Source organism: Lichenibacterium ramalinae (genome assembly GCF_004137085.1).
GTDB lineage: Bacteria > Pseudomonadota > Alphaproteobacteria > Rhizobiales > Beijerinckiaceae > Lichenihabitans > Lichenihabitans ramalinae.
Genome location: NZ_QYBC01000011.1, coordinates 1 through 114,373, shown reverse-complemented (window position 1 = coordinate 114,373; position 114,373 = coordinate 1). Strand labels below are relative to the sequence as shown.

General features: G+C 71.8%; 103 protein-coding genes, 2 pseudogenes and 1 riboswitch (1 of these 106 cut by a window edge). Of the genes and pseudogenes, 36 read left to right on the top strand and 69 right to left on the bottom strand.

Annotated features, from left to right (window positions below):
• Positions 1-61: the end of a transporter substrate-binding domain-containing protein gene (locus D3272_RS14160; RefSeq protein ID WP_129219845.1), read on the top strand. The gene continues 776 nt to the left of window position 1, outside the view; 61 of the gene's 837 nt are visible here — the last part of the coding sequence; the start codon falls outside the window, past its left edge; the stop codon is at positions 59-61.
• 180 nt (positions 62-241) lie between these two features.
• Here the strand turns inward: D3272_RS14160 and D3272_RS14155 are convergent, their stop codons facing one another.
• Positions 242-1,666: a M20 family metallopeptidase gene (locus tag D3272_RS14155; RefSeq protein ID WP_129219844.1), complete on the bottom strand. Its 1,425-nt coding sequence runs from the start codon at positions 1,664-1,666 to the stop codon at positions 242-244.
• Positions 1,667-1,890: 224 nt separating this feature from the next.
• Here D3272_RS14155 and D3272_RS14150 point away from each other — a divergent pair, with 224 nt between their 5' ends.
• Positions 1,891-2,763: an NAD(P)-dependent oxidoreductase gene (locus D3272_RS14150; protein WP_129219843.1), complete on the top strand. Its 873-nt coding sequence runs from the start codon at positions 1,891-1,893 to the stop codon at positions 2,761-2,763.
• Between the two features lie 70 nt (positions 2,764-2,833).
• Here D3272_RS14150 and D3272_RS14145 read toward each other — a convergent pair whose 3' ends face one another.
• Together D3272_RS14145 and D3272_RS14140 are read right to left on the bottom strand one after the other, a co-directional pair.
• Positions 2,834-3,316, bottom strand: coding sequence for a hypothetical protein (locus D3272_RS14145; protein ID WP_129219842.1), 483 nt, complete (start codon positions 3,314-3,316; stop codon positions 2,834-2,836).
• Between the two features lie 180 nt (positions 3,317-3,496).
• A complete protein-coding gene (locus D3272_RS14140) occupies positions 3,497-3,850 on the bottom strand; it encodes a response regulator (protein ID WP_129219841.1) in 354 nt (117 codons plus the stop codon).
• A gap of 140 nt (positions 3,851-3,990) precedes the next feature.
• Between D3272_RS14140 and D3272_RS14135 the strand changes: the two genes are divergently transcribed.
• On the top strand, positions 3,991-4,971 hold the full coding sequence (locus tag D3272_RS14135) for a LysR family transcriptional regulator (RefSeq protein ID WP_129219840.1): 981 nt from the start codon (positions 3,991-3,993) through the stop codon (positions 4,969-4,971).
• Here the strand turns inward: D3272_RS14135 and D3272_RS14130 are convergent.
• Positions 4,934-5,626: an SOS response-associated peptidase gene (locus D3272_RS14130; RefSeq protein WP_129219839.1), complete on the bottom strand. Its 693-nt coding sequence runs from the start codon at positions 5,624-5,626 to the stop codon at positions 4,934-4,936. The two genes, D3272_RS14135 and D3272_RS14130, sit on opposite strands and share 38 nt — an antisense overlap.
• Positions 5,627-5,819: 193 nt before the next feature.
• A complete protein-coding gene (locus tag D3272_RS14125) occupies positions 5,820-6,011 on the bottom strand; it encodes a hypothetical protein (protein ID WP_129219838.1) in 192 nt (63 codons plus the stop codon).
• A gap of 70 nt (positions 6,012-6,081) precedes the next feature.
• Between D3272_RS14125 and D3272_RS14120 the strand changes: the two genes are divergently transcribed.
• Complete coding sequence (locus tag D3272_RS14120) at positions 6,082-7,350, top strand: glycerate kinase type-2 family protein (RefSeq protein WP_129219837.1); 1,269 nt, start codon at positions 6,082-6,084, stop codon at positions 7,348-7,350.
• Positions 7,351-7,616: 266 nt separating this feature from the next.
• A complete protein-coding gene (locus D3272_RS14115) occupies positions 7,617-8,339 on the top strand; it encodes a Crp/Fnr family transcriptional regulator (RefSeq protein ID WP_245496570.1) in 723 nt (240 codons plus the stop codon).
• A 71-nt stretch (positions 8,340-8,410) separates the two neighbouring features.
• Here D3272_RS14115 and addB read toward each other — a convergent pair whose 3' ends face one another.
• From addB to tsaE, 3 genes are all read right to left on the bottom strand, one after another.
• Positions 8,411-11,566, bottom strand: coding sequence for a double-strand break repair protein AddB (addB, locus tag D3272_RS14110; RefSeq protein ID WP_245496569.1), 3,156 nt, complete (start codon positions 11,564-11,566; stop codon positions 8,411-8,413).
• Between the two features lie 130 nt (positions 11,567-11,696).
• Positions 11,697-12,398 (bottom strand): nucleotidyltransferase family protein, encoded by a 702-nt coding sequence (locus tag D3272_RS14105; RefSeq protein WP_129219939.1) that lies wholly within the window; start codon positions 12,396-12,398, stop codon positions 11,697-11,699.
• A gap of 29 nt (positions 12,399-12,427) precedes the next feature.
• The gene (gene tsaE / locus D3272_RS14100; protein ID WP_129219834.1) at positions 12,428-13,990 is read right to left on the bottom strand and encodes a tRNA (adenosine(37)-N6)-threonylcarbamoyltransferase complex ATPase subunit type 1 TsaE; all 1,563 of its coding nucleotides are present in this window, start codon (positions 13,988-13,990) and stop codon (positions 12,428-12,430) included.
• A gap of 349 nt (positions 13,991-14,339) precedes the next feature.
• Between tsaE and D3272_RS14095 the strand changes: the two genes are divergently transcribed.
• The 3 genes from D3272_RS14095 to D3272_RS14085 all read left to right on the top strand — a co-directional run bounded on the left by D3272_RS14095 (position 14,340) and on the right by D3272_RS14085 (position 15,482).
• The gene (locus D3272_RS14095; RefSeq protein ID WP_129219833.1) at positions 14,340-14,552 is read left to right on the top strand and encodes a cold-shock protein; all 213 of its coding nucleotides are present in this window, start codon (positions 14,340-14,342) and stop codon (positions 14,550-14,552) included.
• A gap of 56 nt (positions 14,553-14,608) precedes the next feature.
• Complete coding sequence (gene rpsU, locus D3272_RS14090) at positions 14,609-14,872, top strand: 30S ribosomal protein S21 (RefSeq protein ID WP_129219832.1); 264 nt, start codon at positions 14,609-14,611, stop codon at positions 14,870-14,872.
• A gap of 361 nt (positions 14,873-15,233) precedes the next feature.
• Positions 15,234-15,482 carry a hypothetical protein gene (locus D3272_RS14085; protein WP_129219831.1) on the top strand — a complete coding sequence of 83 codons (249 nt, stop codon included), beginning with the start codon at positions 15,234-15,236 and terminating at the stop codon, positions 15,480-15,482.
• Positions 15,483-15,536: 54 nt separating this feature from the next.
• Here the strand turns inward: D3272_RS14085 and D3272_RS14080 are convergent, their stop codons facing one another.
• The 3 genes from D3272_RS14080 to ahcY all read right to left on the bottom strand — a co-directional run bounded on the left by D3272_RS14080 (position 15,537) and on the right by ahcY (position 20,821).
• The gene (locus D3272_RS14080) at positions 15,537-16,328 is read right to left on the bottom strand and encodes a restriction endonuclease (protein WP_245496568.1); all 792 of its coding nucleotides are present in this window, start codon (positions 16,326-16,328) and stop codon (positions 15,537-15,539) included.
• Between the two features lie 214 nt (positions 16,329-16,542).
• Complete coding sequence (locus D3272_RS14075; protein WP_129219937.1) at positions 16,543-18,903, bottom strand: sensor histidine kinase; 2,361 nt, start codon at positions 18,901-18,903, stop codon at positions 16,543-16,545.
• A 505-nt stretch (positions 18,904-19,408) separates the two neighbouring features.
• The gene (ahcY, locus tag D3272_RS14070) at positions 19,409-20,821 is read right to left on the bottom strand and encodes an adenosylhomocysteinase (RefSeq protein WP_129219830.1); all 1,413 of its coding nucleotides are present in this window, start codon (positions 20,819-20,821) and stop codon (positions 19,409-19,411) included.
• Positions 20,822-21,119: 298 nt separating this feature from the next.
• Here ahcY and D3272_RS14065 point away from each other — a divergent pair, with 298 nt between their 5' ends.
• The 10 genes from D3272_RS14065 to D3272_RS27685 all read left to right on the top strand — a co-directional run bounded on the left by D3272_RS14065 (position 21,120) and on the right by D3272_RS27685 (position 30,658).
• A complete protein-coding gene (locus tag D3272_RS14065) occupies positions 21,120-22,706 on the top strand; it encodes an ABC transporter substrate-binding protein (protein WP_165361353.1) in 1,587 nt (528 codons plus the stop codon).
• Between the two features lie 174 nt (positions 22,707-22,880).
• The gene (locus tag D3272_RS14060; RefSeq protein ID WP_129219829.1) at positions 22,881-23,894 is read left to right on the top strand and encodes an ABC transporter permease subunit; all 1,014 of its coding nucleotides are present in this window, start codon (positions 22,881-22,883) and stop codon (positions 23,892-23,894) included.
• Positions 23,884-24,792, top strand: a complete 909-nt coding sequence (locus D3272_RS14055; RefSeq protein ID WP_129219828.1) for an ABC transporter permease subunit — start codon at positions 23,884-23,886, stop codon at positions 24,790-24,792. Before D3272_RS14060 ends, D3272_RS14055 begins: the two co-directional genes overlap by 11 nt.
• Before the next feature lie 91 nt (positions 24,793-24,883).
• Entirely contained in the window at positions 24,884-25,900 is a 1,017-nt protein-coding gene (locus tag D3272_RS14050; protein ID WP_129219827.1) for an ABC transporter ATP-binding protein, read from the top strand.
• Positions 25,897-26,880, top strand: coding sequence for an ABC transporter ATP-binding protein (locus D3272_RS14045; RefSeq protein ID WP_129219826.1), 984 nt, complete (start codon positions 25,897-25,899; stop codon positions 26,878-26,880). The genes D3272_RS14050 and D3272_RS14045 overlap by 4 nt, the downstream gene beginning before the upstream one ends.
• Before the next feature lie 106 nt (positions 26,881-26,986).
• On the top strand, positions 26,987-28,825 hold the full coding sequence (locus D3272_RS14040) for a sensor histidine kinase (protein ID WP_165361352.1): 1,839 nt from the start codon (positions 26,987-26,989) through the stop codon (positions 28,823-28,825).
• Complete coding sequence (locus tag D3272_RS27335; protein WP_165361351.1) at positions 28,815-28,952, top strand: hypothetical protein; 138 nt, start codon at positions 28,815-28,817, stop codon at positions 28,950-28,952. The genes D3272_RS14040 and D3272_RS27335 overlap by 11 nt, the downstream gene beginning before the upstream one ends.
• Before the next feature lie 188 nt (positions 28,953-29,140).
• Positions 29,141-29,608, top strand: a complete 468-nt coding sequence (locus D3272_RS14035) for an MmcB family DNA repair protein (RefSeq protein WP_129219824.1) — start codon at positions 29,141-29,143, stop codon at positions 29,606-29,608.
• A 90-nt stretch (positions 29,609-29,698) separates the two neighbouring features.
• Complete coding sequence (locus tag D3272_RS14030; RefSeq protein WP_129219823.1) at positions 29,699-29,941, top strand: hypothetical protein; 243 nt, start codon at positions 29,699-29,701, stop codon at positions 29,939-29,941.
• Positions 29,942-30,658 (top strand): DUF2934 domain-containing protein, encoded by a 717-nt coding sequence (locus tag D3272_RS27685; RefSeq protein WP_207210216.1) that lies wholly within the window; start codon positions 29,942-29,944, stop codon positions 30,656-30,658. It abuts the gene before it with no gap.
• 77 nt (positions 30,659-30,735) lie between these two features.
• On the opposite strand, the gene D3272_RS14020 is transcribed toward D3272_RS27685, so the two are convergent.
• The 5 genes from D3272_RS14020 to D3272_RS27330 all read right to left on the bottom strand — a co-directional run bounded on the left by D3272_RS14020 (position 30,736) and on the right by D3272_RS27330 (position 35,868).
• Positions 30,736-31,554, bottom strand: a complete 819-nt coding sequence (locus D3272_RS14020) for a TSUP family transporter (protein ID WP_245496566.1) — start codon at positions 31,552-31,554, stop codon at positions 30,736-30,738.
• A 316-nt stretch (positions 31,555-31,870) separates the two neighbouring features.
• A complete protein-coding gene (locus tag D3272_RS14015) occupies positions 31,871-32,710 on the bottom strand; it encodes an aldo/keto reductase (RefSeq protein ID WP_129219822.1) in 840 nt (279 codons plus the stop codon).
• Between the two features lie 41 nt (positions 32,711-32,751).
• On the bottom strand, positions 32,752-34,674 hold the full coding sequence (locus D3272_RS14010) for a potassium transporter Kup (RefSeq protein WP_245496565.1): 1,923 nt from the start codon (positions 34,672-34,674) through the stop codon (positions 32,752-32,754).
• A 95-nt stretch (positions 34,675-34,769) separates the two neighbouring features.
• On the bottom strand, positions 34,770-35,552 hold the full coding sequence (locus tag D3272_RS14005; protein WP_245496564.1) for an ABC transporter ATP-binding protein: 783 nt from the start codon (positions 35,550-35,552) through the stop codon (positions 34,770-34,772).
• Between the two features lies 1 nt (position 35,553).
• Positions 35,554-35,868, bottom strand: coding sequence for an EthD family reductase (locus tag D3272_RS27330; RefSeq protein ID WP_165361350.1), 315 nt, complete (start codon positions 35,866-35,868; stop codon positions 35,554-35,556).
• Positions 35,869-36,215: 347 nt separating this feature from the next.
• Between D3272_RS27330 and rplU the strand changes: the two genes are divergently transcribed.
• The 3 genes from rplU (at position 36,216) to D3272_RS13985 (ending at position 37,795) form a co-directional block, all read left to right on the top strand.
• Positions 36,216-36,602, top strand: coding sequence for a 50S ribosomal protein L21 (rplU, locus tag D3272_RS13995; RefSeq protein WP_129219820.1), 387 nt, complete (start codon positions 36,216-36,218; stop codon positions 36,600-36,602).
• A gap of 103 nt (positions 36,603-36,705) precedes the next feature.
• The gene (rpmA, locus tag D3272_RS13990) at positions 36,706-36,984 is read left to right on the top strand and encodes a 50S ribosomal protein L27 (RefSeq protein WP_129219819.1); all 279 of its coding nucleotides are present in this window, start codon (positions 36,706-36,708) and stop codon (positions 36,982-36,984) included.
• 181 nt (positions 36,985-37,165) lie between these two features.
• Positions 37,166-37,795, top strand: coding sequence for a GNAT family N-acetyltransferase (locus D3272_RS13985; protein ID WP_129219818.1), 630 nt, complete (start codon positions 37,166-37,168; stop codon positions 37,793-37,795).
• A 55-nt stretch (positions 37,796-37,850) separates the two neighbouring features.
• Here D3272_RS13985 and D3272_RS13980 read toward each other — a convergent pair whose 3' ends face one another.
• From D3272_RS13980 to D3272_RS13940, 9 genes are all read right to left on the bottom strand, one after another.
• The gene (locus D3272_RS13980) at positions 37,851-38,651 is read right to left on the bottom strand and encodes an MOSC domain-containing protein (RefSeq protein WP_129219932.1); all 801 of its coding nucleotides are present in this window, start codon (positions 38,649-38,651) and stop codon (positions 37,851-37,853) included.
• 9 nt (positions 38,652-38,660) lie between these two features.
• Positions 38,661-39,434, bottom strand: a complete 774-nt coding sequence (locus tag D3272_RS13975; protein WP_129219817.1) for a ferredoxin--NADP reductase — start codon at positions 39,432-39,434, stop codon at positions 38,661-38,663.
• 199 nt (positions 39,435-39,633) lie between these two features.
• Positions 39,634-40,860 carry an ABC transporter substrate-binding protein gene (locus D3272_RS13970; RefSeq protein WP_129219931.1) on the bottom strand — a complete coding sequence of 409 codons (1,227 nt, stop codon included), beginning with the start codon at positions 40,858-40,860 and terminating at the stop codon, positions 39,634-39,636.
• 56 nt (positions 40,861-40,916) lie between these two features.
• On the bottom strand, positions 40,917-41,585 hold the full coding sequence (locus D3272_RS13965) for a dienelactone hydrolase family protein (RefSeq protein ID WP_129219816.1): 669 nt from the start codon (positions 41,583-41,585) through the stop codon (positions 40,917-40,919).
• A gap of 11 nt (positions 41,586-41,596) precedes the next feature.
• Positions 41,597-42,295, bottom strand: coding sequence for a glutathione binding-like protein (locus D3272_RS13960; RefSeq protein WP_129219815.1), 699 nt, complete (start codon positions 42,293-42,295; stop codon positions 41,597-41,599).
• Positions 42,296-42,347: 52 nt separating this feature from the next.
• Positions 42,348-43,472, bottom strand: a complete 1,125-nt coding sequence (locus tag D3272_RS13955; RefSeq protein WP_129219814.1) for an adenylate/guanylate cyclase domain-containing protein — start codon at positions 43,470-43,472, stop codon at positions 42,348-42,350.
• 82 nt (positions 43,473-43,554) lie between these two features.
• Entirely contained in the window at positions 43,555-44,973 is a 1,419-nt protein-coding gene (locus D3272_RS13950) for a glutamate synthase subunit beta (protein WP_129219813.1), read from the bottom strand.
• Between the two features lie 4 nt (positions 44,974-44,977).
• Positions 44,978-49,738 (bottom strand): glutamate synthase large subunit, encoded by a 4,761-nt coding sequence (gene gltB, locus D3272_RS13945; RefSeq protein WP_245496563.1) that lies wholly within the window; start codon positions 49,736-49,738, stop codon positions 44,978-44,980.
• Between the two features lie 359 nt (positions 49,739-50,097).
• Positions 50,098-50,679 (bottom strand): NADPH-dependent FMN reductase, encoded by a 582-nt coding sequence (locus D3272_RS13940; protein ID WP_129219812.1) that lies wholly within the window; start codon positions 50,677-50,679, stop codon positions 50,098-50,100.
• 302 nt (positions 50,680-50,981) lie between these two features.
• Here D3272_RS13940 and D3272_RS13935 point away from each other — a divergent pair, with 302 nt between their 5' ends.
• The gene (locus tag D3272_RS13935; protein WP_129219811.1) at positions 50,982-51,653 is read left to right on the top strand and encodes a response regulator; all 672 of its coding nucleotides are present in this window, start codon (positions 50,982-50,984) and stop codon (positions 51,651-51,653) included.
• Between the two features lie 21 nt (positions 51,654-51,674).
• Positions 51,675-53,042, top strand: a complete 1,368-nt coding sequence (locus D3272_RS13930; protein WP_129219810.1) for a sensor histidine kinase — start codon at positions 51,675-51,677, stop codon at positions 53,040-53,042.
• A 121-nt stretch (positions 53,043-53,163) separates the two neighbouring features.
• Here the strand turns inward: D3272_RS13930 and D3272_RS13925 are convergent, their stop codons facing one another.
• From D3272_RS13925 to D3272_RS13860, 14 genes and pseudogenes are all read right to left on the bottom strand, one after another.
• Complete coding sequence (locus tag D3272_RS13925) at positions 53,164-54,204, bottom strand: trans-3-hydroxy-L-proline dehydratase (RefSeq protein WP_129219809.1); 1,041 nt, start codon at positions 54,202-54,204, stop codon at positions 53,164-53,166.
• 97 nt (positions 54,205-54,301) lie between these two features.
• Positions 54,302-55,174, bottom strand: a complete 873-nt coding sequence (locus D3272_RS13920; RefSeq protein ID WP_129219808.1) for an ABC transporter permease — start codon at positions 55,172-55,174, stop codon at positions 54,302-54,304.
• Positions 55,175-55,182: 8 nt separating this feature from the next.
• Positions 55,183-56,022: an ABC transporter ATP-binding protein gene (locus D3272_RS13915; protein WP_129219807.1), complete on the bottom strand. Its 840-nt coding sequence runs from the start codon at positions 56,020-56,022 to the stop codon at positions 55,183-55,185.
• Positions 56,023-56,055: 33 nt separating this feature from the next.
• A complete protein-coding gene (locus D3272_RS13910) occupies positions 56,056-57,075 on the bottom strand; it encodes an ABC transporter substrate-binding protein (protein WP_129219806.1) in 1,020 nt (339 codons plus the stop codon).
• 40 nt (positions 57,076-57,115) lie between these two features.
• Positions 57,116-58,189, bottom strand: coding sequence for a YncE family protein (locus D3272_RS13905; RefSeq protein ID WP_129219805.1), 1,074 nt, complete (start codon positions 58,187-58,189; stop codon positions 57,116-57,118).
• Positions 58,190-58,349: 160 nt separating this feature from the next.
• The gene (locus D3272_RS13900; RefSeq protein WP_129219804.1) at positions 58,350-59,870 is read right to left on the bottom strand and encodes an amino acid permease; all 1,521 of its coding nucleotides are present in this window, start codon (positions 59,868-59,870) and stop codon (positions 58,350-58,352) included.
• Between the two features lie 83 nt (positions 59,871-59,953).
• Positions 59,954-60,739, bottom strand: coding sequence for an ABC transporter permease (locus tag D3272_RS13895; protein ID WP_129219929.1), 786 nt, complete (start codon positions 60,737-60,739; stop codon positions 59,954-59,956).
• A gap of 11 nt (positions 60,740-60,750) precedes the next feature.
• Positions 60,751-61,689, bottom strand: a complete 939-nt coding sequence (locus tag D3272_RS13890; RefSeq protein WP_129219803.1) for an ABC transporter permease — start codon at positions 61,687-61,689, stop codon at positions 60,751-60,753.
• The gene (locus D3272_RS27680) at positions 61,668-61,862 is read right to left on the bottom strand and encodes a hypothetical protein (RefSeq protein ID WP_207210214.1); all 195 of its coding nucleotides are present in this window, start codon (positions 61,860-61,862) and stop codon (positions 61,668-61,670) included. The genes D3272_RS13890 and D3272_RS27680 overlap by 22 nt, the downstream gene beginning before the upstream one ends.
• A 6-nt stretch (positions 61,863-61,868) precedes the next feature.
• Positions 61,869-62,813: an ABC transporter substrate-binding protein gene (locus D3272_RS13885; RefSeq protein WP_207210213.1), complete on the bottom strand. Its 945-nt coding sequence runs from the start codon at positions 62,811-62,813 to the stop codon at positions 61,869-61,871.
• A gap of 69 nt (positions 62,814-62,882) precedes the next feature.
• Positions 62,883-63,881, bottom strand: coding sequence for an ABC transporter ATP-binding protein (locus tag D3272_RS13880; RefSeq protein WP_245496580.1), 999 nt, complete (start codon positions 63,879-63,881; stop codon positions 62,883-62,885).
• 59 nt (positions 63,882-63,940) lie between these two features.
• Positions 63,941-65,372, bottom strand: a pseudogene (locus D3272_RS13875) (gamma-aminobutyraldehyde dehydrogenase).
• Positions 65,373-65,535: 163 nt separating this feature from the next.
• Positions 65,536-66,468, bottom strand: a complete 933-nt coding sequence (locus D3272_RS13870; protein WP_129219802.1) for a LysR family transcriptional regulator — start codon at positions 66,466-66,468, stop codon at positions 65,536-65,538.
• Between the two features lie 320 nt (positions 66,469-66,788).
• Positions 66,789-67,277, bottom strand: a complete 489-nt coding sequence (locus D3272_RS13860; protein ID WP_129219801.1) for a cupin domain-containing protein — start codon at positions 67,275-67,277, stop codon at positions 66,789-66,791.
• A gap of 205 nt (positions 67,278-67,482) precedes the next feature.
• Here D3272_RS13860 and D3272_RS13855 point away from each other — a divergent pair, with 205 nt between their 5' ends.
• The 3 genes from D3272_RS13855 to D3272_RS13845 are packed head-to-tail and all read left to right on the top strand — an operon-like array spanning position 67,483 to position 70,395.
• Positions 67,483-69,318: an ArnT family glycosyltransferase gene (locus D3272_RS13855; RefSeq protein ID WP_245496562.1), complete on the top strand. Its 1,836-nt coding sequence runs from the start codon at positions 67,483-67,485 to the stop codon at positions 69,316-69,318.
• Positions 69,319-69,320: 2 nt separating this feature from the next.
• A complete protein-coding gene (locus tag D3272_RS13850) occupies positions 69,321-70,073 on the top strand; it encodes a glycosyltransferase family 2 protein (protein WP_129219926.1) in 753 nt (250 codons plus the stop codon).
• The gene (locus tag D3272_RS13845) at positions 70,063-70,395 is read left to right on the top strand and encodes a lipid-A-disaccharide synthase N-terminal domain-containing protein (protein WP_245496561.1); all 333 of its coding nucleotides are present in this window, start codon (positions 70,063-70,065) and stop codon (positions 70,393-70,395) included. The genes D3272_RS13850 and D3272_RS13845 overlap by 11 nt, the downstream gene beginning before the upstream one ends.
• On the opposite strand, the gene D3272_RS13840 is transcribed toward D3272_RS13845, so the two are convergent.
• Positions 70,355-71,248 (bottom strand): amidohydrolase family protein, encoded by an 894-nt coding sequence (locus D3272_RS13840; protein ID WP_129219799.1) that lies wholly within the window; start codon positions 71,246-71,248, stop codon positions 70,355-70,357. The two genes, D3272_RS13845 and D3272_RS13840, sit on opposite strands and share 41 nt — an antisense overlap.
• A gap of 218 nt (positions 71,249-71,466) precedes the next feature.
• Between D3272_RS13840 and D3272_RS13835 the strand changes: the two genes are divergently transcribed.
• A complete protein-coding gene (locus D3272_RS13835; RefSeq protein ID WP_129219798.1) occupies positions 71,467-72,360 on the top strand; it encodes a sugar phosphate isomerase/epimerase family protein in 894 nt (297 codons plus the stop codon).
• Positions 72,361-72,376: 16 nt separating this feature from the next.
• Here the strand turns inward: D3272_RS13835 and D3272_RS13830 are convergent, their stop codons facing one another.
• From D3272_RS13830 to D3272_RS13770, 13 genes are all read right to left on the bottom strand, one after another.
• The gene (locus tag D3272_RS13830) at positions 72,377-73,027 is read right to left on the bottom strand and encodes a helix-turn-helix domain-containing protein (RefSeq protein ID WP_165361349.1); all 651 of its coding nucleotides are present in this window, start codon (positions 73,025-73,027) and stop codon (positions 72,377-72,379) included.
• Between the two features lie 304 nt (positions 73,028-73,331).
• Positions 73,332-74,339 (bottom strand): helix-turn-helix transcriptional regulator, encoded by a 1,008-nt coding sequence (locus D3272_RS13825; protein WP_129219796.1) that lies wholly within the window; start codon positions 74,337-74,339, stop codon positions 73,332-73,334.
• Positions 74,340-74,624: 285 nt separating this feature from the next.
• Positions 74,625-75,779 carry a helix-turn-helix domain-containing protein gene (locus D3272_RS13820; protein WP_165361348.1) on the bottom strand — a complete coding sequence of 385 codons (1,155 nt, stop codon included), beginning with the start codon at positions 75,777-75,779 and terminating at the stop codon, positions 74,625-74,627.
• A gap of 376 nt (positions 75,780-76,155) precedes the next feature.
• On the bottom strand, positions 76,156-77,109 hold the full coding sequence (locus D3272_RS13815; protein ID WP_129219794.1) for a hypothetical protein: 954 nt from the start codon (positions 77,107-77,109) through the stop codon (positions 76,156-76,158).
• Between the two features lie 109 nt (positions 77,110-77,218).
• Positions 77,219-77,863, bottom strand: a complete 645-nt coding sequence (locus tag D3272_RS13810; protein WP_129219793.1) for a prepilin peptidase — start codon at positions 77,861-77,863, stop codon at positions 77,219-77,221.
• An 8-nt stretch (positions 77,864-77,871) separates the two neighbouring features.
• Positions 77,872-78,402 carry a hypothetical protein gene (locus tag D3272_RS13805; RefSeq protein WP_129219792.1) on the bottom strand — a complete coding sequence of 177 codons (531 nt, stop codon included), beginning with the start codon at positions 78,400-78,402 and terminating at the stop codon, positions 77,872-77,874.
• The gene (gspM, locus tag D3272_RS13800) at positions 78,399-78,989 is read right to left on the bottom strand and encodes a type II secretion system protein GspM (RefSeq protein ID WP_129219791.1); all 591 of its coding nucleotides are present in this window, start codon (positions 78,987-78,989) and stop codon (positions 78,399-78,401) included. Before gspM ends, D3272_RS13805 begins: the two co-directional genes overlap by 4 nt.
• Positions 78,986-80,101 (bottom strand): PilN domain-containing protein, encoded by a 1,116-nt coding sequence (locus D3272_RS13795; protein ID WP_129219790.1) that lies wholly within the window; start codon positions 80,099-80,101, stop codon positions 78,986-78,988. The genes gspM and D3272_RS13795 overlap by 4 nt, the downstream gene beginning before the upstream one ends.
• 103 nt (positions 80,102-80,204) lie before the next feature.
• Positions 80,205-80,867, bottom strand: coding sequence for a hypothetical protein (locus tag D3272_RS13790; protein WP_129219789.1), 663 nt, complete (start codon positions 80,865-80,867; stop codon positions 80,205-80,207).
• Entirely contained in the window at positions 80,864-81,316 is a 453-nt protein-coding gene (locus tag D3272_RS13785) for a hypothetical protein (protein WP_129219788.1), read from the bottom strand. The genes D3272_RS13790 and D3272_RS13785 overlap by 4 nt, the downstream gene beginning before the upstream one ends.
• Positions 81,304-81,744 carry a GspH/FimT family pseudopilin gene (locus tag D3272_RS13780; protein WP_129219787.1) on the bottom strand — a complete coding sequence of 147 codons (441 nt, stop codon included), beginning with the start codon at positions 81,742-81,744 and terminating at the stop codon, positions 81,304-81,306. The genes D3272_RS13785 and D3272_RS13780 overlap by 13 nt, the downstream gene beginning before the upstream one ends.
• Positions 81,741-82,997 carry a type II secretion system F family protein gene (locus D3272_RS13775; RefSeq protein WP_129219786.1) on the bottom strand — a complete coding sequence of 419 codons (1,257 nt, stop codon included), beginning with the start codon at positions 82,995-82,997 and terminating at the stop codon, positions 81,741-81,743. The genes D3272_RS13780 and D3272_RS13775 overlap by 4 nt, the downstream gene beginning before the upstream one ends.
• The gene (locus tag D3272_RS13770; protein WP_129219785.1) at positions 82,997-84,835 is read right to left on the bottom strand and encodes a GspE/PulE family protein; all 1,839 of its coding nucleotides are present in this window, start codon (positions 84,833-84,835) and stop codon (positions 82,997-82,999) included. Before D3272_RS13770 ends, D3272_RS13775 begins: the two co-directional genes overlap by 1 nt.
• A gap of 132 nt (positions 84,836-84,967) precedes the next feature.
• Here D3272_RS13770 and D3272_RS13765 point away from each other — a divergent pair, with 132 nt between their 5' ends.
• On the top strand, positions 84,968-85,897 hold the full coding sequence (locus D3272_RS13765) for a type II secretion system protein GspK (protein ID WP_165361347.1): 930 nt from the start codon (positions 84,968-84,970) through the stop codon (positions 85,895-85,897).
• A gap of 155 nt (positions 85,898-86,052) precedes the next feature.
• Here the strand turns inward: D3272_RS13765 and D3272_RS13760 are convergent, their stop codons facing one another.
• From D3272_RS13760 to D3272_RS13715, 10 genes are all read right to left on the bottom strand, one after another.
• Positions 86,053-86,511, bottom strand: coding sequence for a hypothetical protein (locus D3272_RS13760; protein ID WP_129219783.1), 459 nt, complete (start codon positions 86,509-86,511; stop codon positions 86,053-86,055).
• Entirely contained in the window at positions 86,508-88,907 is a 2,400-nt protein-coding gene (gspD, locus tag D3272_RS13755) for a type II secretion system secretin GspD (protein WP_129219782.1), read from the bottom strand. Before gspD ends, D3272_RS13760 begins: the two co-directional genes overlap by 4 nt.
• A gap of 121 nt (positions 88,908-89,028) precedes the next feature.
• Positions 89,029-91,776 carry a galactose oxidase-like domain-containing protein gene (locus tag D3272_RS13750; protein ID WP_129219781.1) on the bottom strand — a complete coding sequence of 916 codons (2,748 nt, stop codon included), beginning with the start codon at positions 91,774-91,776 and terminating at the stop codon, positions 89,029-89,031.
• Positions 91,777-91,803: 27 nt separating this feature from the next.
• Positions 91,804-92,442, bottom strand: coding sequence for an SCO family protein (locus D3272_RS13745; protein WP_165361346.1), 639 nt, complete (start codon positions 92,440-92,442; stop codon positions 91,804-91,806).
• Between the two features lie 35 nt (positions 92,443-92,477).
• Positions 92,478-92,897: a type II secretion system major pseudopilin GspG gene (gene gspG, locus D3272_RS13740; protein ID WP_129219779.1), complete on the bottom strand. Its 420-nt coding sequence runs from the start codon at positions 92,895-92,897 to the stop codon at positions 92,478-92,480.
• Positions 92,898-93,280: 383 nt separating this feature from the next.
• Positions 93,281-93,805: a copper chaperone PCu(A)C gene (locus D3272_RS13735; protein ID WP_165361345.1), complete on the bottom strand. Its 525-nt coding sequence runs from the start codon at positions 93,803-93,805 to the stop codon at positions 93,281-93,283.
• 592 nt (positions 93,806-94,397) lie between these two features.
• Positions 94,398-95,039: an SCO family protein gene (locus D3272_RS13730; protein ID WP_129219778.1), complete on the bottom strand. Its 642-nt coding sequence runs from the start codon at positions 95,037-95,039 to the stop codon at positions 94,398-94,400.
• Between the two features lie 121 nt (positions 95,040-95,160).
• On the bottom strand, positions 95,161-95,928 hold the full coding sequence (locus D3272_RS13725; RefSeq protein ID WP_129219777.1) for an ABC transporter ATP-binding protein: 768 nt from the start codon (positions 95,926-95,928) through the stop codon (positions 95,161-95,163).
• The gene (locus tag D3272_RS13720; protein ID WP_129219776.1) at positions 95,925-96,968 is read right to left on the bottom strand and encodes a FecCD family ABC transporter permease; all 1,044 of its coding nucleotides are present in this window, start codon (positions 96,966-96,968) and stop codon (positions 95,925-95,927) included. Before D3272_RS13720 ends, D3272_RS13725 begins: the two co-directional genes overlap by 4 nt.
• A complete protein-coding gene (locus D3272_RS13715; RefSeq protein ID WP_129219775.1) occupies positions 96,965-98,008 on the bottom strand; it encodes an ABC transporter substrate-binding protein in 1,044 nt (347 codons plus the stop codon). The genes D3272_RS13720 and D3272_RS13715 overlap by 4 nt, the downstream gene beginning before the upstream one ends.
• A 287-nt stretch (positions 98,009-98,295) precedes the next feature.
• Positions 98,296-98,498: riboswitch (cobalamin riboswitch) on the bottom strand.
• Positions 98,499-98,775: 277 nt separating this feature from the next.
• Between D3272_RS13715 and D3272_RS28195 the strand changes: the two genes are divergently transcribed.
• From D3272_RS28195 to D3272_RS13675, 8 genes are all read left to right on the top strand, one after another.
• Positions 98,776-99,213 carry a Fur family transcriptional regulator gene (locus D3272_RS28195; RefSeq protein ID WP_129219774.1) on the top strand — a complete coding sequence of 146 codons (438 nt, stop codon included), beginning with the start codon at positions 98,776-98,778 and terminating at the stop codon, positions 99,211-99,213.
• 341 nt (positions 99,214-99,554) lie between these two features.
• Positions 99,555-100,601 carry a LacI family DNA-binding transcriptional regulator gene (locus D3272_RS13705; protein ID WP_129219773.1) on the top strand — a complete coding sequence of 349 codons (1,047 nt, stop codon included), beginning with the start codon at positions 99,555-99,557 and terminating at the stop codon, positions 100,599-100,601.
• Between the two features lie 61 nt (positions 100,602-100,662).
• Positions 100,663-101,913 carry an ABC transporter substrate-binding protein gene (locus D3272_RS13700; protein WP_129219772.1) on the top strand — a complete coding sequence of 417 codons (1,251 nt, stop codon included), beginning with the start codon at positions 100,663-100,665 and terminating at the stop codon, positions 101,911-101,913.
• A 42-nt stretch (positions 101,914-101,955) separates the two neighbouring features.
• Complete coding sequence (locus D3272_RS13695; RefSeq protein WP_129219771.1) at positions 101,956-102,888, top strand: carbohydrate ABC transporter permease; 933 nt, start codon at positions 101,956-101,958, stop codon at positions 102,886-102,888.
• A gap of 29 nt (positions 102,889-102,917) precedes the next feature.
• Positions 102,918-103,742 (top strand): carbohydrate ABC transporter permease, encoded by an 825-nt coding sequence (locus D3272_RS13690; protein ID WP_428977993.1) that lies wholly within the window; start codon positions 102,918-102,920, stop codon positions 103,740-103,742.
• 26 nt (positions 103,743-103,768) lie between these two features.
• Positions 103,769-105,724: a glycoside hydrolase family 127 protein gene (locus D3272_RS13685; RefSeq protein WP_129219769.1), complete on the top strand. Its 1,956-nt coding sequence runs from the start codon at positions 103,769-103,771 to the stop codon at positions 105,722-105,724.
• Positions 105,721-106,785 (top strand): ABC transporter ATP-binding protein, encoded by a 1,065-nt coding sequence (locus D3272_RS13680; RefSeq protein ID WP_129219768.1) that lies wholly within the window; start codon positions 105,721-105,723, stop codon positions 106,783-106,785. The genes D3272_RS13685 and D3272_RS13680 overlap by 4 nt, the downstream gene beginning before the upstream one ends.
• A 255-nt stretch (positions 106,786-107,040) precedes the next feature.
• The gene (locus D3272_RS13675) at positions 107,041-107,751 is read left to right on the top strand and encodes a transcriptional regulator NanR (RefSeq protein WP_129219767.1); all 711 of its coding nucleotides are present in this window, start codon (positions 107,041-107,043) and stop codon (positions 107,749-107,751) included.
• Positions 107,752-107,767: 16 nt separating this feature from the next.
• Here D3272_RS13675 and apnL read toward each other — a convergent pair whose 3' ends face one another.
• The 6 genes and pseudogenes from apnL to D3272_RS13645 all read right to left on the bottom strand — a co-directional run.
• On the bottom strand, positions 107,768-109,696 hold the full coding sequence (gene apnL / locus D3272_RS13670; RefSeq protein ID WP_129219766.1) for a D-apionate lactonase: 1,929 nt from the start codon (positions 109,694-109,696) through the stop codon (positions 107,768-107,770).
• A gap of 33 nt (positions 109,697-109,729) precedes the next feature.
• Complete coding sequence (locus D3272_RS13665; RefSeq protein WP_129219765.1) at positions 109,730-110,764, bottom strand: Gfo/Idh/MocA family protein; 1,035 nt, start codon at positions 110,762-110,764, stop codon at positions 109,730-109,732.
• Complete coding sequence (locus D3272_RS13660; RefSeq protein ID WP_129219764.1) at positions 110,761-111,825, bottom strand: ABC transporter permease; 1,065 nt, start codon at positions 111,823-111,825, stop codon at positions 110,761-110,763. The genes D3272_RS13665 and D3272_RS13660 overlap by 4 nt, the downstream gene beginning before the upstream one ends.
• On the bottom strand, positions 111,822-113,387 hold the full coding sequence (locus D3272_RS13655) for a sugar ABC transporter ATP-binding protein (RefSeq protein ID WP_129219763.1): 1,566 nt from the start codon (positions 113,385-113,387) through the stop codon (positions 111,822-111,824). Before D3272_RS13655 ends, D3272_RS13660 begins: the two co-directional genes overlap by 4 nt.
• Positions 113,384-114,043: a DUF2291 family protein gene (locus tag D3272_RS13650; RefSeq protein WP_129219762.1), complete on the bottom strand. Its 660-nt coding sequence runs from the start codon at positions 114,041-114,043 to the stop codon at positions 113,384-113,386. Before D3272_RS13650 ends, D3272_RS13655 begins: the two co-directional genes overlap by 4 nt.
• A 59-nt stretch (positions 114,044-114,102) precedes the next feature.
• Positions 114,103-114,373: pseudogene (locus tag D3272_RS13645) on the bottom strand (hypothetical protein); the annotation flags it as partial.

The following is a 114,373-nucleotide window of genomic DNA, read 5'->3' as shown; positions in this document are numbered from 1 at the left end:
GGACGGCACGGCGCAGAAGCTGTCCACCCAATGGTTCGGCTTCGACGTCGTGCCGCACTGAGCGTTCGTGATCGGAGGCCCGTGCCGTCGGTGCCCCGCCGTCGTCGAGGCGGAGCAGCGACGCGAGCCTGTGGTCGAGCCGGCGTTCCGGAACCGGCCTCCATCACCGACGGCGTTACACGTGCCGGAGCCCCGCCGGCTCGGCGACGCGCCGGGCGGGAGCCGGTCGGCCGGAGTGGGTTCAGTGGCCGACCGCCATGTCGAGCGGCGGCTCCACGTCCTCCGGGATCGGCGGCACGAAGGGGGCGTCGCCGACGCGGGCGCGATGGTCGGCCTTGGCGCGGGCCAGCGCTTCGGGGTCGCGCATCAGGGCCAGCGCCGTCCCGGCCATGGCCTTGGCGACATGGACCATGCCCTTGTGGGCCGCCGGCGATTTGCCCTGGGCTGTGAGCTGCCACGAATGGCCCGGCGTGCCGATGGCGTAGGTGGTGCCGGCGGCCTGAACGGTCGGCACGGCCCAGCTGACCGAGCCGACGTCGGTCGAGCCGATGTCGTCGACCGACCAATGGTCGCGCTCCACCAGCCAGTCGGCGAGCGTGGCGCCTTCGCGGGGCGTCTGTCCGGCGCGCTTGAACGAGGCCGCGATGTCCTCCGGCCGCAGCGTCTTCTGGATCTCGGCCGCGAAGGCGCGGTCGGCGTCGTCGAAAACCGGGGGGCCGAGGTGGCGGAACTCCGACGCCATCACCTCCTCGAGCGGCCCGTTGCCGACGAGGTTGGCGTCGCCGCTGAAGATGCGGTGCTCGACGCTGGTTTCGGTCATCAGGGCCGCGCCCTCCGACACCTTGACGACGCGGGCGAAGAGGTCGCGCACGCCGGGCAGGTCGCGCGAGCGCACGAGGTAGCGCACCACCGCCTTGGCCTGGACGACGTTGGGGGCGATGCCGCCGGCGTCGATCAGCGCGTAATGGATGCGGGCGCTCGCCGGCATGTGCTCGCGCATGTAATTGACGCCGACGTTCATCAGCTCGACGGCGTCGAGCGCCGAGCGGCCGAGATGGGGCGCGGCCGCGGCATGGGCGGCCCGCCCCCGGAACGTGAAGTCCGCCTCGATGCAGGCCAGCGAGGCCGCGACGCGCACGCCCGTGAAGGCGGAGGGGTGCCAGCAGATGGCGGCGTCGACGTCGGCGAAGGCACCGGCCCGCACCATGTAGGTCTTGCCCGATCCGCCCTCCTCGGCCGGGCAGCCGTAGTAGCGCACGCGCCCCGGCAGGCCGTTGGCGGCGAGGAAGTCCTTCACGGCCGTGGCGGCGAGGAGCGAGGCCGAGCCGAGAAGGTTGTGGCCGCAGCCGTGGCCCGTGCCGGTCCCCGGCAGCGGCCGGTGCTCGGCGACGCCGGCCTCCTGGCTCAGCCCCGGCAACGCGTCGTATTCCCCCATGATGGCGATGACCGGGCCGCCCTCGCCCCATTCCCCCACCATGGCGGTGGGGATGCCGGCGACGGCCTCCGTCACGGTGAACCCCTGCTGCCGCAGCATGGCGGTATGTTCGGCGGCGGAGCGGTGCTCGCTGAAGTTCAACTCGGGCGTGTCGAAGACGCGGTCGGCGAGGCCCGTGAAGGCGTCGCGCTTGGCGTCCACGAGGCGCCAGATCTCGTCGGTGTTGTGCATCGTCGGTCCCAGGGTTGGAGGAGGTGTCGTGCCGTCGCCGACATCAACCCGCTCGAAGGGCGGGCCCGTCGAGCGTCCCGATCCTGCCGCGTCGCCGCCGCGGGCGAAAGCCACGAATCGCACGCGGGGGCCCGCGGCCGCGCATCCATCCCCGGCGCGCTGCCGTTATGCCGGCACGATCCGGGCCGGCACGCGGCCGCCCCCTGCACAGCGGAGACGTCACAATGGACATCGGCTTCATCGGCCTCGGCAGCATGGGGAGCGCCATGGCGGCGAACCTCGTCAAGGCCGGCCACGACGTGAGGGTGTGGAACCGGTCGCCCGAGGCGGCGCGCGCCATCGCGGGGGCCACCCCGGTCGGCGCCCCTCGGGACGCCTTCCGGGGCGATGCGGTCCTGACCATGCTGGCCGACGACGCCGCGGTGCGCGCCGTGGTGCTCGACTCGGGCGTGCTGCCGGCGGCCCCGAAGGGTCTCGTCCACGTCATGATGGCGACGATCTCGATCGCGCTCGTCGACGACCTCGCCGCCGCCCACCGGACCGCCGGCGTCGCCTACGTGGCGGCACCGGTCTTCGGGCGCCCGCCGGCCGCCGCGGCGGCGCAGCTCAACATCGTGGCGGCCGGCGACCCCGAGGCGATCGCGCGGGTGCAGCCGCTGCTCGATGTGCTGGGCACCAGGACGTGGCGCCTCGGCGACGAGCCCCGGCGCGCCAATGCCGCCAAGCTCGCCGGCAACATGATGCTGGCGCTCGCCATCGAGGCCATGGCCGAGGCGACGTCGCTGACCGAGGGCTACGGCGTGTCGAGCGCGGACTTCCTCGACATCGTCACCAACACGGTCTTCGCCAGCCCTGCCTACAAGAGCTACGGCGCCAACATCGCCGCGGGATCCTACGAGCCGGCCGGCTTCAAGCTGCGGCTCGGCCTCAAGGACGTGAACCTCGCCATCGCGGCCGCGGCCGCCAACGGCACGGTGCTGCCCGCCGCCGACCTCGTGCGCCACCACTTCATGGCCGGCATCGACCAGGGCCTGGGCGAGAAGGACTGGTCGGCCCTGGCCGAGGTGGCGCACCGGCGGGCCGGCCTGGCCCGGTGAACCCGTTGGGGCTCCGCCTTCGGCGGAGGCCCACGCCTCCGGAGCGGCTCCGCCGTCGGAGCCCCGTCCCTTAGAGCCCCTTGCCGTCGGGACGCGTCGGCGGGAGCTTGGAATATTGGATCGTGCAGCTGCCGCCGCCGAGATCGAGATAGACGACGAGGTTGTCGTTCACCGCGTCGTCCCACCGCATGGTCCTCGCGTGCACCATGTCGGCCCTACCCTCCGGCGGGCCGTAATGGGCGGCGAGCGTCTCGACGATGAGGGGACAGCTGATCCGGTCGACGGGGCTCAGAGTCACGTAGCGCAGCATGTCCTGGCGGTTGAACAGGAACGCGGCGGTGAAGGGGATGGATTCGCCCTGGTAGGAGGCCGTGAGGGCCGCCGAAAGACCGTCGGCGTCGAGCCGCCGGTCCGGGTTGGCCTGCGCCACCTCGCCCGACGCGGCCTTCACCTGGGCGGGCGTCATGCCCCATTGCGTATATTGCCAGTCCGCCGCCGCCGGCAGGACGGAGACCGCCAGGGCTCCGATGGCCAGCCCTCCGGCCGTCGCCACGCCCCCAGCGGACCGTATCCGCGCCCATCGTCCGCGCCGCACGTGCAGCTCCGTCATTCCGCCGCCCGCAGGCCCCCCGCGGGCCGGACGAAGCCGGACCTTAGCACGACCGCAGGGCGAGAGCCATTTCGCTGCACGGCTGCACGGCTGCACGGTTTCACGGCGCGCCCGCGAGCGGGGTCACAGCGCGCCCGTGAGGGCCGCCAGCACTTCCTCGGGGATCCAGGGCTTGGACACGAACTTGATGTTGTCGGGCAGGTCGCGCGTCGGGTGGACGCGGCCCGAGGTCAGCACGATGGTGATGGCGGGCCAGTTCATGGCGATATAGGCGGCGAGGTCGAGCCCGTCGGTGTCGCCCGGCATCTGGACGTCCGAGAAGACCGCGCCGACGCTCTCCGATTGTTCCAGCACGTAGGCCAGCGCGCTGTCCCCGGTCTCCAGTTGCACGACGTCGAAACCCGCTTCCTCCAGCATGGTGGCGGCGTCCATCCTGAGCATGGGGTCGTCCTCGACCACCAGAACCCGCTTCGACACGCTAGCCTCCTGGAACGCTCCCGGCGTAAAGCCACGCCGGAGTGCCCGGGTTCCCACGTCCCGCTCACGAGAGCAAGGCGTTGCGGCGGCCCGCGGGGCGGCCCGGTGCGGGCCCGCCAGGGGCGAAACGAGGCAGATCCATGGACCAACTCGCCGCCCTGCGCCTGTTCCTGCGGGCCGCCGATGCCGGCAGCTTCTCGCGGGCCGCCGCGGCCGAGCGCTGCCAGGTGTCCACGGTGTCGCGCGCCATCCTGGCGCTGGAGGAGGACCTCGGCGCCGCCCTGTTCAACCGCTCGACCCGCCACCTGCAGTTGACCGAGGCCGGCAGCCGCTTCCGCGACGGCGCCCGTCTCGTGCTCGACGATCTCGAACAGGCGCGGGCGGCCGTCACCAGCCTCGACGCGGCGCCGCGCGGGCTGCTGAAACTCAACCTGCCCACGGCCTTCGGGCGCCGCCACGTGCTGCCGGTGGTGGCCGAGTTGCAGCGCCGCCATCCGGAGCTCGCCGTCGAGGCGATGCTGACGGATGCGACCCTGGACCTCGTGGCCACGGGGGCCGACGTGGCGATCCGGATCGGCGCCCTGCCCGATTCCACCCTGGTGGCGCGGCGGCTGGCGCCCCAGCGGCGGGTGCCCTGCGGCGCGCCGGCGCTGCTGGAGCGCCTCGCCCCGGTCGTCGGCCCGGAGGATCTCGCGGCTCGGCCCTGCCTCACCCTGGCGCTGCAGCCGACCGACAAATGGTACTTCCGCCGCGAGGCCGGCCCGGCGCGGGACGGCGTGGAGGTGCCGGTGGCGGGCCGCTTCGTCAGCAACGATTCGGAAGCGCTGCGGGATGCCGCGCTCGAAGGCCTCGGCATCGCGCTCCTGCCGACGTGGCTGGTGGGGCCCGACATCGCCGCCGGTGCGCTCCGCCCGCTGCTGCCCGAGTGGCGCGCCGACATCGCGCCCGGGCCGGAGCGCGCCATCTCGGCCCTGCATACCGGCCGGCGCCTGGTGTCGCCCAAGGTGCGGGTCTTCATCGACGCCCTCGCGGCGGCGATCGGCTCGCCGCCCTATTGGGACGCCTTCGCGGCGGACGACGGCCTCACAGCAGAAGGCCGAACGGCTCCGGTTCAGCGGTGACGGGCTCGATCAGTCCGGGGTCGTCGGCGGCGCCCGGCCGGTTGACGCGCCTCGAGACGGGCCATTCGCGCAGCGACGCCGCTTCGGCGGGCTTCAGCACCTCGCGGCCGGCCTTGCCCTTCAGCCAGGCGTCGATATCCGCCTCGGCGAGCAGCACGGGCATGCGGTCGTGATAGGGCGCCATCCAGCCGCTGGCCTCCGACACGATGACGGTGCAGGACAGCACCGTTTCGCCGCTGGCCGGCTCGGTCCAGCTGTCCCACAGCCCCGCGAAGGCCAGGATGGCGCCGTCGGCGGCGGAGAAATAGTGGGGCTGCTTGCCGCCTGCGGCGTCCGTCCATTCGAAGAAGCCGGAAGCCGGGATGACGCAGCGGCGCTTGCGGAAGGCATCGCGGAACATCGGCTTCTGCGCCACGGTGTCGGCGCGGGCGTTGAACGTCGCCGGGACGGATTTCAACGGCTTGTCCCACCACACGGGCACGAGGCCCCAGCGCATCGCCAGGATCTCGCGGCCCTGCCCGCGGTCGACCACGACGTCGACTTCGGTCGTGGGGGCGATGTTGTAGCGGGGTCGCAGGTTCCTGGGCGCACCGATGACGCTCAGGAAGCCGTGCACCTCCGCCCAGGTGTAGCGCTGCGTGAACCGTCCGCACATGGCGCTTCGCCTCCCTCGCGCCGAAGTCGAGCCCGGACGGCGCCGTGGCGGCCGGCGGAGTCTCGCCGTCGGAGACCCGTCGTCAGAATGGGAGACCGGATCGGACCCGTGCCGCGGTGCCCTCCGAAATCAGCGGGGCATTCCCCTCGGTTTCGGTGTGAAGGGCGGTCATCCGCGAGTCTCGGATCCCGTCTCAGATCTTGGCGGCCGAATCGTCCGGGCCTTCGGGGGCGGCATCGGCCGAACCGGCGCCCTCACCCTCGCCCTCGCCCTCGCCGGGCGTGGTCTTGCGCTCCGCCTTCAGCTTCGCACGCTCTTCCGCCTTGGCGGCCTTGGCCTTCTCCCTTTCGCGGCGTTCGAAGTCGTAATTGGGTTTACGGGCCATCGTGGAGGCTCCACAGTCGAAGTCAAAAGGTCGGCCCTCTGCTGACATGAGTGCTCGGGAGAGGCAAGGCATGATCGAGACCGAGGCTGCCGGGCGGGAGCTCCTCGCCGCCCTGTTCCGTGCCGCCGTCGCCGCCGCCCATCCGGCCCTGGCCGTCCCGGCCCACCTGCCGCCGCGTCCGGCGGGACGCACGATCGTGGTGGGGGCCGGCAAGGCCGCGGCCCAGATGGCCCGGGCGCTGGAACAGGCCTGGGACGGGCCGCTGTCGGGCGCCGTCGTCACGCGCTACGGCTATGGCTGCGCCTGCGAGCGGATCGCCGTGATGGAGGCGTCCCACCCGGTCCCGGACGCGGCCGGCCTCGCCGCCACCGCCCGCATGGCCGAACTCGTCGCCGGGGCGACGCCCCGGGACCTCGTGGTGGCGCTGGTGTCGGGGGGCGGCTCGGCGCTGCTGCCGGCGCCGCCGCCGGGGCTCGGCCTCGACGACGAGATGGCGCTCAACGATGCGCTGCTGCGCTCCGGCGCGCCGATCGGCGCCATGAACGTGCTGCGCAAGCACGTCTCCACCGTGAAGGGCGGGAGGCTGGCGGCCCTGTCGGCCGCGCCCGTGGCCAGCCTGATCCTGTCCGACATCCCGGGCGACGCCGCCCATCTCGTGGCGTCGGGGCCGACCGTGCCGGACGTCGCCACCCGCGCCGAAGCGCTGCGCGTCGTCGCCGACTACCGGCTCGTGCTGCCCGAGGCGGTGCTGGCCCATCTCGCCACGCCGGCGGCCGATGCGCCCCGCCCGGATGACCCGTGCTTCGCCGGGCACAGCCACCGCATCGTCGCCTCGGCCGGCCTGTCCCTCGCCGCCGCCGCCGCCGAGGCGGAGCGGCTGGGCGTGGCCGCCGTGATCCTGTCCGACGCCGTCGAGGGCGAATCGCGCGACATCGGCCTGATGCATGCCGCCATCGCCCGCGAGGTGGCGGCCCGGCACCGGCCCTTCCGGCCGCCGGTGGTGATCCTGTCGGGCGGGGAAACCACCGTGACGATGGGGCTGACGGGGCGGGGCGGCCGCAACGCCGAATTCCTCCTGTCCTTCGCGCTGGCCATCGACGGGGTCGCGGGCGTCCAGGCGCTCGCCGCCGACACGGACGGGATCGACGGATCCGAGGACAATGCCGGAGCCTTCGCGGACGGCGGCACGGCGGCGGCCCTGCGCGCCGCCGGGGCAGACCCGCGCGCCCTGCTGCTGGGCCACGACAGCTACGCGGCCTTTGGCCGGATCGACGCCTTGTTCGAGACCGGCCCGACCGGGACCAACGTCAACGACTTCCGCGCCATCCTGGTCCGCTGAGGCCCGGTGGCCGAAGGCTCATCTCCCCAAAATCGAGACGGTCTTGCGATGATGTCGGCCGGTGCTCCGGCACAAGTTCGGGACGTCCACCGAGACTGGGCCCGGCCCGGCGCGAAAATGCGCGTCCGCCGACGCGCTTGTGACGACGGCACGCTTCAACGGCGGCCCCGCAGGGCCTAAGGTCGGCAGGGTTCGAACATGGTTTCGGATGTGGCTTCGGACATGGGCGCGGCGCGGGAGTGGGGAGCATGGCGGGGGAGGGAGACATGCTGGTCCGCAAACTGGCCAGCATCGCGGTCATCACGGCGGAAGAACGCGACGCCCTGCTGGCTCTTCCCATCGCGGTGAGGGAGATCCCGGCCCGCCAGGACATCGTGCGGACGGGCGACAAGCCCGTCCATTGCTGCCTGGTGATGGCGGGCTTGGCCTTCCGCTACAAGCTGATCGGCGACGGCAAGCGGCAGATCCTCAATTTCCACGTGCCCGGCGACATCCCCGACCTGCAAAGCCTGCACCTCGCCGTGATGGACCACAACCTCGCCGCCCTGACGCCGCTGACGGCGGGGTTCATCCCGCACGATGCGGTCCACGACCTCAATGCCCGCTTCCCCTGCCTGGCCGGTGCCCTGTGGCGCGACACGCTGGCCGATGCCGCGGTGCTGCGCGAGCGCATCGTCAGCATCGGGCAGCGCGATGGGCTGAGCCGCACCGCCCATTTCATGTGCGAGATGTTTCGCCGGCTCGCCGCCGTCGGCCTCGCCGCCGACTGCGCCATGGCGCTGCCCATCACGCAGGTCGAGATCGCGGACGCGCTCGGCATGTCCTTCGTCCACGTGAACCGCATGTTGCGCGAACTGCGCGAACGCCGGCTCATCACGCTGCAGGGGCAGCGGGTGCTGGTCGAGAACTGGGCCGAGCTCGAGGCCCTGGCGGATTTCGACCCCGCCTACCTGCATCTCGAGGCCCGGGACCGGCCGAAGGGCATCTGAGGCCGCCGCCGCGGCGCAGCCCCGCTCCCGTGGTCGGACGGGCCCCGACCGACGCGAGGCGGCCTGAAGCCTCACGGCTCGGTGTCGTCGCCGGCCCCGCCCGTCGCCGACCATTCCTTGACGCGGGCGAGGTGGTCGTAGGTGCCGAAGCGCGAGGCGTATTTGGGGAAGGGGCGGGCGAGGTAGCCGGTGCTTTCCGAGCGGAAGCTGTTCAGCAGGCGCACCAGTTCGTCCCGATGCGCGGCCACCACGTCGGCGAAGGGCGGGTCGCCCTTCCAGTCGAGCGCGATGCGCTGGGCGACGTCGTCGGCGCCGAACTTGACGTAGACGGCGGCCGCCACCTCCTTCACCTCGGGCAGGGTGGTGAAGGCCCCCCTGGCCACCATCTCGGCTTCCAGCGTCAGCTGCGGGGCGAAGCCGACCTTGACCTCGCGGATCGACGGCGGCGCACCGGTCTTGAAGTCGACGATCGTGGCCCGCTTCTGCCCGTCGATCTCGATGCGGTCGGCCGTGGCGGTGAGGGTGAAGATCGAGCCGTCGTGGAGCGGGATGGGCAGCGAGCCCGATTCCTCGACGAAGACCTGGCCCGGCGTGCGCCGCTGCTCCTCGTCCCAGTCCCGGAAGGCGCGCGTCCAGTGGAGGATGCGGGGCCATTGGAAGGCGCGGAACTGCGCGTCGCGCAGGGCATCGGCGAAGGCGTCGCGGGCCAGCGCCTCCATGCCGTCCTGGTCGGGGATGAAGCCGGTGCCGGCGTAGGTCCGGGTCACGTCCCGGATCAGGGCGTGGAAGTTCGTGCCGTATTCGCGCAAGCCCATGACGGCGGCGAGCGGCTCCAGCGGCGCCAGCCGCAGCACCTTCTCGGCATAGATGGAATAGGGGTCGCGGCGCAGCGTCTCGATGCGGGTGACGCTGAGCTTCACCGGCCGCAGTGCCACCGGGGGGCGGGGGGCGGGGCGGGCGATGGCCCGCACGGCCGAGGGGCGGTCGAGCGCGCGGGCATGGCCGAGGTAGAGGTCCCCCCGGGCCCGCGGTGCGTCGAGCCCTTCGGCCGCCACCGCGCCGAGCCGCTGCAGGAAGCGCGACGGCACCGTGGGGGAGCCGCCGCGCTTCTTCGCCCGCGTCACCATCACGTTGGGCTGGCCGAGCGCCATCTCGAAGTCGTGGGCGGTGCGGCCCAGCCGCCGCTCGGGCGGGCTGAGGCCGAGCGCGGCCCGCATGGGCCGGTTGAGGAAGGGGTCGGCCCGGGCGGCCGGAGGCCACACCGTCTCGTCGAGCCCGCCCAGCACCATGAGGTCGGCCGACAGCAGGCGAGCCTCGAGCAGGCCGAGGATCTTCAGGCGCGGGTGGCTGCGGTTGGGCCCGCGCACCGGCGTCTCGGCGGCGAGCCGGTCGAAGAGCGCGCCATAGCCAGGGCAGTCCAGCACGATGGCGGGATCGGCCGAGACGTCGAGTTCCTCGAACAGCGCGCCGAGCACGCTGAAACCGGCGCCGCTCAGCGACACGTCGCCGGTCTCGTCGCGCGCCAGTTCGGCCAGCACGGCCTCGTGGGCGGCGAGCCAGGCCGGGAGCGGCGCCTCGCGCGGCAGAGCCCGCAACGGCCGGAGCGCCGCCAGCAGGTCGGCCAGGAAGGTGCCGAGCGCGTCGAACTCCGCCTCCGGGATGATGCGCAGTTCGTGGCCGGCATGCGGTGCGGTACGGCGGTCCCGCGCGGCCGCGATCAGCGCCGCCGGATCGCCGAGCGCGAGCGGCGGCAGCACGCCCCGCAGCACGGCGAGCTCGAGGTGGCGCGCCGCCCGGATGACGGCGCCGCGCGAGCGGCCGAGGCGGACGTCCGGGTGGTGGAGCAGCGCCAGCATCTCGACGGGCGCGAGCTCCTTCAGGGCACAGTCCAGCACCAGCCGGGCCAGCGCGCCCGCGGGGGTCTGGCCGAGGGGCTCGCCGCTCGATTCCTCGATGTCGATGCCCCAGCGCGTCAGCTCCTCGCGCACGCGCCGCGCCAGTTCCCGGTCGGGCGTCACGAGCGCCGCCGTTCCGGGCCCCTCCAGCGTTTCGCGCAGCGCCACCGCGATGGCACGCGCTTCCTCGTTCTCGTCCTCGGCCTCGACCAGCGTGACGCCGGTGAGCGCCGCCTCCATGTCGAGGTCGACGTGGCGCCAAAGCTCCGTCGTGGCGGCCGGGCGCAGGGCTTCGCCGATGAGCCGGCCGCGTGCCGCGAGGCCGGGCGGAACCTGCCCGAGGGGCCGGACGGCCTCGCGCTCGACGCCGATGGCGGCGACGAGGCCGCGCAGCGCCGCCTGCGGGTGGCCGGCGACCGGGTCGGTCTCGGCGTCGCCGGCCCCGAAGCCGCCGATGAGCCGCCAGGACGCGGCGTCGAGGCCCTGGTCGAGGCCCGGCAGCACGACCGCACCCTGCGGCAGGCGGGCCACCACGGCGATGAGCCGCGCGGTGGCGCTGTTGGTGCCGGTCGAGCCCGCCACCACGACGGGGCCGCGCGGCGCCCCGTCGGTCAGGCGCGCGCATTCGGCGTCGATGAGGGCGATCTGGCGCGTGGCGGCATCCACGCGGTCGAGGCTCTCCAGGATGGCGGGATAGCGCGTGATGGCGACGTCGAGGAAGTCGAGCGTGATGCGCCAGTAGCGGTCGAAGTCTTCCGTGCCGAGCGGCTCGACGCGGTGCCAGGCGACGCCCTCGATGGCGAGCTCGTCGATGAGCGTGGCGAGTTCGCCCGACAGGTGCCAGGCATCGGCGGGCGAGGTGGCGACGAGCAGCGGTTCCTCGGCCCGGGTGGCGCGCCGCCCGTCGGGCTCCACCGCCACGATGGCGTGGCGGACGGCCTGGCCCCAGGCGATGATGAGCCGCGTCAGCAGCATGCGCCGGGCGATGGGGCTCAACGCCACCGGCAGGCCTTCGGCGAAGTCCGCCCCGGCGCTCCCGTCGGCCGGGTCCGGATCCTCGAACAGCAGTTCGGTGTCGTCGAGCGCACCGAGCGGCACGATGCGGGGCAGCAGCGCCGAAGCGCCGCCGAGCCGCGATGCGAGGGTGGCGCCGAGCGCGCGAGCGGAGCGGCGCGTCGGCACGTAGACGGTGGCGGCGGCGAGGCCGAGCGGGCCGACGTCGCGCGAGAAGCCCGGCACCAGCGTCCCGTCGAGCAGGGCGTCCGACAGGGTCCGCAGGAAGGGCGCGCCGGGCGGGATTGTGAAGACCCGGGGGGTGTCGCTGGAACTCACGCTGGCCGCCACGATCCGCCCGTGCCTCCCTGGATCCGGGCGCCCGGCCCGGGAGCCGGGAGCATAGGGGACGGCGGGCCGCCCTGGCCAGCCGCGCCCTCCCGTCGCCTGCCGCGGCGCGGCCCGGCCGCTATTCGACCGATTCCCGGATCGCCGCCTCGGCTTCGGCGATGGCGTCCGGGGTGCCGACATGGAGCCAGCGGCCGTCGAGCCGGGTGGCGAAGAGGCGACCCCGCTCGGCGGCCGCGAAGAAGTAAGGGGCGAGGCGCACGGGCGTGCCGTCGGCGAGGTCCGCGAAGGCCTGGGGCTTCATGACGCCGACCCCGGCATAGACGAAGGGCGCGACGTCGCCCTCGGCCCGGCGCACGAGGCGCCCCTCGGGATCCATGTGGAAGTCGCCCGGCCAGTCGACGCCGATGCTGGTGGCGGCATCGGCCACGAGCAGCAGGACGTCCATGCGGTCGGGGTCCCAGTCGGCGAAGAGCCGGGGCAGGTTGGGGCGTGGGCCCGCGATCCACACGGCGTCGGTGTTGCACACCAGGAAGGCGTCCGCCCCGATGTGGGGCAGGGCGCGGCGGATGCCGCCCGCCTGGTCGAGCAGGCGGGCGCGCTCGTCCGACACCGTGACGGCCGGCGCGGCGCGGCCCGCGACGTGGCGTTCGATCTGGTCGGCGAGGTGGTGCACGTTGACGACGGCGCGCGACACTCCGGCGTCGGCGAGCCGATCCAGCATGTGGTCCAGCATGGCGCGGCCGGCGATCCGCACCAGGGGCTTGGGCAGCGTGTCGGTCACCGGCCTCATGCGGCTGCCGAGGCCGGCGGCGAAGACCATGGCGGCCGCTGGGACGAAGCCCGCCACGGTCAGGCCGTCTCGCGGGCCGGTGCCGGCCGGGGCGCCAGCACCCGGGGCATGTAGGTCTCGTACCAGCCGCGCAGTTCCGCCAGGGCGGGATGGGCCAGCCCCTTGATCAGATAGCCTTCGATGCGCGGCAGCATGGCGAGATATTGCGGCTTGCCGTCGCGCTTGTCGAGCCGGGCGAAGATGCCGAGGAGCTTCGTGGCCCGCTGGGCGCCGAGGATGGCGTACGCGCGCACGAAGCCCGCCATGTCGAAGGCCGGATCCATGCTGGCGCGCAGCTGCGCATAGGCGCCGAGCAGCTTCAGCTCCAGGGCGTCCGGGACCGTGACGCGCGCGTCCTGCAGCAGGGCGGCGACGTCGTAGGCCGGGTGGCCGAGCACGCAGTCCTGGAAGTCGATGACGCCGACGCGGGCCAGGCCTTCGCGCCCGTCGAGCCAGATGAGGTTCGGCGAATGATAGTCGCGCAGCGTCCAGGTCGTGTCCCGGCCCACGACCTCGCCGAAGAGCCGGCTGCAGATGCCCATGAAGGCGTTGCGGCCGCTGGCCGGGATGGCGATGCGGCCGATGTGGGGAGCGTACCAGTCGATCACGAGCTCGGCCTCGACCTGCAGCGCGTCGAGGTCGTAGGGCGGGATGGCGTAGCTGCCGTCGCCGAGTGGCACCGTCGCGGGCAGGTCGGTGGCATGCAGCCGGGCCAGCAGCGCCACGGCTTCGAGGTAGCGCTCCGGGATGGGACCTTCGGCGTCGACGAAGGGCTCCGATCCCAGGTCCTCGAGCACGGCGATCCCGGCGGCGGCGTCGGCCGCGTAGACGTCCGGGGCCGAGACGCCCTGGCGACGCAGCGCGGCATCCATGGCCAGGAAGGGCCGGATGTCGCCGGCGAGCCGGGCGATCTCGTGATAGGGCTTGCCGAAGCGGACCACGGGCGCGTCGGCGCGGGGCGGCGAGGTCATGAAGAGGGCGGTGCGGCCATCGGGGAGGCCGAGGCGCTCGTAGGCCCGGGTGGAAGCATCGCCCGTGAGATGGGTTCGGGTGGCGTCGGCGAAGCCGGCCGCCTTGAGCAGCGATTCCACGGCTTCCGTCTGGGCGATGCGGGCGGAGAAATGGCCGAAGCCCGTCACGGTGGCGGTGCGCGCCGTCTCGGGTTGGTCCGGATCGATCGACATGGTGACGTCGAGCCGGTCCTCGGGCAGGGCGTCGCCGATGCGCTCCGCCCATTCGACGATGAGCAGCGCGCCGTCCGACGCCTCGTCCCAGCCGAGTTCGGCGAGTTCGTCGGCCGAGCGGATCCGGTACAGGTCGGCGTGCACCACCGGGAAGGCCGGCGTGTCGTAGAGCTGCATCAGCGTGAAGGTGGGGCTCGGCACGTCGAGCTCCGGCTCGCCGGCGAGGTGGCGCACGAGGGCCCGGGCGAAGGTGGTCTTGCCGACGCCGAGGTCGCCCGACAGGGTGACGAGGTCGCCCGCCCGCAGGAAATCGGCGATCCGGGCGGCGAAGCGCACCGTCTCGTCCGGCGTCGGCAGGAGCACCGACCACACCGCCTGCGATGCCGCTCGATTGGCCAAACCGTCGAACTCCCCGGATGCCGGCTCGGGCACCCGCCCGCGGCCCGTCACTACACGAGGGTCCCACCATGGACAATCATGGTGAACGGAGGGTAAACCAGGCCAGCGGTCGCGCCGTCCCGGTGCTCGGGACCGCAGCTTTCGCGCGCGAAAACGGGCTCCGCTGCAGGGGGAAAAGGTTGACATTCCGCCGGCACGGTCCTTATCTGCGCGTCACTGATCGAAGGCCGACGACTTTGCCTCCGCGTGCCGATGTTCTCGGACGCCTGCTTACGAACTCCCCCCGGACGATTGGTTGCGCCGGCACACGACGCCGCGTACCACACTTTGGAATTGAAAGGGTTCGGTCATGAGCACCGGCACCGTGAAGTGGTTCAATGCCCAGAAGGGTTACGGTTTCATCCAGCCCGACGACGGCACCAAGGACGTGTTCGTGCACATCAGCGCGGTGGAGCGTGCCGGCTTCAACGATCTTCGCGAAGGCCAGAAGATCAGCTTCGAACTGACCACCGATCGCCGTTCCGGCAAGGTGTCGGCCGACAAGCTTCAGGCGGCCGAATAATCATCGAGCCTCCGGCCCACATGGGGCCGTGCCCGGGCGCAAGAAAGGAACTATCGTTGCAGATTCTGGTTCGCGACAACAACATCGAGCAGGCTCTCAAGGCGCTGAAGCGCAAGCTCCAGCGTGAGGGCGTGTTCCGTGAGATGAAGCGCCGCGCCGAATACGAGAAGCCGTCCGAGAAGCGCGCCCGCGAGCGGGCCGAGGCCATCCGCCGCGTGCGGAAGTTGGCCCGGAAGCAGGCTCAGCGTGAAGGGCTCCTGCCTGCGCCCAAGCGCAAGCCGATGATGCCCCCGCGGCCCGTGGCTCCCAGCGCGTCCTGACGACGGCGCGGCCGGCGAGGCCGCCGCTTCGGTGAAGACGTCCACGACGGGTGCAGCTCAGGCTGCACCCGTCGTCGTTTCGTGCCAGCCGCGGTTTCGGCCGCGGCTGTCGTCATCCATCGATGGGCGCGGCTTCGGCCGCGCCTTTTGTCGTGGCGCAGAGCCCCAGGCTCGACGATGCGCGTCGGTGCGCGGTGCGGCCCGGGGCTCGGTGGTTGCCCCGGCATCCGGCCATGCAAGGCGGCAACTTACCCCGCGCTCAGGCGTTGAATCCACGTAGGTGGATGGGGATCGGGCACCGGGGGTGCCGCACCGTCCGGTACAGCGATTCCGGGGCCGAGGCCCGATGAGGACTGAATTGATGGCCGATCACTCCGAAGCCGCGCGGTTGCGGGCCGAAGCGCGGTTCGAGAAGCAGCAGAAGACCAGCGAGGAGAACGCGGCCGTCTGGGCGCAATATCAGGCTTCCTGTGTCGCCGTGCGGGAGCGCACCTCGTCGCTGCGTGAACTCCGCCTCGCCAAGGAGGCGCAGGAGGCCAAGGTCGCCGCCGCCGCCGCTTTGCAGAAGGCCGCGACGAAGAAGAAGCGCAAGGTCGCCGTCAAGGCCTGAAGCCGAGGCGCGTGTCGCCCGCCGGCGGACCGTTCCGCCCGCGGGACGCCCCGGTCAGGCGCGGGCTTCGGCCTGGCGGATGAGCCGGCCGAGGTCCGCCAGTTGGTCGTGGTGGAGCAGCACGACATCGTTGGCCCGCGCCAATTCGTGAGCCGACCGGGTGAAGCTGGCATTGGAGACGACGGCGGCCCAGTCGCCCGCGTGAAAGCCCAGGGCGGCATGGGCTTCCTGGACGGCCTTGTTGCCGACGGGCTTCGAGTAGAACTTGCATTGGATCACGACCCGGCAGCCCTGGGCTTCGGCGATGAGGTCGGCGCCCTGGTCCCCCGTGACGGGCGTGGTCTCGACCCGCCATCCCTGCTCCTGCAGCAGGTTGCGGCAGAGCGTCTCGTAATGCTCCCCCGAGATGATGTCGGCGTCGTGGACCGAACCCGTCCCGGCTTCCTCCTCTTGGCTCAACGTCGCCAGCAGGGCCCGTGTCAGTGCCGGCCGCAGCTTCGACCCGGTCCGGGCCGCATCGGCGTCGAGGCCGAGCGATCGGGCCTCGCGCAAGATGACGTTGTCGATGAAGTAGTCGACGTGGTCGATCCAGGGCTGCAGCCCGTAATTGCCGTAGCCGTCGTGGATGACCAGCTGTTTCCGCTTGACGCTCAGCAGGCGCGCGTAGCGCGTCGTCACGGTCCTGGCGAGCGCGATCAGCCGCGCGCCGCGCCGCCGGACGCGCCAGCGCAACCCTGCCGCCGCCGTCAGGACCACGGCGCCGACGAGGGCCGTGCCTTCCGCCCATCCTCCGACCATGCCGTCCCGTTCCCACCCCGCCAGCGTGTGTCCTGCAAGCGCCGACACACGCCAGTCCTATCACGCGAGCCTGTTCACGGGGTTAAGTCGGACATCCACGCCAACGTGCGCCTTCGCCTGCGACGGATACGGTCCATCTCCGGACCGAGAGCCGTTCCGGAACGTCGGCGCGCCGTCCCAAGGTGCGGCCGCCCGACAGCCCGGCGCGGCCCGCGGCACCCGGCGCCTCGGACGGGTGTCGAGCGGGTGCGGCCGGGGCGCCTCACTCGGCGGCGGTGACGATGCCCTGGGCGGCCTGCGAGCCGGGGAAGATGCAGGTCACCACCGTGCCCTCGTTCGGCGCCGAGTCGACCTGCACCACGCCGTGGTGGAGTTCCACCAGCGACTTGACGATCGAGAGGCCGAGGCCGACGCCGCGGTGGCGCGACCCGCCGGTGTCCGACCGGAACCGGTCGAAGACGCGGTCGAGGACGTCGGGCGGGATGCCGCGGCCGCGGTCCGACACCTTGAAGACCACGCGGTCGTCCCGCCGCAGCGCCGCGAGCGTCACGGTCTGGCCCGGGTAGGAGAAGCCGATCGCGTTGGACAGGAGGTTGAACAGCACCTGCCGGAGCCGCTTGCCGTCGGCCGGGAAGGTCCCGATCCCGTCCATGGCGACGATCTGCAGCCGGATGTCGTTCTCGGCGAGCCTGTCCTGCACGCCCTCGGCCGCCTCCTCCATGGTCTGGACGATGTCGACGGCGCCGAGGTTCAGCTCCATCGCGTCGATGTCGATCGTGGCGAGGTCCAGGATGTCGTTGATGATGGCCAGCAGGGCGGCCGAGGACTTCGTCACGTAGCCGGCATATTCGACCTGCTTGGGGTTCAACGAGCCGACCGAGCCGTCGCCGAGCAGCTGGATGAAGCCGATGATGTTGGTCAGCGGCGAGCGCAGCTCGTAGGACACGTGGTGGACGAAGTCGTTGCGCAGCTTCTCGGCATCGAGAAGGGCCTGGTTGCGCTCCTTGAGGGCCCGCTCGACGTTCACGCCCGCCGTCACGTCGATGAAGGTCAGCAGCGTCGCGCCGTCCGGCAGGGGGGCGGCGGCGCAGTCCACCACGGAGCCGTCCCGGCGCTGCAGCCGCCGCTCGAAGCCGCTGCGGGCGTCGTGTAGCCCCGACACGCTGGAGCGCACCTCGGCCCAGACCGCGACGTCGATGCTCTGCGGCACGCAATGGGCCGCGAGGGCGTCGATGTGGGGCTGGTCGGCGAGCCTGCCGGTGTCGAGCTGCCACATGTCGGCGAAGGCCGGGTTGAACAGCTTCAGGCGACCGTCGGTGCCGAACACCGCCACGGCCTCCTTCAGCGTGTCCAGCGTCTCGCCCTGGACGCGGATCAGGGCGTTGAAGCGCGATTCGAGGTGGTAGCGCTCCGTGACATTGTCGAAGAGGTAGATGACCCCGCCCTTGAGGTTGGGGTTGGTGACGACGCGCAGCGTGCGCCCGTCCGGCAGGTACCAGATGGCCTCGCTGGTCTCCACGGCCTGGTAGTTGGACATGAGGCCGGCCTTCCAGGCCCGGTAGTCGGCCTGTTCGGGCAGGCGGCGCTCGGCCCGCAGCCGGTCGAGGATCTCGCCGTCGGTCGGCCGGCTGTCGAGGAAGCCGGGGTCGAGCCCCCACAGGGCCGCATAGGCGGTGTTGTGGAAGATCAGCCGCTTGGCGCGGTCGAAGATCGCCACCGCGGTGGAAAGCTGGTCGAGCGTGCGGGCCTGCGAGTCGAGCTGCTTGGCGAGGTCGTCGCGCAGGGCGTCGATCTCGGCGAGGTCTCCGGCGACGCCGGCGGCCCCGGCCCGCCCCGGCACCTCGACGACGTCGAGCGTGTGGCGCCCGCCCGCCACGACGGCGCCGACGCGGCCCCGGTAGGCCTCGCCCGCGCCGCGGGCCACGGCGGCCGCGTCCCGGGCCGGTGCATCCAGGAGTTCGAGCCCGCGGGCCACGGCCTCGGTCCCGTCGCGGGTCTCGACCGCGTGGGCGTAGGCGGCATTGACCCAGGTGACGCGGCCGGTGGCGTCGCGCAGCCAGGCGGGGGCGGGCAGGGCGTCGTGCAGGGCGCGCCACAGGTCGGTTTCGGCCAGGACGGCGGCGTGGTGGTCGCGCAGCCGCGACAGTTCGAGCCGGTCGCCCGAAACGTCGCGCAGCCGCAGGATGGCGCGCCCCCCGATGGCGCGGCCTTCCGCCTCGACATGGCGCCCCGACACGGTGACGAGCGCCATGCGGAAGCCTTCGCCGCGCGAGCGCAATCGCTCCACGGCATGGTCCAGCGCCTGGGCGGAGGTGGCCGGCAGCCAGGCGCCGAAGCCCAGGATGCGGCGCGGCACCATCACGTCCGAAACGAGCGACAGGTCGCCCTCGATGTCGGGCTCCCCGGTCGACGAGCCCCAGGCCACGACGATCTGGGCTTCGGCCGACAGGAACATCTGGGCCCGGTCGAGCCGGGCCCGCAGGTCCGCGACATCGGCCGTGAGGTGGCGTTCGCTGTCGATCCAGCGCCGGCGGCCGGCGAGGTGGAGCAGGGCCGTCACGGCCGAGAACAGCGTGAGCCCCACCAGCAGCGACACGCCGGCGACCTCGCCGTGGTCCGTCATGCCGTCGAGCGACAGGAACTGCAGGTCGGGTGCCGCCTGGGCCGTGGACACCGCCAGGGCGGCCCAAGCCGTGCCGGCGAGCAGCAGGGGCCTGGTCAGCCCTCGCGCGCCTGGAGCCGGCCCGTCCGTGCCGTTTCGACGTTCGCCTCGACAACGCCGATCGTACGCAGACTCAGCCCTTTTCAGGCGCTGCCGCCAATTCATGTGCCCTGTCCCCTCGCGCCTCGCACGCGTCCGACACCCCCAGGACGGGGCCGACGCGTCGTCCGGACCGCCTCCGCCAAGAGCGCCCGAATCACCGCAGCATAGTCTCAGCTGCAGGCCTTTCGGAAGGCGTTAATCATGTTCGGCGCGGTCGCCTGAAGGCTGTGTCCCCGGCACCACGGCGGCGGTGGCAGGGCGCGGTCGCGGGCCTCACGCGAAAGGGCCGGACGATGCGTCGTCCGGCCCTCGGGGCTGTCGGTCGTGGCATCGGACGGCGGCCCGAAAGGCCGCCGGCCGCGGCTCAGTAGCGGTAATGGTCGGGCTTGTAGGGGCCCGCCTGGTCGAGGCCGAGGTAGGTGGCCTGGTTGTCGGTGAGCTTGGTGAGCTTCACGCCGATCTTGTCGAGGTGCAGCGCCGCCACCTTCTCGTCGAGGCTCTTCGGCAGGACGTAGACCTTGCGCTCGTACTGGCCGGGCTTGGTCCACAGCTCGATCTGGGCGAGCGTCTGGTTGGTGAAGGAGGCCGACATGACGAAGGACGGGTGGCCGGTGGCGTTGCCGAGGTTCACGAGGCGGCCTTCCGACAGCAGGATGATGCGCTTCTGGTCGGCGAACTCGACCTCGTCGACCTGCGGCTTGACGTTGTGCCACTTCAGGTTCTTCAGGCCCGCGACCTGGATCTCGGAATCGAAGTGGCCGATGTTGCACACGATGGCGCGGTCCTTCATGGCCCGCATGTGGTCCAGCGTGATGACGTCGACGTTGCCGGTGGCGGTGACGAAGATGTCGGCGCGGGGCGCCGCGTCCTCCATCGTGGTGACCTCGTAGCCTTCCATGGCGGCCTGGAGCGCGCAGATCGGGTCGACCTCCGACACCATCACGCGGCAGCCGGCGTTGCGCAGCGAGGCGGCCGAGCCTTTGCCGACGTCGCCGAAGCCGGCGATCATGGCGACCTTGCCGGCCATCATCACGTCGGTGCCGCGGCGGATGCCGTCCACCAGCGATTCGCGGCAGCCGTAAAGGTTGTCGAACTTCGACTTCGTCACCGAATCATTGACGTTGATGGCCGGGAACAGGAGCTTGCCCTCCTTGGCCATGTTGTACAGGCGGTGCACGCCCGTGGTGGTCTCTTCCGTGACGCCCTTGATGGTCTTGCCGTTGCGGCCATACCAGCCGTGGTCGGCCGCGAGCTTCTTCTTGATGGCGGCGTAGAGGACCTCCTCCTCCTCGTTGCCCGCCGTGTCGAGGAAGGCCGTGTCGCCGCCCTCGGCGCGGATGCCGAGATGGATCAGCAGCGTGGCGTCGCCGCCGTCGTCCAGGATCATGTTGGGCGTCCCGCCGTCGGCCCAGTCGAAGATGCGGTGGGTGTAGTCCCAATAGTCGGTGAGGCTCTCGCCCTTGATGGCGAAGACCGGCGTCCCGGTGGCGGCGATGGCCGCCGCGGCATGGTCCTGCGTCGAATAGATGTTGCACGAGGCCCAGCGCACGTCGGCGCCGAGCGCCTTCAGCGTCTCGATGAGCACCGCGGTCTGGATGGTCATGTGCAGCGAGCCCGCGACCCGCGCGCCCTTCAGCGGCTGCGAGGGACCGTATTCGGCGCGGACCGCCATCAGGCCGGGCATCTCGGTCTCGGCGATGGCGATCTCCTTGCGGCCCCAGCCCGCGAGGGCGATGTCGGCGATGGCGGAGTCGGCGAGGTTGGCGTCGTGAGTCATGTTCGGGCCCGTGCTGGATGGCGTCGGACCGCTCTAGCAGGCCAGCCAGGATAACGCAATAAAGATATAAACAAGTCCTTATATGCCTTCGGCCTGCGCGCGCCTTGGGCAGGCATGCCGCCTCGTTGGGCCGCCGCACGAGGCCGTGTCTGCCGTTAGGGCAGGGGCGGCATCCGGCTCTGTGGACGGGCGGGGCGCCGCCCGGATTTCGTTTGCTTGCCTGCGGGAAAAGCCCTTGGATGCGCGCCGACAGAGGCCTCGGCGATCGAGGCGGTCTCGAACCGCGAGGGAACGACGGATGACGATGCACCGTGCTTTGGGTTGGGGGCTCGCCGCCCTGCTGCTGTGTTCCACGGCGGCCTCCGCCAAGACCCTGGTCTATTGCTCCGAAGGCTCGCCCGAGAACTTCACCCCGGCCCTGAACACCACCGGCACGAGCTTCGATGGCGCCCGCCCGGTGTTCGATCGCCTGATTGAGTTCAAGCCCGGCACGATCGAGATCCGGCCCGGCCTCGCCGAGTCCTGGGACATCAGCCCCGACGGCAAGACCGTGACGTTCCACCTGCGCAAGGGCGTGAAGTTCGGCGCCACCAAGGGCTTCAAGCCGACGCGCGACTTCAACGCCGACGACGTGATCTTCTCGTTCAAGCGTCAGTCCGACCCCGCCAACCCCTACAACAAGATCGGCGGCGGTAAGTACGACTATTACAACGATATGGACCTGCCGAAGCTGGTCACCAGCATCGACAGGAAGGACGACTACACGGTCGTCTTCAACCTGTCGGAACCCAACGTGACGCTGTTGGCCGACATGGCCATGGATTTCGCCGCCATCCAGTCGGCCGAGTTCGCCGACGCCATGATGAAGGCCGGCACGCCCCAGCAGTTCGACCAGGTCCCGGTCGGCACCGGCCCCTTCATCTTCCAGTCCTACCAGAAGGACGCGGTGATCCGCTTCAAGGCCAACCCCAACTACTGGGGCGGCAAGCCGCCGGTGGACGAGCTCGTCTACGCCATCACGCCCGACGCGACGGCGCGCTATTCCAAGCTCAAGACCAACGAATGCCAGATCGCCTCCTATCCGCGCCCGGCCGACCTCGCCGAGATGCAGAAGGACCCGGAGCTGCAGGTGCTGAGCCAGCCGGGCCTCAACATCGGCTACCTGTCGTTCAACGCCCAGAAGCCGCCCTTCGACAAGAAGGAGGTGCGCCAGGCGCTGTCCATGGCGATCGACCGCGGCGCCATCCTCAAGGACGTCTACCTCGGCGCCGGCCAGCAGGCCAAGAACCTGATCCCGCCCACCATGTGGGCCTATAACGACGCCGTCGTCGACTACCCCTACGACCCCGCCAAGGCCAAGGAGATGCTGGCGGCGGCGGGCGTGAAGAGCCTCGACATGGACCTCTGGTACATGCCGGTGCAGCGCCCCTACAATCCCGACGCGAAGCGCATCGCCGAGATGATGCAGTCCGACCTCGCCAAGGTCGGCGTCACCGCAAAGCTCGTCACCTACGAGTGGGGCGAATACCGCAAGCGCCTGCAGGCCGGCGAGGCCACGGCGGCCCTGTTCGGCTGGACCGGCGACAACGGCGACCCGGACAACTTCTTCTTCTTCCTCGGCTGCACGGACGGCAAGCCCGCCGGCCAGAATGCCGCCAAATGGTGCGACCCGAAGTTCAACCAGGACCTCGCCAAGGCCCGGCAGCTGTCGTCGCAGGCCGAGCGCAAGAAGCTCTACGACGAGATGCAGGTCATCGAGCACGACCAGGAGCCGGTGCTCAACATCGCGCATTCGGTGGTGTTCCTGCCCATGCGCAAGAACGTCACGGGCTATGCCATGAGCCCGCTCGGCACGCATGAGTTCGACCACGTCGACATCAAGTGACGTAAGGCGGGCCGGGGCGGCGACGCCCCGGCCGGTGCGACGGGAGACGAGACGTCATGGACGTGGCCGATCAGCTCGCTCACGGCCGGCTCGAGGTGAAGCGCGTCGATGTCGGCGCCTTCGCCGAAGACTGCTACACCATCCGATCCGCCCTCCATCGGGCCGCATGACTCCATGATCCGCTTCCTCGTCAAACGCATCCTGCTCACCGTCCCGACCTTCATCGCGTTGATTTTCCTCGTCTTCGTCGCCATCCGGCTGGTGCCGGGCGATCCCGTCGAAGTGCGGGTGGGCGAGCACGGGATCTCGCCCGAGCGCCTGGCGCTGCTGCGCCACGAGCTCGGCCTCGACCAGCCGGTCTGGAAGCAGTTCCTGGATTACCTTTGGCAGCTCGGCCACGGCGACTTCGGCCGGTCCCTGTCGACCAGCAACTCGGTCCTCGGGGAATTCTTCACCCTGTTCCCGGCCACGCTCGAACTCGCCGCCGCCGGCATGCTCCTCGCCGTCGTGCTCGGCATCCCCATGGGGGTGGTGGCGGCGGTGAAGCGGGGCAGCATCTTCGACCAGGGGCTCATGGGGCTCTCGGTCGCGGGCTATTCCATGCCGATCTTCTGGTGGGGCCTCCTGCTCATCATGCTGGTGGCGGAGCGATGGGGCCTCGCCCCGGTCTCGGGCCGGCTCGACTTCGTGCGCTTCGACTACGACACGCCGACGGGCTTCATGCTGATCGACAGCCTGCTGTCCGGGGAGGACGGCGCCTTCGTCGACGCCCTGCGCCACCTCATGCTGCCCGCCATCGTTCTCGGCACCATCCCGCTCGCCGTCATCGCCCGCATGACGCGCTCCTCCATGCTGGAAGTGCTGAGCGAGGATTACGTCCGCACGGCCCGGGCCAAGGGCCTGTCGCCCTTCCGGGTCGTGGGCCTCCACGCCCTGCGCAACGCCCTGATCCCGGTCGTCACCGTGATCGGCCTGATGACCGGCACGCTGCTCGCCGGCGCGGTGCTGACCGAGACGATCTTCTCCTGGCCCGGCGTCGGCAAGTGGCTGATCGACGCCATCTCGCGCCGCGACTATCCGGCCCTCGAAGGCGGCATCATCCTGATCTCGGCCCTGGTGATCCTGGTCAACCTCGTCGTCGACCTCGTCTACGGCGTCATCAACCCGCGGATCCTCCATGGCCGCTGACACGCTCGTCACCCTGGCCGAGGAGCCGCAGCTCCGCGCGCCGCCGTCCGGCGCCGCGAGCCTGTGGTTCGCCTTCCGCGAGAACCGCGGGGCCGTGCTGGGCGCGGCCGTCGCCCTGGTCATCGTGCTGGTGGCGATCTTCGCGCCGCTGCTGGCGCCCCATTCCCCCTTCGAGCAGTTCCGCGACTTCGTGAAGGCGCCCCCCGTGTGGGACGGCGGCACCTGGCGGTTCCCGTTCGGCACCGACGGGGCCGGGCGCGACATCCTTTCGCGGCTCATCTACGGCGCGCGGGTGTCGCTGTTCATCGGCTTCGCCGTCATGGCGGTGTCCTTCGGCATCGGCGTCGTGCTGGGGCTCGCCGCCGCCTTCAACGGACTCGCCGACGTGCTGATCACCCGGCTCATGGACGTCATCATGGCGGTGCCGAGCCTCGTGCTCGCCATCCTGGCGGTGGCGATCCTGGGGCCGAGCCTCACCAACACGGTCATCGCCATCACGGTCGTGTTCCTGCCCCGCTTCGTCAGGCTGGTGCGGGCCTCGGCCATGGGGGAGCGCGACAAGGACTACGTCACGGCGGCGCGCGTTTCGGGCGTCAAGGGACCGCGCCTCGCCTTCGTCACCGTGCTGCCGAACTGCCTCGCCCCCCTCATCGTGCAGGCGGCCCTCGGCATCTCGGACGCGATCCTCGAGGCCGCGGCGCTCGGCTTCCTCGGGCTCGGCGCCCAGCCGCCGACGCCCGAATGGGGCTCGATGCTGGCGGACGCCCGCCAGTTCATCCGGTCCGACCCCTGGATCGTGACGCTGCCGGGCCTCGCCATCCTGGTCACGGTCGTGTCCATCAACCTCGCCGGCGACGGGCTCCGCGACGCCCTCGACCCGAAGATGCGGCGATCCTGATGGGCGCCCGTGCCGACGAACCCGTCGGGTCCGGTGCCGGTGCCGGCCTCGACGGACGCGTGAACCGAAGCCCTCATCCGTGCGGGATCCCATGAGCCTCCTCGATATCCAGAACCTGCGCGTCCGTTTCGCCACGCGCGGCGGCGCCTTCACGGCGGTCGACGGCGTCGACCTCGCCGTGGACCCGCGCGAGATCGTGGCGGTGGTGGGCGAGTCCGGCTCGGGCAAGTCGGTGGCCATGCTGGCCGTGATGGGCCTGCTGCCCTGGACGGCGACGGTCGAGGCGGACCGGATGAGCTTCGACGGGATCGACCTCCTCGGCCTGTCCGCCAAGGCCCGCCGCAGGATCATCGGGCGCGACATCGCCATGATCTTCCAGGAGCCCATGTCGTCGCTGAACCCCTGCTTCACCGTGGGCTTCCAGATCCGCGAGATGCTGAAGGCGCATACCGGGCTGGACCGCGCCGGGCGGCAGGCCCGGGCGATCGAACTGCTCGCCAAGGTCGGCATCCCCGAGCCCGAGCGGCGTTTGAAGAGCTACCCGCACCAGATGTCGGGCGGCATGAGCCAGCGCGTGATGATCGCCATGGCGATCTCCTGCGACCCCAAGCTCCTCATCGCCGACGAGCCCACGACGGCGCTCGACGTCACCATCCAGGCCCAGATCCTCGACCTGCTGGCGCAACTGCAGCGCGACACCGGCATGGGCCTCGTGCTCATCACCCACGACATGGGCGTGGTGGCCGAAGTGGCGCACCGGGTTCTGGTGCAATATGCCGGCCGGCCGGTCGAGACCAACGGCGCCGAAGCCCTCTTCGCCGACCGCCACCACCCCTACACCGAGGCGCTGCTGGCGGCGCTGCCGGAGCGTGCCAGCGCGCGGCGGCTGCCCGCCATCCCGGGCGTGGTGCCGGGCCAGTTCGACCGGCCCAAGGCCTGCGTCTTCTCGCCCCGCTGCCGCTTCGCCTTCGACCTGTGCCGCGAAGTGGCGCCGACGCCGGCCGGCCCCGAACTCGGCCGCGCCCTGTGCCACATCCCGCTGGTCGACGGCGTGCCGACCCCGGTCCGCGCCGAAGCCTACCGGCTCCGCCAGGGCGTGCCGGCATGAGCGCCGGCGAGTCGCGCGACCCGCCCGTGCTCGAAGCCCGGGACCTGCGCCGCACCTATGCGGTCAAGCGCGGCTTCTTCGGCGGCAGCGCCACCGTGAAGGCGCTGGCGGGCGTGTCCTTCACGCTCGCGGCCGGCGAGACGCTGGCTGTCGTGGGCGAATCGGGCTCCGGCAAGTCGACCCTGAGCCGCCTCGTCACCCTCATCGAGGCGCCCACCGGCGGCACGCTGCGCATCGAGGGCGCCGACGTCGCCGACGCCGACGCGGCGCAGCGCCGGAAACTGCGCCGCGAGGTCCAGATGGTGTTCCAGAACCCCTATGGGTCGCTGAACCCGCGCCAGACCATCGCGGCGGCGCTCGAGGAGCCCCTGATCGTCAGCACCGACACGCCCAGGGCCGAGCGGCGCGAAGCGGTGCGGACCGCGATGGCGCGGGTGGGGCTGCGGCCGGAATTCGCCGCCCGCTACCCGCACATGTTCTCGGGCGGGCAGCGCCAACGCATCGCCATCGCCCGGGCCCTGATGCTGCGGCCCAAGATCCTGGTGCTGGACGAGCCCGTGGCGGCGCTCGACGTGTCGATCCGCGCCCAGGTGCTGAACCTGCTGGCCGACCTGCAGGACGAGTTCGGCCTGGCCTACCTCTTCGTGTCGCACGACCTCGGCGTCGTCGAGCACATCGCCGACCGCATCATGGTCATCTACCTCGGCCACGCCGTCGAGATCGGCACGCGCGAGGCCATCTTCGGCGCCCCGCAGCACCCCTACACGCGGGCCCTGCTGTCGGCCACGCCGAGCGCCGACCCGGCGAAGCGCAAGCAGCGCATCCCGCTGGTGGGCGAGCCGCCCTCGCCGATCGACCCGCCGCGGGGCTGCGTCTTCCACCCGCGCTGCCCGCAGGCCTTCGACAGGTGCCGCGTCGAGGAGCCCGCGCTGGAGCGAAAGCAGGGGCGGGACGTGGCCTGCTGGGCGGTGGAGGGGTGACGGCGCTGCCGCGGCCGCTTTGAGGACGGATGCGGCAGCGCTATAGAGCGGGCCGGGGCGGGACCGGACCGCCGGACGATCGATCGGCAGCGAGCGGATGACCGGCGTGACGACCCATCTGGCCAGCGGAGCGACGGGGCCGGGACGGCGGGGGCGCGGCGGCGCGGGCAGCCGGTCCGCCTGGGCGGTCGTCGGCACCGGCTGCATCGTCATCCTGCTCATGCTGGCCGCGACGGCCGCGATCGCGGTGCGGCGCCACGAGGCCGAACTCGGCGATGCCGCGCGCGAGTTGCGCACGCTGGACCTGCTGCTCGCCGCCGAGACGGCCCGTTCGTTCCAGAGCGTCGAACTCGTGCTCGACAATGTCGCCGAGCAGGTGAAGGCGGAGGGCGCCGTCACGCCCGCGGCGGTCGAGGAGCGCATGTCGACCCGGGCGGTGCACGACGTGCTCAAGGCCCGTGTCGCCGGCGTCCCGCAGCTCGATGCCGTGACGGTCGTGTCGGCTTCCGGCAGGCTGCTCAACTTCTCGCGCGGCTGGCCGATCCCCGACGTGCACCTCGACGACCGGGACTACTTCCGGGCGCTACGCGACGGGCACGACAAGCTCTTCCTCAGCGAACCGGTCAACAACCGCGGCTCGGGCACCCCCACCATCTACCTGGCGCGGCGCCTGTCGGCGCCCGACGGCACTTTCCTCGGCCTCGTGCTCGGGGCCGTGGAACTGTCCTCCTTCGAGCGCCTCTACGCTTCCCTGCAACTCGGCCCCGGCAACATCATCGCGCTGTGGCGGACGGACGGCGTGCTGCTGGCCCGCTTCCCCGTCGTCGAGGCCGGACGCCGCATGCCGCTCGCCGACATCACGCCGCCGCCCGGTGCCAGCTGGCACGGCGTTCCGGGCGTCTTCGCGCGCGACGCGACCGTCGGCGACGGCCCGTCCGAACTGCGCGTCATCGCTTCGCAGACCGCCGACGGCGTGCCCGTGCAGGTCAACATCGGGCGCAGCGAGGCCGTCGTCCTGGCCGATTGGCGGCGGGAAGTCCTCGGGCTCTGCGGCGCCGCCGGGGTCGCGTCCCTCTGCGTCGCCGGCCTGCTGTGGGCGCTGCTGCGGCGCTTCAACGCCTACGAGGCCGTCGCGGCGGCGTCGCGCGACCGCGAGGTCGCGATCGCCGCCCAGGCCCAGGCCGAAGCCGCCCGCGAGGCCGCCGAGGAGGCGAACCGCGCCAAGAGCGCCTTCATGGCCAACATGAGCCACGAGCTGCGCACGCCGCTCTCGGCCGTGATCGGCTACAGCGAACTTCTCGAGGAGGAACTCGAGGACCTCGGCGAGCGCCGGGTGCTCGACGACCTCAGCAAGGTGAAGGGCAATGCCCGCCACCTGCTCGGCCTCATCAACGACGTGCTGGACCTCAGCAAGGTCGAGGCCGGCCGCATGGACCTCTACCCGGAGGACTTCGCCGTGGCGCCCTTCGTCGAAGAGGCGGCGGCCGCGGTCGAAGCGCTGGTGCGGCGGCGCGGCAACGCCCTCGCCCTCGACCTCGCGCCGGACCTCGGCGCCATGCGGTCCGATCCCGTGAAGCTGCGGCAATGCCTGTTCAACCTGCTCAGCAACGCCGCCAAGTTCACCGAGGCCGGCCAGATCGCGCTGCGGGTGCGGCGGGAAGCCGGCCCCGCCGGCGACTGGCTGAACTTCGCCGTCGAGGACACCGGCATCGGCCTCAGCCCCGGGCAGATGAACCGGCTGTTCCAGCGCTTCTCCCAGGCCGACGAGTCCACGACCCGCAAGTTCGGCGGCACGGGGCTCGGCCTCGCGTTGAGCCGCGCCTTCGCCCGCCTGCTCGGGGGCGACATCACGGTCGAGAGCCGCGAAGGCGTGGGGTCGACCTTCACGCTGCGGGTGCCGGCCATCGTGCGGCGGGAGGAGCACGACGTGGCCGATGCCGCCTGAACGCCGGGTCTGCCTCGCCTCGCAGTGGCGGCTCCGCGACGGCCGGGTGTCGGTGCGCCCCATCCCGGCGACGTCCCGGCGGGACAGTGCGGTGGAGCGCCAGGAAAGCCCGACCCGTGCCCCGTGAGCGACGCGCGGACCGACGCTTGGGTGGCCCGTCGATGTGAGGGATCGTGCCGTGTCCCGGGGGGAAGGCGAAGCCGCGACGATGCATCCTCCTCCCCGCTGGCGCGGGCGGCGGTCGGGATGCTACGGTTTCGCCCGAAGCTCGCGTGTGCGGACGCGCGGGCCGCGACCCCCGCAGCATTGAGGCCGATGCTCACTCAACCCATGGCGCTGCCCGACGACGGGCGGCAATCCGAGACGGCGCGCGAGGTGGTGCGCGGCACGCGCCGCCTGCTTCGGGCCCGCAACATCGCCACCGTCACGGAACTCGTGCTCGCCGACGGGCGGCGGCCCGACATCGTCGGGCTGGGGCCGGACGGCGCCATCACCATCGTCGAGGTCAAGTCCTCGGTGGCGGACCTGCGGGCGGACCGGAAGTGGCACCATTACCGGGCCTTCTGCGACCACCTGTATTTCGCCATCCCGGTCACGCTGCCGGTGGCCATCATGCCGGACGAGACCGGGATCATCGTGGCGGACGGCTACGGTGCCGAGGTGGTGCGCGACGCCCTGGCGATGAAGCTCCCGCCGGCGACGCGGCGGGCCATGATGATCCGCTTCGCCCACGCCGCCGCGGACCGCCTCCACGCCCTGGCGGACGCCGGTCGCCTCTCCTAAGACGCGGGAAACGCAGGCGTCTCGGGCGCCGGAACCGCCGTGGCGGGCGAGCGTTGCCATGGCGGAACAACGGCGACAGGAGGCGACGGCATGACCCAGGACGACAAGACGCGCGACGCCATCGACGTGGAACCCTTCGAGCCGAAGAGCCCCGACCTCGAAGGGCGCGACACGTCCATGGACCCCGAAAGCATGACGCTCGACGACATCGCCGAAGCCGAAAGCAGCCGCCCCGACATCCCGGGCGAGACGGTCGATGGACTCGACGAGATGGACGAAGAGGTGAGGCGCCAGGCCGAAGACCTCCCCACCGACACCCCCGGGAGATTGTGAATGTCCGTCGACAACGACAACGAGCGCATCGCCATCAAGGCCCACGAGATCTGGGAAAGCGAGGGCCGTCCCCACGGCCGCGACCAGGCCCATTGGGACCAGGCTAAGGAGATCATCGCGCTCCACGACAGCATGGGCGACACCCTGCTGCCGCGCGACACCGGCGCCTTCGAGCCCGAGGAACCGACCCAGTCGGTCGAGAATAACGGCGACATCCCCGGCATCACCGACCAGGGCCGCGACGATCTCGTGGACATCGACCGCGAGCCCGAGGTGACGAAGCCGTCCCATGCCGTGCATGCGCTCGGCGACACGGCCGGGCATGTGGCACGGTCGCGCCGCGACGAGGGGCCCGACATCGACGACGCCGAGACCGTCACGCCGAGGGCGAAGGTCGCCGCCGTGACGCCGACGCCCTCCGACCCGATGCTGGGCGTGTCCGCGCCGCGCGAGGCCGCGAAGGGCGCGCCCGACCTCGACAAGCCGCAGGCCATCGTGCCGAAGTCCACCTCCGCCACGCCGACCCCGTCCGATGCCGGCGCCGCGCCCGGCAACAGGGTGGCGCCCGCGGGATCGGGAGCCGCGACCTCGTCGACCGCCCCGACCCCGGCAGCATCGCCGGCCGCGAAGTCGGCCCCGGTTACCGCCAAGGCCCAGCCGAAGCCGCCGGCCGGCCCCGCGCCCGTCACCAAGGGCAAGCCGGGCGGCCGGCGCTGAGCCGCCGTCGACGCTGATGCGGCAGAAACGCGAAAGGGCGGCCGCGGTCGCCCTTTCGCCTGGAGGCACCTCCCGCCTCACCGATGGGCGAAGATCGCGTCGTGGACCGGGTGGCCGGGCGTCAGGGCCAGCTTGACGGCGAGCACGAGGCTCACCGTGACGATCAGCGGCTTCACCAAGCGGGCACCGAGCCGCATCGCCAGCCGGGCCCCGATCTGCGCGCCGACGAGGGCGGCGAGGCCCATGGCGAGGCCGAGGACCCAGATCACGTGGCCGCCGAGCGCGAAGGTGGCGAGACCGGCGAGGTTGCTGGCGGCATTGCAGAGCTTGGTATGCGCCGTCGCCTTGACGACGCCGAAGCCCAGCACCGCCACCAGCCCCGCCATGTAGAACGAGCCGGCACCCGGGCCGAAGACGCCGTCGTAGAAGCCGACGAGCGGGACGAGGGTGGCGAGGACGGCGGGCCGCGACATGAGCCGGTGGCGGTCGCCGTCGCCGAAGCGCGGCGACAGGACGAAATACAGTGCGACGCCGACCAGCACGAAGGGCAGGGCGACCGAGACGGCGCGCTGCGGCACGGCGTTCAGCGTCAACGCTCCGACGACCGACCCTGCCGCGGCGGCGAGCGCGAAGGGCCAGGCGTGCTTGACCTCCAGGTGCCCCGCCCGCTGGAACGCCGCCGTGGCGGAGGCCGTGCCGAAGCTGCCCTGCAGCTTGTTGGTGGCCAGCACGCTGCGCGGGTCGAGCCCCGCCAGAATGAGGGCCGGCACCGTCAGCAGCCCGCCTCCGCCCGCGATCGCGTCCATGCAGCCCGCGACGAGCGCGACGGCGCAGAGCCCGGCGAAGGGCAGGGGGGCGAGCGGCAGGAGGTCGAAGGGCATGGCGTCGAAAGGCATGGGCGAGGTCCAGCGAGCCTCGCGGCGCCACGAGGGGCGCGGTGCGAGTCGATGCGCCGCAGGTGCGGCCGCGCCGCCGTCCTAACGCGATCGAAACCACCCTTCCAGGTCCTGTGAGAAGCTTCACGTCTTCGCAAGGGGCCTGTGTCGGCAGCAGCCCGCCGACGGCTGGAGCGCTTTCGCCTTCGGCGAAGGCTCTCCAACTCCGGGGCGGGAGCAGTCGTATCGGCTGGGAGCCGCCAGGGCGGCTCGGAGCCGGCCGATCCTGCTCCAGGGGCTGTTCGAGGCCTCCGGGAGCCGCGCTGCGCCGACGCCGCTACAGCATCGCCAGCGGCACCTTTCGGGCCGGCGGCGGGAAGGCCCGGTCGAGTTCGGTGCAGTCGTCGTCGCTGAGGACGAGGTCGGCAGCGCGCCGGTTCTCCTCGACATGCGCCACCGTGCCGGCCTTGGGGATGACCATCAGGCCCGGCCGCCGCAGCAGCCAGGCCAGGGCGACCTGGGCGCCCGTCGCTCCGTGCCGCGCCGCCACCGCGTCCAGCGCCGGGTGACCGACCAGCCGCCCCTGCTCGACGGGGCTGTAGGCCATGGCGGGCATCGACAGCTTGTCGAGGAGCGGCAGCAGGTCGAACTCGGGCCCGCGGCGCGACAGGTTGAACAGGACCTGGTCGCTGGCGCAGGCATCGCCGCCCGCCTCGATCAGGTCCTCGATGTCGTCGGCGTCGAAGTTGCTGACGCCCCAGGCGCCGATGAGACCGTCCTCGCGCAGCGCTTCCATGGCGTCCACCGTCTCGGCGAGCGGCACCGAACCGCGCCAATGCAGCAGGTAAAGGTCCAGCCGCTCGGCCCTGAGGCGCTTGAGGCTGGCCTCGCAGGCCCGCCGCAGCCGCGCCTTGCCGGCATTCTGCGGATAGGCCTTGGACACGAGCACGATCCTGTCCCGCAGGCCCTGCAGCGCTTCGCCGAGGAAGCTTTCCGTCGCGCCCTCGCCGTACATCTCCGCCGTATCGATGAGCGTCATGCCCCGCTCGATGCCGGCACGGAGCGCGGCCGTCTCGTCGTGGCGACGCTCGGGGTCCTCGCCCATGTGCCACGTGCCCTGGCCGAGGGCCGGGACGGACCGTCCGCCCGGCAACGTCACGTTTCCGATGTCGCCCATGGCATCCTCCTCGCCGTGTCCCGCCAATGCGCCCCCGCCCGTCAGAGTTCGATTTCGAGCCCCAGTTCCACGGCCTGGGCGGTCGGGACGCCGAAATACACGGCGGTCCGCTCCGAATTGCGCGCCAGCAGGGCGAAGACGTTGCGGCGCCAGCGGGCGAAGCCCCGGGTGCTGGGCGACGCCATCACGGTCTCGCGGCCGACGATGTAGGTCAGGGTCGCGAGGTCGACGTCGGACAGCAGGCCGCGCTCGAGTGCGGTTCCGATCCCGTCCGGCACGCAAGGGGCTTCGTCGAACCCGTAGGTGAGGATCACGCGGTCGATGCCCTCGCCCACCGGCAGGACCGCGACGCGCGCCTCGGACGAGACCCTCGGGAGTTCGCTCGTCGCCACCGAGATCAGCAGCACCCGCTTCTGGAGGGCGCGATTGATGCGCACGAACTGCGTCAGGGGCAGGGGCAGGCCCGAGGTGCTGGCGCCGAGATAGGCGGCCGCCGTGGGGAGGCGGAGCAGCTTGCCCCCCGCCCCGTCGAGGTGGCCTTCGCAGGCCGCCACGAGCCGTGATTCCGGCTCGCGCATCCCGGCGCGCTGCGTCTCGATGAGGTGGGTGCCGCGGCGCCACGTCAGCATGAGGAAGGCCACGACGAACGCCAGCGTCAGCGGGAACCAGCCGCCCTCGAACAGCTTGGCGGCATTGGCGGCGAAGAAGACGAGGTCGACGACGAAGAACAGCCCGTTCACCGCCAGGACGGCCGCCAGGGGGAAGCCCCATTGCACGGCGACCAGCGCCGCCAGCACCGTGGTGATGGCCATCAGGGCCGAGACCGCGATGCCGTAGGCGCCCGCCAGCGCGTCCGAGGAGCCGAAGGCCAGCACGGCCCCGAGGGTCGCGGCGGCCAGCAGCCAGTTCACCAGCGGCAGGTAGATCTGCCCGATCTCGTCCGCCGCCGTGTGGACGATGTGCATCTTGGGCAGGAAGCCGAGCTGGATCGACTGCTGGGTCAGCGAGAAGGCGCCCGAGATGATGGCCTGGCTGGCGATGACGGTGGCGGCCGTGGCGAAGACCACCAGGGGATAATGCAGCCAGTCGGGGGCGAGCTGGTAGAAGGGGTTGTCGATCGCCGCCGGCTGCGCCAGCAGCAGCCCGCCCTGGCCGAGGTAGTTGAGCGCCAGGCAGGGCAGCACCAGGGCGAACCAGGACAGGCGGATGGGCGCGGCGCCGAAGTGGCCCATATCGGCATACATGGCCTCCCCGCCCGTGACGGCCAGGAAGGCCGCGCCCAGGATGGCGAAGGCGATGCCCGGGCCGGCATGGAGCATGAACGCGATCGCCGCCCGCGGGTCCAGAGCGCCGAGGATGGCCGGCGCCTCGGCGATGCCGTGGAGGCCGAGCAGGGCCAGCATGGCGAACCACACCAGCATGATGGGGCCGAAGATCCGCCCGATGGAGGCCGTGCCCAGGCGCTGCGCCAGGAACAGCACGATCAGCACCGTGACGGTGATGGGCAGCACGAAGGGGGCGAGCCCCGGCTCGTCCACCTTGAGCCCCTCGACGGCGGACAGGACCGAGATGGCCGGCGTGATGGCGCCGTCGCCGTAGAGCAGGGCCGCGCCCACGAGCCCGCCGACCAGCAGCACCGCCCGCCACGTGCCGGGCTTGGCGTCGCGGGCCCGCAGCAGCGCCAGCATGGCGACGATGCCGCCCTCGCCCCGGTTGTCGGCCCGCATGATGAGGATGGCGTATTTGACCGATACGACCAGCACGAGCGACCACAGGATCACCGACACGGCACCCACGACGGCGGCGGCTTCCGGTACGCCGGATCCGCCGCTCGCGGCCTTCACGGCCTCCTTCAGGGCGTAGAGCGGGCTCGTGCCGATATCGCCGTAGACGATGCCGAGCGCCCCGAGGGCGGCCGCGGCCTCGACGCGATGGGCCGCATGCGGGGCGGTGTGGTCGCTCACGATGTCTCCGGACGGGGCACGCTGGGCCAGGCTTTGCACCCCTTATGCGACAGTTCCGCGTCCTGGCGAGGGAAATCCCGCCCGCCACGCCCGCCCTACAGCACGTCCTCCGCCGCCATGGCGCCGCGCAGCGCCGCCGAGGCGGCACGGCAGGCTTCGACATAGAGCGGCGTCAGGCGGATGTCCTCGCCGCGGCCGGGCGGCGCCGGCACGTCGAGGGACGCGACCGCGCGCCCCGGCCGGGCCGCCATGACGACGAGGCGGTCCGACAGGTAGACGCTTTCCGTCACCGAATGCGTGACGAAGACCACCGTGGTGCCGAGCGCCGCCACCAGTTCGGCGAGGTCGTCGTTGAGCTTCAGGCGGGTGATCTCGTCGAGGGCGGCGAAGGGCTCGTCCATGAGCAGCAGGCGCGGCCGCACTACCAGTGCGCGGGCGATCGACACCCGCATCCGCATGCCGCCCGACAGCTCCGCCGGGCGATGGCCGGCGAACCGCGCGAGGCCGACCCGCTCCAAAGCCTCGCCGATGCGCGGCGCGGCGTCGCGCCGGCCGATGCCGCGCAGCCGCAGGGGCAGGAACACGTTGTCGGCGGCCGTGGCCCAGGGCATCAGCGTCGCGTCCTGGAACACGAAGCCGATCTCGGGTCGCGCCCCGTCCCATGCGACCGTGCCGGCGCTCGGCCGGTCGAGGCCGGCCAGCAGGCGCAGCACCGTCGACTTGCCGCAGCCCGACGGGCCGATGAGCGACAGGAACTCGCCGCGGCGCACGTCGAGGTCGAGCCCGTCGAGCGCCACGGTCTCGTTCGGGAAGCGGCGGCCGATGCCGCGCAGCGCCACCAGCGGGGGCGCCACGTCCGGTGCCGCGGGGGTGGTCACGTCAGACGCGGCCCACGACCTCGCCGGTCATCAGGGTCGGCCGCAGGTCGGTGAAGTTGGGCACGTCGGCCAGGACGGGTCCGCCCTCGGCGGCGAGGGCCGCCGCGATGCCCTCGGTGCTGCCGAAGTCCAGCGTCGCCATCACGCCGTGGGGGGTCTGCTCCGGCTTGCCCTCGAAGCGCACCACGCGCCAGCCCGTCATGCCATGCGCGCCGAACCGCTGCATCACCATGGGCATGTGGTGGGCGAGGTAGTAGTCCATGTCGAACCTGGCGCCGGGCGTGTTGGGATAGAGGACGGTGACATTGGCGGCCATGCTGGGCTCCCTCGGCGCATGCGGCAGCGCCGGACCCCGGCGCGCTCGCCGCGAGACTAGAGCCTGTCGGGCCGTTGTTGAAGCGGAGCTTCGAGTCGCCCCCGTCGGCGCATGGTTCGGGGCCGGCCGTGTCGCGATCGGCACGACACGGGGCGACGACGCGGCGTTGACAGGGCGGCGGTCCGTGGCTAGACACGGCACTGGGTAGGTATGCCGCATTGCGGCCTTTCGGTGCTGTCACGGCCTTCGGGCCAGCGCCGGTCCTGCCTGCAACCAGCGGGTCACCCTGCACAAAAAGACGGCCGTCCCCCGTGGGGCAGAGCCGGATCGAACACGAGGCTAGAAAGATGTTCGCAGTCATCAAGACCGGCGGAAAGCAGTACAAGGTCGCGGCCGACGACGAGATCACCGTCATGACGCTGGTCGGCGAGGCCGGCGCCGAAATCACCTTCGACCAGGTGCTCAGCTACAGCGACGGCACGTCGATGCAGATCGGCGCCCCCCTGGTGGACGGCGCCACCGTGGCGGGCGAGATCGTCCGGCAGGCGCGCGGCCCGAAGGTCATCTCCTTCAAGAAGCGCCGCCGCCAGAACTCGAAGCGCAAGCGCGGCCATCGGCAGGATCTCACCATCGTGCGGATCACCGACATCCTGCTCGCCGGCCAGCAGCGCCGCCCCCGCAGCGCCCAGGCGGAAACGTCGGCGACCCCCGCCGTCGAGGCCGCATCGGCCTGAGGCCGGCGCAGCTTCAGCCCTCCAGTTTCAACGGCCGGTCCGCCGGGCCGGAGATCGACAGTCTCCGCGGCGCCTACGGCCCTAACCTCCAGGATTTCACCCCATGGCTCACAAGAAAGCAGGCGGCTCGTCCCGCAACGGTCGCGACTCCGACGGCCGCCGTCTCGGCGTGAAGAAGTTCGGCAGCGAAGCAGTCCGCAGCGGCAACATCATCGTGCGCCAGCGCGGCACCAAGTGGCATCCGGGCGCCAATGTCGGGATGGGCAAGGACCACACGATCTTCGCCGTCTGTGACGGCACCGTCGAGTTCCAGAAAAAAGGCAACGGCCGCACCTATATCGCGGTCGTCCAGAACACCGTAGCCGCCGAGGCCGCGGAATAAGGTGGGGTCACGAGGGACCCCACCGGTGCTCACACCCCGGTGGAACGGTCCCTCAGGAACGGCAACGTTCCACCCTGGACCGGACGATCGAAGCCGATGACGGCGGGGGGCGTGGGCATCCACGCCCCCTCGTCGTTTCCGGGGGCGGCATCGCGCTTCCCCTCAGCTTTGGAGGTCCGGCATGTTCCCCGAGATCACGCGCGAAGACGTCTTCCGCATCGAGACCCGCCGCCTGTGGCTGCGTTGGCCCGAGCGCGCCGACATCAGGGCCCTGGCGCCCGACCCCGACCGGCCGCCACCGCCCGAGGCTGCCGCGGGCGATCCCTACCGCGACCCCGCGACGCTCGCGGCGTGGCGCGAGCGCAACGAGACCGGTGCCGAACTCAACCTGCTCATGACGGGCCGCGGCACGGACCGGCACGTCCGCGGCGCCATCGGGCTCACCCCGGTGCGCGGGCACGCGGAGGCCTGCGGGCTGCGCCTGAGCCTGTGGTTGGAGGAGGAGGCGCGCGGCGACGGGCTCGCCACCGAGGCCGTCCAGGCCATGGTGGACGCGGCCTTCATGCTGACCGGCACGCCGCTGGTCTCGGCCTCGGCCCGCGTGCTCGACCCGTGCTTCCGCCGCGTGCTCGAGAAGTGCGGATTCGGCTCCTGCGGGACGGGGCTCGACCCCGCCGCGGACGGGCGCGGCCTCACGGCCTCGGACCGCTTCCGCCTGGACCGCAAGGCTTGGACGAGCTTGAAGACCTGGCGCGTGCCGGGCTTGGTGCGGGGACGGGGCGAGGCGGCGTGCCGGCCCTGCCTGGTCTGACGCGCTGAGCGGGCGGGCCGGCATCGCCCGGGCGCGGGCCGGCTCGCCCCCGATCTCAGCCCGGCCGGACCGTGTCGCCGACCGCGATGCGGCCCGTGCCGCGCGGGATGAGGTTCTGGCCGAAGATGATTCGGCCGCCGGCCTTGCGGCGGAACTGCGCGAGCGTGCGGACGGGCTCGTTCTCGGGCGAGCGCTCGCCGGTGTCCTGGTCCACGGTGGTGACGGCGCAGCGCGCGCAGTCCTTGGTGCCGGCGAAGGGCACCGGGCCGATGTGCAGCCGCTGCCAGCCGTCCTCCGCCCAGGCTTCCGCCTCGACGACGGCGATGTTGGTGCGGAACCGGTCCATGGGGATCGGCACGGGCAGGCGGGCGTTGAGGTCGGCCAGCGAGGCCGCATTGGTGACGAGGACGGGGAAGCCGTCGGCGAAGCTGACGCGGTCCTGGCTTTCGCTATAATCGGGATCGACCTGCCGCGCCGCGGCGGGATCCGCCATGTGGACCAGGCGGCAGGCGCGGCCGAGCGCCGCCGAGAGCCACACGGCGGCCGGGTCTCCCGCATCGCGGGCCGGGACGCGGTCGCGCCACACCGTCACGTCGCGGGACGGGACCTCGGGGCCGGGCTCGTCGACGGCGAGCAGGCCGAGACCGGGGCCCGACAGGTTCAGCCCGCCCGGCCGCAGCGCGGCTTCCAGCACCGCCATGCGCGGCAGTTCACGCTGGCTGAGAAACCTGCCGGTCTCGTCCACCACCATGTAGCGGCGATCCCCGGCGAGCCCCCAGGGCTCGACCACCGCATCGGCCACCGGCCGGCCGCGCAGGCCCTTGACGGGGTAAATCCTGATCTCGGCGACGCGCATCACGGGGTCTCAGCGCTCCACGAAGGCCTTCTCGATGACGAACTGGCCCGGCTCGCCGTGATTGCCCTCGATGAACCCGCGGTCGAGCAGCAGGGCCTTGGTGTCGTTGAGCATGCCGGGGCTGCCGCACATCATCACGCGGTCGTGTTCGGCGTCGAGCGCCTCGAGCGCGAGGTCGTCGGAGATCTTGCCGGACGCGAGCAGGTCGGTGATGCGACCCGTGTTGCGGAAGGGTTCACGCGTCACGGTGGGGTAGTAGATCAGCTTCTCGCGCAGCAGCTCGCCGATGAGCTCGTCCTCCGGCAGCGTCTTGGTGATCGTGTCGCCATAGGCGAGTTCCGCCACCTGGCGCACGCCGTGCACCAGCACGACCTTCTCGAAGCGCTCGTAGGTCTCGGGATCCTTGATGACGCTGAGGAAGGGCGCCAGGCCCGTGCCGGTGCCGAGCAGGTACAGGTTGCGGCCGCCGAACAGGTTGTCGATCACCAGCGTGCCGGTCGCCTTGCGGCTCACCATCACGGCATCGCCCACCTTCAGGTGCTGCAGGTGCGAGGTGAGCGGCCCGTTGTCGACCTTGATGGAGAAGAACTCGAGCTCTTCCTCGTAGTTGGCGCTCGCCACCGAATAGGCGCGCAGCAGCGGCTTGCCGTTGACCGGGATGCCGATCATGGTGAACTCGCCGTTGCGGAACCGGAACGACGGATTGCGGGTCGTCTTGAAGCTGAAGAGACTGTCGGTCCAGTGATGGACGGACAGCACGGTCTCTTCGTTGAAGTTGCTCACGTCCTGGCTCCGGTCCTGTGCGCTGCGCTCGGCCGCTACCGGCCGCGATCGCACCGCGCCAATAGCCTGTTGGTCGATGGATGAATAGGTGCGGCGCGGGGGAGCGTCAACGCGTCGGGCGCCCGAGCACGGCTGGCATGCCGGGAACGGCCGGGGCGTTCGGACACGTGGCGACGCACTCGCGCCCGGCTCGCCGGCTTCAATCGGCTGGGCGCATGGCCCTCACCTCGGCGTCGGCCGGCAGGTAGCGGGCGCCGTCGCGATAGCCGAAGTCCACCATGACGCCGTGGTTGTTCCGCTGCGCCGTCCGGCCCACGAAGGTGCCGAGCGTCGACTGGTGGTCGAGCGTGCGGAACTGCGCGCGGCCGAGGGGCGTGTCGAAGGCCAGGCCCTCGGCCGCCGCCACCAACCGGTCGGACCCCGGGCCGCCCGCCCGGCGCAGGATCTCCGCCGCGGCCTTGATCAGCGCGTAGCCCAGCACGGAGCCCATCCGCGGCGCCTCGTTGTAGCGCGCCTGGTAGGCGCGGACGAAGGCGTCGTTCTCCGGCGTGCGCAGGGCCGCCGCCGGGTAGCCGGTGACGATCCAGCCTTCGGGCGCCTCGTCCTTCAGGGCGTCGAGGTCCTCGGATTCGCCGGTGAGGAAGCTCACGACGCGGCGGTCCGCGAAGAGGTCCTGCCCGGCGCCCGCCCGCAGCAGCTTCAGGAGGTCGGGGCCGGATTCGGCGTTGAGGATGGCGTCGGGCCTGGCCTGCCCGACGGCCGCCGCCACAGCGGGGGCGTCGATCCGGCCCGGCGCCGTCACCTGGTCGGCGACCCAGGTGACGTCGGGCCGGCGCGCCGCCAGCCGGGCCTTGAAGGCGGCCACGGCCGCCTGGCCGTCGTCGGAGCGCGGCGCCACCGCCGCCCAGGTCCTGGCCGGCAGCTTGGCGGCCGCCTCGGCCAGCATGGCGGCCTGCATGGTGGTGGAAGGCCGCAGGCGGAACGTGTAGCGGTTGCCGGCCGACCAGACGATGGCGTCGCCCGGCGGCTCGCCGGCGAGGTAGACGGTCCGGTGACGCCGGGCGACGTCGGCGAGCGCCAGGCCGACGCTCGACAGGAGGCCGCCGACCAGCAAAGCGACGTGGTCGCGCGCGATCAGCGCCTCGGCGGCGGCGCCGGCATTGTCGGGCCGGCCGGCATCGTCGCGCGACAGCACGACCAGCGTCCTGCCGTCGATCCCCCCGGCGAGGTTGACCTCGTCGACCGCCATCTGCCAGCCCTTGCGATAGGGCTCGGCGAGGGTCGGCAGCGCCGAATAGGAGGCGACCTCGCCGATGCGGATCTCGGGCTGGGCGGCCGAGGCCGGGGACGCCAGCAGCGACAGTGCCGCCAGCACGCCACGCCGCCATCCCGACCTCGCCGCAGCGCCCCCCGGCCCGTCCCGCATCGGCACCCGCCTCCCGTCCTGGCCCGGCCGCGATGCGGCGGGGCCGGCCGCCGCGATCAGCCGACGTATCGGGCGAGGAAGGCCAGCGTGCGCTCGAGCGCCTGCGCGGCGCTGGGCTTGTCGTAGGAGCCGCGGGCGTCGCAGTTGAAGCCGTGGTCGGCGTCGTAGGTGTAGACCGGCACGTCCGGCAGGGCGGCCTCGATGGCGGCGACGTCGCTCATCGGGATGTGGGCGTCGCGCTCGCCGAAATGCAGCATCACCGGCACCTTGGGCTTGCGGTCGAGCGACTTGGCGATGTTGCCGCCGTAATAGCCCACGGCGGCGGCGAGGCCGTCGACCGAGCAGGCCGCCGCATAGGCGAGCGAGCCGCCCCAGCAATAGCCCACGATGCCGACCTTGCCGGCGTCCGACGCGGCTGCGACGGCGGCGGCGACGTCGAGGAGGGCCTTCCCTTGGTCGACCTGGCCCATGAGGGCGATGCCGGCCCCCATGCCCTCCTGGTTGTAGTCGAGCTCGACGCCGGGCTTGACGCGGTCGAACAGCGCGGGCGCGATCACCCGGTAGCCCTCGGCCGCGAAGCCGTCGGCGACGCGGCGGATATGCGGGTTCACGCCGAAGATCTCCTGCAGCACCACGAGGCCGCCCTTGGGCGTGCCCGTGGGGTCGGCCCGGTAGGCATCGATGGTGGCGCCGTCGGCGGCGGTCAGCTTGATGGTCTGGCTCATGGTCGGGTCACTCAGCGTCGGGTGGAGGCGGCGGTCTGGCCGAACAGGACGCGCTTGTCCTCCTCGCTCATCACCGCCGGGCGGTTCACCGTCTCGCCCTTGGCGTAGGCGGCGATGGTGGCGGGCCGGTCCCTGATGGCGTCGAACCAGCGTTTGATGTTGGGAAAGTCGTCGAGGTTCTGGCCCTGGCGCTCGTGGCTCACCGTCCAGGGATAGGCCGCCATGTCGGCGATCGAATAGTCGCCGGCCACGAAATCCCGGTCGGCCAGGCGCCGGTCCAGCACGCCGTAGAGGCGGTTCGTCTCGTCGACGTAGCGCTTGATCGCGTAGGGGATCTTCTCGGGCGCGTAGACGCTGAAATGGTGGTTCTGCCCCGCCATGGGGCCGAGCCCGCCCATCTGCCAGAACAGCCATTCCAGCGTCTCGACGCGGCGGCGCCGGTCGGGCGAGATGAAGCGCCCGGTCTTTTCGGCGAGGTAGAGCAGGATGGCGCCGGATTCGAACACCGTGATCGGCGCGCCGCCGCCCTCGGGCGCGTGGTCCACGATGGCGGGCATGCGGTTGTTGGGGGCGATCGCGAGGAAGTCGGGAGCGAACTGCTCGCCCTTGCCGATGTTCACCGGCTTGATGGCATAGGGCAGGCCCAGCTCTTCGAGCAGCAGGGTGATCTTGTGCCCGTTGGGCGTCGGCCAATAGTGGAGGTCGATCATCCGGGGTGTGCCTTTCGGGCGCGGCCCGCATGCGAGCGCGGGCGGAAGCGTCTTATACCGCCTCGCCGAGGACCGCCAGGGTGGCCCCCGAGCCGGCGCCGATGCCGTCCGGTTCCCCGACTTCGAGGCCGAAGACCGTGAGCATCTGCCCGCGACCCTTCACGGCATGGGCGCCGAGCGGCCGGGCACGGATCCCGGCCGGCAGGGCCGGGATGCGCCCGAGGAGGTCGGCCGAGATCAGCAGCGGGGCGTCGAGCGTGCGGCACAGGGCCTCGATGCGCCCCGTCGTGTTCACGACGTCGCCGAAATACGAGATCTTGTGCCGGTCGACGCCGATCTCGGCCGTCACGACCTCGCCGCCGTGCAGCGCCGCCCGGAAGCGCGGCACTTCTCCGAAATCCCGATGCCAGGCCTCGGCGTCACGCGCGACGGCATCGAGGCAGGCGAAGATGCAGGCGATGCAGCGGGCACCGCGCACGCCGGAGGCGAGCGGCCAGGTGATGAGCGCCATGTCGCCCACGTAGTCGTCGATGGCGCCGCCGTGACGCCGGACCGGCTCGGCCAGAGCCGCGAAGATGGCGCCGAGGTAGCGCTGGGCGGCGAGGTCGCCGTGCGTCTGGGCATAGGCCGTGGAGCCGATCAGGTCGATGAAGGCGAAGATCCGCTCCTCTTCCACCGGGCGGTGATAGCGCCCGAGCAGGATGTTGCGGAACGCCTCGGCCCCGATGAGGTCGCGCATGCGCGTCAGGGTGATGACGAGGCCCGACACCGCCAGCGCATAGAGCGTCGTCACCGGCCCCAGCACCATGGCTCCGGCCAGCGACTGGTGCAGCGCTCCGGTCGTCACCAGCAGCAAGCCCGCCACGGCCCCGCCGATCCAGGTCATGGCGAGGTAGGCGGCTTCGGCGGCCGCGACGCTCGCCAGCCAGGGGAGGCGCCGCAGCCGGTCGCGCAGCGCCGGCCACACCAGGCCCTGCTCGAACAGCATGACGGCACCGCCGCAGCAGAACCCGTAGACGGCACCGATCTGCGGACGGCCACCGGCCGAGACCGAGCCGTAGAGGAGGCCCGCGGCCGTGCTGGCGGTCAGGATGCCGGCCCAGAACCGCAGCGCCGCCCATGGGAGGCGGAGCACGGCGACGACGGGGAAGCGGCGGAGCGCGGCGCGGGTCGTCATGGCGGGCTCGGACGGCGGGAGGGAGCGTCGGGGCCACGAGTGTGGCGGCCCCGGCCCGCGCTGTCGAGCCGGCGCCCCGGCCTCAGCGCGGCAGGACGGTGGAGCCCATGAGCTGCTTGTCGACGGAATGGGCCGCCTGACGCCCTTCCCGGATGGCCCAGACCACGAGGCTCTGGCCGCGGCGCATGTCGCCACAGGCATAGACCTTCTCGGCCGAAGCCTTGTAGGCCTTCACGTCGGCCTGCACGTTGCCGCGACCGTCGAGCGTGACGCCGAGGTCGGCCAGCATGCCGTCGTGGAGCGGCGACACGAAGCCCATGGCGAGCAGCACGAGGTCGGCCCGGATGGAGAACTCCGACGCCGGCACGGGCTGCATCCTGGCGTCCACGCGAACGCATTCCACGCTCTCGACCGTGCCGTTCTGCCCCTTGAAGGCGCGCGTCATGACGCCGAAATCGCGGTTGGCGCCTTCCTCCTGCGAGGACGAGGTGCGCAGCTTCAGCGGCCAGTCCGGCCAGGTCAGGAGCTTGTTCTCCTTCTCCGGCGGCTCCGGCATGATCTCGAGCTGGGTGACCGACAGGGCGCCCTGGCGGATGGAGGTGCCGATGCAGTCGGAGCCGGTGTCGCCGCCGCCGATCACCAGCACGTGTTTGCCGGTGGCGAGGATCGGGTTGTTGGAGCGCAGCGGCTCGCGGCCGACGCGGCGATTCTGCTGGGGCAGGAACTCCATGGCGAAGTAGATGCCGCCGAGGTCGCGCCCCGCCATCGGCAGGTCGCGCGGCTTCTCGGCCCCGCCCGCCAGCACCACGGCGTCGAACCCGTCGAGCACGTCGCGCACCGTGACGTCGATGCCGACGTTGACGCCGTAGCGGAAGGAGACGCCCTCGGCCTCCATCTGCTTCACGCGGCGATCGACATGCGCCTTGTCGAGCTTGAAGTCCGGGATGCCGTAGCGGAGCAGGCCGCCGGCCTTCTGGTTCTTCTCGAAGACCGTGACGTCGTGGCCGACGCGGGCGAGCTGCTGGGCGCAGGCGAGCCCCGCCGGGCCCGAGCCGATCACCGCCACGGACTTGCCGGTCCGCACCTTGGCGATCTCGGGCTTGACCCAGCCCTCCGCCCAGGCCCGGTCCGCGATGGCGTTCTCGATCGTCTTGATCGTCACGGGCGCGTTGTCGAGGTTCAGCGTGCACGAGGTTTCGCACGGCGCCGGGCAGATGCGGCCGGTGAACTCGGGGAAGTTGTTGGTGGAGTGGAGGTTGCGCGACGCCGCTTCCCAGTCCCCGCGATAGACGAGGTCGTTGAAGTCCGGGATCTGGTTGTTGACCGGGCAGCCGTTGTGACAGAACGGGATGCCGCAGCTCATGCAGCGGGAGGCCTGCGACCGCGTGGATTCTTCCGACAGCGGGAGCAGGAATTCCTTGTAGTGGCGGATGCGGTCGGCGGCCGGCGCATAGCGCCGCTCCACCCGATCGATCTCCATGAAACCCGTGATCTTGCCCATCGGGCTACTCCCCCGCGGCCGCGAGCAGCGGCTCGTCCAGTTGCGTCAGTTCGGCGAGCGCCCGGCGGTACTCGACCGGCATCACCTTGCGGAATTTCGGAAGGGTGGCGGCCCAGTCGTCCAGGATGGCCTGGGCCTTGGTCGACCCCGTGAGCCGGGCGTGGTTGGCGATGAGCTGCTGGAGGCGCTCGGCGTCGAACCGCGTCATGTCGCCCATGACGTCGACCGGCGGCGGGCCCGTCCAATTGTCCATCTGGTGGAACATGCGGCGGTTCCGCTCGTCCTCGGCCTTGACCATCTCGAGCTCCACCATCGCCATGTTGCAGCGGCGGCGGAAGTCGCCCTCCTCGTCGAGCACGTAGGCGATGCCGCCCGACATGCCGGCGGCGAAGTTGCGGCCCGTCGGGCCGATCACCACCACGATGCCGCCCGTCATGTATTCGCAGCCGTGGTCGCCCGTGCCCTCCACCACCGCGATGGCGCCCGAGTTGCGCACGGCGAAGCGCTCGCCCGCCACGCCGCGGAAGTAGCACTCGCCCGCGATGGCCCCGTACATCACGGTGTTGCCGACGATCATCGACTCCTCCGGCACGAGCTTCGTGGCGGTCGCCGGCGGGTAGATGACGAGCTTGCCGCCCGACAGCCCCTTGGCGACGTAGTCGTTGGCGACGCCCTCGAGCTCCAGCGTCACGCCGCTGGCCAGCCAGGCGCCGAAGCTCTGCCCGGCCGTCCCCTCGAGCTTGACGTGAATGGTGCCCTCGGGGAGCCCCTTGTGGCCGTAGCGCTTGGCGATCTCGCCCGACAGCATGGCGCCCGTCGAGCGGTCGGTGTTGTTGATCGGCAGCGTGAAGGAGACGCGGGCCCCCGTCTCGATCGCCTGCCGGGACTCGGCGATGAGCTTGCGGTCCAGCACCTCGCCGAGGTTGTGGTCCTGCGCCTCGCTGTGCCGGATGCCGACGCCCTCGGGCGCCGCCGGCTTGTGGAACAGGCGGGAAAAGTCGAGCCCCTTGGCCTTCCAGTGATCCACCACCTTCTCGCGGTCGAGCATCTGCATCTGCCCCACCATCTCCTCGACGCGGCGATAGCCCATGGCGGCCATCAGTTCGCGCACCTCCTCGGCCACGAAGAAGAAGAAGTTGATGACGTGCTCGGGCAGGCCGACGAAGCGCTTGCGCAGCACGGGGTCCTGCGTCGCCACGCCCACCGGGCAGGTGTTGAGGTGGCACTTGCGCATCATGATGCAGCCGGCCGCGATCAGCGGCGCCGTGGCGAATCCGAATTCATCCGCTCCGAGGAGGGCCCCCACCACCACGTCGCGTCCCGTGCGCAGACCCCCGTCTACCTGGACGGCGATGCGCGAGCGGAGCCGGTTCAGCACCAGCGTCTGGTGGGTCTCGGCGAGGCCGATCTCCCAGGGCGAGCCGGCGTGCTTGATCGAGGTCAGCGGGGACGCGCCCGTGCCGCCCTCGAAGCCCGACACGATGACGTGGTCGGCACGCCCCTTCGACACGCCGGCCGCCACCGTGCCGACGCCGATCTCGGAGACGAGCTTCACCGAGACGAGGCTGGTCGGCGACACGTTCTTGAGGTCGTAGATGAGCTGGGCGAGATCCTCGATCGAGTAGATGTCGTGGTGCGGCGGGGGTGAGATGAGGCCTACGCCCGGCGTCGAATGGCGCACGCGCGCGATGGTCGAGTCGACCTTGTGGCCGGGCAGCTGCCCGCCTTCGCCGGGCTTGGCCCCCTGCGCCATCTTGATCTGGATCATGTCGGAGTTGACGAGGTACTCGGTCGTCACGCCGAAACGCCCCGACGCCACCTGCTTGATGGCCGAGCGCATGGAATCGCCGTTGGCCATCGGCTTGTAGCGATCCGATTCCTCGCCGCCCTCGCCGGTGTTCGACTTGCCGCCGATCCGGTTCATGGCGATGGCGAGGGTCGTGTGGGCCTCGCGCGAGATCGAGCCGTACGACATGGCTCCGGTGGAGAAGCGGCGCACGATGGAGGCCGCGTCCTCGACCTCCTCGAGCGGCACGGGCGCGCGGCCGTCCTCGCCCGCGTCCTTGATGCGGAACAGGCCGCGGATCGTCAGCAGCTTCTCGTCCTGCTCGTTGAGGAGCTCGGCATAGGCGCGATACTTGTCGCGGCTGTTGCCGCGGACCGCGTGCTGGAGCAGCGACACCGACTGCGGCGTCCACGAATGGGTCTCGCCGCGGACGCGGTAGTTGTAGTCGCCCCCGACGTCGAGCGCGTCGCGGAAGATCGGCGCGTCGCCGAAGGCCAGCGCGTGGCGGTCAGCCGTCTCCTTGGCGATCTCGGCGAGGCCGACGCCCTCGATCACCGAATGCGTCCCGGTGAAGAACCGGCGCACGAAGTCGGTCGACAGGCCGATGGCGTCGAAGATCTGGGCGCCGCAATAGGACTGGTAGGTCGAGATGCCCATCTTGGACATGACCTTGAGCAGGCCCTTGTCGATCGACTTGATGAAGCTCTTCACCGCATGGGCGTGGTCGATCTCGTCGGGGAACTCGGCCGCGAGGGCGTGGATGGCCTCGAAGGCCAGGTAGGGGTTGATGGCCTCCGCCCCGTAGCCCGCCAGGCAGGCGAAATGGTGCACCTCGCGCGCCTCGCCGGTCTCCACCACGAGGCCCACGGAGGTGCGCAGCCCCTTGCGGATGAGGTGGTGGTGCACGGCGGCGGTGGCGAGCAGCGCCGGGATCGGGATGCGGTCCGGCCCCATCATGCGATCCGACAGGATGATGATGTTGTAGCCGCCCTTCACCGCCTGCTCGGCCCGGTCGGCGAGCTTGTCGAGCGTCTCGCCCATGCCGTCGGCGCCGAGCTTCACCGGATAGGTGATGTCGAGCGTCTTCGTGTCGAAGGCGTCCTCGAAATACGAGATGCAGCGGATCTTCTCGAGGTCGTCGTTGGTGAGGATCGGCTGACGCACCTCCAGCCGCTTGCGCTTCCAGTTGCCCTCGAGGTCGAAGATGTTGGGGCGCGGGCCGATGAACGACACAAGGCTCATGACGAGCTCCTCGCGGATCGGGTCGATCGGCGGGTTCGTCACCTGGGCGAAGTTCTGCTTGAAGTAGGTGTAGAGCAGCTTCGACTTGTCCGACAGGGCCGAGATGGGCGTGTCGGTGCCCATGGAGCCCATGGCCTCCTGCCCGGTGGCCGCCATCGGGGCGAGCAGCGTCGTCAGGTCCTCCTGCGTGTAGCCGTAGGCCTGCTGCTTATCGAGGAGGGACACGTCGCGGCGCGCTTCGCGGGCCTCGACGGGCTGCAGCTTCTCCAGCACGATCTGCGTCTGGTCGAGCCAGGAGCGGTAGGGATGGGAGGCGGCGAGGTCCGCCTTCATCTCGTCGTCCGAGACGATGCGGCCCTGTTCGAGGTCGACGAGCAGCATCTTGCCGGGCTGCAGGCGCCACTTCTTGACGATGCTCTCCTCGGGGATGGGCAGCACGCCCATCTCGGAGGCCAGCACGACGAGGTCGTCGTCGGTGACGAGGTAGCGGGCGGGGCGCAGGCCGTTGCGGTCGAGCGTCGCGCCGATCTGCCGGCCGTCAGTGAAGGCGACGGCGGCCGGCCCGTCCCAGGGCTCCATCAGGGCGGCGTGGTACTCGTAGAACGAGCGCCGGCTCTCATCCATGAGCGGGTTGCCGGCCCAGGCCTCGGGGATGAGCATCATCATGGCATGGGCGAGCGAATAGCCGCCCTGCACCAGGAACTCGAGCGCGTTGTCGAAACAGGCCGTGTCGGACTGGCCCTCGTAGGAGATGGGCCAGAGCTTGGAGATGTCCTGGCCGAAGAGTTCGGACGTGACCGAGGCCTGCCGCGCCGCCATCCAGTTGACGTTGCCGCGCAGCGTGTTGATCTCGCCGTTGTGGGCCACCATCCGGTAGGGGTGGCTCAGCGACCAGGACGGGAAGGTGTTGGTGGAGAAGCGCTGGTGCACCAGGGCCAGCGCCGAGGTGAAGCGCTCGTCCTTGAGGTCCCGGTAGTAGCGGCCGATGCGGCTCACCACGAGCAGGCCCTTGTAGACGATCGTGCGCGACGACATGGACACGACGTAGGAGCCGGCCGTGCGCGCGTCGCCGAGGCGGAAGACCGCGCCGGAGATCACCTTGCGGAGGATGTAGAGGCGGCGCTCGAAGTCGTTGCCGGCCTGCGTGCCGGCACCGCGGCCGACGAAGAGCTGGCGCGACACGGGCTCGCCCGCCACCACGCTTTCGCCGAGCAGCGAGGGGTCGGTCGGCACGTCGCGCCAACCGAGCAGCACCTGGCCCTCGTCGGCCACGGCCTTGGCGACGATCGCCTCGACGATGCTGCGGCCCTCGGGGTCGCGCGGCATGAAGAAGAAGCCGACGCCGTAGTCGCCGGCGGCCGGCAGGGCGAAGCCGAGCCGTTCCGCTTCGGCGGTGAAGAAGTCGTGCGGGATCTGAACCAGCATGCCGCAGCCGTCGCCGGCGTGCTGGTCGGCGCCGACGGCGCCGCGGTGGTCGAGGTTCTCCAGGATCTGCAGCCCCATGGCCACGATCCTGTGCGAGCGCCGGTTCTTCATGTCGGCCACGAAACCGACGCCGCAGGCATCGTGCTCGTGCGCGGGATCGTAGAGCCCCTGGGCGAGCGGGAGGCCGGGATCGCGACGGGTCGGCACGGGTTTGGGCTCGGTGATGCGGGCGGCGATGTCGGCCGCGCGGGCTTCACGCGCCGCGCGGGCGAGCGATGCAGTGCCGATGGTCTTCCCCTCGTCCATGCTCATGGAACGATGCTCCCTCACAGTCCCGAGATGATGGGCCCGGCCCACCTCCTGCCGTCGAAACGGGCAGACGTCTGCCTGCCTTTCGACCCGGTTTCGGCCCACCCCGGACAGGGCGTGCCTCCAAACCGCCACCCCGACCTGTCATCGGTCGGGATCTTGCCCTGAATTTGGTCAGCAAAGCTGTCCTATCTGGAGCCGGTCTAGGTTGCAGGAAACGCGCCGCCGCACAATGGTTTTTTTGCCTCATGCAAAGAGCGTGCAGGGCCGATCCGCGGGTGCGCCGCGGCCCCGGCCCAGGCACGCCGCGCCTTCGCCCCGGGCGGGTGGCCGCCGTCCCCGGTGCCGTGCGACGCTGCGGCTCAGCCCGGCGTGCCGGACGCGTCGCGCTCCCGCCGGAGGGCACGGGCATACCAGTCGAACTCGTCGAAGAACCGTGCCGCGGCACGCGGCAGGTGCGCGTCCGTCGCCGTGCCGTCCTCGCCGAGCGCCCGGCCGATGTCGGCGATGGGCAGCAGGCTCGGAATGCTGGGCATGCCGAGCTCGCCCAGCGTCATCCGCAGCTGCATGGCGGCCCTGACGCCGCCGAACCGGCCGGCCGAATAGCAGACGATCCCCGACGGCCGGAAGAAGTACTCCTCGAGGAAATGGTCGAGCAGATTCTTCAGCGCCGGCGGGATGCCGTGGTTGTATTCGGCGCTGACCACCAGGAAGCCGTCGGCGGCCCGGTAGAGCGCGGCGAGGTCGCGCAGGGCCGCGGGCGCTTCCCCGGGGGGGTATTCCTTGTACATGCGGTCGAGCAGCGGCAGCCCCAGCTCCAGCGGATCGACCAGCGTGGCGGAATGGCCGCGGGCGGCGATCGACGCCATCACCATCCGGGCCGCCCGGAGCCCCATCCGGTCGCGGCGCACGGAGCCGAGCAGGACCGCGTAGTTCAACGCCATGGCTCGATCCTCCGGTGCCGCGCCTCGCGCCTCCGGGCGCGGCGGCCGGGGACGGGCGGGTGCCGTCCCATATGTTCGAGACGCGCCGGGGACGCAAGCCGGCCGGCTTCGCTTGCCTTGTCCGGCTTCGCCGGCTTCGCTTGCCTTGCCCGGCTTCGCCGGCTCCGCTTGCCTTGCCCGGCTTCGCCGGCTCCGCTTGCCTTGCCCGGCTTCGCCGGCTCCGCTTGCCTTGCCCGGCGACGCCACGCCACACTGCGGCGGCGCGGAGGCCGGGAGCGTCCCGCGCCGGGGAGGCGACGGGTTTGCGGCTGCTGCTGGTGGAGGACAACCGCGATCTCGCCCGCTGGCTGGCCGAGATCCTGCGCGCCAGCCGCTACACGGTGGATGTGGCGCATGACGGGGTCGAGGCCGAGGACTGCCTGCGCGTCGCCGCCTATGCGCTCATGATCCTCGACCTCGCCCTGCCGCGCCTCGACGGGCTCGACGTGCTGCGACGCCTGCGCGGGCGGCGCAGCACCATGCCGGTCATCGTGCTCACGGCCGACGGCAGCCTGAAGGCACGGATCTCGGGGCTGGACGAGGGGGCCGACGACTACCTCGCCAAGCCCTTCGAAGTGTCGGAACTCGAGGCCCGCATCCGGGCGCAGCTGCGGCGCTCCTCCGGCCAGGCCGGAACCCTGCTGCGCTGCGGGGACCTCGGCTTCGACACGGTGACGCGCGGCTTCACGCTGAAGGGCGCGGCCCTGCCGCTCACGCCGCGCGAATCGGCCGTGCTGGAGCAGCTCATCCGGCGCAGCGGGCGCGCCTTCAGCAAGGCCGCCCTGGCCGAAACGGTGTTCGGCTTCGACGACGACGCCGACCCCAGCGCCATCGAGATCTACGTCCATCGCCTGCGCAAGAAGCTCGACGGCAGTTCGGTGTCGATCGCGACGCTGCGGGGCCTCGGCTACCTGCTGCGCCACGATGGCGCCTGACCCCGGCCCGGCGGTGGCCCGATGATGTCCAGCCTGCGCTCGCAGCTGCTCGCCTGGCTGCTGGTGCCGCTGACCCTGCTGGCCGCCGTCAATGCCGTGACGGGCTATGCCACGGCCCGCGCCACCGCCGACCTCGTGACGGACCGCATGCTGCTCGGCTCGGCCCGCGTCATCGCCGAGGAAACGCGGGCCGAGGACGGCTTGCTGCAGGTGACGGTGCCGCCGGCCGCGCTGGAAATGTTCGACACGGGCGCCGGGGACTTCGTCTACGTCCGCGTGACGGACGGCGCCGGGCGCCTCGTGGCGGGGGCCGCCGACCTGCCGCTGCCGACCGGCGGGGCCGACGCCTACGAGGCCGCCTATCGCGGCCGGATCATGCGGTTCCACGCGCTCGACCATGCCCTGGCGGGGCCGGGGCCGCACCGGGGCATCACCGTGGTGGTGGCCACCTCGCTGGTCGGGCGCGACGCGATGGTGCGGCGCCTGTGGCTCACCGGCCTCGGCCAGGGGCTGGCCCTGCTGGCGACCGCCGGCGTCTTCATGGCCTTCGGCCTCAAGCGCGGCCTCGGGCCGCTGATCCGCCTGCGCGACGAGGTGCGGGCCCGGCCCACCGCCAGCCTCGAACCCTTCGCGCCCGAGACGGTCCAGTCCGAGATCCGGCCGCTGGTCGAGGCCATCAACGGCCGCATCGCGCGCGTGAAGGCGCAGCTCGCCGCCCAGCACCGCTTCGTCACCAACGCCGCCCACCAGCTGCGCACCCCGCTGGCCGTACTGAACCTCCAGGCCACCTACGCGCTGCGCCGCATCGGCGCCGACGACCAGGCGACGGCGCTGAAGGCCATCCAGGTCGGCGTCGGGCAGATGTCGCGCCTGGCGGAGCAGCTGCTGACGCTGTCGCGCGCCGAGCCGGGCAGCCGCCGCGCGCGGGACGACCGGGTGAGGCTCGGCGCCCTGACGCGGCGCGTCCTCGAGGATGTCGCCGGCCTGGCGCTCGAGCGCGGCATCGACCTCGGCCTCGACGAGCGCGACCCCGCCGCCGAAGCGGCCGGCGACGAGACCATGATGGGCGAGATGCTGGTCAACCTCGTCGACAACGCGCTGCGCTACTGCCCGGCGGGCTGCAGCGTCACGGTGGTGATCGAGACGTCGGGCGGCGAAGCGGTGTTGGCCGTGCAGGACGATGGCCCCGGCTTGCCGCCCGGCGAGGAGGAGCGGGTGTTCGAGCGCTTCTACCGCGTCGAAGGCACGGTGCCGAGCGGCAGCGGGCTGGGGCTGTCGATCGTCAAGGAGGTGGCGGAGGTGGCCGGCGGCCGGGTGGCGGCGATTCGGAGCCCCGGCGGCGGCCTCCGGGTGGAGGTGCGGCTGCCGGCCTCCGCCGAGGCGCGGTAGCGCGACGCGCCGGTGCGCCGCCGTCGGGAGCCGGACGGCCTCGGGCACGTCCGCGACGTCCCGGCCGGGGCAGCGGCGCGTCGCGCTACCGCGTCCCGGCACTCCGGGGGGACCGCTGTCCTCACAGGTCCGTGGCGGTCGCCGGCCAGGTGTCGGACAGGCGGTAGCCCAGCGGATAGGGGTCGGTGGGATCGAGCATGAGCTGGTGGGTGCCGGTGATCCAGGCGCTGCCCGACACGATCGGGACGATGGCGGGACGTCCGCCCACGGTCGCGGTCTCGGCGATGCGTCCCTCGAAGACCGAACCGATGATGGAGCGCGCCACGTAGCGGTCCCCGACCTTCATGCGGCCCTTGGCGTGGAGCACTGCCATCCGGGCCGAGACGGCCGTGCCGGTCGGCGAGCGATCGATCTTGCCGGGGCGGATCGCCACGGCATGGGCCACCTGCAGGGCACCGTCGGCCTCGGTGGCGGGGCCGGAGAAGAGGCAGAACGAGATGTGGTTCCAGCCGGTGGCGGCGGGATGGGCGAACCCGAGCTGCTCGTTGGCGGCGCGGGTGACGATCATGCCGAGCTCCGCCATGTCGCGGGCCTCGTCGGGCGCGACGGTGAAGCCCGCCGCGGCGGCATCCACCATCACGAAACTGTCGCCGCCGTAGCCGGTGTCCACCGTCAGCGTGCCGAGGCTCGGCACGTCGAGCGCGGCGTCGAGCCGGTCGGCGAAGGAGGGCACGTTGCGCAGGCTGATGCGCTCGGCCTTGCCGTCCCGGCAGCTCGCCGTGATCTCGACGAGGCCGCCGGGGGCTTCCAAGACCATCCGGGTTTCGGGCTCCTGCATCGGCACGATGCCGGTGTCGAGCAGCACGGTGGCGACGCAGATGGCGTTCGATCCCGACATGGGCGGCGTGTCGGACGGCTCCATGATGATCCAACCCATGGCGGCGCCGGGCTGCTTGGGCGGCACCAGCAGGTTGACGTGTCGGAACACGCCGCCTCGCGGCTCGTTCAGCACGAAGCGCCGCAGCCCGTCGTCCCGCGCGATGAAGCGGGACTGTTCCCACAGCGTCCCCCCGGGCGGGGGCGCCACGCCGCCGACGATGACGTCGCCGACCTCGCCGCCGGCGTGGCAGCTCACGACGTGGATGACCTTGCTGGTGCGCATGCCCGTCCTCCCGGCCGCCGCCGCCGCGCGGCCGCTCCGGCGCCAAGATCGGCACGGGCCCGCGCCCCTGTCCAGCCCGGGCGGTGGCGTTCGGCGCTCAATGCCCGTCGAAGGGCACGGGACGCCATTTCACGAGGCGGTTCTCCACCAGGGTGATGAGGCCCTCCACCACCAGGGCCAGCACCGCCAGGATCACCATGGCGGCGAAGACGCCGTCGGCGTTGAAGGAGCCCTGGGCGGTCGAGATCAGGAGGCCGACGCCCTTCTTGGCGCCGAGGAACTCGCCCACCACGGCGCCCACCAGCGCGAAGCCGAAGCTGACGTGCAGGCTCGCCAGGATCCAGCTCATCGCCGACGGGATGATCACCGTGCGGGTGATCTGGTAGGACGACGCGCCCAGGATCTGGGCGTTGGCGATCATGGCGCGGTCGGCCTCGCGCACGCCCTGGAAGGCGTTGGCGAAGACCACGAAGAACACCATGACGACGGCCAGCGCCACCTTGGAGGCCATGCCGAGGCCGAGCGCGATGATGAAGATGGAGCCCAGCACCACGCGCGGGATGGAATTGGCCACCTTGATGTAGGTGGAGAAGATGTCGGCCAGCAGCCGGTTGCGGCCGAGGACGATGCCGCAGACCACGCCGCCCGCCGCGCCGATGAGGAAGCCCAGCACGGTTTCCTCCATGGTGACCAGGATCTGCTCCCACAGCGGCCCCTGGCTGGTGCCTTCCGTCACCCAGGTCCAGATCTGCTCGGCGATGCCCGACGGGCTGGCGAAGAAGAAGGGGTCGATGACGCCGGAGCGCGCGCCGAGTTCCCAGCCGGCCAGCACGGCGACCAGGATGCCGATGCGGGCCGCGACGACGATCTGCCGCCGCCGCCGCGAGGCGTGCCGCGCCGCGATCTCGATCTCGGACGGGCTCGTCAGGGTCGCGGGCGGGTCCAGCGTCTGGGCGATGATGGAGGACATGGCGAACCTCAGGCTGCGGCGGCCGCGGAGGCCTGGTTGTGGCTGCGCTGCACCTCCTCGCGGAGGTCGTTCCAGATCAGCCGGGCATAGTCCACGAAGGCGGGCTCGTAGCGGATCTCCGCCGTGACGCGGGGGCGCGGCAGGTCGATCGTGTAGACGGACTTCACCGTGGCGGGGCCGGCGGTGAGCACGTAGACCTTGTCGGCCATGGCGATGGCCTCCTCGAGGTCGTGGGTGACGAAGATGACCGAGGCCCTGGCGTCCGACCACAGGCCCAGCAGCTCGTCCTGCATCAGCGTGCGCGTCTGGATGTCGAGCGCGCTGAAGGGCTCGTCGAGCAGCAGGATCTTGGGCTCGTTGATGAAGGTCTGGGCCAGGGCGACGCGCTTGCGCATGCCGCCCGAAAGCTGGTGGGGATAGTGCTGCTCGAAGCGCTTGAGCCCGACGCGGTCGATCCAGTCGCGCGCCTTGTCGTGGGCCTCGGCCTTGCGCATGCCGCGGAAGACCGGCCCGGCCGCGACGTTGTCGAGCACGCTGCGCCAGGGAAACAGCGCATCGGCCTGGAACACGAAGCCGATGTCGGGGCTGATGCCGGTGATGGGCCGGCCGAACACCCGCACCTCGCCGACGTTGGGCCGGGCGAGGCCGGTGACGAGGTTCAGCGTCGTCGACTTGCCGCAGCCCGTGGGGCCGACCACGCAGACGAACTCGCCCCGCTCCACCGTCATGGTGAAATCGCGCAGCGCCGTCATGACCTTGGCGTCCGGCGTCACGAAGCGGCGCGTGACGTCGACGAGCTCGATGGCGGGGCCGGAGGCCGGGGCGGAGGGGAGGGGGGCGGGCGTCATCGGGTCCTCACTGCGTCGCCGGGTCCGGCCGGCTCACTTGGCCGCCGTCCGGGCGGCGTCGACGTAGGTGGTCGTGAAGGTCTTCGACAGGTCGACGGTCTTGCCCTTCAGGTTGCGGCTGAAGGAGGAGAGCACCTTCAGCACGGTCTCGGGGCCGTCCGCCGGCATGCGGCCGTCCGCCGTGAACATGGCCTTGCCGTCCGTGAGACCCTTCACGTAGAGCGCCCGGTCGCCGACGTAATAGTCCTTGGGCATCTTGTCGGCGATCTCCTCGGCCGAATGGTCGTGGATCCAGTGCAGGGTCTCGACGAGGGCGTTGGCGAGCTTCTGGGCCTCGTCCTTGTGGGTCTCGAGCCAGGTCGACTGCACGTAGAAGGAGGCGGCCGGGTAGGGACCGCCGAGTGCCGCCTTGGTGCTGTCGGGCGTGCGCAGGTCCACCATGACGGTCGCGGCACCCGTCTTGAGCAGCTGGCCGACCGTCGGCTCGGTGGTCATGCCGGCCTGGATCTGGTCCTGCTTGATGGCGGCGATGAAGGTGTTGCCGGCGCCCACCGGCAGCAGCGTGAACTCGCCCGGCTTCAGCCCGGCGCGCGTCACGATATATTGCGTGAGGAAGTCGGTCGACGAGCCGAGCCCCGTGACGCCGAGCGTCTTGCCCTTGAGGTCGGCCGGCGTCTTGATGGAGCCGTCCTTGGCCGACAGCATCTCGACCTCGCCCGGTGCTGCGCTGAACTGCACGATCGAGACGATCGACTTGCCCTTGGCCTGGAGGTCGACGGTGTGGTCGTAGAAGCCGACGACGCCCTGCACGGCCCCGGCCAGCAGCTCGTTCTCGGCCTCGACGCCCGCGCGGCTGTTGATGAGCTCGACGTCGAGGCCCTGCTCCTTGAAGAAGCCGAGGCGCTCGCAGAGCACGGGCGGCAGGTAGATCTGCTTTTCCATGCCGCCCACGATGATGCTGATCTTGTCGGCGGCGTGGGCCGAGGGGGCGGCGAGCAGCGTGCCGGACAGCGCGAGGGCGGCCAATGCGGAGGTGAAGCGGAGGTTCGTCATGGGATGGGTCCTGTGAGGGGGAGGGCGGCCGCGCCGCCGCCTATCGCGTGCCGAAGGTCAGCACCGTGAAGCTGTCGGGGAAGACGGTGTTGGCGTAGAAGGGCGACACCGCCGTGAGGATCTTCTTGCCGGCATCGGCCGTGCCTTCCGCCGTGACGGCGTAGATCGTCTGGGTCGCGGCATCCATCGCCATGGTGCGCATGCCGGCGCGGGTGCCGAGCGTCTCGACCGGCCTGTAGATGTCGGGCCCGTCCTGCGCGAAGACGCTGAGGTTGGCCGACACGCCGTTGGCCGAGAAGATGCGGTGCGCCGGCGCGTCGTAGATCACGCTGTCGGTGCCGCCGCCGATCTCGGCCGAATACACGACCCGGCCGGTCGCGCCGTCGAAGACGCTCAGCGACGGCTTGATGGCGTCGTGGCCGCGGCAGCTCACGATGACGCGGTCGTCCTTGGCGTCGACCGCGACGGCGGTCGGACGGCCGCAGCTCGGCGCCGTGTCGAAGGTCGCCGTGACCTGTCCGGCCGCGACGTCGATCCGGTAAAGCTCGTCGAGGTCCTGTGCCGCCAGGAAGAAGCCGGACCGGCCGTCGCTGTCGGCGCCCTCGACCTTGCGGCTGGGCACCTTGAGGCGGCCGACCTCCTTCAAGGAGGGCACGTCGAGCAGCACGAGGTCGGTGCCGTCGGGCCCGGCGCCCATGTTGAGCACCAGCTTTCGGCTCGCCGGGTCGTAGTGGCTGGTGTCGAGGTCCTGGCCGGCCTTGACGGCAGGACGCGCCTCGAGCGTCGACAGCGTGAACGGGATCAGGGTGCCGTCCTCGTCGTTGGACAGGCCGAGGTCGAATTCCGGGATGATGACGGCGCCGTTGGAACTGGCCTCGGCCGTCCCCGCGATGGTCTTCACCACCGTCATGGTTCCGGGATCGTAGACCTGCAGCCCCTCCTTGCGGTGGCCGAGAAAGACGTGGTGGTTCTTGGCGTCGAACGACACGTAGTCCCAGCCCGAAGCCTTGCCGGGGATCGTCGCGGCATGTTCGAGGTGCCAGCCGTCATAGGCGGCGGCCGGCCCGGCCACGGCCAGGCAGGCGAGCGCGAGCGTCGTGCGATGGCGCAGCATGGTGTTCCTCCCCCAAGGTCCCGGCTCACCCGCTCTGCGGCTGGGTTTCGAGCACGGGCCCACGATAGGGGAGGCGAGCTTTCGGTCAGCTTTCAGTCGCGGCGATCCGGGCCGCCGGGCGCGCGGATGGCGCGACCGGCGCCCGGGACGCCGGGAAGGGTCAGGCCCGGACCACGGCCGATTCCGCCGCCGCGATGTCGGCCTGGCGCTGGACGATGGCGCCGCCGACCGGCGGCCCCCGGAAGCGGCGGCGCTCCAGGCCGAACCACAACGCCACCAGCAGCACGACGATGCCGACCGCGTAGTTGACGAGGATGTCGAAGGGCGGCTGGATGCCGGCATACATCAGCACCAGTACGCCCAGCACCGTGACGGCGGCGAAGGGCTTGGACAGCGCGCCGAGGCGGAACGGGCCGTAGGTCGTCCAGCTCTTCCCCTCGGCCAGCAGCCCCGCCGCCACCGGCATGGCATAGGACACGTAGAGGAAGAGCGCGCAGCCGGCCGCCAGCGCGGCGAAGGCCGGCGAATACAGCGTCGCCGCCACCGACAGCGCGGCGCCGAGCCAGATGGCCGGCACCGGCGTGCGCCACCGCGGGCTGACGCGCTTCCAAAGGCCCGAGGCCGGCAGGCCGCCGTCGCGCGAGAAGGCGAAGATCATGCGCGACGTCGAGGTGAGGCAGGCGAGGGCGCAGAGGTAGTTGGACGCCACGATGCCGATGGCCAGCAGGTCCTTCAGCCAGAGCGGGGCCGGCAACCCGTTGAACAGGTTGAACCAGCCATCGCCGCCGGCCTTGGCCGAGGCCGCGAGGTCGGGGCTGGCGAGCACGAAGGAGGCCGCCATGACGAAGCCGAAGACCAGCGACCAGAAGACCGCGTGCAGCATGCCGCGCGGGACGGCGACGCGGGCGTTGACGGTTTCCTCGGCGGTGTGGGCCGAGGCGTCGAACCCCGTGATGGTGTAGAGCGGGTAGAGCAGCCCGATGAGGAACGCGACGGTGGCGCTGCGCGCTTCCGGCACGTAGCCGCCGCCGGCTTCCCCGGTGGTGTTCACGAAATCCGTCAGGCGGTGGAGGTCGAAGCTCGCCCCCCAGGCCAGGAACGTCACCGTCAGCACCACCGACACGACGAGGATCAGCGTTCCGGAGAAGTCCGTCAGGGCCGTCGTGAGCCGGATGCCGAAATGGTTGAACAGAGCCTGCGTGATCGTGATGGCCACCACGGCGAGCGTCTGCTCCCGGAAGCCCCAGGCGGCGACGTCGAGGTGCAGGATGGGCCCGGCGATGAGCGACTGGAACAGCGTGTAGACGCCGACATTCACCGACGCCACGACGAAGACGAGGCCGAGCAGGTTGATCCAAGCCGTGGCCCAGCCCCAGCCGCGGCCGCCCAGGATCGAGGACCAGTGGTAGAGGCCGCCGGCCGTGGGATAGGCCGAGCCGATCTGCCCGAGGCAGGCCGCCACCACGAGCGCGAAGACGCCGCCCACCAGCCATCCGCACCCGACCTCGAAGCCCCGGCCGGTCGCCAGTGCCAGCGGGAAGGAGGTGATGCCGCCCGCCAGGATGCAGATGATGGAGAAGGAGATGGAGAAATTGGAGAAGCCGCTCATGCGGCGCGCCAACTCCTGGGCATAGCCCATGGAATGCAGCGTCCTGACGTCGTCGTCGTGCAGATCGTCCATCGGCGAAATCCTGTCTGGGTTGAAGGGCGATGCTCGAAGCCGGCATCATGCAAGCGTGGCGCCACGCCGACGGGGGTCCCGGGTCACGGCCCGGACCGCTGCACCGCCCGGTAGGCGGCGAGGACCGGCAGCACCGTGATGGCGGTGACGACCAGCACCACGACATTCACCTCCGGCAGGCGTTGGCCCAGGCGGATGGCGCCGAAGATCCAGAGCGGCAGCGTGTTCTGCGCCCCCGCCGTGAAGGTCGTGACGATGACCTCGTCGAAGGACAGGGCGAAGGCCAGCAGCGCGCCGGCGATCAGCGAGGTCGCGACCAGGGGGAAGGTGACGAGCCGGAACGTGCGCCAGCCGTCGGCGCCGAGGTCCATCGAGGCCTCGGCCAGAGACGCCGGGATCCGCCGCAGCCGCGCCAGCACGTTGTTGTAGACCACGACGATGCAGAAGGTCGTGTGGCCGATGACGATGGTCCAGAAGGACAGGGGCAGGCCGCTGGCTGTGAAGAAGGCGTTGAGCGCCATGCCGGTGATGATGCCGGGCAGCGCGATGGGCACCACCAGCAGCAGCGAGACGGCATCGCGCCCGACGAAGCGGTAGCGGTGGACCGCCAGGGCCGCGGCCGTGCCGATGAGCGTCGCCAGCGCCGTCGCGACCGCGCCGGCGCGCAGCGACAGCGACAGGGCGGCGGCGACCTCCCGGTCGGCCCAGGCGATCGCGAACCATCGTAGGCTGGTGCCGGCGATGGGCCAGCTCTGGACGTTCGAGGCGTTGAAGGCGTAGACGGCCACGACCGCGATGGGGCCGAACAGGAAGGCCAGCACGAGCACGACCCAGAGGCCGAGGAGGAAGCGGACCGGATCGACGCGCATTCCGGCCCCCGTCACGGCGTGTCGAGGGCGCCGAAGCGCCGGGCGAGCAGGAGATAGGCCGCCATCACGACGAGCGGCACGGTGGCGACGGCCGACGCGAAGGGGATGTCGTTGGCGATGCCGACGTTCGCATAGACGACGTTGCCGATGAGGTCCGACCCCGGTCCGCCCACCAGCAGCGGCGTGACGTAGTCGCCGAGCGTGAGCGAGAAGGTGAAGAGCGAGCCCGCCAGAAGGCCGGGCAGGCTGAGCGGCAGCACGACCCTGAGCAGCGTGCGCAACGGCCGCGCCCCGAGGTCCCCCGAGGCTTCCAGCAGCGAGTCCGGGATGCGTTCCAGCGCGGCCTGCAGCGGCGTGATCATGAAGGGCAGCCAGAGGTAGACGTAGACGATGCCCATGGCGAGGCGGGAATAGCCGAGGTCGGCGGCGGGCCAGCCGAGCCCGCCCAGCGCCCAGTTGAGGATGCCGTCATGCGCCAGGATCAGGCGCCAGGCGTAGACCCGGGCGAGATAGCTCGACCAGAGCGGCAGCATGACCAGCGTGAACAGCGCGAGCTTCAGGCGCGGGCCGGCGATCCGCGCCGCCACATAGGCGAAGGGGAAGGCGATCAGCACATCCGCCACCGTCACGGCCGCGGCGAGCCCGACGGTGCGGAGCACGATGGCGCGGTTGGTGGCGCCGGCGGCGACCTGCCGGAAGTTGCCCATCGTGAAGGTCCGGTCGAGCGCGCCGGTGAGGTCGTCGACGCTCCAGAAGGCCGTGACGAGCAGCATGGCCAGGGCCGCCAGATAGATCACGGCGAACCAGGCGGCGGCCGGCGCCATCAGCCCGGCGAGCCCCAGCCACGGCCGCCGCCAGGCGAGGGCCGAAAGCCGGCGTGCCCGGCCCGTCCCCGCTGCGGGGGTGAGGCGGGTCGGCCGGTGGCGGGTCAGCCCTTGATGTCCTGCCATTTCTTCTGCCAATCGGAATAACCCGTGCAGGACTTGGACCCGTCGGCGCATTGCTGCAGCGGGGTCTTCCAGAACCTGATCTGCTTGAGGTAGGTGGCCGGGGCGTCGAGGTGATATTTGGCGCAGGACCCGGCCTGCTGGGCGTCCATCTCGGCGCAGGCCTTGAGGTTCACCGGCGTCTAGCCGAAGGAGATGGCCTGGGCGGCCTGGACCTTGGGGGTCGAGACGTAGCTCATGAACTTGTAGGCGCAGTTCGGATGCCGGGTCTTGGCGGACAGCATCCAGCTGTCGGCCCAGCCGGTGGCACCCTCGACCGGGACCGTGTCGGCCACCGGCGTGCCGGCCTCCTTCAGCGTGTTCGTGGTATAGGGCCAGGCCGCCCCGATCGTGGCGTCGCCGTTCTTGAAGAGCTCGACCTCGTCGGAGGCGAGCGACCAGTATTTCTTGACCAGGACCCGCTGCTGCGTGAGCAGGTCGGCGGCGGCGTCGAGTTGCGCGGGCGTCAGTTCGTAAGGGTCGGTGATGCCGAGCGCGGGCTTCGTCTTCGACAGATAGAGGGCGGCATCGGCGATCTGGATCGGGTTGTCCGGCACCGTGACGAGGCCCTTGTACCGCGGGTCGTAGAGGGCGCTCCAGCTCGTGGGGGCGTCCTTGATCTTGGCGCTGTTCCACAGCAGCACGTTGGGACCCCACTCGTAGGAGAGCCCGTAATGCACGCCCCCCACGGTGTTGTGCGGCGGGGACTGGAGGTCGGCGACGAAATCCTTGTAGGACGGCACCAGGTCCACGGCGATCGGCTGCACGTCGCCCCCGTAGATGAGCCGCAGCGTGGCGTCGCCGGAGGCCGAGACGAGGTCGTATTCACCCCCGCCGCCCTGGCGCATGAGCGCCACCATCTCGTCCGACGAGCCGGCGTATTTGCGGTTCACCTGGCAGCCGGTCTCGGCCTCGAAGGGCTTGATCCAGTCGTCCTGGGCGTAGCCTTCCCAGGCCACGACGTTGAGCGTTCCCTCGCCCGGGCCGATGGCTGCCGGATAGGCGGGCGGCACGGGGGCCGCCCAGCCCGCCCCTGGCGCGATCAGCGAGACCAGGATCGTGGTGCGGCCGGCAAAGCGCTTCATCATCTCTCCATCCTCCTTGCGATTGCCGGAAGCGCCTCCGCCGGCGGCGGATCCGCCCGGGCGAGAACCTCCTCAGCCATCCCCGTCGAGGGCCCAGGCCGCCGCGGCGTCCCACCCGACCCGCACCGTGTCGCCTCGCCCGAAGCCCTGCGGCGACGCGGCGGCGTCGTTGGGCCGGACCGCGTCGAGCAGCGTGCCGTCATCGAGCCGGACCAGCGTGCGGGTGAACAGGCCGAGGAAGACATTGTCCTCGATCCGGCCCGTCTCGACGTGTAGTCCCGCCAGCGCCGCCCCGTCGCGGACGGGGGCGAGCCGGATCTTCTCGGGGCGCAGCACGAGCCTGCGGCCGCCGCGCCGCAGCAGCGTCGACGTCCCCACGAACCCCGCCACGAAGGCGGTGGCGGGCCGGTCGTAGAGGCCGCGCGGCGCGTCGACCTGCTCGATGCGGCCGCGGTTGAACACCGCGATGCGGCTCGACATCGAGAGGGCTTCCTCCTGATCGTGGGTCACGTAGAGGAAGGTGATGCCCACCTGCTCCTGGATGCGCTTCAGCTCGAACTGCATCTCGCGGCGGAGTTTCAGGTCGAGCGCGCCGAGCGGTTCGTCGAGCAGCAGCAGGCCGGGCCGGTTCACGATGGCGCGGGCGAGGCCCGTCCTTTGGCGCTGCCCGCCCGACAGCTGGCCGGGTCGCCGCTGCCCGAAATCCTGCATCCGCACCGTGGCGAGCGCCTCCTCGACGCGCCCGCGCAGCTCGGCACCGCGCACGCCCTTGGCCTTCAGCCCGTAGGCGACGTTCTCGGCCACGGTCATGTGGGGGAAGAGCGCGTAGTCCTGGAAGACCGTGTTGATGTTGCGGTCGAAGGGAGGGATGCGGGCCACGTCCGCGCCGTCGAGCGCGATCGTGCCGGCATCGGGCCGCTCGAAGCCCGCGATGAGGCGCAGCGTCGTGGTCTTGCCCGAACCCGACGGCCCAAGCAGCGTGAAGAACTCGCCGCGCAGGACCGCGAGGTCGACGCCCTCGACGGCGGCCGCGGCCCCGTAGCTCTTGCGCACGCCCGACAGGCGCAGGATGACGTCCGGCCCGTCCACCGCGACCGCTGCCGAGGGGGAGCGCGCGTGGACCGTCACGGTCAGGCCCCGTGCTTGATCATGACGTGGCGCGCCACCGTGTAGTCCTCGATGGCCAGCAGCGACATGTCCTTGCCGTAGCCGGAGGACCGAAAGCCGCCGTGCGGCATCTCGTTGACCAGCATGAAATGCGTGTTGATCCAGGTGCAGCCGTAGGAGAGGCGTGCCGCCGTCTCCATGGCCTTGCCGACGTCCCGCGTCCAAACCGAGGAGGCGAGGCCGTAGTCCGAGTCGTTGGCCCAGGCGATGGCCTCGTCGGGCGCTTCGAAGCGCGTGACCGACACCACCGGCCCGAAGACTTCGCGCTGCACGATTTCGTCGCCCTGCAGGGCCCCCGCCACCACCGTGGGGGGATAGAAGAAGCCGGGCCCCTCGGGCGCGCGTCCGCCCGCCACGACCTCGATGTGGCTCTGCGCCCGCGCCCGCTCGACGAAGCTCGACACGCGGCCGCGCTGCCGTTCGCTGATGAGAGCGCCCATCTCGGCATCGGCGAGATCCGGCCCGCCGAAGGCGATCGTGTCGACGGCGGCGGCGAGGTCGGCCACCAGCCTGTCGTAGACCTTGGCGCCCGCATAGACCCGGCAGGCGGCCGTGCAATCCTGTCCGGCATTGTAATAGCCGAAGGTCCGCAGGCCCTCGACCACGGCGGCGAGGTCGGCGTCGTCGTAGACGATGACGGGCGCCTTGCCGCCGAGCTCGAGGTGGGTGCGCTTGATGCCGTTGCGGGCGGCTTCGAGGACCTTGCGGCCGGTGAGGATGTCGCCCGTGAGCGAGATCATCCGCACCGCCGGATGGGCGATCAGCGCCGCCCCGACCGTGTCGCCGCGTCCCGTCACGAGGTTGAAGACGCCGGGCGGCAGGATGGCGGCGGCGACGGCGGCGAATTTCAGCGCGGTGAGGGGCGTCTGCTCGGAAGGCTTCAGCACGATCGTGTTGCCGGCCGCGATGGCGGGCGCGACCTTCCAGGCCAACATCAGGAGCGGGTAGTTCCAGGGCGCGATGGAGCCGACCACTCCCACGGGGGTCGCGGCGCAGCATGCTGGTGTGGCCCGGCATGTATTCGCCCGCCACCGCCCCCTGCAGGCAGCGCACCGCTCCGGCGAAGAAGCGGAAGCAGTCGACGATGGCCGGGATCTCGTCGGCCACGACCCTCGCCAGCGGCTTGCCGCAGTTGAGGCTTTCGAGCTCGGCGAAGGCCTGGGCATCCGCCTCGATGGCGTCGGCGATGCGGAGCAGCATCCCGGCGCGCTCGCCCGGCGTGGTGCGCGACCAACCCAGGAAGGCGGCCTCGGCGGCCCTGACGGCGCGATCGACCTGGCCCTCGTCGGCGGCGGGGAGCGCCCGGATGAGAGCGCCCGAGGCCGGATCGACGACGGGCTCGGCGGGGCCCCGACCGGGTTCGAACCCGCTGCCGATCAACAGATCCGACATCATGCTCCGGCCCTCCCCGCGCCCCACGTCCACCGGGAGTGTAGGAAGCCGAAAATCGAAAGGAAAATCCGAAATTCAGCGTTGGGGTTTCTGATTTTCGGATTGCCGGGATTTTGGACACGACGCCGCCTTCGGCGCTGGCGCGGCGGGCAACGGGCGGCCGGCATCACCGGCCGTTGCTGAAATCGCTGCAGACTTCCACGAAATGGCGCGCCGCAGGCCTGAGCGGCGCGCCGCGGCGCCAGACGAGCCCGACATCCACGCTCTGCACGGCATCGCTGATGTGGCGCGCCTCCAGCCTGTCGCCCTCGAGCGACCAGGGCCGGTAGGCCATGTCGGGCAGGGTGGCGAGGCCGAGGCCGGTCCCGACGAGGCTGCGGACGGCCTCGACCGACGAGGTCCGCATCACGACATTGGGGCTGAGCCCGGCATTGCCCCAGCACCGGGCCGTGGTCTCGGCGAGTTCGTCGGTGGTCAACATGATGACGCCCTCGCTGGCCACCTGGGCCAGGGTCAGGATGGAGGCCGACAGCAGCGGATGGCGCGACGGCAGCCAGACCCGCCACGGCGAGCGGACCAGGAGTTCCGTCTCGAGCGCCTGCCGGTTCTGGAGGTTGGAGATCAGCAGCAGGCCGACGTCGATCTCGCCGTTGACCAGCAGGTGTTCGAGGTAGCCGCGCTCCTCCTCGATGATGCGGATCTCGACCCGGCGATAGACGCGGCGGAACCGCGACAGGAAATCGGCGAGGTAGTAGCCCGACACCATGCGGGTCACGCCGAGGTTCAATTCCCCGGCGAGGTCGTCGTGCCGCGTCCCCACCGCTCGGCGGGCGTCCGCCACGGCACCCACGATCTGCCGGGCGTGGCGCAGCATGCGGTGGCCCTCGTGGGTGAGGCGCACGCCCTTCTGATGGCGCACCAGCAGCACCGCGCCGGTCTCGTCCTCCAGGGCCTGCACGGCGGCCGTGATGGCGGATTGCGAGATGCCGACCTCGTGCGCTGCGCGCGACACGGATTCGGCCTCGGCCGCGGCGATGAAGTAGCGGAACTGACGCAAGGTCAGTACCTCGGGTCCGCCCTGGTGGCCCCGTCCTCGCATCCCCGGTTCCACACTTCGCTCCACGCCCGCCGCCCGGCGCCATCCTGTCACAAGTCCGGCCCGGTGCGGAGCCGGGCCGGGCTTCGCACCGGCCGCAGGACAGCGCGCCGTCGAACTGCAGCCAGGCCCGGTCGGGCCGCAGCGCGCCGGAGCGCGGGAGGTTGCGGGCCTCCTGGTGCGAGAACAGGTTCGCGCCGGTGGCCATGGCGCCCGGGTGGACCTCGGCCAGCGTCGCCTGGAGCGCGGTGCCTGGATGGCCGCCGCGACCGTGCCTTGGGTTCTCGCCGTTTTCGGGACAAAGCGCCTCGGCCGACGAACCTTCAGCCCGCGGGATGCCTGTGGATGGGGTCGACCCAGTACACGGCCTCGGGCGCCTCGACGGGGTCGACGTCGGTGATGTTGACCACCACGGCCTCGTTGTCGGACCGCACCAGCACGCATTCGAGCGTCCCGTCCGGGTCGGCGTTGATCTCCTGGTGGGGCACGTAGGGCGGCACGAAGATGAAGTCGCCCGGCCCTGCCTCGGCCACGTATTCGAGCCGCTCGCCCCAGCGCATGCGGGCCCGGCCCCGGATGACGAAGATGATGCTTTCCAGCGCGCCGTGGTGGTGCACGCCCGTCTTGGCGTCGGGGGCGATCGCCACCGTGCCGGCCCAGAGCTTCTGGGCGCCGACGCGGGCGTGGTCGATCGCGACCTGGCGGAACATGCCGGGCGTCTGCGCCGCGGCGGGGTCGAGCTGGTCGCCCCGGACGACGCGGATGCCGTCGTGTTTCCAGCGCCCGGCATCGTCGTGGTGGTGATGGCTCATGATGGGCTCCTGGGCGGCGGCGGCCCGCGCGTGCCGCCGCGGGCGCATCGTGCCCGGCATCGGCGGCCGCGTCGACGCCGCGGAACGCCAGAATTGCCATCCTGGCGCCGTTTACCTAAACCACAGCACCTCGAAGCAGGACGATGGCGATCGGTCGGGTCGGGCGGCTTCGGCCGACGACCCGGTCACAGAAAGGTGCCCAAGCTTGCAAGCAAGACCATTCCAGGCCTCGGTCGATGCCGTCGTGGCGCGGGTCGGGAGCGTGCCGGTCCTGGTCGTGGCGACGCTCGTCATGATGCTTCCGGGCTTCTTCACCCTGCCGCCGATGGACCGCGACGAGCCCCGCTTCGCGCAGGCCTCGAAGCAGATGCTGGAAACCTCCGATTTCGTGGCGATCCGCTTCGGCGACGAGGCCCGCAACAAGAAGCCGGTCGGCATCCACTGGCTCCAGGCGGCCGCCGTCGGCCTGGGCGAGGGCCTCGGCGTGCCGGATGCGCGCCGGCAGATCTGGCTCTACCGCATCCCCTCGCTGCTCGGCGCGGTCGGCGCCGTCCTGCTGACCTACTGGGCCGCCCTCGCCGTCGTGTCGCGCCCCTATGCCGTCCTGGCCGGGCTGTTCCTGGCCGCGACGCCGCTGCTCGGGGTCGAGGCCCGCCTCGCCACCACCGATGCCGTTCTGGCCGCCTCGGTCGCGGCCGCCATGGGCGCGCTGGCCCGCGCCTACCTGGCCGGCACCCAACTGGCCGGCACCGAACCGGCCCGCGCCGAACCGGCCCGCAACCGGCACGGCCCGGGCCCCCTCGGCACGGCCGTGGTGTTCTGGGGCGCCATCGGCGTCGGCCTGCTCATCAAGGGGCCGATCACGCCGCTGGTGGTCGGCCTATCGGCCCTGGCCCTGTCGATCGGGGAGCGCTCGGGCCGGTGGCTGCTGGCGTTGAGGCCGCTCCCCGGCGCGGCCCTGTGCCTCCTGATGGTGCTGCCCTGGTTCGTCCTCATCCTGGTCCAGACCAGGGGCGCCTTCCTGGCCGACGCCGTGGGCCATGACCTGCTCGGCAAGGTGGCGGGCGGGCAGGAGGGTCACGGCGCCCCGCCGGGTTTCTATTTCCTGACGTTCTGGCTCACCGGCTGGCCGTTGGCGCCCTTCGTCGCCCTGGCGGCGCCCTCGGCCTGGCGGCATCGGCGCGAGCCGGCCGTGCGCTTCCTCGCCGCCTGGATCGTGCCGACCTGGCTGGTGTTCGAGATCTTCCACACCAAGCTCGTCCACTATGCCCTGCCGGTCTTCCCGGGCCTCGCCATCCTGGTGGCCTGGGCCCTCGACGGCATGGCGCGTCAGTTCGGCGCCCCCGACGCCAAGGCGCGGCAGTCCCGCGCGCTCGATCCTATGGCGCGGCAGTCCCGCGCGCTCGGTCCTATGGCGCGGCAGTCCCGCGCCCCGGCATCGCTGGCCGGATGGGCGCTGTTCGGGCTGCTGGCGCTGGTGCCGGCCGTCATTCTCGTCCTGGTGGCGGGCGGCCAGGGCCGCCTGTGGGCGCTCGGCGGCCCCGCCCTCGGCCTCGCCGCCCTCGCCGTGCTGGCGGCGCTGGCCCTGGCCTGGGCGGCGCGGGCCTGCTTCGCCCGCGGCGACCTGCGCGAGGCGGGCTTGGCCGCCGTGCTGGCGGCCGTGCCGGTCTACGGCCTCGTCTACGGCTTTCTCCTCACGCCCGGCGTTTCGGCGGCGCTCGACGTTTCGCCCCGGCTCGCCGGGGCCGCGCGGGCCGCGCTCGGCCCCGCCTGTGCCGACCCGCTCTACGCCACCGTGGGCGACCGCGAGCCGAGCCTCATGTTCGCCACCAACGGCAGGCTGCTGATGACGGATGCCGACGGCGCCGCCCGGTTCGTCCGGGAGGGTGGATGCCGGGTCGCCTTCGTGGAGCGGCGCGAGGAGGCGGCCTTCCGGGCCGCGCTCGGCCAGGACCCGCCGGTCCGGGAAGTCACGCGCGTCGGCGGCATCGCCATCAACGGCGGCGCGCCGCTCGACATCGGGGTCTTCATCCGCTCATGACCATGCCGCAACCGGAACCCGCCCCCCTCGCCGTGACGCTCGTGATCCCGGTCTTCAACGAGGCCGGCAATCTCACGCCCCTGATGGCGGAGATCGACCGCGCGCTGGCGGGCCACGCCTTCGAGGTCATCGTCGTCGACGACGGCTCGACCGACGGCACCGCCCGCGAGGTGGAGGCCCTGGCGGGCCGCCACCCCTGGCTGCGCCGCCTCCGCCACGAGACGTCCTGCGGCAAGTCCGCCGCCATCAAGACCGCGGCGACCCGGGCGCGGGCACCCCTGCTGGTCACCCTCGACGGCGACGGACAGAACGACCCGGCCTTCATCCCGAGCTTCCTCGCCCGCATGGCCGAGGTCGGTCCCGCCTGCGGCCTCGTGCACGGGCAGAGGCTCGGCCGCAAGGACACGCCCTTCAAGCGGCTGCAATCGCGCACCGCCAACGCCATCCGGCGCGCCATCCTGCGCGACGGCACGCGCGACACGGGCTGCGGCTTCACCTGCATCCGCCGCGACGTCTACATGAACCTGCCGTTCTTCGACGCGCTCCACCGGTTCCTGCCCGCCCTGGTGCGCCGCGACGGCTACGTCATCGCCCACGTCGACGTGGTGGACCGCCCGCGCCTCAGCGGCACGTCGAAATATGGCTTCTTTGACCGGCTCGCCGCCGGGATCGTCGATCTCCTGGGCGTCGGCTGGCTTCTCATGCGGCGCCGGCGCCTGCCGAGGGTCGAGGAGCTCGAAACACGTGTCCTTTAGTCTCCCGCACGACGTCGGCGTCTACCTCTACGACGTATTCATCGGCCGGTTCGACCTCTGGGTCGGCTTCGGCATCGTGGCCCAGATGATGTTCGCGGGCCGCTTCCTGGTGCAGTGGATCGAGAGCGAGCGGGCCGGACGCAGCGTCATCCCGGTGTCGTTCTGGATCCTGTCGATCCTCGGCGGCGGCATGACGCTGGTCTACGGCCTGGTGCGCCACGACGCCATCATCATCCTGGGGCAGGTGCTGTCGAACCTCATCTACGTGCGCAACCTCGTGCTCATCGCCAAGAACCGGCGGATCGCCCGACAGGGCGGCTGACCGGCACGCCACGCGCCGCAGCCGCGCCGCCGAGGTAGAAGGCCTCGGCATTGCCGCCGAAGACCCGCGCCATGTCGGCGGGGCCGAGGTGGGGGGCCAGCAGCATGCGGGCGGCATCGAAGACTTCGCCGTAGCTCGCCGCTAGCGTGCAGACCGGCCAGTCGCTGCCGAACATGAGCCGCCCGGGGCCGAAGCAGGCGAGCACGTGTTCGACGACGGGCCGCAGATCCGCCTGCGTCCAGCCGTCCGGCGTCGCCTCGGTGACGAGGCCGGACACCTTGCAGCGGACGCCCGGGATGGCGGCGAGCGCGGCGACCTCGTCGCGCCAGGGATCCAGGCGTCCCGCCGCGATCTCGGGCTTGGCGCAATGGTCGAGGACGGCCCGCAGGCCGGGGGTGCGCGACAGCGCCTCGCGGACGTGGGGCAGGTGGCGCGTGAAGCACAGGATGTCGAAGGCGAGGCCGCTCTCGGCCACGGCCGCGAGGTTGTCGAGGACGCGCGGTCGGAGGATGAAGGCGTCGTCGGGGCAGTCCTGCAGCATGGGACGCAGGCCGACCAGCTTCGGGGCGCGCCGCAGCGCCGCGAAACGCCGCGGGAAATCGGCGCCGTCGAGGTCGATCCAGCCGACGACGCCCGCCACGAACGGCGTGGCTTCGGCGAGATCCAGCAGGAAATCCGTCTCGGCATCGGTCTCGGCCGCCTGCACCAGGATCGTCCGGGAGATGCCCGCCGCGTCGAGATGCGGCGCTAGGTCGGCGGGGAGGAAGTCCCGTTGCAATCCAGCCACGTGCGGGCCCATCCAGGCGTAGTCGCCCCGCGCGACGGACCAGAAATGTTGGTGGCTGTCGATCATCGCCGTCCGGGCTCCCGCGTCCGGGCGGCGCGCGCGCCGCCTCCCGCGCCATCATCGGACGTGGCCGTCCCGCCCGACAAGGGGGTGTCGCGGTCGACACCCGGCGCGTCGCGCGCCACACTGTCGGGCGATCGCCCGCGGCGGGCCCGGCAAGCCCGTCGACGCGGCGCCACGCCGGCCCGGACCAACCAGGGCCGCACGGGGGCAGGGGGGAGACCATGAACAAGCTCGGCGTACACGCTTTCGTCTGGGAGAAGGGCTGGAGCCGCGAGGAAGCCGCGCGGGCCATCGGCAAGACGGCGGAACTCGGGTTCGACCTGATCGAGATCTCGATCATGGACCCGGCGGCGGTCGACACGGCCCACACCCGCGCGGAACTCGACAAGGCCGGCATCGGCGCCACCTTCTCGTTCGGCCTCGATGCGGCCGCCGACATCTCCAGCACCGACCCCGACAAGATCCGGGCCGGCGAGGCGACGCTCGGCCGGGCCGTCGCCATGGCGCGCGACATCGGCGCCACGCATGTGGCCGGGATCCTGTTCTCGGCCTTCCAGAAATACGCCGTGCCGACCACGTCCGACGGGGTGAAGAACGCCGTCGGGGTGCTGCAGCGCGTCGCCGAGACGGCGGCCAGGAGCGGCATCACGCTGGGGCTCGAAGTGGTGAACCGCTACGAGACCAACGTGCTCAACACGGCGAGCCAGGGCGTCGAGATGTGCAGGCGCATCGGGGCGCCGAACGTCAAGGTCCACCTCGACGTCTACCACATGAACATCGAGGAATCCGACATCCAGCAGGCGATCCTCGAGACCGGCCCTCACCTCGGCTACTTCCACACCGGCGACTCGCACCGCGGCTACATGGGCTCGGGCTCGATCGACCTCGCCGGCGTCTTCCGGGCGCTGGTCAAGTCGGGCTATGCCGGGCCGATCACCTTCGAGTCCTTCTCGTCGCGCGTCGTCGGCCAGCCGCTCGAAGGCATCCTCGGCATCTGGCGCAACCTGTGGGAGGACGGCCAGGACCTCGCCAGCCACGCCCTCATGTACACGCGGGCGCAGCTCAAAGCCGCCAAGGAGGCGCAGAAACAGGCCGCCCGCAGCCGCCTGCCGTGAAGGCCGGGCGGCCCCGTCAGCGCCGAGCGGAGGGGAGGCTTCGCCGCGTCAGGCTGGGCGCCTCGCCGAAGCGCGCGCGGTAGCGCCGGCCGAAGTCGCCCATGTGGTTGAAACCCCAGCGTGCCGCGACCGTGCCGACGGAGCCGCCGCCGCCGCTGGACGTGCGCAGGTCCGCGTGGACGCGGTCGAGCCGCCGCTCCAGGATGAACTGGAGCGGGGTCTTGCCGGTCTCGCCGCGAAAGATCAGCTGCAGGCGGCGCACCCCGACCCCGGCGGCGCTCGCGATGTCCGACAGCAGCAGCTTCTGGGCGATGTGGCCGTCGATATAGTCCTGGGCGCGCCGCAGCGCGTCCACGCCCGACGCGGGCCGGGGCCGCAGGGCGGCGGGCGACCGGCGCGGCCAGGCCGGGAGCGACTGGTCGACCATGACGTCTTCGAGCAGCGAGACCAGCAGGTCGGAGTCGGAAGCGCCGGCCCGCAACTGCCCGTGGACCCGCTCCATGGTCGACATCAGGGCCCGCAGCGGCAGGCTCTTCGTCGCCAGGACGGGGTCGAAGTCCGGCAGCGCCGCGGAAGGCGCCTCCCCTTCGAGCGCCACGTGGCCCGCCACGAGCGCCTGACGGGTGACGGTGCCGCCCAGGGCCTGCGATGCGGTCGCGACGCTCACCGATGCCGCTCTCGCGACATCCTGGATTGTGACGCGAGCGGCGAGCTTGGCCCCACCCGCGGCGGCCTGGGGCGCGCGATCGTCCATGTCTCCCCCCTTGGATGTCGCCGGGCTTCGGACTGCGAAAACGTTTCATCAAACTGCTGCAGATCCAATCCGGCGTCAACTCATACGTTCTCGGTGAGGTTGCATCCGAGGGGTAGGTCCCCTGCCGTGTCGACCGCCGGGGTGCTGACGGCGGCGCTGCGGCGCGTCGCCGATGCGGCCGCCCGCAGTCGCCGGCCGTGAAGGCCGGGCGGCCCCGTCAGCCGCGAGCGGAGGGGGGGCTTCGCCGCGTCAGGCTGGGCGCTTCGCCGAAGCGCGCGCGGTAGCGCCGGCCGAAGTCGCCCATGTGGGTGAAACCCCAGCGTGCCGCCACCGTGCCGACGGAGGCGCCGCCGCCGCTGGACGTGCGCAGGTCCGCGTGGACGCGGTCGAGCCGCCGCTCCAGGATGAACTGGAGCGGGGTCTTGCCGGTCTCGCCGCGAAAGATCAGCTGCAGGCGGCGCACCCCGACCCCGGCGGCGCCCGCGACGTCGGACAGCAGCAGCTTCTGGGCGATGTGGCCGTCGATATAGTCCTGGGCGCGCCGCAGGGGGGCCGCGTCCGACGCGGACCGGCGGCGCAGGGCGGCGGGCGACCGGCGCGGCCAGGCCGAGAGCAACTGGTAGACCATGATCTCTTCGAGCAGCGGGAACAGCAGGTCGGAGTCGGAGACGCCGGCCCGCAACTGCCCGTGCACCCGGTCCATGGTCAGCATCAGGGCCTGCAGCGGCAGGCCCTTCATCTCCACGATGGGTTCGAAGTCCGGCAGCGCCGCGGAAGCGGCCTCGCCCTCGAACGCCATGTGGCCCGCCACGAGCGCCTGACGGGTAATGGTGCCGCTCAGGGCTTCGAAGCCTCCCGAGGCTTCTTCGTCGCGCATCGCGTCGAACATCACCATCATGGCCCAGCCCGGACGCCCGACATGCTCGCGGCGGTGGTCGTGCCGCAGCATGACGCCGCGCGTGACGAAGCGGATCGTGACGACGTCGACATCGATCTGCGGGATCGTCACGAAGCCGCTGCGCGACGCCGTCCGCCACAGGCTGAGTGCTGCACTTTGCCCGCCGACGAAGGTGAAGGCGGCCCCCGCGCGCCCGAGCGGCCTGAAGCGCACCGCGATGCCGCCCTCCGCGTTCAGTCGTTCGATCTGCCCCGCGGTCTCGATCCGGTGGGAGAAGAAGGTCTGGGGACGCCACGACGCGACCGTTGCTGTCGTCTGGTTCGGCATGGAGCCACGATAACAGAATCATGGCCCGCGTCGATGTGCCGGGACTGGTCTGGAGCGCTTTCGCCTTCGGCGAAGACGCTGCGGATCCGGGTCGAGAGCAGTCTTATCGGCTCGGCCTGCATCACGCCGCTGCCGACACGCGCCGACCTCGCGACGCGCGCCTGTGTTCAGGTGCGCGTCGCGGCTCCGCTCCGACATCGGCCCGACGGGCGCCGGGGTCGCCGAATGCGTGTCGGAGACGGCCGATTGGGCTTCGATGCCGGCCCGCCGGGCCGGCGCGACGGGTCAGCCGCTGCGCGACACCGCGACCGTGCCGTCGCGCAGGGGCATGAAGCGGATGCCGGCCCGCCGCAGGGCCGACAGGGCCCGGGGGCGGGAGCGGGCCGGCTGCGCGTCGTCGTCGACCTCGATCCGCCGGACGGTCGACAGGGACAGGCCGCTGGCAGCGGCGAGGTCGTGCATCGACCAGTCGAGCAGCGCGCGCCCCGCCCGGAGGTGGAAGCCGCGCATGGCGGCGGGGTGGCCTTCGCCCTCGCTTTCGGGACAGGCCGGTTCCACCCCGTCCATCACCTGCAGGAGGCCCGTCCAGGTCGCCACCGCGCCCGGGTCGCGGTTCGGGATCATGACGATCCGGCACGGTCGGGGCGCTCCGCCGAGGGGGTGGAGCACGATGTCGCGCTGCATCTCGGTCCCCGATGCCTGGTGATCGGCGATGGACCGGTAGAGCCCCTCACGCGCTTCCCGTCCCGCGCAGGCGAAGGGGTCGCTGCCGAGGCTCGCCGGGGGACAGCCGAGCACGTCGGCCGCATCGGCCTCGAAGTCGAAGGTCCGGTCGTGGCGCATGGCGAACCACAGGAGGCGCGCCTTGCGGCTCAGGTCGCGCGTTTGTCGGCGGAGCGACACATGGGCCTTGATGTCGCGTTCCCGCTCGGTCACGTCGAGAAGGGTGCCGAGGGCCGATCGCGGGGCGCCGTCGGGTCCCAACTTGATGTCGTTGCGGCCGCACAGGATCCGCAGCGTGCCGTCCGGCCGGATGATGCGGAACGTCTGCGTCGCCGGCGCGTCGCCGCGCACGAGGTCCGTGGGCCGGGCCAGCCCGGCGCGGTCGTCGGGATGGACGCGGTCGAGCAGGAGGGCGTAGCTCGGGCGGGTCCCCCGCGGGTCGATGCCGAGGAGGTTGAAGCATCCTGGCGACCACACGTGCTCGTCGGTGTCGAAGATCCAGGCCCAGGCCCCTGTCAGCCCATGGCTCTCGACGAGGTTCAGGAGTTCGTCCGAACGGCGCAGGTGATCCTGCGGCGCCGGGTCGGAGAGTTGACCCGGCCCGCAGGTCGTCGGCCCCGGACGGACAATGAACGGTTCGACGCCCCGCTCCGGCGCGTCCTCAGGCAGAACCCGCCGCGACTTTCTCCAAGCCTCTTCCCAATCCATGAAGGTCATTGCAGCTGTCCGTCGTGGCGCCCCACGCGCCCGTGATCGCGGCACTGTCAATGTCGGTTTGGACTCCGGTGTCATGTTGCCAGAAGACCGGGGAGGCCGTGGGCTCGTTGACGTTCCGGAATGCAACTTCACGACGATCTATACTGCCGCTGCAACCTTAAGGTGCCGTCGACCTCCGGCATTTCGTCAGGTTGTAAGCAACAGGATTGCACCGTTACGACACTAGGTCAACACGAGGGTTCAGCAGTGTAGGCTGTTCTATCAAAATTGCGAACAGTGATCGTATTCTGCGTGATTGTGATAAGCATCGCGCGGTCAACGCCGTCCTGTACGTCGCGGCCCCCCGTCTTCTCAGCATCGGGACGCGCCGCGGCGATCAGCTCGCGGCTTCCGCCACGCGTGTCGAGCCGGTCGCCGGGACCCTCGACAGCAACAGGTCGAGCGCGACCATTGATCCCAGCACGAGCGTCAGCCAGAGGGCGAGGAGCGCCGAGGCCGCCACGCGTCCGTTGAACTCGTGCAGCAGGCCGAGCGCGAAGGCCGAATACCACGAAACGCCCGACAGGGCGCCCGACAGGACGTACAGCATGCGGCGGCGGCGGTGGAAACCGTCGAACAGCGGCAGGCCGCAGGCTCGCGCCACGTAGGGCAGGACGAGCCGGTGGACGACCACGCCGTTGACCGTCAGGGCGGCGACGATGGCCAGCTTGGCCAGGATCTTCGGATTGCCGAGCTTGGCGGGGTCGTACAGCGCATACAGGACCAGGAAGCCCAGGCCCGACAGCCAGAGCAGGGCGAGCCCGGCCGACACGACCTTGCCGACGAACGCGAAGGTCCGCACAACGTTGTCGGGCAGGTATCCCCATCTCATCCAGCGCAGGACCCAGAAGTCCAGCATGGTGGCGCCGCCGAGGCCGAAGGACAGGCCGAGGAGATGCAGGCCGACGAGGAGGGTGCGGACCTCGATGGCGGGCCAGGACCCCGGCAGGGCCAGGGCCGGGACGACCGGCGGTTGCGCCACCGCCGCGGGCGCCCGAGCCGCCACCTCGGCGCCCCTATCGGGCGCCAGCATCGCCACCTCGGCGCCCCGATCGGGCGCCAGCATCGCCACCTCGGCGCCGAAGGTCGGGCGGAAGCCTTCCGGCTCGCGCAGGACGTGGACCGGCGTCTCGCCGCGGCGGCGTCCGGCCTCGGCCGCCCGCAGGGGCGGTGCCGACAGGGCCGATGCCGCCGACAGCACGACGAGGGCCGCCGCTCCGGCACGGCCCAGGCGCCTCGAGCGTCGGGCCAGGCGCCCGTCCCCGGTCTGGATGATGCATCCCGTCGTCATGCGTGTCCCGAGCCCGCTGCCACGGACCGACCCTGCAGCCCAAAGGTTTAGTTTCACCTGCGTCGATGCATCGTTTTCCACCCTGCATCGCCGGGGCGCGCCCCTGCCCTCATGCCGGCCAGGGTGCCAGCACGGCCATCCAGGCCAGGCCGAGACACAGGTGCGGCCCGAAGGCGACGGCGTCGTGCCGGCCGACGGGGCCCTCGAGCCGCAGCAGGGCGATGCTGACGAGGGCCGATCCGACCGCCACGGTCAGCATGGCCGGCAGGCCCGCGACGCCCAGCCAGGGCACTGCCGCGGCGACCAGCTTGACGTCGCCGTCGCCGAACCCCTCGAAGCCCCGCCAGACGAGGTGGAGGCGGCCCAGGGCCCGACCCGCGCCATAGATCGCCGCGGTGCCGGCCAGGGCCGGCCAGAGCGCGCCCGGGCCGCCGATCAGCAGCGCTCGGGCGAGACCCGACACGAGGATGAGCCCGGTGAGGGGGTCGGGGATGAGGCCCCAGCGTGAGTCGATGGCGCAGACCGCGGCCGACGCCACGACGAGGACGCCGGCGAGAAGCGCCGGGAGCGGTGCCGCGGCCGGCGCCTCCGGAGCAGCCAGCATCGTCCCCGGCAGCGCCGCCACGACGCCCCAGGCCACGACCACCTGGTCTCGGGCCGCCGCCCGCGCCAGCAGCGCCGCGGCGAGATAGGCGCGCGTCCGCCCCAGCGTCTTGCCGGCATCCCGCCGCATCCGCCGCGCGGCACCCCTCACGGTCGGCGTCACCGGTGGCCCGCCGCGGCCGTCATCGACGCCGAAAAGGCTTCGCCGTCGGCCTCCAACCGGATCTCCCCGGCGAGGACGGCGGCGACCCGCCAGCCGTTCACGGTGCCGCCGCGCGACACCCAGGCGCCTTCGGGCCTGTCGGACGATGTCACGAAGGCCTTGGCCTCGGGCCCGTCGATGAAGACGCCCTTGAGTGTGATCTGGCGGTCGTGCCGCGGCGGGGCCGGCGGGGGCGGGGCGGCCAAGGGGGTCGGGGGCGCGGCGGCTTCGGGCCGCCGGCTCGGGCTGAACAGCGGCCGGTCCAGGATGGGGGCGAGGGACGGGGCCGCGGTGCCGGGGACCGGCGCGGCCTGCGCCGGTTCGGGCCCGCCGTCCGCGTCGGCGCCCCCGGCCAGGTCGGCACCGGCCAGGGCCGCCGCCAGCAGCGTCCAACCCGCCAGCGCCAGGGCGGCGAGCCGTGGGCCGGGGGCGAGGCGGCGCCAGTCCCGGGGGGACGCCACGGTGGGCGCCGCGGCCGGCCGCATCATCGGCCGGGGCTCCCGTCCGGCCGGCCCGTCGCCGCCGGGCCGGGGGCGGCGCCGGAGAGGGCGGCCTCCACCTGCAGTTCGGCCCGCAGCGCCGCGCCCGGCACCGGCCCGCCGCCCGTCCCGCGCAGCACCGCGGCCGTGACCCAGAGCAGGGGCACGTGGTCCTCGATGGCGCGCAGCGTGGCGGCGATGGCGGCGGGCGGGCCCTCCACCTCGAGCCGCGCCGCGACGAGGCGGAGGTCGGGCCTGCGCGACGCCGGCACGCCCCGCACGCCGAGGAAACTCGCCCCCCCGGCGCGGGCCGCGTCCTGCAGCATGGCCTGGAGGTCGGCACTGCCGAGGCTGTCGTCGCCGGTCGGCAGCGCGGGATCGCCGGGACCCACGAGGCGGGCCGACAGGAGGCGCAGGCGCCCGCGCGTCTCGACGAGGCGCCGGGTTTCCGCGAGGTCTTCGGCCATGGCGGTTCTTCGGTCGGAGAAGCGGTGGGCGACCGGCAGCACCACCAGCACGGCGATCGCCAGGGCGGCGAAGCCGTTCACGCCGAGGAAGGCCGCCCGGTGCGGCAGGCGGGCGGCGGCGAGGCTCATCGCGCCGCCGCCGCCGCGGGGCGCCGCGCGCGCGGCGGCCTGGCACGCAGGTCGAAGGAGAGCGCGAACTGGTCCAGCCCGCCGGCGCCGTTGGGCTCGATGCCGCCCGAAAGCGCCGCCGCGGTGAAGAGCGGCGACGCGTCCACGGTGCGCAGCAGCCTGACGGCACTGCCCGAGATGCCCCGCATCGCGAACGCGCCGTCGTCGAGGCGCAGCTCCGTCACGTAGGTATCGTCGGGCACGATGCGCGAAAGTTCGGCCCAGGCCGCGCCGAGGCCCGGCACGGCCTTCATCGCCAGGAGCGCCCCGACGTTGCGGCGGCCGGGCTCCGCATCGTGCCGCGCCGCCGCCAGCGCGTCCGACGCCCGCGCCGCCCGCAGGCCCTCGACGCCGTCGGCGCCGGCGAGCGCCAGGGCGGTGACGAGCAGCGCGACCGCGCCGGCGGCCTTGAGCAGGGGTGCGGGATCCGGGTGCGCCGTCCCGGTGCCGCCGTCCCGCAGCGGGACCACCGCCACGGGCGCGGCCCCGTCCGCCTCGACCGCGACGGCGTCGACCGCCGCTTCCTCGAGGCCGAGCGAGTCCAGTGCCCGCCGCACGAAGTCGCGCCGCGCGATCCAATGCCGCACGGTCCGGACCGGGCCGGAGCCCGGCAGCACCTCGCCGCCGTGCCAGATCTCCTCCGGCGCGAAGGGGGTGCGCCGCAGCACCTCCTGCTCGAGGAGCGCGTCGAGGCGCGGCAGAGCGCTTTCGGGCAGCGTCAGCGTCCGCAGCAACACCTCGTCCCGCGGCAGCGCGACGGCGAGGCGGATGTCGTCCCGGGCGAGGCCCTGGGCGGCGAGCCAGGCCGCGAGGCCCGCAAGGGTGAAGCCGGCGGGGCCGAAGTCCAGCGGGGTCACGCCCGTGCCGGCGACCCTGAGGCACGCCCAGGCGCCGCCGGCCCGCGACAGGACGAAAATCGGGCGGCTGCGGCCGCCCCAGGCCGCCGCCCAGCGTGCCGGCAGGCTCGCCCGCGCGCCGGCGCGCCACCAGGCCGCCGCCGCGTGCCACCGCGCCGCGACCGCCTGCGGGCCGGAGCCCGGCCGCGATGGCGCGGGTGAAGCGTGTCCTGACATGGATGGGCATCCGGAATCCCGCATCGGCTCGACCGGAGGATGCGTGGAACGGCGCGAATTTAAACGCCCGATGGTGAAAGATGCGTTGAAGCCGGGGCTGCCGTCATCGCTGGCGCAGGACCGCCGTCGCGGCGGCCGGGCGTCGGCGCGGGTCGAGGAAGTCGACCTCCACCGCCACCAGGGCCGGCAGCCGCCCGCTCGCCTCCCAGCTGTCGCGCCAGGCGGCCCGACCGTCCCGGCCGGCGTCGCCGAGGTAGCCGATCCGCAGGTCCCGCACGCCGGTCAGCAGCGTGACGTGCCGGACCCTGTCGGGATCCACCGCCGCCAGGGCCACGCCTTCGCGCACAGGGGCGACGTCGACCAGGACGGCATCGCCCTCGCGGCGCAGCGTCAGGGAGACGAGGCCGCCGCGCAGGGTCCGCCCGTCGCCGAGCAGGATCGCGGCGAGGCTGCCGTGCCGGCCGTCGAAGGCCAGGGTGGCACGCTGGGTCCCGACCACGATCGTCTCGATGGGCAGCGACGCTTCGACGAGATCGACGGCGGCCGCGAGCGCGGCATCGGTCCGCGTCGCGGTTTCCGCGACCGCATCCGCCTCGGCGGCGCGCCGGGCCGTCGACAGGCCAGCGGCCAGGAAGCCCGTCACCAGCACCAGGAGGGCGAGGCCCATGAGGAGCTCGACCAGCGTGAGGCCGCGCTGGCCCGCATGGCGCCGGCCCGCCCGCCCGCGGCGGAGCCGGGCACGGGTGTCGCGGCCGCCCCGCCTCATCGTCGCTGGGCCAGTTTCAGCCCGGCCAGCGCGGCGCCGGACCCGTCCGGCATCGACACCGTCACGTCGACCCAGAAGGCCGCGAGCGGCGGCGGTGCCCCAGCGGTCGCCGTTTCGGCCGCAGCCGGAACGACGCGGACGATGGTCATGCGCCAGCGGGCGCTCCCGGGCTCGCCGCCATGCCGGTCAGAGGTCGCCAGCGGTTCGACGAGACCGGCCCGGGCGAGCAGCCCCTGGGCTTCGCGCAGCGCCGCCCGGTTCGCGGCGGCCCGCCCATCGGAGCGGAGCGCCACCGCGATGCCGGTGAAGATGAGGCCGAGGCCGACCGCCAGCACCGCGAAGGCGACGAGCGTTTCGGCCAGCACGAAGCCGGCCCGCCCGCCGGCCGGCCGGTTGCGCCCGCCCGGGCATCGGCGTCGCGGCGCCGGACCCCTCGTCAGCGGATCCATGGCTCGCCCGTCAGCCAGTCGACCGTGACGAGGACGGCGCGGTCCCCGAGGCTGATGGTCAGCGAGCCTCCGGTGCAGCGTCCGTCCGGGTAGAAGCGGAAGGCGCCCGCGTCGTGGTCCCGCTCGCTCGACGCCACCGCGACCGCCACGGCCATGTCGGCCGGCAGCGGCCGCGGGTCGCGCGGCGGGCCGTAGGTCCGGGCAGCGCCGTCGAGCACGAAGGTGGCTTCGGTGCCGCTCAGCATGGCGCGCGCACGGGCGGCCCGCAGGCCGGACGCGATCGCCCGGGCGGTGGCGTCGAGCCGCAGCGTCGCCGCGCGCGGCCTGGCCGCCACGACGAGCGCCATCACGCCGCCGAGGATCGCCATCGTGACGAGAAGCTCGACCAGCGTGAAGCCCGCGGCCCCGCCGCGTCGCCTCAGCTTCACTTGAACGCCAGGTCGTTGATGGACAGGACGGCGCCCATCACCGACATGATGAGTGCCCCGACGGCCCCGCCCACGGCCAGCGTCATCACGGGCGTCAGCAGCGACAGGAGCCGGTCGATCGCCCGCTGCTGGTCGCCTTCCAGCAGGCCCGCCGCCTTCGACAGCATCGGGCCGAGCCGGCCGGTCTCCTCGCCCAGCGCGACGAAGCGCAGGGCGGAAGCCGGCACGAGGGCGGCGTCGCCGAGCGAGGCCGTGAGCGACTCGCCGTTCGGCACGCGCTCCAGAGACGCCGCGTAGCGCCGCGCGAGGTCCCGGTTGGCGACGAGGTCGAGCGCGATGCGCAGCGCCCCCATCATGGGCACGCCGGCCCCGATCAGCGTGCCGAGCCCGCGCAGGAAGCGGGCCGCCTCACCCGCGGTGAGGAAAGCGCCGAGGACCGGCAGCCGGACCAGCAGCCGGTCGGCGGCGAGGCGGACCATCGGGTCGCGCGTGCCGGCCCTGGCGAGGCCGGCGAGCGCAAGCCCGACGGCCAGCGCCACGGCCGCCGCCGCGCCGGACGCGTCGCGCGCCGCCACGAGCGTGCCGAGGATGCCGGGCAGCGGCAGGCCGGCGTCGGTGAAGATGGGCGTGAGGTTCGGCACCAGCACGGCGACGATGACGCCGACGGATGCCAGCGACATGGCGAGCAGGATGGCGGGATAGACCATGGCGGCCAGCAGCTTGCCGCGCACCTCGACCCTGCGGGCCAGGGCTTCGGCCAGCTCGCCGAGAACCCGCGGCAGGGCGGCGCCGGCTTCGCCCGCCCCGACGATGGCGCGGTAGTCCGGCGGGAAGCTCCGGGGGTGCCGGGCCATGGCCTCCGACAGCTGCGCGCCCCCGAGCAGGTCGGCCAGAAGGCTGCGGGCCAGGCGCCCGGCCTTGGGCTTGGCCCCGGGGCCGGCGACGCTGCGCATGGCCTCGTCGAGCGGCAGCTCCGCCAGGGTGAGGGTGGCGAGCTCGACGGTGAAGGCCCGCAGCTCCTTTAGCGAAAGCCGGTCGGACGGTCCCGCCGGGCCGGCGACGCTCCGGGCCCGGCGGGCGGCGACCCGATCCCCGCGGGCGGCGACCCGAACGGTCTCGAACGGCGTCAGCCCGGCATCGTAGACGGCGGCGACGGCGGCCTCGGGGCTCGCGGCGTCGATGGTGGCGACCACGACGCTGCCGTCGCCCCGGTAGGCCCGGTAGCGATAGGGGAACAGACCCGGCGCCGGCATCAGGGCGCCGATGCCACGCGCAGCACCTCGTCGAGCGTGGTCTGCCCGTCGAGCACCTTGCGGGCACCGTCGGCGAAGAGCCCGCGGTGACCCTTGCCGGCCGCGATCCCGGCGAGGGCGGTGCCCGACGGGTCCCGGCCGATGCCGGCCCGCAGGTCGTCGTCGATGTCGAGCAGTTCGGCGACGATCAGCCGGCCCGCATAGCCCGTCCCCCGGCAGGCCTCGCAGCCCACCGCTTCGCGGATCGCCGCGGGGTCGACGGGCCCGCACGCGAAGCCCCGCGCGCCGAGGTCGGCGGCGATCCGCGCCGCGCCGGGGTGGGGCCGGGCGCAGGCCGGGCAGAGGCGGCGGACCAGGCGCTGCGCCATGACGCCCGCCACCGTGGCGCCGAGCAGGTAGGGTTCGACGCCGATGTCGACCAGTCGCGTCACGGCCGACACCGCATCGTTGGTGTGCAGGGTCGAGAGCACGAGGTGGCCGGTCAGAGCGGCCTGGATGGCGATGCGGGCCGTGTCGAGGTCGCGGATCTCGCCGATCATCACGATGTCGGGGTCCTGGCGCAGGATGGAGCGGAGCGCGCGGGGGAAGTCGAGGCCGATCTGCGGTTGGACCTGCACCTGGCTGACGTTGGGGATCTGGTACTCGATCGGGTCCTCGACGGTGAAGATCTTCAGGCCGGGCCGGTCGATCTGGTTCAAGGCCGCGTAGAGCGTCGTGGTCTTGCCGCTGCCGGTGGGGCCCGTCACCAGCACGATGCCGTTCGGGCGCGCGAGGAGCCGGCGCAGCCCCGCATGGATCGGGGGCGACAGGCCGATGCGGTCGAGCAGCAGGTCGACGCGGGTGCGGTCGAGGAGCCGCATGACGATGCTTTCGCCGAAGGCGGTCGGCAGCGTCGCGACGCGGATGTCGAGCTCGACGCCCCGGACCACGGTCTTGATGCGCCCGTCCTGCGGCAGGCGCCGCTCGGCGATGTCGAGCTTCGCCATGATCTTGATGCGGGTGGTGAGGGCGGCGCGCAGTTGCGTGTCGACGCTCGTCTCGGGCTGCAGCACGCCGTCGATGCGGTAGCGGACCGCCACGGCATCGCGGCCGGGCTCCACGTGGATGTCCGACGCGCGCCGCTCGGCCGCCCGCGCGATGAGCTGGTTGACGAGGCGGACCACCGGCGCCTCGTTGGCGATGTCGCGCAGCCGCTCGACATCGAGGTCGTTGGCGTCGGGGCCGGGCGTGGCGCCGAACGGCGTGGCGCCGAACGGCGTGGCGCCGAACGGCGTGGCGCCGAACGGCGTGGCGCCGAACGGCGCGGGGCCCGTCGCGGCGCGGTTCGGTCCCTCTCCGTAGAGCGCCGCGAAACCCGCCTCGAAATCGCCCGGGGTGATCAGAACCGTGTCGATCCGCAGGCCGAGCTTGTAGCGCAGGGCCGCGACGGGCTCGGCGAGGAAGGGATCGACCACGGCGAGGGCGAGGGCGTCCCCGCCGCGTCGCAGCGGCAACAGGCGGTTCGCCTTGAGGAAGGCGGGATCGACCGGCCCGAGGTCCACCGGGCGCAGCGGCACCGCCTCGGGCTCCACGACGGCGAGGCCGGCATGGGCCGCATAGGCGGTGGCGAGGTCGTCCTCGGCGATGAGGCCGAGCGTCGTCAGGACGGTGTCGAAGCGCTCGCCCGTGGCCTCGGAGGCCCGGCGCGCCCGCGCCAAGGCGGCGGGGTCTCCGAGCCGGAGCGCCGTCAACAGGGCACTGAAGGCTTCGGCGAAGCCCGGCTCCCGCGGCCCGAGCACGTTTCGGCATCCGGCGGCGGGCGCCACGGCACTCGGCGGCTCGAACGCGCTTTGAAGCATGTGGTTCCGATCCGGTTCCGGTGCCCCTAGATGCGGCACGGGGCTTAACCGGTCCTTGCATCGCGGCGGTGTTGGCTGGATTTATCGCGCGTTTGTTGCGGGCCGTGGTCGATGCCGAGCCGGGAGAGTGACGTGGAGGGAGGACCGGGGCGTGGCCGGGCGGGGGCGCACCGGCGCCGGACGGGCCGGAGCCGGCCGGGCCCGGCCGCCGGCTTCGCCCTCGTCGTGGTGGTGTGGGGCCTCGGCCTCGTCACGCTGCTCGGCACGATGGCGATCGTCGGCGCGCGCAACCGGGCACGGGACGCGGGCGACCTCGCCGCCATCGCCCAGGCCGCCGCCGATGCCGAGAGCGCCGTCGACCTCGGCATTTTGCGGGCCCTGGCGGGGGACCCGCCCCTGCGCCGGCCCGTGCCGCTCGGGTGCAACCTGCCGGACGGCTCCGCCGTCCGCATCCTGGTGTCGCGGGAGGCCGGCAAGGTCGACCTCAACGCCTCGCCCTTGCCCCTGCTGGCGCGGCTTTTCGCGGGGCTGACGCGCGACCCCGCGCGGGGCGCCGCCGTCGCCCGGGCCATCGTGGCGTTCCGCACGCCCGGAGACGACGGGCTCGCGCCCGGCCAGGCGACGGCGCCCCGGGCCGACGGCCTGCCGGATGGGCCGAAGCGAGCGCCCTTCGTCACGGTGCTGGAACTCGACCAGGTGCCGGGCGTGCCGCCGGATCTCGTCGCGGCGGCGCTGCCCTTCGTCACCGTCATGGCCGGCAGTCCCGAGCCCGACCCCGACGCCGCCGCGCCGGCCCTGCTGGCGCTGCTCGGGCTGCGCCCGCCCGACGCCGCCCGTGCCGGCGAACTGCCGGGAGCCGTCGCCAGCTCCGGGCCCGTCACGGTCCGGGCCGTGGCGCGCACCCTGCGCGGCGCCGTGGCGGTACGCGAAGCTCTGGTCGACGTCGGGGCGGGCGGCTCGCCCTACCGGATCGCCGAGTGGCGCCGCGGCACGCCGGCGCCGGACGAGGCCTCGGCGACCGACCCGGGCGCGGCGCCCCCCTGCCTGCGCCCGGACCGATAGGGCGAGGGGCGGGCCGGCGCCCTGGCCGGCTTCGCTCCCCCGTCGGAGGTCGTGGAGGGATCGGACCGGTGCCGGAATGGCGTCCGGGCCCGTCGAGCAACGTCGCGTCGGCTTCGGGCAGAAAGGCGGCCGCTCACGAACGCTCAACCGAGCCCTCAGCCGAGGCGGCGCAGCACGACGGGCTCCGGGGCGGCGGGCGCCAGGGAGCCGGCCGGGTGGGGCGCCAGCCGGGCCATCTCGGCCGCCACCGCGGCGACCGGGTCCTCGACCGGGCACCCTTTGAAGCGCTGGAGGTCGGTCAGGGCATCGAGCCTGCCCCGCTCGTCCTCCAGCCTGGCCGGGGCATCCGCCTCGAAGCGGCCGAGCCCGTACCCCGGCAGGGGCCCGACCGACAGCCAATGGCGGAGGCGGGCGGCCCGCACGGCCGCGTCGTGGAAGGAAGCCGCCACAGCCGCGCAGGACATGGTCCTGTCGACGTCGAAGAGCCTGTAGGGCGGCGGCGACTGCAGCGACGGAACGCCCGCGGCCGGCGCGGAGCAGCCGCCGAGCATCGCCTGCATCAGGCCGGCGGCCAGCAGGGCAGGGCGGGCGCGGCGAAAGGCGGGGTCGCTCATGGATGCTCCAGCATGCGTCGGGCGGTGTTGGCCATGCCGCGGTCGTCGGATTCGGGCGCCGCATAGGCATGCACGTCGCGCCGGTAGTCTTCGGTGACGCGGCGGGCTTCCACCGTGTCGCGCACGATGCGCGGCGTGATGAGGATGATGAGCTCGGTCTTGGTGACCCGGTGGTTGCGGGACGCGAAGGCGGCGCCGATCCCCGGGATCTGCCCGAGGAAGGGGATCTCGGAACTGTCCTTCTCGACCTTGGACTGGATCATGCCGCCCAGGGCCAGCACTTCGCCGTCCTTGACCACCACCGTGGTCTTGACCCGGCGCTGCTGGATGGTGGGGGAATCGATGTTGGAACTCGTCGTCTGCACGACGGCGCTGACCTCCTGCTCGATGTCGAGCTGGATGCGCCCGCTCTCGTTGATGCGGGGCGTCACCGACAGGATGACGCCGGTGTCGCGCATCTCGACCGCGTTCACGATCGCGCCGTTGGTCGTCACGGTGCTGGTGGCGGTCTGGGTCGTGATGGGGACCTGGTCGCCGATCTGCAGAGCGGCGGTTTTGCTGTCGAGCACCATCAGCGACGGCGTCGAGATCACGTTGACGTGGGTGATGGCGTTGAGCGCGCTCAGCGTCGACGCGATGCTGCCGACGTTCATGGCGTAGTTGAAGCCCGGATAGACGGCGGCGACGCTCGCCTTGGCCGCATCGGTGAAGCTCGTCCGCGCCGCGTGTCCGTCCTTCTGCAACTGCCACTGCACGCCGTATTGCAGCTGGTCGTTCAGCGTCACTTCGGCGACGGCGGCCTGGATCATCACCTGGCTGGCGACGACGTCCATGGAGCGGACCACCTTGAGGATGCGGCGGTAGTCGTTGCGGTCCGCCATGATGAGGAGGGCGTTCTTGACGTCGTCGGCGACGATCTTGAGCCGCGGCTGCGACACGGCCGTCGTCGGTCCGCCGGCATCGGCGCCGTCGCCTCCGGTCGCGGCGGAGCCGCCGCCGGCAAGGCCCGTCCCGCCGGCTCCGGCCGCCCGGGCGTTCCGCGCGGAGCCGGGGCTCGAGCCGGTCGCCGACCAGCCGGCGGCGGCGCCCGGGGCGGGCGCGGCTTCGGAGCTGCCGCTCCCCATGCCGCCGCCGAACCCGCCCGGCGAGAAGGAGCCGCTGCTGGAGCCCATGCCGCCGGAGCCCATGCCGCCGGAGCCCATGCCGCCGGCGCTCCCTGCCGTCGCGGCGAGGCCGAAGGCCGCGGCGGCGGAGCGCGGCGCCACGAGCGAGCCCGTCACGCCGGCCGCGGCCGTGTCGTCGCCGAACATGGCCTGCAGCACCTTGGCGAGTTCCCGCGCGGGGCGGTTCTGGACCGGATAGATGTGGAGTTCCGGCTCGCTCCCCTCGCGCTGCGCGTCGAGCCGGCGGATCCAGTCCTGCGCCAGGGCGAGATAGCTCGGCTCGGACGTCACGACCAGGACGGCGCCGATGCGGCCGTTGGCCAGGAAGCGCACCCGCCCCTTCAGCGGCCCGTCCTTGTCGGACGCGAAGATCGCCTTGAGGTCTTCGACCATCCGCTCGGGCTGCTTCGTCTTGACCGGGACGATGCCGAAGGACATGCCGCGCATCACGTCGACGTCGAAGCTCGCGACCGTGTCGAGCACGGCCCGCAGGCTCGCCGCCGACCCTCGCAGCGCCAGGATGTTGCGGGCGTCGTCGGCCTCCACGATCGTCCCCTTGGGCACGATGGGCTCGAGCAGCCGGGCCATCTCGCTGGCGGCGACGTAGCGGAGCGAGACCACGCGGAAGCCCGTGCCGTCGAGGCTGGAGACGGGCGCGCCGTTGGTGGTGATGCTCCCGGTGGCGGCGAGGTCCACCGGCACGACCTTGAAGATGCCGCCGGCCTTGATCACCGTGCCGCCGTCGGGCAGCAGGGCGGCCTGCAGCAGGTCGAGTGCCGCCGCCTTGGTGATGGGCTGCGTCGTCTGCACCGTGACGGTGCCGTTCAGGCGCGGGTCGACCATGTAGTTGGCGCCCATGATGTCGCCCAGCACGGTCCTGGCCGCCTGGGCCACGGGCACGCCCTGCAGGTTCAGCGTGATGGTGCCGGCCGAAGCCTCGGCGGGGTCGCGGCGCGGCGCGCTCCGGATGAGGTGGCCGTTGCCGAAGGCCATGAAGGGGACGGCCTGCGAATAGGCCTGGGGCAGGGGGATCGGGACCATCGGCGAGCGGGGCCCATCGCCCCACGGCGGGGCGACGTCGTCCTTGCCGTGATCGGCCCGGAGCGTGGGGAAGGCCGATCCCCCGTCGGTCGGGACGGGTCCGCCGCGTTGCGCCGCCGGGGCCGGGGCGGCGGTGCCGGTACAGAGGCCGAGGTAGAGGCAAAGGACCGCAAAGATCGTTGAACGTTTCAAGCGCACGATGTTCGACTCTCATCACGATCGATGCGATTGCAACGGTGAGTCGAAGGTAAAGGGACGTGCTTAAATAGTGGTGAACGGAACGCCGACGGCTGTGTCGGCGTCCCGCTCGGCGTCAGCGGCGGACGATGTCGCCCGAGGCCGATACCGTCACCAGCATGGTGCGGTCGGGTGCCGCCACCTGGACGGCGGTGCCCGGGACCTGCGACCAGTTCCACTGCCCGTCGTCGGTCGGCTTGCGCCACAGCGCGCCGACCTGGTCGGCACCGCTGCCGACGACGGTGACGCTGCCGTCCGCCGAGGCGGCGATGGCGCTGGCGGCATTCCCCACCTGGACCGGCGCCGTCCTGCCGTCCGTCCGCCAAACGTTGCCGTCGGTGCCGACGTAGTAGATCGAGCCGCTCTTCACCAGGGCGACGCGCTTGGCCGCCGTGCCGGGCACCGCCTGCCAGTTCCAGCCGGCGTCGTCGGTGGTCTTCAGGTAGATGGTGCCGTTCTGGTCGTTGACGATGGCGATCGTGCCGTCCGACGCGGCCGAGATGGCGTTGGCATAGGTGCCGACCTGGCTCCAGGCTCCGCCCGCATAGCGATACACGTTGTCGTCGAGGCCGATCGCATAGAACCGGTTGGCCCCCAGCACGGCGACGTCCTTGAAGGTGCCGGGCAACATCTGCCAGCCGCTGCCGAGGTTGGACACCCAGATGTTGTTGGAGGTATTGACGGTCGCGGTCGTGCCGTCGGGCGCCGCCGCGATCTTCACGCCGCCGCTGCCGATGGTGACGGCGGTCGGCGCCGCGGTCCCGCCCGAGCCGCCGCCCGCCGTGCCGCTCCCGCCGCCCGTGGTCCCCGCCGTGCCGCTTCCGCCGGATGGGGCAGGCGTCGTGCCGCCGGCCACCGCCTGCCCCGACTGGATGCGGCAGGACTTCGCGGTGCCGAACATGGGGTCGGCCCCGAAGGCCGCGACCGTGCAGGCGACCGTGCCGCTCACGGGCTGGGTGATCCATTGCGTGCCGCTGCCGAACGCGACGGCCTGGGTGCCGGCGGCCGTGCAGGTGCCGCCCTCGGCCGCGCAGGTGCTCCAGCCCTCTCCCGCCAGCGGAACCGCGATGTTGGCCGGCACCATCCGGGTGGTCGGCGGCGCCATGCCGGCCCCGAGGGCCACGATGACGCCGGGAGACGGCACGCCGTTGCTGTCCACGACCACGACCTGGTAGTAGCCGGGAGGCGCGGTGTTGGGCGACGACGGCACCGCCAAGGAGAGCACGTTGCCCGCCACCGTGAAGCTGAGGTTGACGTAGCGCTGTCCCGTGTTGAACGAGTGGGTCGTGGCGCTCAGGCGCACCAACGCCACCTTGCCGATCCCCGACGCGGTGTTGACCTCGACGCCGAGCGTCTGCCCGTGGGCGACTTGGGACGTGCTGAGGCTCACGATCTGCGGACGGGTCGCGAGGACCGCCCGGCCGGCGACCGACTTGAAGAAGTAGGACGGGTAGAAGATCTCTGCATTCAGGTTGTCGACCGGGCCCGGCACGCCGCCGCCCGCCACCAGAACGGCGCCGTCCTGCAGCAGCGTCGCGGTCGAGTGATAGCCGCGGTAGACGGCCCCGCTGGCGCCGACCGTCCATTTCGCCGTCGCCGGATCCCAGGTCTCGGCGGCCAGCACGGCGCTGGCTCCGTCATTGTCGGCGAAGGTCGACCCGCCCGTCACCGCCACCTGGCCGGTCGGAAGGACCGTGGCGGTCGCCCACTGGCGGCCGTAGCGCATCGGCGCCACGTCGCGGACGGCGGGCGAGCCGCCGTTGATGTCGATGGTCGTGGCGAGGTTGCTCGACACCGTCTTGTCGCCGTTGTAGCGCCCGTTGCCGCCCACCTGCAGGATCTTGCCGATGTCGTACATCACGGCCGTGGAGGTCGGGCCGACGTTGGGGGCCGTGCCGGCCGAAATGCCGGCGTCGAATTTCATGGCGGTCTTGAAGCCGCCCAGGGACGTCACCGACCCGTTCCCCGTGGGATCGAGGGACCACATCTGTTCGGACGAGATGCCGAACAGCTTGCCGTTCGGCGCCAACCAGGCCCGGGGGTACCAGTAGCGCGAATAGTCGGGGCCGAAGGCGAGGCGGCTGTTGGCGCCGAACAGGCTCCGCCAGCCCGATGCGGGGTCGTAGACCTCCGGCGTCATGCTGCCCATGAAGCCGGACGCCATGTAGCCGTCCGGATCGCTGTAGCCGTAGCTGTAGGGGATATTGCCGCCCAGGATGATGGGCAGGCCGGAGCCCAGCGTCACCATGGACGCGTAATACCTGTCCTGGGCCAGCGTGGCGCCGGCCTGCGTCACGGCGGTGCCGGTGTCGTTCAGCAGCACGCTGCCATGGTCGTCGGTGGCGCCGCTGGGCGAAACGATGCCGCCCGAAACGAGCAGGTTTCCGTTCGGCAGTTCGGCCGAGGTCGAGCAGAAGCTGTCCACCGCGGCGACGCCCGCCAGCGTGGTGTGGACGGGGCTGTTCCCGACGATGCGGAGGGGATCCCACAGGTCGAAGGTCCGGCCGTCCTGCACGGCGGAGCCGGTCGGCGAGCCGTAGGACGCCACCGTGCCGTTCGGCAGCAGCGCGGTGTGGATGGCGACCAGCGACCAGGGGAGGACGCCCGACCACATGCCGTGCACGGCGGCGTCGGCCGGGATCGTCAGGTTCATCACCAGCGGGTCCTGGGCGGGCGTCGGCGCCACCGGGAAGACGGCGGCCCGGGCCTGGGCGCCGCAGCCGGCCAGGAGCGTGGTCGAGATCGTGGCTCGGAGGAGGCGGGCGCGCAGGGGGGAGCGGTGACGCGCGCCCGATGGGCGGCGCAGGACGTTCGTCGGGGTCATGGATTGCGGTCTCCGGAGGTGTTGCGGTCAGGGGTGGGGTGACGAAGCAGCCGCATCGAAGGCGTCGAGCGCGACGAGGTCCCGGGCGAGGCGGGCGCGGTCGAGCGCCCGTCCGCCGAAGCTCTGCATCAGCCGCCCCCGCCGATCGAAGAGGAAGAGGTTGGTCGAGGGTTCGGCCCCGTCGTCTCCAGCGCGGTGTACCTGCCGGCCGATGGCGTCGCGGATGCGGGCGGCCTGCCCGGCATCGGTGGCGAGAAGGGTCCAGCGCGCGGCATCGAGGTGGAGGCCGTCGGCGAAGCCCGCGAGGTCGGCGGGCCTGTCGGCGGGATCGACCGAGATGGCGACGAGGCGCAGGTGCGCCCTCACGCCGTCCGGCAGGGCCTTGGCGACCGCCGCCAGGTCGAGCGCCCGCATGACGCACAGGCTCGGGCAGTGGGTGGTGACGAGGCCGACGACCACGAGGTCGTCGGCGAAATCCGCCGCCGTCCGCGCCCGACCGGCCTGGTCGACGGTGGGGCCGCCCGCGACGGTGTCGAGCAGGAACGGCAGGTCGTAGGCGGCCTTCGCCATGTCGCGCGCCGCATCCGCCGAGGCCGGCAGCGGCGCCAGCAGCGACGCCAGCATGGCGAGGCCGGCGATCAGGCGGGCAGGTCGAACGCTCGGCATCGTCGATCCCGTCGGGATCGGTGAGGGTTTCGCCATCATCGGCGTGCTTCCATCGCGCGATCGTCGGAGGCGTTCGCGGTCGTCTTCGACCCGAGCGAGTAGATCGAGTATTGACCCGCCTCGTTGGGGTAGACGTATTGATAGGGGTGGCCCCAGGGGTCGATGAGCGCCTGCGTCTGCTTGAGGTAGGGCCCGGCCCAGCGCGGAGCGTCGGCGGGAGCTTCGACGAGGGCGCGCAACCCGTCCTCCGAGGTGGGATAGGTGCCGTTCTCCATGAAGTAGAGTTCCAGTGCCGTGCTGATGTTCTGTACCTGCAACTGCACCGACTCGGTCTTGGCCTTGTTGAAGTAGCCCATGACCTGGGGTGTCGCGATGGCGGTCAGCACGGCCAGGATACCCATGACCACCAGCAACTCGAGGAGCGTGTAGCCGGCCTGTCGGCGCCGTCGCCGCATGGACCGTGCCCTGCGGCGACCGGATGTTCCGGGATACGGCATCTGTGTCCTTGCTCCTGGCTCAACGATCAGTTCAGGCAGGAGGGTCTCTAAAGCACCCAACAGTTGAATCAAAGCGCAATCGCGCTGGACGTCGATCCTGTGTTTGGCGATGCTTAAAGATAAAATTTTAGACGAATGCGATGTTGTTCTCGCCGCGTGTGCCCGGCCGGGACCCGCGCCGGTACGACCAGGCGCTCAGGCCGCGGCGTCGTGGCGGCCGACGGGATGCAGCGGCGCCGGCAGACGCGGTCGTCCCGGACGCGTTTCGCGCCGATGCGCTCGGGCGGCGAGGTCGGACCGGGGAACGCCGGACGGGGGAGGCCGTCGGCTCCCGGCCCGCTTCAATCCATGGACATGCCCGGCATGGAATGGCCCGCGTGGGGCGTCGCCGCCCCGGCGTTCGGCCCCTTGGCGCCGATGCCTTCCACGGTAAACTCCACCTTGGCGGTGCCGGCATGGTCGAAGACCAGCGTGCCCGGAACCGTCTCGCCCTGCTTCAGCCCGCGCTTCAGGCCGGTGAACATGATGTGGAGGCCGGAAGGGTCCAGCGTGACGGAATGGCCGGGCGGGATCTCCAGCGGCCCGGCGGGCCGCATCCTCATGACGCCGCCGTCCATCGTCATGGAATGCAGCTCGAACCCGGCCGATGCCGCCAGGGAGCCTCCGGTGAGGCGGTCTGGCGCGGTGCCGCGGTTCTCGATCGTGAGATAGCCGCCGCCCACCTGGGCGCCCCCGGGCGTGGCACGGGCCCAGGGCTGGTGGATGACGAGGGTGCCGAGGGTGACGTCGCCGGCCATCGCCGCCATCGGGATGAGGGCGAAGATGGCGAGCCCGGCCAGGCGGCCGGCCGTCCTGAAACGTGTCATGGGGTGGGTCCTGAAGTCCGCCCGCGGCCGTGCGGGAGCGCCGATGCGGGCCGGCCGGGGCTGGGAAAGGGGTCGGGTTCCGTGTCGCGCCGCGTCACGCGGCCGGGGGACCTCGGGACAGGCGCGGGCCGCGCGGACGCGCCATGGCGGGCATAGGCGCGACGGCGCGGAGCCGCGGGGCGGCACGAACGGCGGGGGCGGGCCGCGACAGCGCCGGGGGGACGAGCGCCGCGGCCAGCAGGGCGCAGTCGCCGCAGCAATCGTGCCGGGAGGGTCGGGCCGGGTCGGCCGGGGCCGCGCCCGCGTGGCAGATCGGGACGTGGAGGCCGGGGATGGCGTCTCGGGGCGCTTTGCCCGGCCCAGCCGACGCCGTGGCGCGGCCCAGACCGGCGAGGGTCAGGGCGACGATGAGGGCCGCGACGAGACTGCGCCGCAACCCGGATGCCGTCGGAGTCGCCATGGCGGCGAGGGGAGCGTGACCCGACGGGCCTTGTCAAGGCGGGCGGCCTCCGCCCGCCGCGGGCCACAGGCGACACCATGCGGGCCGAAGCGGCAGATGCCGCCTCCGGCTCGGCACTGGCACGTGTCGGCTTCAGCCCGACCCTGGCCGGCCGACCGCCACTGCGGCACCGCCGGCCGACCGCGACGCGGCCTGGACCAGGGTTTCGAGCCGGGACTGGACGGCCTTCTCGTCGTCGTCGGACGTCACCGTGCCGGCGAAGCGTCCCCGCGCGTCGAGCAGGATCACGGCGACGGTGTGGTCCATGGTGTAGTCGCCCCCGTCGAGCGGCACGCGGCGGTACCCGACCTTGAAGGCGCCCGCCATGGCGGCGAGTTGCGCCGGCGTGCCGACGAAGCCGCGGATGCGCGGATCGAAGGAGCCGAGATAGGCCCGCATGGCTTCGGGCGTGTCGCGCTCGGGGTCCACGGTGACGAAGACGACGTTGAGCCGGTCCGCCTGAGGGCCCATGCGGGCCAGCACGTTGGTGAGCATCTGCAGCGTCACCGGGCAGAAGGCGGGGCAGTGGGTATAGCCGAAGAACAGGGCCGTGGGCCGGCCGCGCAGGTCGGCTTCGGTCACGGGCCGTCCCGTCATCTCCGTCATGGCGAAAGGGCCGCCGATGCGGCGCATGCCGTCGGCCGATTGCACCTGGCCGAAGATCAGCGCCGACAGGCCGAGCGCCAGGGCGGCCGCGAGGCCGCCGATCATCACGATCACGCGACGCTCTGTCATGGGTGGTCTCCGGACGCGATCTGCACGGGGGTGAGATGGGTTCCGCCCGGCGCGGAAGCCATGCCGGGGCGGTGCGGCAGGACGGCACCGGCGACCGGCATCGCGCGTCGGGCGGGTGGACTCACACGTCCACCAGGTACTCGACCTGCGGCCGGCCGTGATGCGGCGACCGGCCGACCCGCGCCCGCACGCCGAAGACGGACCGGATCAGCTCTTCGTCCAGCACCGCCTCCGGCGGGCCGGCGGCGACGATCCGGCCGGCCTGCAGCACCGCCAGGGTGTCGCAGAACATGGCGGCGAGGTTCAAGTCGTGCAGCGCCACCATCACGGTCGCGGGCAGGCGCCGCACGAGGCCCAGGATCTCGAGCTGGTGCCGGATGTCGAGGTGGTTGGTGGGCTCGTCGAGGAGGAGCTCCCGCGGCTCCTGGGCGAGGGCCCGGGCGATCTGCACCCGCTGGCGTTCGCCGCCCGACAGCGTGTGCCAGGGCTGGTCCCGCCGCTCGGCCATGCCGACCTGGTCCAGCGCGGTCTCGACCGCCTCGGCGTCGGCCGTCGTCCAGGGTGCCAGGGCGCCGAGGTGGGGCGTGCGCCCCAGCGCCACGACCTGTCGGACGTTCAGCTGCGCTTCCGTGCCGGCCTGCTGTTCGACGAGGGCGACGCGGCGCGCGACGGCGAGGCGCGGCAGTGCCGCCACGTCCGTGCCGTCCAGCGTCACCACGCCGCTGGCGACGCGGCGCAGACGGCACACGAGGCGGAGCAGGCTCGACTTGCCGGAGCCGTTCGGGCCGACGAGACCCAGGGTGCTGCCCGGTGCCACATCGAGCGTCACCCCGTCGACGATCACCCGTCCGGACGCGGACCAGCGGACGGCGTCGAGGCGGATCGTCACGCGAGGCGCCGCGACCGGTACAGGATGGCGGCGAAGGCCGGCGCCCCGACCAGGGCCGTCACGACGCCGATGGGCAGCACCTGCTGGGGGACGAGGATGCGGGACACGACGTCGGCCAGCACCATGAAGATCGCGCCCATCACCAGCGAGGCCGGCAACAGGCGCGCGTGGCCGGGACCGACGAGGAAGCGCGCCGCATGGGGCACCACCAGCCCGACGAAGCCGATCGACCCCACCATGCTGACCATGGTGGCGGCCATGGCGGCGGTGAGGCCGAAGAGCACGGCCCGCACCCGCCCGACCGGCACGCCGAGCGCCGCCGCCGCATCCGACCCGAAGGCGAAGGCGTCGAGCGCCCTGGCGTGGAAGGCCGCGACCGCGAAGCCCGCCAGCGCGACGGGCGCGGCGAGGTAGACGTCGGGCCAGCGCACGCCGCCGAGGCTGCCGAGCAGCCAGAACATGACGCCGCGCGCCTGTTCGGCGCTGGCCGAGGTCGTCACGATGTAGGAGGTGACGGCGTTGAAGAGCTGCGATCCCGCGACCCCGGCCAGGATGACGCGGTCGGTGCCGCCACCCGCGCCCGCCGCCAGCAGCGCCACCAGCGCCACCGCCGCGACGGCGCCGAGGAAGGCGCCGCCCGACAGCGTGAGCACGTCGCCGCCGAAGCCCACGATCAGCACCGCCACGGCCCCGGTCGAGGCCCCGGCCGAGATGCCGAGCACGTAGGGCTCCGCCAGCGGGTTGCGCAGCAGCGCCTGCAGGATGGCGCCGCAGAGGGCCAGCGTCGCGCCGCAGCAGGCGGCGACCAGGGCGCGGCTGAGACGGTAGTCCCACACGATGCCGGCCTGGATGCGGCTCGGGGCGAAGGCCGTGCCGAAGATCCGGTCGCAGATGGCGCCAAGGGCGGCGGCGAGCGGGATCCTCATCTCGCCGGTCGAGACGGCGAGGCCGATGGCGAGGACCAGCGCGGCGACGGACAGCGCCGCCAGCGCGGCCCGCAGCGGCCACCCGTCCAGCCGAGGCCGACCCTCGTCCCTCATCGCATCGGCCCGGCGGCCGCCATGCCCTTCGCCAGCGCCTCCAGGCCGTCGATGGTGCGGATCGACGGGTTCATGTCCTGGGCGTCCATCACCACCACATGGCCCTCCTTCACGGCACGGAGCTGGCTGACGACCGGGTCGGTGGCGAGGAACCGGCGCTTCACGGCGAGATCGTCGGCCGGGAAGCGGCGCCTGTCCATCTGGCCCACGACGATCACGGCGGGATCGGCGGCCGCGATGCTTTCCCAGCTCGCCAGCGGCCACTCGTCCTCGGTGGTGACGACGTTGCGGGCGCCGAGCGCCTGCATCATGAAGGCCGGGGCGCCGTTCTTGCCGGCCACGAAGGCGTCGCCCTTCTCGTCCTTGCTGGAGAACCAGAACACCACCGGCACGCCCGAAGCCTTGCCGGCGACGGCGGCCTTGGCGGCGGCCTCGCGCGCCCTGAGGTCGGCGATGAGCCTGTCCCCGCGGGCGTCGACGTCGAAGATGCGGGCGAGGTCGTGGATCTCGCCGTAGACGAGGTCCATGCTGAACATCTGCCGGCGCACGCCGTCGCCGCCGCCCGCATTGTCCTTCGCGACGCAGTCCGAGGGCGACACGTAGGTCGGGATCGCGAGATCGGAGAACTGTTGGCGCGTGCCGACGCTGCCGTGCGGGCCGACATGCCACTCGTATTGCGCGGCGACGAGGTCGGGGTTCTGGCCCACGACCGATTCGAAGCTCGGGTCGTTGTCGGCGAGCCGCTTGATCGTGGCGTTCTCGGCCGCAAAGGCCGGCAGCACCGGTCCGAACCAGACGGCCGTCCCGACGATCCGGTCGGCGAGGCCGAGCGAGAGCAGGATCTCCGTGGTGGCCTGGCCGATGGAGACGACGCGCTTCGGCGCGTGGTCGACCGTGACGGCGAGGCCGCAGTTCTGGATCGTCAGCGGGTAGCGGGTCGGCTCGGCGGCGTGGCCGGCCGTGGGGCCGAGGAGCGCGAAGCTCCCGGCGAGCGCCAGCGCGACCGACGCGAGGCGGCGGGCGAAACGGTCAGGCGCCATGGTGGACCTCGAAGCTGGCCGGGGCAGGGAGGGGCTCGGGCGGCCGAAGTGCCGCTGGCGGCTTAGGCGTCGCGGGCCGGCCGCGATGCGCGTCCGGGGCGGGCGATACGTCCCGCCCTCCGCCGCAGCTGAAGCGCCGTCCCGGCGCCGTCGTCGTTTCATCCATGCCGGGGACCCCTCGTCTCTGGCGTTGCATCGGCGGGAAAGGGCCGGAGACGCGACGAGAGGCCGGGCGGCGAGGGGACACCTCGACACCGCCGACACCCCCGAACCGCCCACCGCGATTCCCCAAGGTTCGGTCGAAGGCTGGTTTCCGGGCTGCGGAGGTGCCTTGCGGCGGGGCGTGACGCCTTCCCGGATCATCCGACCCAGTGGCGTGAGTGTCGCGCCTTGACCTTCGATACCGTTGCGGGGGCAGCGCCGGCTTCGCACCGGCTTCCCAATTATCCGCTCCCGAACCGGGAGCGGCACCTTCGACGCCGCCATGGAAGCACGGGACCATGGCCTTGTCACGCCGGAGTCCGGACGCGGATCCGCCGGGCTCGGCGGCGCCATGCGGCCACAGGCCGGGTTGGCTGTTCGTGATGTCGACCATCTCCGACGGCGCAACGATGTCGGCGATGCGGGCGGGGCGGCGCGACGGGTGCAGCAAGCGGGAGCCTCGGGCCAAGGAGCCCCGCGGACGGGGCTGTCGTAATTGTTATAACGTTACAAATTGATCCCTATGGCAGGATGTCGTATGGGTCAAGCTCACTTGAGCCGATGCCATGACCGAGAAGCCCAAACGCCGGGACACTGCGGGGCTGATCGCGGCCGAACTCGCCGGCACGGCGAAGCCGCACACCGCCTACGAGCTGCTCGAACGGCTGCGACCCTCGGGCGTCTTCGCGCCGACGACCGTCTATCGCGCGCTCGAGAAGCTGCTCGCCTCGGGAAAGATCCACCGCATCGAATCGCTGAACGCCTTCGTGGCCTGCCGCGGCGCCGAGGGCGCCCCGCACGATCACGGGCACGGCGAACTCGGCATCGGCTTCACGGTGTGCGATCGCTGTGCCGCCGTGGCGGAATTCGAGGACGCCTCGCTGCAATCGCGCATCGAGGCCGCGGCGGCGGCGGGCGCCTTCGTGCCCCGCTCCAGCATCGTGGAGATCCACGGGCTGTGCGCCGCCTGCGCCGGCGAGGGTCCGGCGGCCGGTCGTCCCTAGAGCAGTATCGGCCTTCTCCGAGTCGCCTTGGCGACTCCAAGCCGGTGAAACTGCTCTCGATTCGGAGCTGGAGCGGATTCGCCGAAGGGGACGGCGCTCTAGACGGCACCGCGTCGCGCGCCTTTGCCGGATCCGTTCCGGCCTGGCACCGCGTGACGTCCGGTCGGGTCGCGGTCGCCGAGCCGGTCCCGACCGAGCCCATCGTCCCTCCGACCGCCTCGCCGCCGCCGACGATTTCTACCGCCACGTGCCTTTGCGGTTGACGCAAAACACGATCTGCAGCAGTTTGGTGAAACGTTTTCGCAGCCGAAGGCTGGGCGGGGTCGACAGGGGAGGCAGACATGGACGACCGTGCGCCCCGAGCCGCCACGGGCAGAGCCAAGCGCGGGGCTCGCGTGACCATCCACGATGTCGCCAAGGCGTCATCCGTGAGTGTCACGACCGCGTCGCAGGCGCTGAGCGGCCAGGGCCGCATGGCCTTGGCGACGCGGGAACGGGTCAAGGCCGCCGCGAAGGCCTTGAGCTTCCGGCCCAACGCCATCGCGCGGGCGCTGCTGAAGCAGCGCAGCTTCACCATCGGGCTGCTGACCAACGACACCTACGGGCGTTTCACCCTGCCGGTGATGGCCGGCATATCGGAAGCGCTCGTCGACCGCGGTGTTTCGGTGTTCCTGTGCTCGGTCGAGCGCGATCCCGTCATCGGCCAGAGCCACGTCGACGCCATGCTGGAGAAGCAGGTCGACGGCATCATCGCATCCGGTAAGCGCCTCGACAGTCGCCTGCCGGTCGACCTGTCCGGCGTCGACGTGCCGGTCGTCTATGCCTATTGCGAGGGCCCTGAGGGCTCCGTCGGTTTCGTGTCGGACGACGGCCAAGGCGCCCGGCTCGCCGTCGCCCACCTCGTCGACCGCGGCTGCCGTCGCATCGCCCACGTCACCGGCCCGGAGGATTTCGCGGTGGTGCACCGGCGGGCCGAGGGCTTCGCCGCGGCGCTCGCCGCGGCGGGCCTCGCTCCCGTCCGCGCCGAGCCGCTGATCGGCGACTGGTCCGAAGCCTGGGGGTTCGCCGCGGCGGGAGCCCTGCTGGAGGGCCCGGCGGCGCCCCCCGACGCCGTGTTCTGCGGCAACGACCAGATCGCGCGCGGGCTGATCGATGCCCTGACGCTGCGCGGGCTGCGCGTGCCGCAGGACGTGGCGGTGATCGGCTTCGACAATTGGGAGATCTTCGCCGCCGCGACCCGACCGCCGCTCACCACGGTCGACATGAACCTCAAGGACCTCGGGCGCCACGCGGGACTGACGTTGCTCGACCTCGTCGAGGGTCGACCCGTCTCGCCCGGGATCCGCAAGCTGCCCTGCAGGCTCGTCGTCCGCGCGTCCAGCGGCTGACCCCTTCGACCCCGGCGCCAACGCTCGTGCCGGGTCCCGCGACAACCCATGGGAGGAAACGATGCATAGCCTCAAGAGCCTGCTGGTCGCCGCCACCGCCCTGGCGGGCTTGGTCCTGCCGACCTTGGCCCTGCCGGCCTCGGCCGAGACCCTGACCATCTGGAGCCGCAGCGGTCAGGGCGACACGCTGGAAGCCGTCGCTAAGGCCTACGACGACACCCACGCCGACAAGGTGTCGATCGTCACCCTGCCGGTCGACGAATTCGTGCAGAAATACGCCACCGCCATCGCGGCCGGCACCGCGCCGGACGCCGTCTCGCTCGACCTCATCCACACCCCCGCCTTCGCCCAGGCGGGGCAGCTGGAGGACCTGACGGACTGGGCGAAGAGCCTGCCGTACTTCGAGGCGCTGTCCCCCGCCCACCTGTCTGTCGGCACCTACCACGGCAGGATCTACGGCCTGCCGCTGACCACGGAAACGTCGGTTCTCGCCTGGAACAAGGACCTGTTCGCGCGGGCCGGGCTCGACCCCGAGAAGGGCCCGAAGACCTGGGCGGAGTGGAAGGCGGATGCCGCCAAGGTGACGGCGCTCGGGGGCGACAGCCGCGGCTTCTACTTCTCCGGGGCCTGCGGGGGTTGCTTCATCTTCACCTTCACGCCGCTGATCTGGGCTTCGGGGGGCGACATCCTGGCCGATGAGGGCGCCAAGGCGACGCTCGACACGCCCCAGCTCAGGGGGGCCGTCGACTTCTACCGATCGCTCGTCGCCGGCGGCATGGTGCCGGCCAGCGCCCGCACCGACACGGGCCCGGATTTCCTGTCGATCGTCGGCGGCCGCATCGGCCTGCAGTCGATCGGAGCCAGCCAGATCGGCGTGCTCATCAACAAGTACCCGAACGTCCACTTCGGCGTGACGCTCATCCCGGGCCCGGACGGCGGCACCTCCTCCTTCGTGGGCGGCAACAACATCGTGGTCACGAAGGGGGCCAAGTCCGTCAAGGCGGTCGAGGCCTTCATGGCCTACGTGTACTCGCTCGAAGGCCAGCGCCTGATGGTGTCGCACGGCAGCCTGCCGGCCCGCTCCGACATCGCCGCCGAGGCGATGAAGGGCCAGGACCCGCGCTACGACGTCGCCGTGGCGGCCATCAAGGTCGGGCGCACGCCCTATTCGCCCGTCTTCAACGACATCATCAACAGCCCGAACGGGCCCTGGGCGCAGATGGTCAACGCCGCGATCTTCGGGAGCGACCCCGCCGCCGCCATCAAGGACGGCCAGGCGCGCATGCAGGACATCATCGACGCCGCGCGGTGAGCCCTCGCGCGATCCCTCGAACTTGACCCTGGGAGCAGCCCGATGTCCGTCACCTCCCTGCCCACCGCCGCCGTCGCGGCGTCGCGTCCCAAAGGTCGCCGCCGCCGCCGGCGCGACCTCGTCGGGCTGCTCTACGTGCTGCCCGCCATGGCGCTGGTGCTGGTCTTCTTCATCGTGCCGATCGGCATGACGGCGTGGATGTCGCTGCACAACTGGCCGCTGCTCGGGCTGCCGCGTTTCATCGGCCTGCGCAACTACGAGCGGCTATGGTCCGACGCGGGCTTCTGGGCGTCGCTGCGCTTCACGCTGGTCTACACCGGGGTGGCGACGGTCGCGATCTTCGCCGTCGCCTTCCCCCTGGCGCTGCTCGTCGAGAAGCCGCGTCCCCTCGCCAGCCTGTTGCGCACTGCCTTCTTCCTGCCCGTGGTGGTGGGCTTCGCCACGGCGGCGCTGCTCTGGGTGTGGCTGCTCAACACCGACAGCGGCCTGTTCAGCCCGGCGCTGCAGGCGCTCGGCATCACGCCGCAGCGGATCAACATCCTCGGGACGTTCGACACCGCCTTCGCCGCCATCGTCGCCATGGTGGTGTGGAAGGTGGCGGGCTTCACCATGATCCTGCTGATGACCGGGCTCCAGGGCATCCCCGCCGACATCGTCGAGGCCGCCCGCATCGACCACGCCGGACCGCTGCAGCGCTTCCGCTTCATCACCCTGCCGCTGATGCGCCGGACGCTGGGCCTCGCCCTCATCCTGTGCATCACCGGCTCGATGCTGGCCTTCGACCAGTTCTACATCATGGTGGCGGGCGGCCCCGGCAACCAGACCCTCACGGCGGTCTACTGGATCTTCAACCAATCCTTCGTGTCGTTCCGCCTCGGCTACGGCGCCGCCCTGTCCATCGTGCTGCTCGCCATCCTGCTCGTTCTCAGCCTCGGCCAGCTCTGGCTCCTGCGCGACCGGGAGGACGCGCGATGAGCCCGCGCCGCCGGCATGGCCGCTCCCGCATGGTCGCCGCCCTCCCGACCCTCGTGGGCGTCATCGTCGCCGCGACCTTCCTGGCCCCCCTGGCCTGGGCCGTCCTGGCCTCCTTCCGCCCGGCCGCCGAGGCCGCGCAGCCACCACTGCCGCCCTGGCCGACGCAGGGCTTCAGCCTCGATGCCTACCGCACGCTCGACAGCGCGAGCGGCGGCCTCTGGCTGCACGCCGCCAACAGCGGCCTCGTCGCCGGCGCGACCGTCGTGCTCAGCGTCGTCGTCAGCCTCTTCGCCGGCTACGGCTTCTCGCGCTACCGGTTCCCGCTGCGCAACACCTGCTTCGTCCTCGTCATGACCACCATGATGGTGCCGTTCCAGTCGATCCTGGTGCCGCTCTTCATCCTGCTGACGCACCTGCACCTGCAGAACACGCTGACGGGGCTCACCCTCGTCTACGTGACGCTGCAACTCCCCTTCTCGATCTTCATGATGCGCAACGCCTTCGACGCGGTGCCGAAGGAGATCGAGGAAGCGGCCCGCATCGACGGCGTGCGCGACCTGCGCCTGCTCGTGCGGGTGCTGCTGCCGCTCGTCATGCCGGGCGTCGCCACGGTGGCGATCTTCGCCTTCCTGAACAGCTGGAACGAGTTCCTCGCCGCCCTGATCTTCCTCAGTGACGAGAACAAATTCACGCTGCCGGTGCTGATGACGGCGGTGCGGGCGGGCCGCTTCGGCTCGATCGACTGGGGCGCCGTGCAGGCCGGCGTCACCGTCATGATGATCCCCTGCCTGGTCGTCTTCCTCGCCCTCCAACGCTTCTACATCCGCGGCCTCACGGCCGGCGCGGTGAAGTGACGTCCTCTCGCACAGGCCCTCTCCGCATGTCCGACACGCCCGCCAACCGCTTCCGCCCGCCGGCCGTCCCCAAGGTGAAGATCGCGGGCTTCTGGGGTCCCCGCATCGATGTGGTGGCCGACAAGACCGTGAACATCCTGTTCGACCGCTGCATCGCGGCCGGCACCCTCGACCAGGTGGATCCGGCCCTGCCGGTGCCGGACCTGCGCATCCCGTTCCAGCACGGCAACAGCGTGACGACCCAGATGTTCTGGGACTCCGACTTCGGCAAGATCATCGAGACCGCCGCCTACGCCATCGACCGCAAGCGCGACCCCGGGCTCGAGCGGCGCATCGACGAGGTCATCGACGCCTATGCCCGGCTTCAGGCCGAGGACGGCTACCTCGACAGCTGGTTCCAGCGCATGCGCCCGGGCGAGCGCTGGACCAACCTGCGCGACTGCCACGAGCTCTACAACATGGGCCACCTCATCGAGGGCGCGGTGGCCTATCACCACGCCACCGGCAAACGCCGCCTCCTCGACGTGATGTGCCGCTGCATGGACCACGTCATCGCGACGCTGGGCCGCGAACCCGGCCAAAAGCGCGGCTATTGCGGGCACCCGGAAGTCGAGCTGGCGCTGGTCAGGCTCGCCCGCGCCACGGGGGAGCGCCGCTACCTCGACCTCGCCACCTATTTCGTCGACGAGCGCGGCCGGAGCCCCAACTACTTCGACGGCGAAGCCGCGGCGCGCGGCGAGTCGGGAGAGGACTTCTGGTTCGGCACGCATGAATACAGCCAGTCGCACCGGCCCGTCCGCGAGCAGGACAAGGTGGTGGGCCACGCCGTGCGCGCCATGTACCTCTACAGCGGCATGGCCGACGTCGCGACCGAGACCGGCGACGGGACGCTCGTGGCACCCCTCGAGCGGCTCTGGGCCGACCTCACCGAGAAGAACCTCTACGTCACGGGCGGCCTCGGGCCGTCGCAGGCCAACGAGGGGTTCACCTTCGACTACGACCTGCCGAACGAGAGCGCCTACGCGGAAACCTGCGCCGCCGTGGCGCTGGTGTTCTGGGCCAGCCGCATGCTCGGGCGCGGCCCCGATGGCCGCTTCGGCGACATCATGGAACAGGCGCTCTACAACGGCGCCCTGTCCGGCCTGTCGCTCGACGGGACGAAGTTCTTCTACGAGAACCCGCTGGCGAGCCGCGGCGACCACAACCGCTGGACCTGGCACCGCTGCCCCTGCTGCCCGCCCAACATCGCCCGGCTCGTGGCCTCGGTCGGCTCCTACGCCTATGGCGAGGCCGAGGGCGAGGCCGCCGTTCACCTCTACTGCGCGGGCGAGGCCGACCTCGACCTCGGGGGCGGACGCCGGCTTCGCCTGCTGCAGGACACCCATTACCCCTGGAGCGGCGCCGTGCGGCTGACGGTGGGGCTCGAGGCGCCGACCGATTTCGTCCTGTCGCTGCGCATCCCGGCCTGGGCGCAGGACCCGACGCTGTCGGTGGGCGGCGAGGCCATCGACGTCGCGGCCGTCCGCGTCAAGGGCTACGCGCGCCTGGCCCGACGCTGGTCGCCGGGCGACGTCGTCGAACTCGACGTCGGCATGACGCCCAAGCGCCTCTACGCCAACCCCAAGGTCCGACAGGATGCGGGCCGCGTCGCCCTGAAGCGCGGCCCCCTGGTCTATTGCGTCGAAGCCGTCGACAACGGCCCGGGGCTCCACGGCCTGTCCCTGCCGGAAGCCGCCGAGATCCGGGACGCGTTCGAGCCGGAATTGCTGGGCGGCGTCGTGGCGCTGAGCGCCGCCGCGCGGACGGACGCGGCGGATTGGGGCGGGGACCTCTACCGCGAAGTCCCGCCACAGCGCCGCGCAGCCGCGCTCCGGGCCGTGCCCTACTACGCCTGGGACAACCGCGCGCCCGGCGAGATGCTGGTCTGGCTGCGGGCGGACGGCGTCGAGGCCTCGGCGCGGGACGGGGAGGGACAGGCGTGAGCGGCGTCGAACTGCGCGGCGTCACCAAGTCCTACGGCCTGGTCGACGTGATCCACGGCGTCGACCTGTCGATCGGCGACGGCGACTTCGTCGTCTTCGTCGGGCCCTCGGGCTGTGGGAAGTCGACGCTGCTGCGCATGATCGCGGGGCTCGAAGAGGTCACGGCCGGGGACATCGCCATCGCGGGCCGGGACGTGACGGATGCCGACCCGTCGGAGCGGGGCATCGCCATGGTGTTCCAATCCTACGCGCTCTACCCCCACATGAGCGTGCGCGACAACATGGGCTTCGGGCTGAAGATGATGAGGCGCCCTGCCGCGGCGGTGGCGTCGCGCGTCGAGGCCGCGGCGGACATCCTGAAGCTCGGACCGCTGCTCGACCGGAAACCCAGCCAGCTGTCGGGCGGGCAGCGCCAGCGCGTCGCCATCGGGCGCGCCATCGTGCGCGACCCCAAAGTGTTCCTGTTCGACGAGCCCCTGTCCAACCTCGACGCCGAGTTGCGCGTCTCGATGCGGATCGAGATCGCGCGCCTGCACCGGGAACTCGGCAACACGATGATCTACGTCACCCACGACCAGACCGAGGCCATGACGCTCGCCGACCGGATCGTGGTGCTGCGCGCGGGCCGCATCGAGCAGACGGGAACGCCGGCCGAGGTCTACGACGATCCCGTCAACACCTTCGTGGCGGGCTTCATCGGCTCGCCGCGCATGAACCTCTTCCAGGGCCGCACCACGCCCGGCGGCGGCGTCACGCTGGGCGGCGTCGTCGTCAGCCCGCCGCCCGCGGCACGCCTCGTCCCGGGCCGGCCCGTCCAGGTCGGTCTGCGGCCCGAGCACCTGCGCGACGCGCGGGCCGGAGAACCCGCCCTCGCCGTGACGGTCGCGTTTTCCGAATATCTCGGCGGCACCAGCTACGTCCACGGCGAGATCGCCGACGGTCAGCCGATCGTGGCCGAGCGCCGCCGGGGTGCGACCCCGGCGCCGGGGGACCGCATCGCCCTCGCCTTCGACCCCGGCGACCTCCGCCTCTTCGACGCCGAAGGGCTGCGCATCCCGTGATCGGGCGCGGGCCATCCGCTCGGGCTGCAGGATCGTCGCGGCATCGCCCCTCGCGGGGACGCTCCGCCGTGCCTTGGTGCTGGACCTCGCGGGTGCGGAGGGCCGTCCCGCGCCTGCGCCGCCTCCGCCGAGCCCGGCACGGTCGGCACCGTTTCGGGACAGCGACCGGGACGAGGCGCGGCCCGTCTGGTATCGTCCGTCGAATGGTGTGATGACGGGACTTCGGTGCTGGAGTCGTGACCCTGGAGCTGCGTCTTGCTATCTGCACCCGACCCGATCCCGCGGCGGAAGCTTTCCGACGAGGTCTTCGACAGACTCAAGCGCATGATCGTATCGGGCGAGGTGCAACCCGGCCAAGCCTTGCCGTCCGAGCGCGATTTGATGGATCGGTTCGGCGTCGGACGGCCGGCGATCCGGGAAGCCATGCAGGCCCTGGCCAACATGGGCCTCATCAGCATCTCGCACGGCGAGCGCTCCCGGGTGTGCCACCTCACGGCGCGCTCCATCACCCAGCAGGTCGACCTCACGGCCCAGATCATGCTCGCGACCTCGCCGCAGTCGCTCGACCACCTCAAGGGTGCCCGCGCCTTCTTCGAGCGCGGCATGGTCCGCGAAGCGGCGCTGAAGGCGGCGGCGCCGGACATCGGCCGCCTGCGGGACACGATCGAACGGCAGCGCGAGGCGCTCGGCGACGCGGATCGCTTCATCGCCGCCGACATGCGGTTCCACACCGAGATCGCCAAGATCTCGGGCAACCCGATCTTCGAGGCCGTCAGCGAGGCCCTGCTCGGCTGGCTGCGGAGCTACCACACCGAGATGCTCATCTGGAGCGGCAAGGAGAACCATACCTTGGCGGAGCATGCCGCGATCCTCGCCGCCATCGAAGCCCGCGACGTGGACGCGGCGGAGCGGGCCATGGAGCGGCACCTCGACAGGTCGGCCGCCCTCTACGTCCACCACGCGTGACGCGACGCGAAAGGGTTCAGGCCGGCCTGAGCCGCGCGACCGCGTAGGCCGGCAGATCGAGCGACCCCGCGGGGCAGGGCCGCTCGTGCGGCCAGCGCCCGTCTCTCGCCTGAGCCATCGCGGCGTCGTCGAGTGTGGCGCAGAGCCATGCGGAAAGGTCGACCGACGCGACGCAGACCGTCTGCGGACGGTCCGTGACGTTGGCGACCCAGACGATGGGGCGTCCCCGGCGGTCGAGCGCCCCCGCGGCGAGCACGCCATCCTCGCGGCTCGACGTGACGGGCACGCGGGCCTGCCCGGCCAGGGCCGCCAATCCGCGTGCGGCGTGGAACACCGGCCGGACGTCCGCCTCGCCCTCCTCCCCGAGGAGGCCGAAATCACCCGTCAGCGCGCCCACGACGAGCATTTCCAAGGCGGCCGGACCCGTGTTGGCGGCATAGCCGACCAGCCAGGAGGCCGCGAACAGGCCCCGCTGACGCGGGTCGCGCCGCGCCATGCAGATCCGCTCCCCGTCGGGGTTGTCCATCGTGCGTGACCCGTAGGGGTTCTGCCGCATGCCGATCGTCGAGGGGCCGATGCGGTAGGGCGCCCCGCCGATGATGGCCCGGCAGGACCGCGTGATGTGCGGCAGGGCCTCCAGGGTCTGCATGACGCTGCGATCGTCGGCCGCGTGGACGATGGGGTTGGTGGTGTGCGTGACGAAGTCGAGCCGGTCGACCGGCGGACGCTTCCGGTTGAACTCCGTGAAGGTGCTGAACATGCCGCCGCCGAGGCGCAGCCCGGGAAAGGCGTGGCGGGCCGCGGCGTAGACCTCCTCCAGCGGTGGGCAGGCCGGCCAGGCGCTGCCGGGCGGCGTGGACTGGCGGTCGACCGAGGGGCTCACCGCGATGGCGTCGAGCTTCAGGCCGGCCTGCCGGACCAGGGCGGCGACGGCGTCCAACTCGTCCCGCGGATCGTCCCGTCCCGGCAGGACGCATTCGAGCACGGATTCCGTGCCGCCGAGCGCCTGGACGCGGGCGAAACCGCGCAATGCCGCGATGCCATGCCCGGTGGAAGGGTCGAAGTGGAACAGCAGGCTCTGCGGTCCCACCTCGCGCAGGCGATCCGCCGCCCGCAGCGTCGCCGCGACCTCCTCGGGCGTGACGACGAGCCCGATGCCGGGCATCGTGCCCGAAGGCTCGTCGAGCGTCAGCACGGCGGCGTCGGCCGGGCCCGCCGCGACGGCGGGCGCATCCCGGCCGCCGTCGAGGGTGAGGCGAACCGCCTGGCGCTGCGGTTCCGCGTCGGGAAGCCGGTACGGCCAGGGCAGGGCGAGGGGCCGGACGTAGGTCTTGAACGACGCGTCCGACCAGTTGCGCTGGTCCTCCATCTCGAAGGCGTCGCCCTCCAGGCGGCAGGTCGCGGCGAGCCCGAGCCGCACCTCGTGGGTGATGGCCCGCATGGACTGGAAGGGCTGCCAGGGCGCGATGAGGTCGGGCATGCGGGTCCGCTCGACCGAGCCGTCGCAATGTTCGATCTGCACCGGACGTCCGGCGAGGTCCCGGATGGGATGGAGCACGCAGAAGCCACAGCGGTTGGTCTCGAACCCGCCCCGGGCGGTGCTCTCGGCCTCGAAAGTGAGGGTGCCGTCGGCCGTCCCCCGGATGGCGACGTCGTAGCTCAGCGTCGCCCCCGCCGCCGACACGCAACGGCCGAGGTAGTGGACCGCGAAGGCGCCCTCGCCCTCGTCGATCCGGAGGTCGACGATGACGGGGGCATAGGTGCCCCAGTCGGCGTCGCGCACCACATAGGCGACGGCGCGCAGGACCTCGATGCCCTGGAAGCGGATCGCGCGCAGGTTCCCGTCGACGAGTTCGGCGACGAGGTCGCCGGCGACGAGCAGCCGCGCTTCGGGGATCGCCGCGACCGTCCCGTACCAGGCGATCAGACTGTCTCTGTCCGTCATCTCGCTCCTCGACCCTTCCCCGGTGCGACGCGGTCAGAAATCCTCCGGATCGACCGGCTTTCGGCTGGCGGCGCCGGCATAGGCGGCCTCGACCAAGGCCAGGGTCTTGAGGTTGTCGCGCCCGGAGGTCTGGGGCTCGCGCCCCTGGCGCAGGCATTCGGCCCAATGGCGCTGGATCGCCAGCACGCTCTCCTGGATGTTGTGCCAGGGCCGTGACGCCCAGGGGAGCAGGGGCGGCGACACGTCCGTCTCGGTCGCGCCCGCCCCGGTGGCGACCGTGAGGCGATAGCCGGCCGAAAGCCGGATCGTGCCCAGCGCCCCGTCGACCTCCACGATGGTCTGCGGAAAGGGATCGTCGGCGAGCTTGGTCGCATAGGAGCAGTCCACGATGGTGGTCACGCCCGAGGCGTGGTCGAGCAGCATCGTGGCGACGTCTTCGCCCTTGATCCTCGGGTTGATGCGCCGCGTACGGGCCGTCAGGCCCGTGACGTCCCCGAACAGGTGACGGGCGACGTCGAGGCTGTGGATGCCGAGGTCCTCGACGATGAAGCGGCTCCCCTCGGCGAGGTACGGCTGGCCGGAAAAGACGTCATAGCCTGAGCGGAACGACACCCGCCCCCAGAACGGCGCGCCGACGTCGCCCCGGTCGAGCACGGCCCGCACCGCCTGGATGGGGCTCTGCCAGCGGAAGTTCTCGTGCACCATCAGGGGGACGCCGGCCTCGGCGCAGGCCGCCACCATGGCGCGGGCGTCGTCCATCGTGGCGGCGAAGGGCTTCTGGCAGATCACCGGCACGCGCCTTCGCGCCGCGAGTTCGACGAGCGGCCGGTGGCTCGACACGGTCGTGGCGACATCGACGAAATCGAGCGCTTCGGCGGCCAGCATGGCTTCGGCGTCGGCGTAACGGCGGTCGATGCCGAACTGGTCGCCCAGCAGGGCCAGCCGGGCAGGGTCGCGGTCGCACAGGGCGACGATCTCGACGTCGGGCAGGTCGCGCCAGGCGTGGAGCTGGTTGACGGCGAAGAAGCCGCAGCCGATCAGCGCGCCGCGCAGGGGGGCGGGGCTCACGACTGACGCGCCACTTGGAGCAGCGCCACGCGCTGCTGGAGCTTCCGTTGCGCCTGGTCGACGACGACGGCCGCGATGATGACAAGGCCCTTGATGACCGTCTGCCAGAAGGAGCTGACCCCCATCATGACGAGGCCGTCTCCCAGGATGCCGATCACGAAGGCGCCGATGACGGTGCCGCCCACCGTGCCGCGACCGCCCGACATCGATGTGCCGCCCAGCACCGCCGCCGCGATGGCGTTGAGCTCGAAGGTTTCCCCGGTGGCGGGATGCGAGGCCATCAGTTCGGAGGCGATGATCAGCCCCACGATGGCGGCGCAGAAGCCCGAGAACATGTAGACGAACATCTTGACGCGATCGACCCGGATGCCCGAAAGGCCCGCCGCGCGCTCGTTGCCGCCGACCGCGAAGACGTGCCGCCCGAGCGGCGTCGAGCGCGCCAGATAGGCCGCCGCCACGGCCACCGCCATCAGCGTCCAGACCGAATAGGGCAGCTGGAGGAAGCGGCCGCCGCCGAGGACGTCGAAGCCCTGGTTGGCATGGGCTTCCGTGCCGGCGAGGTTGGGGAAGGTGCGGCCTTCCGACATCAGGAGGGCGGCGCCGCGCGCCACGTAGAGCGTGCCGAGCGTGGCGATGAACGGCGCCACGTTGAGGCGCGTGATCAACAGACCGTTGACGGCGCCGACCAGGATCCCGAGCACCAGCGTGATCAGCACCGTTTCGGGGACGCTGGACCACAGCGTGTAGCCGATCGGCAGGGCGAGGCCGTTCATGAGGAGGCCGCCCGCCACCATCGAACACAGCCCCACGATGGACCCGACCGAGAGGTCGATCCCACCGGTGACGATGACGAAGGTCATGCCGATGGCCAGGAAGGCGTTCAGCGCGACGTGCTTCGACATCAAGATGAGGTTGGCCGCCGACATGAAGTTCGGTGCCAGGAACGAGAACACGATCAGCACGGCGAAGAGCGCGATGAACGTCCTGAGCTTCATCAGGGTGAGGAGCATCGTGCCGCCGGTGGGGCCGGTGCTCGGGACGGGCTGCGGCACGGCGGTCATGCGGAAACCTTTGCGGGGGCGGTGGGACGGGGAGTCGTCGGCGCGTGGCCGGCCGCCGAGGCCGCCACGACCTTGGCCTCGGTGGCGTCGGCGCGGTCCATCAGGGCGGTGAGCCTGCCGTTGCTCATGACGGCGATCCGGTCGGACAGGGCCATGACCTCCTCGAGGTCGGAGGTGACGAAGACGATGCCGAGGCCCTGGGCGGCGAGCCGGCGCATGGTGAGGAACACGTCCGCCTTGGCGCCGACATCGATGCCGCGCGAGGGCTCGTCCATGAGCAGCACCTTGGGATGGGTCAGCAGGGCCTTGCCGATCACGACCTTCTGCTGGTTGCCGCCGCTCAGCGACGAGACCGGCAGGTCCGTATCGGCGGCCTTGATGGTGAGGTCGGTGACGGCGCCCGCGACGGCCTGGCGCTCGGCCGCGCGTCGGATGTGGATGCCGCGGACGTAGCGGTAGAGGCTCGCCATGGTGAGGTTCTCGGCGATCGACAGGATGCCGACCTGGCCTTCGCGCTGACGGTCCTCGGGAACGAGGGCGAGACCGCGGGCGATGCGGTCCGTCGTGTCGAGGTGGCCGATCGGCCGGCCGTCAAGCGTGAGGCTGCCCGTGGCGAGGCGCTGGCGGCCCATGATGCAGTCGAGCAGCTCGCTGCGTCCCGCGCCCATCAGCCCGTACACGCCGAGGATCTCGCCGGCCCGCAGATCGAACCCGACGTGGTCGACCGCCAGCCCGCCCGTGGCGCGCGGCAGGCTGACGTCCCGCGCTTCGAAGACCACATCGCCGATGCGGTGCCCGACGCCCTTGGCGAAGTCCTTGGCGTCCTGGCCGATCATCTGCCGGACGATCCAGTGGGTGTCGACCTCGCGCATCTCGGCCTGGCCGGTGATGCGCCCGTCCCGCAGGACCGTGATGTAGTCGCCGATGCGGATCAGCTCCTCCAGGCGGTGGCTGATGTACACGACGGCGACGCCCCGGGCCTTGAGGTCGGCGATGACCCGGAACAGCACCTCGACCTCGGTGGCGCTGAGCGCCGAGGTCGGCTCGTCCATGATGAGGATGCGGGCGTCCTGGGCGACGGCCTTGGCGATCTCGACGAGTTGCTGTTGGCCGATGCGGAGGTCTTCCACGAGGGCCCGGGGATCGATGCCGGTCTGCAGGCGCTCCATGAGCGCTGCGGCCCGGCGTTCCTGTTCCCGGTGGTCGATGCCGCGAAGCCCGCGCGTCACCTCGCGCGTCGCGAAGACGTTCTCGGCCACCGACAGGTTGCCGAAGAGGTTGAGCTCCTGGAACACCATGCCGATGCCGTGCGCCACCGCATCGGCCGTCGTGGGGAAGCGGACCGTTTCGCCGTCGAGCACGATGCGGCCGAGCGTCGGCTGCTCGACGCCGGCGATGATCTTCATCAACGTCGACTTGCCGGCGCCGTTCTCGCCGACCAGGACGTTCACGGCTCCCCGACGGACGTCGAAAGTGGCGCGCTTGACCGCCAAGGTGCCCGAATAGGCCTTCGAAACGTCGTCGAGCCTGAGGACGACCTCGTGTCGCGCGGCCGGCGTCATGGTTTCGGCCCCAGGGTGAGTTCGACGGGCGTCATCAGCGGCGGGGCGTCCCCGGGCGCGGCCGAGAAGACGCCGAGCGCCGTGACGTGGCGGCCGACGAGGTCCTGGCGTGGCGCCGCCGACAGCGCCGTCGCGTTCGCCTTGGCGTTCAGCGCCTTGCCGTATTGCGCGTAGTCGACCTGGTTCTTGAAGGAGCCGAACGGGTGAAGCGACAGCATGTCCCGGATGGAGGTGCCCCGCACCACGGGCCCGAGCTGCAACGTCACCGTGCGACCGCCCTGCGTCTTCACGTCGACCGTGGCGGCCCGCGATGCGGTGTTGGCCGCCGTCACGGTGCCGTCGACCTCGGCCGCATAGGTCCAGGGCGCACCCGCCTGGTTCTCCCGGAAGCCGTGACGGGCGCCGGCCTCGTCCGGCGACGCCTTCACGGCCTCGGCGACAGCGTCGTAGGGGGCGGCCTTGGAGCGGATGAAAGGCAGGATCTTGCCGCTCCAGTCCGTCTCCACCATGGCGGCGGGGTCGAAGGAGCCGTCGTTGATGAAGACCGAGGTGGCGCTCTGGGTCGGGTCGACCGCCGGCGTCTTCTCGATGCGGCAGCCCGCGATCGCGAGCGCCAGGCCGGTCAAGCCGGCCAGGGCCAGGGGGGTTGAACGCATCGACGCCACCGAACGAGGAGCAGGCGGGCACCCGACACGGATGCCCGGAGGGACGCGGATCAGGGCTTGAGCTGGAAGGTTTCGAGCTTGGGCGCGTTGTCCTTGGTGATCAGCACGCAGTCCATGAGCTGCTTCTCGGGCTGACCGGTCGACTTGGTCTTGAGATACTGGTCGGCCTGTTCGACCGCCATCTGGGCCTGCCGGTAGGCCGGCTGCAGCACGGTCGCCCTGATGGTGCCGGCCTTGATCTGGTTGTGGAGCCTCAATAGGTTGTCCTTGTCGAGTGCGAGGCGGCTGACGGGTGGTTTTGCGCCGAGGCTCGTGTGTGGC

Coding starts and splice junctions, on each gene's coding strand:
- D3272_RS14155 (WP_129219844.1), bottom strand. CDS start 1,666: ATGCACAACACCGACGAGATCTGGCGCCTCGTGGACGCCAAGCGCGAC.
- D3272_RS14150 (WP_129219843.1), top strand. CDS start 1,891: ATGGACATCGGCTTCATCGGCCTCGGCAGCATGGGGAGCGCCATGGCG.
- D3272_RS14135 (WP_129219840.1), top strand. CDS start 3,991: ATGGACCAACTCGCCGCCCTGCGCCTGTTCCTGCGGGCCGCCGATGCC.
- D3272_RS14130 (WP_129219839.1), bottom strand. CDS start 5,626: ATGTGCGGACGGTTCACGCAGCGCTACACCTGGGCGGAGGTGCACGGC.
- D3272_RS14125 (WP_129219838.1), bottom strand. CDS start 6,011: ATGGCCCGTAAACCCAATTACGACTTCGAACGCCGCGAAAGGGAGAAG.
- D3272_RS14120 (WP_129219837.1), top strand. CDS start 6,082: ATGATCGAGACCGAGGCTGCCGGGCGGGAGCTCCTCGCCGCCCTGTTC.
- D3272_RS14115 (WP_245496570.1), top strand. CDS start 7,617: ATGCTGGTCCGCAAACTGGCCAGCATCGCGGTCATCACGGCGGAAGAA.
- D3272_RS14105 (WP_129219939.1), bottom strand. CDS start 12,398: ATGGTCTTCGCCGCCGGCCTCGGCAGCCGCATGAGGCCGGTGACCGAC.
- D3272_RS14095 (WP_129219833.1), top strand. CDS start 14,340: ATGAGCACCGGCACCGTGAAGTGGTTCAATGCCCAGAAGGGTTACGGT.
- D3272_RS14085 (WP_129219831.1), top strand. CDS start 15,234: ATGGCCGATCACTCCGAAGCCGCGCGGTTGCGGGCCGAAGCGCGGTTC.
- D3272_RS14075 (WP_129219937.1), bottom strand. CDS start 18,903: ATGACGGACCACGGCGAGGTCGCCGGCGTGTCGCTGCTGGTGGGGCTC.
- ahcY (WP_129219830.1), bottom strand. CDS start 20,821: ATGACTCACGACGCCAACCTCGCCGACTCCGCCATCGCCGACATCGCC.
- D3272_RS14065 (WP_165361353.1), top strand. CDS start 21,120: ATGACGATGCACCGTGCTTTGGGTTGGGGGCTCGCCGCCCTGCTGCTG.
- D3272_RS14060 (WP_129219829.1), top strand. CDS start 22,881: ATGATCCGCTTCCTCGTCAAACGCATCCTGCTCACCGTCCCGACCTTC.
- D3272_RS14055 (WP_129219828.1), top strand. CDS start 23,884: ATGGCCGCTGACACGCTCGTCACCCTGGCCGAGGAGCCGCAGCTCCGC.
- D3272_RS14050 (WP_129219827.1), top strand. CDS start 24,884: ATGAGCCTCCTCGATATCCAGAACCTGCGCGTCCGTTTCGCCACGCGC.
- D3272_RS14045 (WP_129219826.1), top strand. CDS start 25,897: ATGAGCGCCGGCGAGTCGCGCGACCCGCCCGTGCTCGAAGCCCGGGAC.
- D3272_RS27335 (WP_165361351.1), top strand. CDS start 28,815: ATGCCGCCTGAACGCCGGGTCTGCCTCGCCTCGCAGTGGCGGCTCCGC.
- D3272_RS14035 (WP_129219824.1), top strand. CDS start 29,141: ATGCTCACTCAACCCATGGCGCTGCCCGACGACGGGCGGCAATCCGAG.
- D3272_RS14030 (WP_129219823.1), top strand. CDS start 29,699: ATGACCCAGGACGACAAGACGCGCGACGCCATCGACGTGGAACCCTTC.
- D3272_RS27685 (WP_207210216.1), top strand. CDS start 29,942: ATGTCCGTCGACAACGACAACGAGCGCATCGCCATCAAGGCCCACGAG.
- D3272_RS14020 (WP_245496566.1), bottom strand. CDS start 31,554: ATGCCTTTCGACGCCATGCCCTTCGACCTCCTGCCGCTCGCCCCCCTG.
- D3272_RS14015 (WP_129219822.1), bottom strand. CDS start 32,710: ATGGGCGACATCGGAAACGTGACGTTGCCGGGCGGACGGTCCGTCCCG.
- D3272_RS27330 (WP_165361350.1), bottom strand. CDS start 35,868: ATGGCCGCCAATGTCACCGTCCTCTATCCCAACACGCCCGGCGCCAGG.
- rplU (WP_129219820.1), top strand. CDS start 36,216: ATGTTCGCAGTCATCAAGACCGGCGGAAAGCAGTACAAGGTCGCGGCC.
- rpmA (WP_129219819.1), top strand. CDS start 36,706: ATGGCTCACAAGAAAGCAGGCGGCTCGTCCCGCAACGGTCGCGACTCC.
- D3272_RS13985 (WP_129219818.1), top strand. CDS start 37,166: ATGTTCCCCGAGATCACGCGCGAAGACGTCTTCCGCATCGAGACCCGC.
- D3272_RS13980 (WP_129219932.1), bottom strand. CDS start 38,651: ATGCGCGTCGCCGAGATCAGGATTTACCCCGTCAAGGGCCTGCGCGGC.
- D3272_RS13970 (WP_129219931.1), bottom strand. CDS start 40,860: ATGCGGGACGGGCCGGGGGGCGCTGCGGCGAGGTCGGGATGGCGGCGT.
- D3272_RS13965 (WP_129219816.1), bottom strand. CDS start 41,585: ATGAGCCAGACCATCAAGCTGACCGCCGCCGACGGCGCCACCATCGAT.
- D3272_RS13960 (WP_129219815.1), bottom strand. CDS start 42,295: ATGATCGACCTCCACTATTGGCCGACGCCCAACGGGCACAAGATCACC.
- D3272_RS13955 (WP_129219814.1), bottom strand. CDS start 43,472: ATGACGACCCGCGCCGCGCTCCGCCGCTTCCCCGTCGTCGCCGTGCTC.
- D3272_RS13950 (WP_129219813.1), bottom strand. CDS start 44,973: ATGGGCAAGATCACGGGTTTCATGGAGATCGATCGGGTGGAGCGGCGC.
- gltB (WP_245496563.1), bottom strand. CDS start 49,738: ATGAGCATGGACGAGGGGAAGACCATCGGCACTGCATCGCTCGCCCGC.
- D3272_RS13940 (WP_129219812.1), bottom strand. CDS start 50,679: ATGGCGTTGAACTACGCGGTCCTGCTCGGCTCCGTGCGCCGCGACCGG.
- D3272_RS13930 (WP_129219810.1), top strand. CDS start 51,675: ATGATGTCCAGCCTGCGCTCGCAGCTGCTCGCCTGGCTGCTGGTGCCG.
- D3272_RS13925 (WP_129219809.1), bottom strand. CDS start 54,204: ATGCGCACCAGCAAGGTCATCCACGTCGTGAGCTGCCACGCCGGCGGC.
- D3272_RS13920 (WP_129219808.1), bottom strand. CDS start 55,174: ATGTCCTCCATCATCGCCCAGACGCTGGACCCGCCCGCGACCCTGACG.
- D3272_RS13915 (WP_129219807.1), bottom strand. CDS start 56,022: ATGACGCCCGCCCCCCTCCCCTCCGCCCCGGCCTCCGGCCCCGCCATC.
- D3272_RS13910 (WP_129219806.1), bottom strand. CDS start 57,075: ATGACGAACCTCCGCTTCACCTCCGCATTGGCCGCCCTCGCGCTGTCC.
- D3272_RS13905 (WP_129219805.1), bottom strand. CDS start 58,189: ATGCTGCGCCATCGCACGACGCTCGCGCTCGCCTGCCTGGCCGTGGCC.
- D3272_RS13900 (WP_129219804.1), bottom strand. CDS start 59,870: ATGGACGATCTGCACGACGACGACGTCAGGACGCTGCATTCCATGGGC.
- D3272_RS13895 (WP_129219929.1), bottom strand. CDS start 60,739: ATGCGCGTCGATCCGGTCCGCTTCCTCCTCGGCCTCTGGGTCGTGCTC.
- D3272_RS13890 (WP_129219803.1), bottom strand. CDS start 61,689: ATGGCAGGACATCAAGGGCTGACCCGCCACCGGCCGACCCGCCTCACC.
- D3272_RS13885 (WP_207210213.1), bottom strand. CDS start 62,813: ATGATGAAGCGCTTTGCCGGCCGCACCACGATCCTGGTCTCGCTGATC.
- D3272_RS13870 (WP_129219802.1), bottom strand. CDS start 66,468: ATGCGAGGACGGGGCCACCAGGGCGGACCCGAGGTACTGACCTTGCGT.
- D3272_RS13860 (WP_129219801.1), bottom strand. CDS start 67,277: ATGAGCCATCACCACCACGACGATGCCGGGCGCTGGAAACACGACGGC.
- D3272_RS13850 (WP_129219926.1), top strand. CDS start 69,321: ATGCCGCAACCGGAACCCGCCCCCCTCGCCGTGACGCTCGTGATCCCG.
- D3272_RS13840 (WP_129219799.1), bottom strand. CDS start 71,248: ATGATCGACAGCCACCAACATTTCTGGTCCGTCGCGCGGGGCGACTAC.
- D3272_RS13835 (WP_129219798.1), top strand. CDS start 71,467: ATGAACAAGCTCGGCGTACACGCTTTCGTCTGGGAGAAGGGCTGGAGC.
- D3272_RS13825 (WP_129219796.1), bottom strand. CDS start 74,339: ATGCCGAACCAGACGACAGCAACGGTCGCGTCGTGGCGTCCCCAGACC.
- D3272_RS13820 (WP_165361348.1), bottom strand. CDS start 75,779: ATGACCTTCATGGATTGGGAAGAGGCTTGGAGAAAGTCGCGGCGGGTT.
- D3272_RS13815 (WP_129219794.1), bottom strand. CDS start 77,109: ATGACGACGGGATGCATCATCCAGACCGGGGACGGGCGCCTGGCCCGA.
- D3272_RS13805 (WP_129219792.1), bottom strand. CDS start 78,402: ATGATGCGGCCGGCCGCGGCGCCCACCGTGGCGTCCCCCCGGGACTGG.
- gspM (WP_129219791.1), bottom strand. CDS start 78,989: ATGAGCCTCGCCGCCGCCCGCCTGCCGCACCGGGCGGCCTTCCTCGGC.
- D3272_RS13795 (WP_129219790.1), bottom strand. CDS start 80,101: ATGTCAGGACACGCTTCACCCGCGCCATCGCGGCCGGGCTCCGGCCCG.
- D3272_RS13790 (WP_129219789.1), bottom strand. CDS start 80,867: ATGAGGCGGGGCGGCCGCGACACCCGTGCCCGGCTCCGCCGCGGGCGG.
- D3272_RS13785 (WP_129219788.1), bottom strand. CDS start 81,316: ATGGATCCGCTGACGAGGGGTCCGGCGCCGCGACGCCGATGCCCGGGC.
- D3272_RS13775 (WP_129219786.1), bottom strand. CDS start 82,997: ATGCCGGCGCCGGGTCTGTTCCCCTATCGCTACCGGGCCTACCGGGGC.
- D3272_RS13770 (WP_129219785.1), bottom strand. CDS start 84,835: ATGCTTCAAAGCGCGTTCGAGCCGCCGAGTGCCGTGGCGCCCGCCGCC.
- D3272_RS13760 (WP_129219783.1), bottom strand. CDS start 86,511: ATGAGCGACCCCGCCTTTCGCCGCGCCCGCCCTGCCCTGCTGGCCGCC.
- D3272_RS13750 (WP_129219781.1), bottom strand. CDS start 91,776: ATGACCCCGACGAACGTCCTGCGCCGCCCATCGGGCGCGCGTCACCGC.
- D3272_RS13745 (WP_165361346.1), bottom strand. CDS start 92,442: ATGCCGAGCGTTCGACCTGCCCGCCTGATCGCCGGCCTCGCCATGCTG.
- gspG (WP_129219779.1), bottom strand. CDS start 92,897: ATGCGGCGACGGCGCCGACAGGCCGGCTACACGCTCCTCGAGTTGCTG.
- D3272_RS13735 (WP_165361345.1), bottom strand. CDS start 93,805: ATGACACGTTTCAGGACGGCCGGCCGCCTGGCCGGGCTCGCCATCTTC.
- D3272_RS13730 (WP_129219778.1), bottom strand. CDS start 95,039: ATGACAGAGCGTCGCGTGATCGTGATGATCGGCGGCCTCGCGGCCGCC.
- D3272_RS13720 (WP_129219776.1), bottom strand. CDS start 96,968: ATGAGGGACGAGGGTCGGCCTCGGCTGGACGGGTGGCCGCTGCGGGCC.
- D3272_RS13715 (WP_129219775.1), bottom strand. CDS start 98,008: ATGGCGCCTGACCGTTTCGCCCGCCGCCTCGCGTCGGTCGCGCTGGCG.
- D3272_RS28195 (WP_129219774.1), top strand. CDS start 98,776: ATGACCGAGAAGCCCAAACGCCGGGACACTGCGGGGCTGATCGCGGCC.
- D3272_RS13705 (WP_129219773.1), top strand. CDS start 99,555: ATGGACGACCGTGCGCCCCGAGCCGCCACGGGCAGAGCCAAGCGCGGG.
- D3272_RS13700 (WP_129219772.1), top strand. CDS start 100,663: ATGCATAGCCTCAAGAGCCTGCTGGTCGCCGCCACCGCCCTGGCGGGC.
- D3272_RS13695 (WP_129219771.1), top strand. CDS start 101,956: ATGTCCGTCACCTCCCTGCCCACCGCCGCCGTCGCGGCGTCGCGTCCC.
- D3272_RS13690 (WP_428977993.1), top strand. CDS start 102,918: ATGGTCGCCGCCCTCCCGACCCTCGTGGGCGTCATCGTCGCCGCGACC.
- D3272_RS13685 (WP_129219769.1), top strand. CDS start 103,769: ATGTCCGACACGCCCGCCAACCGCTTCCGCCCGCCGGCCGTCCCCAAG.
- apnL (WP_129219766.1), bottom strand. CDS start 109,696: ATGACGGACAGAGACAGTCTGATCGCCTGGTACGGGACGGTCGCGGCG.
- D3272_RS13660 (WP_129219764.1), bottom strand. CDS start 111,825: ATGACCGCCGTGCCGCAGCCCGTCCCGAGCACCGGCCCCACCGGCGGC.
- D3272_RS13655 (WP_129219763.1), bottom strand. CDS start 113,387: ATGACGCCGGCCGCGCGACACGAGGTCGTCCTCAGGCTCGACGACGTT.
- D3272_RS13650 (WP_129219762.1), bottom strand. CDS start 114,043: ATGCGTTCAACCCCCCTGGCCCTGGCCGGCTTGACCGGCCTGGCGCTC.